Raw genomic sequence first — 114199 nt, 5'->3', positions numbered from 1 at the left:
CTGCTAGCCTTGATGGACGTCGTGTGACCATCGCCGACCGTTCCGGCCGGCTGATCAGCCCGACAGATTCTTTCCCATCCATCGGAAGGTAGAGCGTGTCCTCTTCCATCTCCGCGCCCGAGGGCATCATCAACCCGCCGATCGACGAGCTCCTCGAGGCCACCGACTCGAAGTACAGCCTCGTGATCTACGCGGCCAAGCGTGCCCGCCAGATCAACGCGTACTACTCGCAGCTCGGCGAGGGTCTCCTCGAGTACGTCGGTCCTCTCGTCGACACCCACGTCCACGAGAAGCCGCTCTCGATCGCCCTCCGCGAGATCAACGCGGGGCTCCTGACGTCCGAGGCCGTCGAAGGCCCGGCGCAGTAAGTAAGATTTACAGCTCGACGCTGACTTATCCACAGGCCCGGCAGGCCGACTGCCGGGCCTGTGGTGTGTCATGGAGTCGTACGGTGTGCCGGTCGCCGAGGTCCGGGGAGAGACGGGGAGAGACGTGGACAAGCCGAAGGTCGTTCTGGGGGTCAGCGGGGGCATCGCCGCGTACAAGGCCTGTGAGCTGTTGCGGCGGCTGACGGAGTCGGGCCACGACGTGCGCGTGGTGCCCACCGCCTCCGCGCTGCACTTCGTCGGCGCCGCCACCTGGTCCGCGCTCTCCGGAAACCCCGTCTCCACCGAGGTGTGGGACGACGTGCACGAGGTCCCGCACGTCCGCATCGGGCAGCACGCAGACCTGGTCGTCGTCGCCCCCGCCACCGCCGACATGCTCGCCAAGGCGGCCCACGGCCTCGCCGACGACCTCCTCACCAACACGCTCCTCACCGCCCGCTGCCCGGTGGTCTTCGCGCCCGCCATGCACACGGAGATGTGGGAGCACCCGGCCACCCAGGAGAACGTGGCGACGCTGCGCCGCCGCGGCGCCCTCGTCATCGAGCCGGCCGTGGGCCGTCTCACCGGCGTCGACACCGGCAAGGGCCGGCTGCCCGACCCGGGCGAGATCTTCGAGGTCTGCCGCCGTGTGCTGGCCCGGGGCGTCGCCGAGCCCGACCTCAAGGGCCGGCATGTCGTGGTCAGCGCCGGCGGCACCCGCGAGCCCCTGGACCCCGTCCGCTTCCTCGGCAACCGCTCCTCCGGCAAGCAGGGCTACGCCCTCGCCCGCACCGCCGCGGCCCGCGGCGCCCGTGTCACGCTGATCGCGGCCAACAGCGCCCTGCCGGCCCCGGCGGGTGTCGACGTCGTCCCGGTCGGCACCGCCGTGGAGTTGCGCGAGGCGGTGCTGCGCGCCGCCCCGGAGGCCGACGCCGTGGTGATGGCGGCCGCGGTGGCGGACTTCCGTCCGGCGGCGTACGCGGCAGGGAAGATCAAGAAGAAGGACGGCCAGGAGCCGGAGCCGATCATCCTGGTGCGGAATCCGGACATCCTCGCGGAGATCTCGGGGGACCGGGCCCGCGCCGGACAGGTGATCGTCGGCTTCGCCGCGGAGACGGACGACGTCCTCGCCAACGGCCGCGCCAAGCTCAAGCGCAAGGGCTGCGACCTGCTGGTCGTGAACGAGGTGGGGGAGCGCAAGACCTTCGGTTCCGAGGAGAACGAGGCCGTTGTGCTCGGCGCCGACGGCAGCGAGACCGCCGTGGCGCACGGCCCCAAGGAGGCTCTGGCCGAAACGGTGTGGGACCTGGTGGCCGAGCGCCTGCGCTGAGGTCCGATCCCCGTCCACCCGCTCGAAAACGGGTGGACCGGGGCGTGGCGCCTCTGGCCAACGTCGCTCGCCATTGGGCAGAATGCCCGTGCCGCAGGTCACAGCACTCCCGAGTGGCGAGACAGGGGGACCGTGGCCGAAGCGTGACCCGTAAACTGTTCCACGGACGGCGCAGGGTGCAGCCCCCGCCGTCCGCCAATGATCAGCCAGCAGCCGCTGCAACCTCAGGGAGCGTTGTGTCCCGTCGCCTTTTCACCTCGGAGTCCGTGACCGAGGGTCACCCCGACAAGATCGCTGACCAGATCAGCGACACCATTCTCGACGCCCTCCTGCGCGAGGACCCGTCCTCCCGGGTCGCCGTCGAGACCCTGATCACGACCGGCCTGGTGCACGTGGCCGGCGAGGTCACGACCAAGACGTACGCGGACATCGCGACGCTGGTCCGCAACAAGATCCTCGAAATCGGCTACGACTCCTCCAAGAAGGGCTTCGACGGCGCGTCCTGCGGCGTGTCGGTGTCCATCGGCGCACAGTCCCCCGACATCGCCCAGGGTGTGGACACGGCGTACGAGTCCCGCGTCGAGGGCGACGAGGACGAGCTCGACAAGCAGGGCGCCGGCGACCAGGGCCTGATGTTCGGCTACGCGACGGACGAGACGCCCACGCTGATGCCGCTGCCGATCTTCCTGGCCCACCGCCTGTCGAAGCGCCTGTCCGACGTGCGCAAGAACGGCACCATCCCCTACCTGCGCCCGGACGGCAAGACGCAGGTCACCATCGAGTACGACGGTGACAAGGCGGTCCGTCTGGACACCGTCGTCGTCTCCTCGCAGCACGCCTCCGACATCGACCTGGACTCGCTGCTGGCTCCGGACATCAAGGAGTTCGTCGTCGAGCCGGAGCTGAAGGCGCTGCTGGACGAGGGCATCAAGCTCGACACGGAGAACTACCGACTCCTGGTCAACCCCACCGGCCGCTTCGAAATCGGCGGCCCGATGGGTGACGCGGGCCTGACCGGCCGCAAGATCATCATCGACACCTACGGCGGCATGGCCCGTCACGGCGGTGGCGCGTTCTCCGGCAAGGACCCGTCCAAGGTCGACCGCTCCGCCGCGTACGCGATGCGCTGGGTCGCGAAGAACGTGGTCGCCGCGGGGCTTGCCACCCGGTGTGAGGTCCAGGTCGCGTACGCGATCGGCAAGGCCGAGCCGGTGGGTCTGTTCGTCGAGACCTTCGGCACCGCCAAGATCGACACGGAGAAGATCGAGAAGGCGATCGACGAGGTGTTCGACCTCCGCCCGGCCGCCATCATCCGCGACCTCGACCTGCTCCGCCCGATCTACTCCCAGACCGCGGCGTACGGCCACTTCGGCCGCGAGCTCGCCGACTTCACGTGGGAGCGGACGGACCGCGTGGACGCGCTGCGCAAGGCCGCGGGGCTGTAGGTCCCGTCCCTCAGTGCATCACGTGAGGCCCGGCACCCTTCGGGGGGCCGGGCCTCCGGCGTCCTCCGGGCCTCTTCGGGGGCCGCTCCCGCCTCGCGTCGGCCGCTCCCGCCTGGCGCGGCCCCGTCCCCTGCCCTGCGGGCCTTCAAAACGGCTCGCGGACGGCGGCGGGCGCTCTCTACGGTGGAGAGTGCCGGGGCGCCCGGTGCGGAGGTGACGGATACTTCTGGGCTCGACGCAGCCCCCGCGGGTTCGAATCCCGCCGTCGTCCGGGCGGCGCCCGGTGGCGTGGCCGAGTGGTCCAAGGCGAGTGCGCGCCGTCACCGCGAGGGAACTCGGGCGCCTCCGCTTGTCAGTGGCGTTTGGTAAGAATGCAACCGTGAGCAGCGAGAACGAACAGGCGGACGGCGGAGCCGAGGGTGCGCCGCCCGAGCAGCTCGCGCTCATCCGGGACAGTGTGCGCAAGGCGAAGACGCCCCGGGCCAAGCCGCGGACCTGGCGGGGCGCCGCGCTCGCCAAGGAGCTGCCCGTCGCGCGCGTCCTCGTCGACAAGGGCGTGCTCCATCTCGACCGGTACTTCGACTACGCCGTGCCCGAGGAGCTGGACGCGGACGCCCAGCCGGGCGTGCGGGTGCGGGTCCGGTTCGGGGCCGGGCGGCACCGCGTGCGCGAAGGGCGGCGCGAGGGCGGCGGACTGATCGACGGGTTCCTCGTCGAGCGGCTGGCCGAATCCGACTACTCCGGGCCGCTGGCCGCCCTCGCCCAGGTCGTGTCGCCCGAGCGGGTGCTGAGCGAGGAGCTGCTGGGACTGGCCCGGGCGGTCGCCGACCGGTACGCGGGCAGCCTCGCCGACGTCCTGCAACTGGCCGTCCCGCCGCGCAACGCCCGAGCCGAGCAGCGGCCCTCACCCGACCCGCTGCCACCGCCCCCGGCGCCCGAGGCGGGATGCTGGCAGCGGTACGAGCGGGGGGCGGCCTTCCTGGAGTCCCTGGCGTCCGGCGGAGCGCCCCGGGCCGTGTGGAACGCGCTGCCCGGGCCGCAGTGGAGCGAGGAGCTGGCCCGGGCCGTCGCCGCGACGCTGGCCTCCGGGCGAGGGGCGCTCGCCGTCCTTCCCGACGGCCGGGCGGTCGCCCGGCTCGACGCCGCCCTGACCTCCCTGCTGGGGACGGGGCGGCACGCGGTGCTCACCGCCGACGCCGGCCCCGAGAAGCGCTACGCGCAGTGGCTCGCGGTGCGGCGCGGATCCGTACGGGCCGTGATCGGGACCCGGGCCGCCATGTTCGCGCCCGTCCAGGACCTCGGCCTGGTCGCCCTCTGGGACGACGGCGACGACAGCCACAGCGAGCAGCACGCCCCGCAGCCCCACGCCCGCGAGGTGCTCCTGCTGCGGGCCGCCCAGGACAAGTGCGGCTTTCTGCTGGGGAGCTGGGGCTGCACGGTGGAGGCCGCCCAGCTCGTCGAGAGCGGCTGGGCGCGGCCGCTCGTCGCCGGACGGGACCAGGTGCGGGGTGCCGCACCGCTCGTCCGGACCGTCGGGGACCAGGATCTCGCCCGGGACGAGGCCGCCCGGGCCGCCCGGCTGCCGACCCTCGCCTGGCAGGCCGTCAGGGACGGCCTGCGGCACGGCCCGGTGCTGGTGCAGGTTCCCCGCAGGGGCTACGTCCCGCGGATGGCGTGCGCCCAGTGCCGGGCGCCCGCGCGCTGCCGGCACTGCTCCGGGCCGCTGGAGGCGCCGGACGGCGGCGCCCTGAACTGCGGGTGGTGCGGCCGTGAGGAGAGCGGCTGGCACTGCCCGGACTGTGGTTCCTTCCGCCTGCGCGCCTCGGTCGTCGGGGCCCGGCGGACCGCCGAGGAACTGGGTCGGGCCTTCCCCGCCGTACCGGTACGCACCTCGGGGCGGGAACACGTGCTCGACACCGTGCCGGGGGCGCCCGCGCTGGTCGTGAGCACGCCGGGGGCCGAGCCCGTCGCCGAGGGCGGGTACGCGGCGGCGCTGCTGCTCGACGGGTGGGCCATGCTCGGGCGGCCCGATCTGCGGGCCGGGGAGGACGCGTTGCGGCGGTGGATCGCGGCCGCGTCCCTCGTCCGGCCGCAGTCGGCCGGGGGCACGGTCGTGGTCGTGGCCGAGCCGACGCTGCGGCCCGTGCAGGCGCTCGTCCGCTGGGACCCCGTGGGGCACGCGGTGCGGGAACTCGCCGAGCGGGCCGAGCTCGGGTTTCCGCCGGTGTCACGGATGGCGTCCGTGTCGGGCCCGCCGGATGCGGTGGCCGAATTCCTCCGCGCGGCCGAACTGCCGTCCGAGGCCGAGGTGCTGGGGCCGGTGCCGTTGCCCGTCCCCACGCCCGGGCGACCTCGCCGGGCGGGGGCGCCGCCGCCCGGGGAGCAGTGGGAGCGGGCGCTGCTGCGGGTGCCGCCGGGCAGGGGCGCCGCGCTGGCCGCCGCACTCAAAGCCGCACAGGCCGCGCGGATGGCTCGGGGAAGCGGCAGTGGGACGGGAACCGGCGCCGGGGTCTGGGTGCGGATCGATCCGGCCGACATCGGGTGAGCGTCGCCTCGGACCGTCATGAGGAGATCGCCGCGGACGACGGAGTGCTCGGCGCCGCTGACGCCGGGTCAGGCGCCGAGGTGGCGGCGGGAGTCGTCCCGCGGGTTCGGGCCGGATACGCGGCCGCCCTCCCGGACACGGTCCGAGAGGGCAGGGCGGAGGGTGCGTGCGTCAGCCGTTGCGCGGGCCCGGGAAAGCCGTCGGCCTGACCTCGTCGCGGAGAGCGGGGCTGCCGGCCGTGGGCTGCGTGGGCATGGAACGGGCCGCGGGGACCGTCGGAACCGGGGGCAGGCCGGTCGTCACACTGACCGAGCGGCCGCCCGTCGGCTCCGGCGTGCGCTCGGGCTCGGGCGCCGCCGACTGGGCCGTGGCGCGGCGGGCACCGTAACGGCGGTGGACCGCCTGCTTGGTGACTCCGAGCGCGGAGCCCACCGCGTCCCACGAGAAGCCGAGTGAGCGGTCGAAGTCCACGGCCGCCGTGACCAGGGTCTCGACACTGTCCCGCAGTTCCTGGGCGAGACGTACCGTCGGGGCGGGAGCGCGTCCGTAGACGACGAAGCCCGTGGAAGGGCCGGAGCGGCGCGGGCGGTAGACGTTGCCCAACTGGGCGGTCAGGGTGCGCAGTGCGTCCACCTGCCGGCGGACCCGCTCGATGTCCCGCACCAGCAAGTGCAGGCTGGCCCGAGCCTGGGCGTCGTGGGTTGCGTGGTCGGCCATGAACAAGCCTCTCGAACCGGCGTTGAAAGGAATGGGCCGCGATCGCGGCCCGGTGTGGTCAACTCTGTCTTGACCAACGCGGATTCGCTCCGCGGGTCACGGGGTGGGGGCGTGGGGGCATATGCGTGCGCCCGTTTGCGCGGGGTGCGCGCCTCGGTCTTCGGCCTTGGGCGCTTGTCTCCCGCCCGCGCACCGCCCGTAGCGGTCGATCAAGAGGCCGAGCCCTCCCGTGGGGGCTGAGCGCCGTCGGCGGCTTTCCGTCCCGGGCTCATAGACTTGGGCGCTGCCCGTCCGATTCCCGCCCCGAGAGGCCCCCACCACCCCATGAAGCTCGTCTTCGCCGGTACACCCGAGGTCGCCGTTCCCGCTCTGGACGCTCTGCTCGCCTCCGGGCGGCACGAGGTGGCCGCCGTCGTCACGCGGCCGGACGCGCCGGCCGGGCGGGGACGCAGGCTCGTCGCGTCGCCCGTCGCCGAGCGGGCGGAGGAGGCCGGGATCGAGGTGCTGAAGCCCGCGAAGCCGAAGGACCCCGAGTTCCTGGAGCGGCTGCGGGAGATCGGGCCGGACTGCTGCCCCGTGGTCGCCTACGGGGCGCTGCTGCCCCGGGTGGCCCTCGACATCCCCACGCACGGCTGGGTCAATCTGCACTTCTCCCTGCTGCCGGCCTGGCGCGGCGCCGCGCCCGTGCAGCACGCCATCATGGCCGGCGACGAGATCACCGGGGCGTCGACCTTCCTGATCGAGGAGGGGCTCGACTCCGGTCCGGTGTACGGGACGGTGACGGAGGAGATCCGGGCCACCGACACCAGCGGGGATCTGCTGACGCGGCTCGCCTTCGCCGGTGCCGGGCTGCTCGCGGCGACCATGGACGGCATCGAGGACGGCACGCTGAAGGCCGTACCGCAGCCGGCCGACGGGATCAGCCTCGCTCCGAAGGTCAATGTCGAGGACGCGCACCTGGACTGGACCGCGCCCGCGCTGCGGATCGACCGGATGGTGCGGGGCTGCACCCCGGCCCCCGGCGCCTGGACCACCTTCCGCGGTGAGCGGCTCAAGCTCATCCAGGTCACCCCCGTCCCCGACCGGACGGACCTCGCCCCGGGGCAGATCGCCGCCGGGAAGAACAACGTGTACGCGGGCACCGGCTCGTACGGCGTCGAGCTGCTGTGGGTGCAGGCCCAGGGCAAGAAGCCGATGCGGGCGGCGGACTGGGCGCGCGGGGTGCGGATCGGCGAGGGCGAGCAGCTCGGGGGATGAGCCGGGGAGGGGCCCCGACGCGGCCCGGCACCCGGTTGCCGACTCCTGACCGCACCCGGCGGCGTAGGCTGGACGGCGCACTTCTTCTCACCCCCGGAGCACCTTTTTCGTGAGCGAACAGCCCCGTCGAGCCCGCACGTCAGGCAAGCCCTACCGTCGGCCCAAGAAGGACCCCGTCCGCATCCTCGCCTTCGAGGCGCTGAGGGCCGTGGACGAGCGGGACGCCTACGCCAACCTCGTACTGCCCCCGCTGCTGCGCAAGGCGCGGGAGAACGACGACTTCGATGCCCGGGACGCCGCGCTCGCCACCGAGCTGGTGTACGGCACACTGCGTCGGCAGGGGACGTACGACGCGGTCCTGGCGTCCTGCGTGGACCGGCCGCTCGGGGAGGTCGACCCGCCGGTGCTGGATGTGCTGAGCCTCGGCGCGCACCAGCTGCTCGGCACCCGCATCCCGACGCACGCGGCCGTGTCCGCCACCGTCGAGCTCGCGCGGGTCGTGCTCGGCGACGGGCGGGCCAAGTTCGTCAACGCCGTGCTGCGCAAGGTCGCGCAGGACGATCTGGACGGCTGGCTGGAGCGGGTCGCGCCTCCCTACGACGATGATCCCGAGGCCCATCTCGCCGTCGTCCACTCCCATCCGCGATGGGTCGTGTCCGCGCTGTGGGACTCCCTCGGCGGTGGGCGCGACGGCGTGGAGGAGCTGCTGCGCGCCGACAACGACCGGCCCGAGGTCACGCTCGTGGCGCGGCCGGGGCGGTCCACCGCCAACGAACTCCTCGACGAGGACGCCGCCGTGCCGGGCCGCTGGTCGCCCTATGCCGTGCGGCTGACCGAAGGCGGGGAACCGGGCGCCATCGCGGCCGTGCGGGACGGGCGCGCGGGTGTGCAGGACGAGGGCAGCCAGCTCGTCGCCATCGCCCTCGCGGGCGCGCCCCTGGACGGGCCCGACCGGCGCTGGCTGGACGGATGCGCGGGGCCCGGCGGCAAAGCAGCGCTGCTCGGTGCGCTGGCCGCCGAGCGGGGCGCCCTGCTCGTCGCCTCCGAGAAGCAGACCCATCGCGCCGGCCTCGTCGCCAAGGCGCTGGACGGCAACCCCGGGCCGTATCAGGTGATCGCCGCCGACGGGACGCGACCGGCGTGGCGGCCCGGCAGCTTCGACCGGGTGCTGGTCGACGTGCCGTGCACGGGCCTCGGCGCACTGCGCCGCCGCCCCGAGGCACGCTGGCGGCGCCGCCCCGAGGACCTGGAGGGCTTCGCGCCGCTGCAGCGGGGGCTGCTGCGCACCGCACTGGAGTCGGTGCGGGTCGGCGGTGTCGTGGGCTACGCGACCTGCTCACCGCACCTCGCCGAGACCCGGGCCGTCGTCGCCGACGTGCTCAAGCAGCACCCGGACACCGACCTCGTCGACGCCCGGCCGCTGCTGCCCGGCGTACCGGACCTGGGGGAGGGACCCGACGTGCAGCTGTGGCCGCATCTGCACGGGACCGACGCGATGTATCTGGCGCTCATTCGCCGGACCGGCTGACCCCCGCTGCCACGGCCGCCCGGTCCGCTGTGCCGCCGTCGTGGCGCGCCAGCCGGTGCGGCCACCACACCTTCGGCCCGACGTCCAGGAACAGCGAGGTCACCAGGACCGAGCGGACGATGAAGGTGTCGATGAGGACGCCGAGGGCGACCGTGAACCCGATCTCGGCGAAGGCGACCATCGGGAGGGTGCCGAGGGCGGCGAAGGTACCGGCCAGGACCAGCCCGGCGGAGGTGATGACCGCGCCGGTGGCGGCGAGGCCCGTGACCACGCCGGGTCTGGTGCCCTGGCGGGCCGCCTCCTCGCGGATGCGCGTGGTCAGGAAAATGTTGTAGTCGATGCCCAGGGCGACCAGGAACACGAAGACGAACAGCGGGAAGTCGGTCGCCTCGCCCGCGTAGTCGAAGATGTAGCGGAACGCGAGCGCGCTGATGCCGAGTGCGGCCGTGAACGACAGGATCACCGTGCCGATCAGCAGCAGCGGGGCGATCAGGGCCCGAAGCAGGACACAGAGGATCAGCAGGACGACCACCAGCACCAACGGGATGATCAGCACGTTGTCGTGCGTGGTCGCCTTGTCCATGTCGAGCAGGGCCGCCGTACCGCCGCCCACCTTGGCGTCGGCGTCCGGCACCGCGTGCACGGCGTCCCGCACCCGCTCCACCGTCTGCTTGGCGGCCTCGCTGTCCGCCGGGGCGGTCATGGTGGCCTCGAAGAGGACCCTGCCCTCGAAGGCCGGTTTCGTGCCGGGCGGCAGACCGAGGGACTGGGGGACCACGCCCTCGGTCCCGGCGACGGCGCGGCCCACCTGCACGGCCTGCGCCTGGTTGCTGACGACGACCAGCGGATCACCGCTGCCCGCCGGGAAGTAGCGCGCGGACACCTCCTGGCCGGTGATCGAGTCCGGCTTCCCGGTGAAGGCGTCCGCGTTGCCGATGCCCTCCGCGCGCAACTGGATCAGGCCCAGGGAGCAGACCGCCAGGGCGAGCGCCGTGACGGCCCAGGTCATGCGCGGGCGGCGGGCGATACGGCGGCCCGTGCGCGCCCAGATACCGCGCTCGGTCGGTTCGGGGGAGCCCAGGTGCGGGATCACCGGCCAGAAGATCCACCGGCCGAAGATCACCAGCAGCGCCGGGAACAGGCTCATCATCGCGAGCAGCGCGACGGCGACACCGATCGCGGCGACCGGGCCCAGGCCGCTGGTCGAGTTCATCTCGGCGGTCAGCAGCACCAGCATGCTCAGGACGACCGTCGCGCCCGAGGCGAGCACGGCCGGGCCGGCGCGGTGCAGGGCCAGGGCCATCGCCTCGTGCCGGTCCTCGTGCCGGCGCAGTTCCTCCCGGTAGCGGGCCACCAGCAGCAGGGCGTAGTCCGTCCCCGCCCCGAAGACCAGCACCGTGAGGATGCCGGCGCTCTGGCCGTTGACCGTCAGGCCGGCGTGCTCGGCCAGCAGGTAGATCAGCGCCTGGGAGGTGAACAGCGCGCAGACCACCGCGATCAGGGGGACCAGCAGCAAGGTCAGACTGCGGTAGGTGATGAGCAGCATGACGATGACGACGGTCATCGCCGCGAACAGCAGCGTCGAGTCGATGCCCTCGAAGGCTTCCGCGAAGTCCGCCGAGGTGCCGCCCGGGCCGGTGATGTGCACGCTCAGCCCGTCGCCCGTCCCCAGGTCGTCCCGGATGGACTCCACGGCGGGCGAGATCCGCTCCCAGCCCTCCTCGTCCATCATGATCGGCACGAAGACCTGCGCCGCCCGCGGATCGGTCTGCCGGTCGAACACCGGCCCCCGTGTCTGCTCACCGATGATGCCGTGGTCACGCAGCTGCTTGAGCTGCGCGACGTCTTCTGCGATCTCCGCACGGTCCTGCGCCGTCAGGCCGCTCTCCCGCGCGTAGATCACCACCGCCGGGATCTGCTCCGGCCGGAAGTCCTCGGAGAGCTGCAGCACCTGCGTGGACTCCGCGGACCCCGGCAGCCAGGACGCGGCGTCGTTGTCCTGAGCGTCGGTGAGCTTCATGGCGAACGGCGCGGCGATGAACAGCACGACCACCCAGAAGACCAGCACGAGCCACTTGGCCCGCCGCCCGCAGACCAGATGCGCGACGCCCTGCTTCATGGCGACCCCCTCAGCGAAGACGCCCCATGAGGGGCGCGGGGAACGGCGCGACAAGCCCCATGAGCCGCGCACTCGACAGACCACCGGGGTCCGATGCTCACAACCCCCACGGGGCATGGCAGTCTTAGGACATGGCCGCGCAGATCAACCCGAGCATCCTGTCCGCAGACTTCGCCCGCCTCGCGGACGAGGCGAAGGCCGTGGAAGGAGCCGACTGGCTCCACGTCGACGTCATGGACAACCATTTCGTCCCGAACCTCACGCTCGGCGTGCCGGTCGTAGAGTCGCTGGCGCGTGCGACGGACACCCCGCTGGACTGCCACCTGATGATCGAGGCCCCCGATCGCTGGGCGCCCCAGTACGTGGAGGCGGGGGCCGGTTCCGTCACCTTCCACGTCGAGGCCGCCGCGGCTCCGGTCCGGCTCGCGCGGGAGATCCGTGCCAAGGGCGCCCGCGCCTCCATGGCGCTGAAGCCCGCGACCCCCATCGAGCCGTACGAGGACCTGCTCCCCGAGCTCGACATGCTGCTGATCATGACGGTCGAACCGGGCTTCGGGGGACAGGCCTTCCTCGACATCATGCTTCCGAAGATTCGCCGCACCCGCGAGTTGATCAGCAAGCACGGACTGGAGCTCTGGCTCCAGGTCGACGGCGGAGTTTCCGCTTCCACCATCGAGCGCTGCGCCGACGCCGGCGCCGACGTCTTCGTGGCCGGATCGGCGGTCTACGGGGCAAACGACCCGGCAGAAGCGGTACGTGCACTACGCACCCAGGCCGAGGCGGCGACCGCGAAGGCCACCTGGGCCTGCAACCACTGAGCCACAGCAAAGTGAACGGCTCTCATCAGGGCTGATCAACCGCGCCACATCTGCAAGGATGAACGGCGAATCCAGAGTGTGAACAGCAGTGAGGAGAACGCCGTGTCGGGTATGTCGGCGGGCCGGTCAGCCATGCGGATGGGACCCGCTGAGCTGGTGCAGGCGGCGGCCATGGCCCGCCGCTTCTACCTCGAGGGCAAGTCCAAGATCCAGATCGCGGAGGAGTTCGGCGTCAGCCGCTTCAAGGTGGCCCGGGTCCTGGAGACCGCCCTCGAACGGGATCTCGTACGGATCGAGATCCGTGTGCCGGCCGAGCTGGACGCCGAGCGCTCGGACGCGCTCCGCGCCCGCTACGGCCTCAGGCACGCCGTCGTGGTCGAGTCCCCGGCCGAGGCCGAGGAGTCGCCCGACCCCGAGAACCTGGGAGAAGTGGCCGCCGACCTGCTCGGCGAACTGGTCGACGAGGGGGATGTGCTGGGCCTGGCCTGGGGCCGCTCCACCATCCACATGGCGGCGGCGCTCGACCGGCTGCCGCCCTGCACGGTGGTGCAGCTAACCGGTGTCTACGACGCCGGGACCGCCGAGCGCGGCTCGGTGGAGGCCGTACGCCGCGCCGCCCAGGTGTCCGGCGGGGACGCCCACCCCATCTACGCCCCGATGCTGCTGCCCGACGCGGCCACGGCCACGGCCCTGCGCAACCAGACGGGAATCGCCCGGGCCTTCGAGCACTTCGACAAGGTCACCGTCGCCTGTGTCTCCATCGGCTCCTGGGAGCCGGGCATCTCCACGGTGCACGACATGCTCAGCGACGAGGAGCGCGCGCACTACGCCTCCCTCGGTGTCGCCGCCGAGATGTCCGCGCACCTCTTCGACGCCGAGGGCCGCCGGGTCGGCCGCGACCTGGGCGAGCGGTGCATCACCGTGAAGGCCGACCAGCTCCGACGGATCCCCGAGGTCGTCGCGATCGCGGGCGGGCAGCGCAAGGGGCCCGCGATCGACGCGGTGCTGCGGTCCGGGCTCGTCACCAGCCTGGTCACGGACACCTCGGCCGCCGACTATCTCATGACGGCCGGACCGGCGCCGAAGTCCGCGCTCAACCGGTCCGACCCGGACGGGGTCTGACGGATGGCCGGCCACGAGCACGACGTGCACGACCCGGCGGGCCGGATCGTGCTCGTCCTGGACCTGGACGGGGTCACGGACAAGGCGGGCCTCATGGACCGCTGCGCCCGTGACCTGGCCCTGCCCGACTGGTTCGGCCGCAACTGGGACGCCCTCGCCGACTGCCTCTCCGACCCCGCCCTCTATCCCGAGGGGGCGGGGGAGCGGGGGCTCCTCGTCGTCGTGCGGGGCTGGCGGACGTACGCCGAGAAGCGGCCCGAGGAGTGGCAGGTCGCCGAGGAGATCTTCGCCGAGGCGACGGACCGGGGCCCGGGGCTGTTCGTGACCCTCGGCCTTGGAGAATCCTCCGAGAGGCCCCCTGACCAGCCTGGATGATCCGCTGGGGGTTGTTCGCGCGGGTGGCATGGGAGAATGAAGTACGTGCTCTTTCCCCCTGGCCGGCCGGTCCGGGGGTCACCTCTGATCGACTGGGATGTGCAGCACGTGCGTTTCCTCAATGACATCCAGCCCGGGTACGACCTGACGTACGACGACGTCTTCATGGTGCCGAGCCGCTCCGCGGTGGGCTCGCGGCAGGCCGTCGACCTCAGCTCCCCGGACGGCACGGGCACCACCATCCCGCTCGTCGTCGCCAACATGACCGCCATCGCCGGCCGCCGCATGGCCGAGACCGTGGCCCGCCGCGGCGGCCTGGTGGTGATACCCCAGGACATCCCGAACGACGTGGTCACCGACGTCGTCTCCTGGGTGAAGAGCCGGCACCTGGTGCTGGACACCCCGATCATCCTGTCCCCGCACCAGACGGTCGCCGACGCGCTGGCCCTGCTGCCCAAGCGGGCACACAACGCCGGTGTGGTCGTCGACGGCGACCACAAGCCGATCGGCGTGGTCACCGACGCCGACCTGTCCGGCGTGGACCGCTTCACCCAGCTCGCCGAGGTCATGTCCAGGGACCTGCTGCTCATCGACGCGGACATGGACCCGGGCGAGGCGTTCGACACCCTCGACCACGCCAACCGCCGCTACGCCCCCGCGGTGAACGAGGACGGCACGCTCGCCGGCATCCTGACCCGCAAGGGCGCCCTGCGCGCCACGCTCTACACGCCGGCCACCGACGCTCGGGGGCGGCTGCGCATCGCCGCCGCCGTCGGCATCAACGGCGACGTCGCGGGCAAGGCCCAGCAGCTGCTGGACGCCGGGGTCGACGCACTCGTCATCGACACCGCGCACGGACACCAGGAGTCGATGATCAGCGCCCTGAAGCTGGTGCGCGACCTCGACCCGCAGGTGCCGATCGTCGCGGGCAACGTGGTCGCCGCCGCAGGTGTGCGCGACCTGATCGAGGCCGGCGCGGACATCGTCAAGGTCGGTGTCGGCCCCGGCGCCATGTGCACCACGCGCATGATGACCGGCGTCGGCAGGCCGCAGTTCTCCGCCGTCCTGGAGTGCGCCGCCGAGGCGAAGAAGTACGGCAAGCACGTGTGGGCCGACGGCGGTGTCCGCCACCCCCGTGACGTGGCCATGGCCCTCGCGGCCGGCGCGTCCAACGTGATGGTCGGCTCCTGGTTCGCCGGCACCTACGAGTCCCCGGGCGACCTGCAGCACGACGCCCAGGGCCGCGCCTACAAGGAGTCCTTCGGCATGGCCTCCGCCCGGGCCGTGCGCAACCGCACCTCGGAGGAGTCGGCGTACGACCGGGCCCGCAAGGCGCTGTTCGAGGAGGGCATCTCCACCTCCCGGATGTTCCTCGACCCGGCCCGCCCGGGCGTCGAGGACCTGATCGACTCGATCATCGCAGGCGTCCGCTCCTCCTGCACCTACGCCGGTGCCGGCTCCCTGGAGGAGTTCGCCGAGAAGGCCATCGTCGGCATCCAGAGCGCCGCCGGCTACGCGGAGGGCAAGCCCCTGCACGCCAGCTGGAGCTGACGGCCCCAGCGTCCCGCAATGGCCCCCGTTGACCCGCCCCGCGGGAAAAGCGGGGGCCGTTTCGCGTACGCGAGCCCTACCGTCGGCGCATGGAGATCGCCGAGTGCAGGACCGATGACATCGAGGCACTGGAGCGCCACATGCCGTCGCACAGCGCCGACGGCGGTCATGCCGCCCGCTTCGCACGGCAGCGGGCGGGGGAGAGCACCTATCTGATCCCGTGGCGGGAGGGCAGCCCGGTGGGCCACGCGGAGATCCGCTGGACCGGCTGCGAGGCGCCGGAGGTGCAAGCCGCTCATCCCGGTGCCCGGAGATCAACGGCCTGCTCGTCTGGCCCGCGCCGCTCCGCTCCCAGGGCGTCGGCACCGCGCTGGTGCACACCGCCGAGCGGCTGGCGCGAGAACGAGGCATCGGCGTGCTGGGCCTCGGTGTCGGGGACGACAACCCCCGCGCGGCCGCGCTCTACGCCAGGCTCGGCTGTCTGCCCACCGTGGCGTACGTCGACCGTTGGGTCCACCTGACCGCCGACGGCGTTCGACAGGAGCGGGCCGATCCCTGTGTGTTCCTCGTGAAAGCCCTCTGACGGCCCCGGATGCAACACTCGACAGCCGTCCCGCAACGAACACCCGCACATCCCCGGGTAACGCAATGATCTTGCATGTGTGCGCAAGGTTGCTGCATTTCACCAGCAACGCCGATGCTCGTAGGCTGTCGCCTCGTACGTGGCGTGGCGGGGACTCCGCTCGGTGGGTCCCTGCTCAAGGGTGCCCGCGGTCCCCGCTGCCCTGACCGGTAGCGATAAGGAGCCAGCGCGTGCTCGACCAAGGCGCACCCCCGCAGAACCCAGGCCCCACGGCGGCCTCCGCACCCCCTGGCGTCGGCGCGCGCCTCATGCGCCGCAAGCCGGTGGAACGCCTGGTCGCCGAGGGTGGCCAGGGTGAGGGTGGGTCACTGCGCCGCACCCTCGGGCTGTGGCAGCTGACCATGATCAGCATCGGTGCCACGCTCGGCACCGGCATCTTCGTCGTCCTCGGCGAGGCCGTCCCCAAGGCGGGCCCGGCCGTCACCCTCTCCTTCGTGATCGCCGGTCTCACCGCCCTGTTCTCGGCCCTGTCCTACGCCGAGCTGGCCGGCACCATCCCGGTCTCCGGCTCCTCGTACTCGTATGCGTACGCAACGATGGGCGAGCTGATCGCCTGGATATGCGGCTGGTGCCTGGTCCTGGAGTACGGCGTGTCGGTGGCCGCCGTCGCCGTCGGCTGGGGCGAGTACCTCAACGAACTGCTCGACGGCACCATCGGCGTCACCATCCCGGCCGCCCTCTCCGCCCCGCCCGGCGACGGCGGCGTGTTCAACCTGCCGGCCCTGATCGTCGTGCTGCTCGCGATGGCGTTCCTGCTGGGCGGCGCCCGCGAGTCCGCCCGCGCCAACACCGTCATGGTCGTCGTGAAGATCGCCGCACTGGTGATGTTCTGCGCCATCGGAGTCCAGGGCTTCCGCTCCGGCAACTACGAGAACTTCATGCCGCTCGGCATGGCGGGCGTCAGCGCCGCCGGTGCCACGCTGTTCTTCTCCTACATCGGCTTCGACGCCGCCTCCACCGCCGGCGAGGAGGCCAAGAACGCCCAGCGTGACCTGCCCCGCGCGATCATGCTGTCCCTGGTCATCGTCACCGCGCTGTACGTCCTCGTCGCGGCCGTCGCGGTCGGCGCCAAGCCCTGGAAGAACTTCACCGACTCCGAGGCCGCCCTCGCCCAGATCATGCGCGAAGTCACCGGGCAGACCTTCTGGGGCACCCTGCTGGCGTTCTGCGCCGTCATCGCCATCGCGAGCGTGGTGCTGACCGTGCTGTACGGCCAGACCCGCATCCTGTTCGCCATGTCCCGCGACGGACTCGTGCCCAAGGTGTTCGCCAAGGTCCACCCGAAGACCGGTGCCCCCCGCGCCAACACCCTGATCGTGTCGCTGTTCTGCGGTGTCCTGGCCGCCGCGATCCCGCTCGGGCAGCTCGCCGACGCCACCAGCATCGGCACCCTGTTCGCCTTCGCCCTCGTCAACGTCGCCGTCGTCGTGCTGCGCCGGACCAAGCCGGACCTGCCGCGCACCTTCCGGGTGCCGCTCTCCCCGGTCCTGCCGGCGCTGGGCTTCGCCTTCTGCATCTGGATGATGGGCAGCCTGTCGACCGTGACCTGGGTGGTCTTCGGTGTCTGGATGGCCGCCGGGCTCGTGTTCTACTTCCTGTACGGCTACCGCCGATCCCGACTCGCGCCATCCGAAAAGTGAACGACCCACTGTGCTGAACGATCTCGACGAACGCATCGTGCACGCCCTCGCCGAGGACGCCCGCCGCTCCTACGCCGACATCGGCTCACTGGTCGGCCTGTCCGCGCCCGCCGTGAAACGGCGCGTGGACCGGCTGCGGGCCACCGGAGCCATCACCGGCTTCACCGTACGCGTGGACCCGGGCGCCCTCGGCTGGGAGACCGAGGGGTTCGTCGAGATCTACTGCCGCGGGAACACCTCCCCGGAGACCATCCAGCGGGGCCTGGAGCGCTACCAGGAGGTCGTGGCCGCGTCCACCGTCACGGGGGACGCGGACGCGATCGCCCAGGTCTTCGCCTCCGACATGCGGCACTTCGAACGGGTCCTGGAACGGATCGCCGGCGAGCCGTTCGTCGAGCGGACCAAGTCCGTGCTCGTGCTCTCGCCGCTGCTGCGGCGCTTCTCGTCGGGTTCGCCCACGTAATTACGTGGCCCGGTGCAGGCGACACCTCTAGCCTGGGTGTCATGACCTGGCGACATTGATCCACCAGCCGTGCCTCCCGAGGACCGCCTCGGACGCCGTACCTCCGGCGTCCGATCCGTCCTTCCGGGAAGGCCTCATGACACTCTCACCCGCGCGTGTGCCGGCCACCGGCGTCCGCCGTCTGACGCGCACGCTGTACGGCTACGCGTTCCTCGACGACTTCGTCCTGCTCTACCCGGTGTACGCGCTGCTCTTCGCCGACACCGGCATGTCGCTCTGGCAGATCTCCTCCCTGTTCGCCCTGTGGTCGGTCACCGGTGTGGTGCTCGAAGTGCCCTCCGGAGCATGGGCCGACGCCATGTCGCGTCGCAGGCTGCTGTGGATCGGCCCGCTGCTCACCGCCGCCGGCTTCGCGCTGTGGGTGACCCTCCCGTCGTACGGGGCCTTCGCGGTCGGCTTCGTCCTGTGGGGCGCGGGCGGGGCGCTCGGCTCCGGCGCTCTGGAGGCCCTGGTCTACGACGAGCTGGACCGGCTCGACGCCGCCGACCGGTACGCGCGGGTCATGGGCCGGGCCCGGGCCGCGCGGCTGGTGGGCACCGTTGCCTCGACCGGCCTCGCGGGACCCGTTCTCGCCCTGGGCGGCTACCCGGCCGTCGGTGCCCTGAGTGTCCTGGCCTGTGTGCTGGCCGCCGTTGCCGCGACCCGGTTCCCGGAGCACCGGGTGCGGCCGGAGAGCGCTGACGCCGGCTGGGCGACGACCGTGCGGGCGGGGTTCGCCGAGGTCCGCGGGGAGCGTGCGGTACGCGGCGCCGTGCTGCTGATCCCGGCCGTGGCCGCCGTGTGGGGCGCACTTGACGAGTACACCCCCCTGCTGATCCGGGAGATCGGCTTCCACGAGGCGACGGTGCCCTACCTGGTCATGCTGGTCTGGGCGGGTGTCACGGCCGGCAGCCTCCTGGCCGGGCCGGCCGAACGCCTCGGCACGAGGGGGCTCGCCGTGCTGCTGGCGGGTGCCGCTGCCGCCCTCGCGGTCGGAGCCCTGGCCCGCTCACTGACCGGAGTCGTCCTCCTCGGCCTGGCCTTCGCCGGGTTCCAGCTGGCCGAGGGACTCGCCGACGTCCGGCTCCAGCACCGCATCGACGACTCCCGCCGGGCCACGCTCACCTCTGTCGCGAGCCTGGGCACCGAGCTGGCCACGGTCGCCACGTTCGGCGTGTACGCGCTGCTCGGCACGGACCTGGCGCACGGCACCGTTTTCGCGGTACTGGCGATCCCCTACCTGGTGACGGCCCTGGCGCTGGCTAGAGCTCGGGCTGCCACGGCACGACCGTGAAGTCACCCGTCCCCTTCATGACCTTCTCGAAGGGGGCGGAACTCACGCACTTGGGCGGCTCGTTGCCCTCGCCGGGGCGACCGGTCGAGGCCCAGCTGTAGCCCAGCCGGTCGTGGCGGCCGAGGTCGTGGACGGTGACGCCGACCCGCTTGCCCTCGGCGCCCGGGAGGTCGGACTCGGTGACGACGCCGGAGACGACGGCCACCTTGCCGCCGGTCAGCAGGCAGTCGACCTTCACCTCGGCCCGGGCGCCGTCGCCGTTCAGGTAGTGGCTGAACTCGAAGGTGCCGGTCGCCTTCATCGGGTCGGCCTTGTCCTTCGCGGCGAGATGCGCGTCGAACGAGAACGTGATGTCGTCCCCGGCCGAGCGGTACAGCTTGGCGGTGCCGGTGAGGGCTGCGGCCTCCCGCTGGTGAGGCGCGTCCGACGCGGCCGGTGTGAGGGCCGCGGCCTCCGGCTGCCTGGGTGTGTCCGACGCGGTCGGTGTGAGGGCCGCGGCCTCCGGCTGCCTTGTGTCCGACGCGGTCGCGGCCGAGGCCACCCCGGCCGTGAGGAGCAGCGCGGAGCCGAGCACGACGATCTTCGTACGGCGCTTCATTGCGTTCCTTTCCGCAGGTCGAGTGGACAGCCCTTACTCTCCCGGCCCGGCGGGGGCAGGACATCGCGCTCGGGGCGGGACCCCGCCTCCGCCGTACGGCGGGGGAGACCGCGTGCAGCTGCGCTCCGAGGAGGAGCGCGGGTCCGACCCGGGGCGCGCAACGAATCGCCGCCGGGCCCTCGACCCACGCAACGAACGGTTCACCGGCGCGCAACGGCTCCTGCTTGTCCGCGCTGGTCAGCCGCCCGTACCGTCTACATGGCCCCCAAAGGTCCCCCAACCACCCTTCCGTCCGGTGAGGATCACGCATGCGCACCGCCCTGCTCCAGAGCTCCGGCCGCCCCGGCTCCACCGTCGAGAACCTCAAGGTCCTCGACGAGGCCGCGGGCCGGGCCGCCGCCGCGGGTGCCGGGCTGCTGGTCACGTCCGAGCTGTTCCTGACGGGGTACGCGATCGGCGACGAGATCGGCCGGCTCGCCGAGTCCGCCGACGGCGACTGTGCCGACGCCGTCGCCGAGATCGCGACGCGCCACGGCCTGGCGATCGCCTACGGCTACCCCGAGCGGGACGGCGAGGCCGTGTTCAACTCCGTCCAGCTGATCTCCGCCGACGGCACCCGACTCGCCAACCACCGCAAGACGCACCTCTTCGGCTGCTTCGAGCGCGACCACTTCACGCCCGGGGACCTGCCGGTCGTCCAGGCCGAGATCGACGGCCTCCGGGTGGGTCTCATGATCTGCTACGACGTGGAGTTCCCGGAGAACGTCCGCGCCCACGCCCTGGCGGGCACCGACCTGCTCGTCGTCCCCACCGCGCAGATGCACCCGTTCCAGTTCGTCGCCGAGTCGGTGATCCCGGTCCGGGCCTTCGAGAACCAGATGTACGTCGCGTACGTCAACCGGGTCGGTCCGGAAGGGGAGTTCGAGTTCGTGGGGCTGTCCACGCTCGCCGGGCCCGACGGGGTCGCCCGGACCCGGGCCGGACGCGGAGAGGAACTCGTGCTCGCCGACGTCGACCCGGCCTTCCTCGCCGCGTCGCGCGAGAACAACCCGTATCTGCGGGACCGGCGGCCCGGCCTGTACGGCTCGCTCGTCTGAGAACCCCCTGAACACCCTTCGTATCTGTGCAAGGAGTCCGTACCCCATGACGTCCACCGTGCCCAACGCCGTCGAGCACGCTGACGCGCAGCAGCCGCCGATCACCATGTTCGGCCCGGACTTCCCGTACGCGTACGACGACTTCCTCGCCCACCCGGCGGGTCTCGGCCAGATACCCGCGACCGAGCACGGCACGGAGGTCGCGGTCATCGGCGGCGGCCTGTCCGGCATCGTCGCCGCGTACGAGCTGATGAAGATGGGCCTCAAGCCGGTCGTGTACGAGGCCGACCAGATCGGCGGCCGGCTGCGCACGGTGGGCTTCGACGGGTGCGACGAATCCCTCACCGCCGAGATGGGCGCGATGCGCTTCCCGCCCTCCTCCACGGCCCTGCAGCACTACATCGACCTGGTCGGCCTGGAGACGCGGCCGTTCCCCAACCCGCTGTCGGAGGCGACCCCTTCGACCGTCGTCGACCTCAAGGGCGAGTCGCACTACGCCGAGACGATCGGCGACCTGCCCCAGGTCTACCGGGACGTCGCCGAGGCGTGGAACCGCTGCCTGGAGGAGGGCGCCGACTTCTCCGACATGAACCGCGCCCTGCGCGAGCGGGACGTGCCGCGCATCCGCGAGATCTGGTCCAAGCTCGTCGAGAAGCTCGACAACCAGACCTTCTACGGTTTCCTCTGCGACTCCGAGGCGTTCAAGTCCTTCCGGCACCGCGAGATCTTCGGCCAGGTCGGCTTCGGCACGGGCGGCTGGGACACCGACTTCCCGAACTCCATCCTGGAGATCCTGCGGGTCGTCTACACCGAGGCCGACGACCACCACCGCGGCATCGTCGGCGGTTCCCAGCAGCTGCCGCTGCGCCTGTGGGAGCGCGAGCCGCAGAAGATCGTCCACTGGGCCCAGGGGACCTCGCTCGCGACCCTGCACGCGGGCGGCGAGCCCCGCCCGGCCGTGACCCGGCTGCACCGTACCGCCGGCAACCGCATCACCGTGACCGACGCGCACGGCGACATCCGAACCTTCCAGGCGGCGATCTTCACCGCCCAGTCCTGGATGCTGCTGTCGAAGATCGCCTGCGACGACTCGCTCTTCCCGATCGACCACTGGACGGCGATCGAGCGCACCCACTACATGGAGAGCTCCAAGCTCTTCGTGCCGGTGGACCGGCCGTTCTGGCTGGACAAGGACGAGGAGACCGGCCGGGACGTCATGTCGATGACGCTCACCGACCGTATGACGCGCGGCACTTACCTGCTCGACGACGGCCCGGACAAGCCCGCCGTCATCTGCCTGTCCTACACCTGGTGCGACGACAGCCTGAAGTGGCTGCCGCTGTCCGCGAACGAGCGGATGGAGGTCATGCTGAAGTCGCTCGGTGAGATCTATCCCAAGGTCGACATCCGGGGGCACATCATCGGCAACCCGGTGACGGTCTCCTGGGAGAACGAGCCCTACTTCATGGGTGCGTTCAAGGCCAACCTGCCCGGCCACTACCGCTACCAGCGGCGCCTGTTCACGCACTTCATGCAGGACCGGCTGCCCGAGGACAAGCGCGGCATCTTCCTCGCCGGCGACGACATCTCCTGGACGGCCGGCTGGGCCGAGGGCGCGATCCAGACCGCCCTCAACGCGGTCTGGGGCGTCATGCACCACCTGGGCGGCACGACCGACCCGACCAACCCGGGCCCCGGCGACGTCTACGACGAGATCGCGCCCGTCGAGCTGCCGGAGGACTGAGCTGCCAAAAGTCTGAGCTGCCGGAGGACTGAGCTGCCAAAGGTCTGAGCTGCCGGAGGTCTGAGCTGCCGCAGGACTAGCGCGGCAGCGGCGGCTCGGTCAGGGGTGTGAGCAGCATGCGCCCCGCGAAGCCCACCGCCGTGTCCAGCCGTTCCGTGAACTCATCGGCGACATCGGGGAGTTCACGCAGGACCCACAGGGCCCGGGCCGCCGTCCACGCGGCGTCCCGGGCGCGGTCCAGGCTCCAGGAGCCGAGCAGGTGGGTCAGCGGGTCGGCGATCCGGAGAAGGTCGGGCCCCGGCATCAGATCGTCGCGGATGCGCTCCTCCAACGAGACGAGGAGATCGCCCACCATGTCGAACTCGTCCTCCAGATCGACGGGTGCGCAGCCGAGCGTACGGCAGGTGTCCACGACGGCCAGCGCGAGATCGTGCCCGATGTGCGCGTTGATGCCCGCCAGCGCGAACTGCAACGGCCGTACCCCGGGATGGCGGCGGAACTGGAACAGCGGCCGCCAGCAGGCGGGCGGACGCTCCTCGTCCGCCGCCGCCTCGACGGCCGCGAGGTACCGCTGCGCGAACCGTACGTCCAGCGTGATCGCGGCGTGGGCGTCCGCGAACCGGCCGGCGTCGACGTACCGGTCCACCGCCTCCGTCACCGCGAGGTAGACACGGTTGAAGACCGCCACCCCGTCCCGCGGGTGCAGGGCCGCGTCGAGGGCGCGCATACGGGAGATGACGGTGTCCACCGGAGTGTCCACGGCTGGGGGGAGTTGTTCGCATCGCGGCATGCGGGCAGAGTCGCAGCTCTAGGCTGGCGGGAGTACCGGCGGGCCCGGCGCTTCCCCGAAACGGGGGAACACCGCCAGCCGCAGGGGGAGGGGGAGCAGCACCGTGGCAGGCTCGCGTGCCCACCGCATGGCCGCCCGCAGGGCCGGGCGCAGACCCGCCGCCCGGCGCGGCGTGATGGTCGTGGCGGCCTCCATGGTGGTCGCGGCCGGCGCCGTCGCGGGCGTTCTCTCCCCGTTCGACGACAGACGGGCCACGGACGAGGCCGCGCCCGCCGAGGTGTCGGCCTCGCCCCGCCTCGCGCCCCTGCCGGCCGTGCCGTCGCCGTCCGCGCCGGCCACCGCCGAGTCCTCCTCCGCACCGTCGCCGTCCGCGCGCCCAACGCGGAGCCCGTCGCCGCCGAGGACCCGGACGAAGCGGGAGCGCGCCGCCACCGTGCCCGGACGGCTCTACCGCCACCCCGACTCCCAGGTGCTGGAGTGGGTCCGCTCCCACTCCGGCGATCCGCGGCACGCGGTCATCGCGTCCCGTATCGCCCGGCAGCCGGCGGCCGTCTGGTTCGCCGACCACTCCCCGCAGACCGTCACCGCCCGGGTCGCCGCGGTGACGTCGGGCGGTGACGCGCTGGGCCGGGTTCCCGTCGTCGTGCCGTACGCGATCCCCGGCCGGGACTGCGGGGGCCACTCCCAGGGCGGTGCGCCCGATCTGAACGCCTACGACGCCTGGATCGACCGGTTCGCGGCGGGGCTGGGCTCCGGCGAGGTCATCGTCGTCCTGGAGCCCGACTCCGTCGCCCAGGCCGAGTGCCTCTCCGCCGGTGAACGCGCGGACCGCTTCACCTCGCTGGCCCGGGCCGGCCGCGTGCTGAAGGCCGCCAACCCCCGGGCCCGGGTGTACTTCGACGCGGGGCACTCGGGCTGGAACGCGCCCGGCAAGCAGGCGGCCTGGCTCAGGCAGGCCGGTGCCGCCTCGCCCGAGTCGTCCGACGGCATCTTCAGCAACGTCTCCAATTTCCACACCACCGCCGACGAGGTCGCCTACGACCGGCGGGTCCTCGACGCGCTCGGCGGCCCGGCGAGCCTCGGCGCGGTCATCGACACCAGCCGCAACGGCAACGGCGCCCCGGCCGACGGCGAGTGGTGCGACCCGGCGGGCCGGGGGCTCGGCCGGGCCCCGACCCTGAGCACCGGCGAATCCCGGATCGACGCCTACCGGTGGGTGAAGCTGCCGGGGGAGTCGGACGGCTGCAAGGGCAGGCCGGGGACGTTCACGGCCTCCTACGCCTACGACCTGGCGTCGTCCGATGCGGCGTCGTCGTAGGAGGAGGTGCCCTCGTCCAGCAGCGGCCGCTGCGTCTTCAGATGGGCCGGGGCGAAGGCCCGCAGGGCGTGGTAGCCGGTGATGACGACCACCGTGCCGAGCGCGATGCCGCTCAGCGAGAACGTGTCGGAGAACTTCAGGGAGACGTTGCCCACGCCGATGATGATGCCCGCCGCGGCCGGGACCAGGTTCAGCGGATTGCGCAGATCCACCTTGGCGTTGATCCAGATCTGCGCGCCCAGCAGGCCGATCATGCCGTACAGGATGACGGTGATGCCGCCGAGCACCCCGCCCGGGATCGCCGCCACGACCGCGCCGAACTTCGGGCAGATGCCGAACATCAGGGCGAAGCCGGCGGCGGCCCAGTACGCGGCCGTCGAGTAGACGCGGGTCGCGGCCATCACACCGATGTTCTCGGAGTACGTGGTGTTGGGCGGGCCGCCGACCGCGGTGGACAGCATCGAGCCGACGCCGTCGGCCGCGATGGCCGTCCCGAGCTTGTCGTCCAGCGAGTCGCCGGTCATCTCGCCGACCGCCTTCACGTGGCCGGCGTTCTCCGCGACCAGCGCGATGACGACCGGCAGGGCGACCAGGATCGCCGACCACTCGAACGAGGGGGCGTGCAGGGTGGGCAGCCCGATCCAGTCGGCCTGGCCCACGCCGGAGAGGTCCAGCCGCCAGTGGTCGGTGACCTTGCCGCTCGCGTCCACCGAGTGGATCTTGCCGAAGACCAGGTCGAACACCCAGGAGATGCCGTACCCGAAGACCAGCCCCAGGAAGATCGCGATCCGGGACCAGAAGCCCCGCAGGCAGACCACCGCCAGACCGGTGAACAGCATCACCAGCAGGGCCGTCCACTGGTCCTGCGGCCAGTACGTCGAGGCCGTCACCGGCGCCAGGTTGAAGCCGATCAGCATCACCACCGCGCCGGTCACGATCGGCGGCATCGCGGCGTGGATGATCCGCGCCCCGAACCGCCGCACGGCGAGCCCCACCAGGAACAGCGCGCCGCCGACTACGAACACCGCTCCCGTGACGGTCGCGCTGCTGCCTCCTTGCGCCCGGATGACCGCCGCCACGCCGACGAAGGAGAGCGAGCAGCCCAGGTAGCTGGGCACGCTGCCGCGGGTGGCCAGCAGGAACACCACGGTCGCGACGCCCGACATCATGATCGCCAGGTTCGGGTCCAGGCCCATCAGGACCGGTGCGACGAAGGACGCACCGAACATCGCCACGACGTGCTGGGCGCCGAGTCCGGCCGTGCGCGGCCAGGAGAGCCGCTCGTCGGGGCGGACCACGGCGCCGGGCGCCGGGATCTTTCCGTCGCCGTGCAGTTTCCAGCGGACGCCGAGATCCATGGTGCGGTTTCGCTTTCGTCGTGCGTGCGAGTGTCCGGACCATTGTCGGGGTGCGCCGGGGGCCGATCCTGACCGGGGCTGACCTGGACGGTCGAGTGTCCCCTCAGGGCCGTGGTTCGGGAACCGCCGCGTCCGTCCGGCCGATCTTCGTCCGCTCGCCGGGCCGCAGCACACCCGCGAACGCCACCAGGCCGCACGACAGCGCCGTCACCAGGCAGAACGACACCATCAGGCTCGTCGCCTGCGCCAGCATCCCGATCGCGCTCGGCGCGATCAGCCCCGAGGTGTACGTGATGGTCGCGACGCCCGCGATGGCCAGGCTCGGGTTGGATCCGCTGCGGCCGGCGGCGGCGAAGCACAACGGCACGACGACGGCGATGCCCAGTCCCATCAGCGCGAATCCGCTCATCGCCACGGCAGGATGGTCGGAGACCACGATCAGCAGCCCACCCAGGACGGCGAACACCCCGCTCGCCCGCACCGTCCGCACGGCACCGAAGCGGTCCACGACCTTGTCACCGGCGAGCCGGGCGACGGCCATGGTGAGCGTGAAGCCCGTGGTGCACGCCGCCGCGAGACCGGCCGAGGTCTCCAGCTGCTCGCGCAGGTAGACGGCCGACCAGTCCAGGCTCGCTCCCTCGGCGAACACCGCGCAGAACCCGATCGCGCCGATGAGCAGCGCCGACCGGGGCGGCAGCGCGAACCGCGGCGGTGGGTCGTCGTCCTCGGCGGGCTGCAGGTCGAGCACCCACTGGCAGGACAGCACCCCCATGACGGTGAGCACGGCGGCGGCGAGGGCGTGGTGCAACCGGGCGTCCGAGCCGAGGTGCGCGGCGAGCGTGCCGGCCGCCGAGCCGACCAGGGCACCCACGCTCCACATTCCGTGCAGTCCGGACATGATCGACCGCCCGAGGCGGTTCTCGACCTCGACGCCCAGCGCGTTCATCGCCACGTCGGTCATGCCGGCCGTCGCGCCGTACGTGAACAGGGCCAGACAGAGCGTCACCAGGTTCGGCGAGAGGGACGGCAGGACCAGCGACAGCGTCCACAGGGCGATCAGTCCGCGCAGCGCGTTCCGGGAGCCGAAGCGGTGGATGATGCCGCCGGCGAGCGGCATCGCCACGGACGCGCCGAACGCGGGGAAGGCGAGCGCGATTCCCAGCTGGCCGGCGCTCACGCCCGCGTGGTCCTGGATCCACGGCACGCGGGTCGCGAACGAACCGGTCACGGCGCCGTGCACGGCGAAGACGGCGGCCACGGCGTACCGGGACCGCTTCACCTCGCGCTGTTCGTCGACCATGCTGCCCATTCTGCGGTCCCCCTCCGGGTCTCTGCCGTGTTCCGTGACCGGTGCGGGCGTAAACTATCAGGAAGCCTGCCTGATAATAAGAGGGTTTCCCGCTGGCCACGGTCGACGGCCTCTTCGATCTGGGAGGATCCGCCCATGCCCGCATCCCCGAGCACCGCCCGGGCCATCAACGACCGGCTCGCCCTGCGCCTGCTCCAGCAGGAAGGCCCGTTGACGGCAGGGCAGTTGAAGCAGCTGACCGGTCTGTCCCGGCCGACCGTCGCCGACCTCGTCGAACGCCTCACCGCCGCCGGACTGGTCGCGGTGGTCGGCGAGGCGGGGGAGCGGCGACGCGGCCCCAACGCGAAGGTCTACGGCATCGTCGCCGACCGGGCGCACCTGGCCGCCCTCGACGTCCGTACCGAGAGCGTCGCCGTGGCCGTCGCGGACCTGGTGGGGCGGGTGCTGGCCGAGGCATCGGTGCCCATCGGGGACGACACCGGCACGGGTTCCGCCGTGGAGCAGGCGGTCACGCTGGTCGAGCACGTGGCGAAGGCGGCCGGTGCCGATCGCTTGCACACCGTGGGGATCGGTGCGCCCGGCCTGATCGACCCGTCCAGTGGCGAACTCCGTGACTCCACCGGACTGCCGGAGTGGCACCGCCGGCTCGTCGCCACCCTGCAGGAGCGCCTGCCCGAGGCCCGCTTCAGCGTCGAGAACGAGACGAACCTCGCGGCGCTGGCCGAGCAGCGCGACGGGGCGGCCCGGGACCGGGACACCTTCGTCCTGCTGTGGCTCGGCCATGCGCCGGGAGCGGCCGTGGTCCTCGACGGCGCCCTTCGCCGCGGCGCCTCCGGCGGCACCGGCGAGATCGGCTTCCTCCCGGTCCCGGGCACGGCCGCGCTGCCGTCGGCCACGGACTGTGAGGGCGGCTTCCACTCGCTGGCCTCCTCGTCGGCGGTCGCGGCCCTCGCGGCCGAGTGCGGCATTCCGGTGCCGCCGGGGGAGCAGACGTCCGCCGTGGGGGTGGTGCGGGCGGCGGTCGCCGTGGTGCGGGCGGCGGCGGACGGGGCCGAATCGCTCACCCCCGGAGCCGGCGCACCCTCACTGCCGACCCCTGCCCCCACCGCCCGCTTCCTGGACGCCCTCGCCGATCGTCTCGCCGTGGGGGTCGCCTCCGTCGTGGCGATTCTGGATCCCGGGTGCGTGGTGCTCGGCGGTGAGATCGGTCAGGCCGGTGGCGAGGAGCTCGCCTCACGGGTGCGGGACCGCATCGCCCGGATGACGCCACTGCCCACGGAGGTACGGGCGACGACCCTGGGCGGCGGCGCGGTCCTGCGCGGCGCACTGCTGACCGCTCGGAACCGCGCCCAGGAGGAACTGTTCACGCCCGGAGAACCCCCATCCCAGCTCTCCCCGGGCTGGTAGACCGGGCAGGACCGGAACCGGACCCCTCCATCCTCTCCCGCCGTCTGCTCCCTCAGACCCCGGACCGCCCGCTCCCCGCCTGGGCCCGGCCGCCCCCGAACCGCCTCTCCAGGTGCTCCTCGAACGACCCCTTCCCCACCGCCCGTCGCGGCGCCAGATGGCCCCCGTCGCGGAAGCCCCGGTACGCCGCTCCCCACAGCGGTACGTTCACCACCGCTCGCCGGCGGCCCGACGCCTTCAGGTACGCACGGGCCAGGGATTCCAGCGGCCGTACCTCCGGCCCGCCCATGTCCTCGACCCGTCCCGCCGGCGTGCCCGCCGCCAGTTCGACCAGCCGGTCCGCCACCTCGGCCACCTCCACCGGCTGGTCCCGCACTCCCGCCGGCAGGAACATCACCGGCAGTTTCGACAGCCCCTGGAACATCATGATCAGCAGATCGTGGAACTGCGTCGCCCGCAGCACGGTCCAGCCGAGCCCCGACTCCTCGACCAGCCTCTCCACCGCGAGCTTGCTCCGGTAGTACGGGAACGGCACCTCGTCGACACCCACGATCGACACGTAGACGAGATGACGCACGCCCGCACCGCGCGCCGCCCTGATCAGGTTCTCCGCCCCCCGCTCGTCCCCCTTCTGCGACGACGCGCAGTGCACGATCGTGTCCACACCGGCGACGGCCGCGTCCAGCCCGGCTCCGCCCGCCCGCAGATCCACCGCGTACGGCTCGCTGTGCCGGCTGAGCACCCGCACCTCGTGGCCGCCCGCGCGCAACCGCTCGGCGACGAGCCGCCCGAGCGTTCCGGTGCCACCGGTCACCAGGATCGTGGTCATGTTGTTCAGCCCCTTCGGACGCCGGGCGCTCCCGGGTGGGGCGCCCCTCGCTGACTGAGACCGAACAACCCCCGCCGAATGTGACAGGCGCGCCCCGCGGTCCTACGACCGGCTGAGCTGACGCCGTGCGAACGTCAGCTTCTCCGGGTTGACCACGGCTCGCACACCCGTGACCAGCCCGTCGCGCACCTCGACCACCGACAGTCCGACGAGCGTGTCGCCCGCCCAGCTCGCAAGCCCCGGCGCCCCGTTGACCTCGGTCGGCACGAACTCCAGGCCCTTCGCGAACTTCGGCCCGCCGCCCGCCAGGAAGCGGGCGATGTCGGGCCCGCCCTCGATGGGCCACCGCGCCGCGGTGACCTTGCCGCCACCGTCGCTCCACCAGGTCGCGTCGGCCGCGAGCAATTTCTCCAGCCCGGCCAGGTCCCCGTCACGGGCCGCCGTGATGAACGAGGTGACCAGCTCTTCCTGCCGCTCGGAGGCGGGCTCGAAGCGGGCCTGCGGTTCGCCCACCCGCCGCACGGCACGCCGGTACAGCTGACGGCAGTTGGCCTCGCTCAGGTCCAGCACCCCGGCGATCTCCCGGTGCCCGTAGCCGAACGCCTCGCGCAGCACGTACACCGCCCGCTCGGTCGGCGTCAGCCGCTCCAGCAGCACCAGCATCGCCATCGACACGGCGTCCCGCTGCTCCGCGGACTCCAGCGGGCCGAGCGTGCCGTCCGAGGTGACCACGGGCTCGGGCAGCCAGGTCCCGACGTACCGCTCGCGCCGGGCCCGCGCGGACGTGAGCCGGTTCAGGCAGAGGTTGGTGACGACCTTGGCCAGCCAGGCCGCCGGGTGCTCGATCCCCGCCCGGTCTGCGCCGCTGTAGCGCAGGTAGGCGTCCTGGACCGCGTCCTCCGCCTCCTCTGCGGAGCCCAGCAGCCGGTAGGCGAGCGAGAAGAGCCGGGGCCGGTGGACTTCGAACTCCTCGGCGGTGAGCGTGGTCATACGACTCACCCTGCCAGAGGGCAGCTCGCCCAGGGGCCCCGGCATACGGAGCCCGGGCACGGGACCCGGAAGTGTCAGAGGGCCCGACGGCGGGCAAGGGCCGTCGTCACCGCCGCCGGGCCGGTCAGTGGGGGTGAGCGAGCCCACCCTGACGATGACCCTAAAAAGGACTAGACCATTTCGTCAATAGGTGTGTACCAAGGCCGGGCTTCAAGGCGTCGTGTCGATGCGGAAGTTGGGGCACCGGTCGCGCTCGGGAAGGAGGGCGGCACAGTCTGTGAGGCAGCCCACACGCTTCGCCTCTTTGCATGTCGATCAGGCGTGGCACACTGGCCGTGTACCAGTAGCAGCGCACTCCGGGGTCGGTGAAAGTCCGAACCGGCGGTTACAGTCCGCGACCCGGTCGCCTCCAGCGGCCGGTTGACCAGGTGAAATTCCTGGACCGACGGTTAAAGTCCGGATGGGAGGCAGTGCGCGGCGAGCGGGCATTCGTGCGCGCCGCCGAGAAGTCCGTCCCTCGTGGCGGACTCCGTCCGGCGTCGTCCCCGGTGTTCCTGCTCGTATCTTCTGTCGTCATCGACAGCCCCGGAGTCCGTGCCCGAAGAGGCAGGAGGACCCGGGAAGTGTTCACCGGAATCGTCGAAGAGCTGGGCGAGGTCACCGCCGTCGAGACCCTCGACGACGCCTGTCGCTTCCGCCTGCGTGGACCGGTCGTCACCCAAGGCGCCAAGCACGGCGACTCGATCGCCGTGAACGGAGTGTGCCTCACGGTCGTCGACCACGAGGGCGACGAGTTCACGGCCGACGTCATGGCGGAGACCCTTAACCGCTCCAGCCTCGGTGCCCTGAAGGCCGGCTCCCGCGTCAACCTCGAACGCCCCATGGCCGTCGGCGAACGCCTCGGCGGGCACATCGTGCAGGGCCACGTGGACGGCACCGGCGAGATCCTGGAGCGCAAGCCCTCGGAGAACTGGGAGATCGTGAAGATCTCCCTGCCCGCCGACCTCACCCGCTACGTGGTCGAGAAGGGCTCCATCACCGTCGACGGCATCAGCCTCACGGTCGTCGACGCCGGCCCCGACCACTTCACCGTCAGCCTCATCCCCACCACCCTCGACCTGACCACGCTCGGCCACAAACAGCCCGGCGACCCGGTCAACCTCGAAGTGGACGTCATCGCCAAGTACGTCGAGCGGATGCTGGGCGACCGTGCGCAGGGGGCCGGCCGGTGAACACGCTGAACTCCGAGGCGTTCGTCGTCTTCGGCCAGCACATCCTCTGGTCCGACATGGTCGGCAACCTCTTCGGCCTGGCCGCCCTGGCCCTCGGCTGGCGGCGCTCCATCTGGACCTGGCCCGTACAGTTCCTGGCCGGCCTCATCCTCTTCGGAGCCTTCTACGGCCACCTCACCGGCAGCGCCGGCAAGCAGGCCGTCGTCATGATCGTCGCCCTGTACGGCTGGTGGCAGTGGCAGCGCGGCACGGGCCAGGGCGAAGACGGCCACATCGCCGTACGGTTCGCCACCTGGCGCGAGCGCGCCGCGATGGCCGCGGCGGCCGCCGTCGGCACGGTCGCGGTGGCGCTGCTGTTCACGGCGTACCCGAAGCTGTCCTGGGACCCCTGGCCCGACGCCTACATCTTCGTCGGCACCGTCGTCGCGATGTACGCACAGGCCCGCGGCATGGTCGAGTTCTGGTTCGCCTGGCTCCTCGTCGACGTCGTCGGCGTCCCCCTCAACTTCGCCAACGGCTACGCCTTCTCCGGCTTCGTCTACGTCATCTACGGCGCGCTCGTCCTGTGGGGCCTGCGCGACTGGTGGCTGCGCTCGCGGCAGGCCGCGCGGCCCACCCTGGAAGGAGCGCCGGCATGAGCGCCACAACCGCCCTGTACAGCACCGACGACGTCGAGACGTTCGCGCTCGACCCCGTCGAGCAGGCCATCGCCGACATCGCGGCCGGCCGCCCCGTCGTGGTCGTCGACGACGAGGACCGGGAGAACGAGGGCGACCTCGTCATCGCCGCCGAGAAGGCGACCCCCGAGATCGTCGCCTTCATGATGAGCGAGTGCCGCGGCCTGATCTGCGCCCCCATGGAGGGCGACGAACTGGACCGGCTGAACCTCCCGCAGATGGTCGAGGACAACACCGAGTCGATGAAGACCGCGTTCACGGTCTCCGTCGACGCCTCCGCCGCGCACGGCGTGAGCACCGGCATCTCCGCCTCCGACCGCGCCACCACCCTCCGGCTGCTCGCCGACGGAGTCTCCGAGCCCGACGACTTCGTCCGCCCCGGCCACATCTTCCCGCTGCGCGCCCGGCCCAGCGGCGTCCTCACCCGCAACGGCCACACCGAGGCCGCCGTCGACCTCGCCCGGCTCGCGGGCCTGCGCCCGGCCGGAGCGATCGTCGAGATCGCCGGCGAGGACGGCACCATGCTGCGCCTGCCCGAGCTGATCCCCTTCGCCCGCAAGCACGGCCTGACGATCATCTCCATCGAGGACCTGATCGCCTACCGCCGCAGCAGCGAACCCACCGTCCGCCGCGAGGCCAGGACCCAACTGCCCACCGTCCACGGCACCTTCACCGCCCACGGCTACCGCTCCACCGTCGACGGCGTCGAGCACGTCGCCCTGGTGCACGGCGAGATCGGCGACGGCCAGGACGTCCTCGTCCGCGTCCACTCCGAATGCCTCACCGGTGACGTCTTCGGCTCGGCCCGCTGCGACTGCGGCCCCCAGCTCGACGCCTCCCTCGCCCGCATCCAGGAGGAGGGCCGGGGCGTCGTGGTCTACCTGCGCGGACACGAGGGCCGCGGCATCGGCCTGATGTCCAAACTGCGCGCCTACGAACTCCAGGAGCGCGGCCGCGACACCCTCGACGCCAACCTCGAACTCGGCCTGCCCGCCGACGCCCGCGACTACGCCGCCGGCGCGCAGATCCTCGCCGACCTCGGCGTGCGCGGCGTCCGGCTGCTGACCAACAACCCCGACAAGACCGACGCGCTCGTCCGCCACGGCATCGTGGTCAAGGCCCGTGTGCCGATGCCCGTGAACGCAGGCGAGCACAACCTCCGCTACCTGCGCACCAAGCGGGACCGGATGGGCCACGACCTGCCCTGGCTGGACACGACCACCGTGCCGGCCTGCGGCAACCAGTAAGGCAGCACAGCAAGACGGCACAGCAAGACGGCCAGCAAGACAGCAAGACGGCACAGCGAGAAAGCTCTGAGGAGAGACGTGAGCGGCAAGGGTGCACCGGAACTGTCCGTACGCAATGTGGGTGACCTCCGGGTCGCCGTCATCGCGGCACAGTGGCACGAGAAGGTGATGAACGGCCTGGTCGACGGCGCCCTGCGCGCCCTGCACGACCTGGGCATCGACGAGCCGACCCTGCTCAGGGTCCCCGGCAGCTGGGAACTCCCGGTCGTCGCCAAGGTCCTCGCGGGCCGCGGCTACGACGCGATCGTCGCCCTCGGCGTCGTCATCCGCGGCGGAACCCCCCACTTCGAGTACGTGTGCCAGGGCGTGACCCAGGGCCTCACCCAGGTCTCCGTCGACACCGGCGTCCCCGTCGGCTTCGGCGTGCTGACCTGCGACACCGAGGAACAGGCCCTGGACCGCGCCGGGATCGAGGGCTCCAACGAGGACAAGGGGCACGAGGCGGTGACCGCTGCGGTGGCGACCGCGGCCACCCTCCGCTCAGTATCCGAACCCTGGCACTGACGAAAGGCACATGTGGCATAGGCTGAGCGTCACCATGTCCAAGAAGACGTTCGAGGAGCTCTTCACCGAGCTCCAGCACAAGGCCGCCCAGGGCGACCCCGCCACTTCCCGCACCGCAGAACTGGTCGGCAAGGGCGTCCACGCCATCGGCAAGAAGGTCGTCGAAGAGGCCGCCGAGGTGTGGATGGCCGCCGAGTACGAGGGCAAGGAAGCCGCCGCCGAGGAGATCTCGCAGCTGCTGTACCACGTCCAGGTGATGATGGTCGCCCGCGGCATCTCCCTCGACGACGTCTACGCCCACCTCTGAGCCGCACCCCCGTTCCCGTAAGACACCACGCAAAGGAAGCCGACCTCATGCTGCGCATCGCCGTCCCCAACAAGGGTTCCCTGTCCGGCCCTGCGGCGGAGATGCTGCATGAGGCCGGCTACCAGCAGCGCCGGGAGTCCAAGGAACTGCGGATCGTCGACCCGGTGAATGAGGTCGAGTTCTTCTACCTCCGCCCCCGCGACATCGCGATCTACGTCGCCTCCGGGCAGCTCGACATCGGCCTCACCGGCCGGGACCTGCTCATCGACTCCGGCGCCGAAGCCGAGGAGATCCTCGCCCTCGGCTTCGCCCGCTCCACCTTCCGCTACGCCACCAAGCCCGGCACGATCAGCGGCCTGGCGGACCTGACCGGCAAGACGATCGCCACCTCCTACGAGGGCATCGTCGCGGCACACCTCGCCGAGCACGGCATCGACGCCTCCGTCGTGCACCTCGACGGTGCCGTCGAGACCGCCATCCAGCTCGGCGTCGCCCAGGTCATCGCCGACGTCGTCGAGACCGGCACCTCACTGCGCAACGCGGGCCTGGAGGTCGCCGGCGAGCCGATCATGCAGTCCGAGGCCGTCGTGATCCGCCGCACCGGCGCGGACGCCGACGACCCCAAGGTGCAGCAGTTCCTGCGCCGCCTCCAGGGCGTCCTGGTCGCCCGGACGTACGTGATGATGGACTACGACTGCCGCGTGGAGCAGCTGGAGAAGGCCGTCGCCCTCACGCCCGGCCTGGAGTCCCCGACCGTCTCCCCGCTGCACAACGAGGGCTGGGTCGCCGTCCGCGCCATGGTCCCGGCCAAGGAAGCCCAGCGGATCATGGACGACCTGTACGACATCGGTGCCCGGGCCATCCTGACCACGGCCATCCACGCCTGCCGTCTCTGAGGGGCGTACGCGAGATGTCCGATCTGCCCACCCTGCCCGTCACATTCCGGCCGGGCAGCACCCGCGTGGTGCTGCTCACGGCGGCCGTCGCCATCTTCGTGGTGATCACGGCGGTCTCGATGCTGCTGAAGCAGCTCAGCCCCGGCGAGCGCGTGAGCTTCGTCTTCACGGCGCTCCTGCTGGACGCCGTGCTGCTCCTGCTGGCGCGACCCAAGGTCGTCGTGGACGAGGACGGCGTCACTGTCGTCAATCTCACGAACAAGCGCCGTCTGGAGTGGGCGGAGATCCTCCAGGTGACCCTCCGGCCCGGCGACCCCTGGGTGTTCCTCAACCTCAGCGACGGCACCAGCCTGCCTGCTCTGGGCATCCAGCCGGGCCTGGCCAAGCAGCGTGCGATCGCCGATGCCCGGGCCCTGCGGGCGCTCGTCGAGGCCCGTTCGGTGGCGGACCCCGAGCGGCGTCAGGACTGACCCGTTGAGATCCTCAGGGCGGTCACCCTGCCGCATCGGGCCATGTCTTGATTAATCTGTTTCCGGAGGCGCGAACGGATGCGCCTCCGCCCCTGCCGCCCCGCCCGGTGCGCCAGGGGCTCCTGCTAACCGAGGAGTGACCCTCTCCGGCGATGGACGGATCGTCCTGCAGTACCTGCGCCGCCCCCTGCCGACATAGCGCGTATCCCGTTCCCGGGGTACGTGACCGTGTGGAGGCGGCGGCATCATGACCACCCCCCTGCTGCTCCTGGCAGCCGCGTTCCTGCTGATTCTCGCCAACGGGTTCTTCGTGGCGGCCGAATTCGGACTCGTGACGGTCGAGCGGCCCGAGGCCGAGAAGGCCGCCGCCGAGGGCGACCGGCGCGCACACCGGGTCGTCGAATCGCTCAAGGAACTGTCGTTCCAGCTCTCCGGCACCCAGCTCGGCATCACCATCACCTCCCTCGTCGTCGGCATGCTCGCCGAACCGGCCCTCGCCGAGCTGCTGCATGGCCCGTTCACCTCGATCGGCATCCCCGAGGGAGCCGTCTCCGGTGTCACGGTCGTCGTCGGCATGCTGCTGGCCAGCGCCGTGCAGATGGTGATCGGCGAGCTCCTGCCCAAGAACTGGGCGGTGTCCCGGCCGCTGCAGGTCGCACGCTTCGTCGCGGGCCCGCAGCACGTCTTCGCCCGGCTGTTCCGCCCGGTCATCGCCGGCCTCAACGCCGTCGCGAACCGGCTCGTGCGCGCCCTGGGCATCGAACCCGCCGAGGAGCTGGCCTCCGCCCGCACCCCCGGCGAACTCGTCTCCCTGGCCCGCCACTCGGCCCTGGCCGGTGCCCTGGAGCAGGACACGGCCGACCTGTTCGTCCGGACCCTGTCGCTGGGCGAGCTGACCGCGCAGCACGTGATGACGCCCCGCGTGAAGGTCAGCGCCCTGCAGTCCTCGGCCACCGCCGAGGACGTCGTCAACCTGACCCGGGCCACGGGCCTGTCCCGCTTCCCGGTCTACCGGGAGAAGATCGACGAGGTCGTCGGCATGGCCCACCTCAAGGACGCCCTGGCCGTCCCCGTCCAGGACCGGCTGCGCACCCCCGTCGGACACATCGCCCGCCCGGCGCTGCTCGTCCCCGAGACGCTGCCCGTACGGCCGCTCCTCACCCGTCTGCGCAGCGAACAGCCCATCGCGGTCGTCGTCGACGAGTACGGCGGCACCGCCGGTGTCGTCACGCTGGAGGACATCGTCGAGGAGATCGTCGGCGAGGTCCGCGACGAGCACGACGGCCACGACCTGCCCGAGCTGGCCGCCGCGCCGCCCGAGGACGGCAGGCCCGCCTGGGACGTCGACGGCAGCTGCCGGGTCGACATCCTGCTGCGCATAGGCCTCGACGTGCCCGAGGGCCCCTACGAGACGGTCGCGGGCCTGATCGCCGACCTGCTGGGCCGTATCCCGGCCGTCGGCGACAAGGCGGAGCTGCCCGGCTGGCGCCTGTCGGTGCGCCAGGTCGGCCACTACCGCGCGGAACGGGTCCGGCTGGTGCGGACGGCCCCGGTGGTCTCCATGGCGGAGGCCGCCCGATGAGCGTGCTCCAGCTTCTCTTCGCCGCGCTGCTCGTGCTCGCCAACGGTTTCTTCGTCGGCGCCGAGTTCGCGCTCGTCTCGGTCCGCCGCAGCCAGATCGAACCGCTCGGCACGGCCCGCTCCCGGCAGGTCCTCTACGGGCTGGAGCGGCTGCCGCAGATGATGGCGGCGGCCCAGTTCGGCATCACGATCTGCTCGCTGACGCTGGGCGCGGTCGCCGAACCGACGGTCGCGCACCTGCTGGAGCCGGTCTTCGCTTGGATCCACCTGCCGCACGGCATGATCCATCCGCTGACCTACGTCATCGCCCTCGCCGCCGTGGTCTTCTTCCACCTCGTCATCGGCGAGATGGTCCCGAAGAACCTGGCGATGGCGGCCCCCGAGAAGGTCGCGCTGTGGCTCAGCCCCGGCCTGGTCTGGTTCGCACGTTTCTGCAAGCCCATCACCGCCGCCCTCGGCGCCGTCTCGCAGGGCATCCTGCGGCTCTTCCACGTCGAGCCCAGGGACGAGGTCGAGGCCGTCTTCACCAGCGAACAGCTCAACCGGCTGGTGGAGGACGCCGGCCAGGCGGGCCTGCTCGACCCCGAGGAGGCCGAGAGCCTGGAGGACGCCCTGGAGCTGGGCTCCCGCCCGGTGACGGACGTCCTGCTCAAGCGGGAGTCGCTGGTGACGGTCAGCCCGGCGGTCACCCCCGGGCGGATCGTCGAGCTCACGGCCCGCACGGGCTACTCCCGGTTCCCGGTCGCCGCGGACACCGGGGCCTTCATGGGATACCTGCACGTCAAGGACGTCCTCGACCTCGAGGACTCCGACCGGGCCGTGCCGCAGCACCTGTGGCGTCCCATGACGACCCTGCGGCCCGAGCTGCCCCTGGACGACGCGCTGACCGTGATGCGGCGCGCGGCGACGCACCTGGCCCAGGTGGCCGACGCGTCCGGGAAGGTGCTCGGACTGGTCGCCCTGGAGGATGTGCTGGAGCTGCTGGTGGGGGAGGTGCGGGATCCCGCGCATCGTCAGGTGCGCGAGGTGAAGCTGACCGAGCCGAGGTCCGGTGAAGAGGTGCTGGCGACCTAGCACCGTGGCTGCGGGCGCGTGGGGGCTGGTCGCGCGGTTCCCCGCGCCCCGGGTACGGCACCCACCCAGGGCGCGTGGGAACTGCGCGACCAGCCCCCCACCGGCCCGCGGCCGACGAACTCACATCGCCGACGGATCCTGCGGCCCCCGCCCCGACAAGACCTCCCCGTACGCCTGCATCAGATCCGGTAGCCGCAGCGTCGCCAGATCCTCCCGGCCCAGCACCCCGGGATACACCGACAGCCGCAGATCCCGGTACGCACAGCTCTTCTCGTACAGCGTCCGCAGGAACCGCCCGTTGCCCAGCTCGTCGATCCACCCCTGGTCCACCACGTGCCCGGCGATGGACCGCAGCTCGTCCAGGGCCTCCTCGTCCCACAGGTCGCCGTTCTCGGCCGCGAGCACCTTGCCGATCTCGGTGAGTTCGAGCGGCCGGTACGAGGGGAAGTCGACGCGGGTGGTGAAACGGGACGACAGCCCGGGGTTCGCGGCGAGCAGGCGGTCCATGCCCTCCGGGTAGCCGGCCAGGATCACCACCAGGTGGTCCCGGTTGTCCTCCGCGCGCTTCAGCAGCACCTGCAGAGCCTCGTCGCCGTACGCGTCCCCCTTGCCGTAGCCCGAGTTGGACAGCGCGTAAGCCTCGTCGACGAAGAGGACGCCCCCGAGGGCCGAGTCGATCAGGTCGTTGGCCTTCACGGCCGTCTGCCCGAGGTACTCGCCGACCAGGTCGGCCCGCTGGGCCTCCACGAGGTGGTCGCCGCCGAGCAGCCCGAGGGCGTAGAAGACGCGGCCGAGGATGCGGGCGACGGTGGTCTTGCCGGTGCCGGAGGGGCCGGAGAAGACGAAGTGGCGTTTCGGCGGCTGGACCGGGAGGCCCTGACCGGCTCGCAGCCGGGCCATGTTCAACTGCGCCGACAGCGCCTTGACCTGGCGCTTCACCGGCTCCAGGCCCACCATGCGTTCGAGCTCGGCGAGCGCCTCCTCCAGTAACGCCGGGTCGGTGGGCCCCGCGGGCAGGGACGGAGCGGGGCCCATCCGCTCGCGGACCGGCGGGCCGGTCACCGGAGGCAGAGGGGCGATCGGCGGCTCGGGGTCGGGCAGTCGCAGATCGCGCCCCTCGAGGCCGAAGGGCGGATCGAACCCGTCCGGACCGTCCACGGCGTCCTGGCCCGCCCCGGTGAGCGTGATCGCCGCCAGGTCCGTGACCTCGTCGTACCCGTCGCCCTCGGCGATGGCGGTGAGCCGGGCGGAGGTGTCCATGAAGGCCGGGTCGACGCGGTGCACGGCCCGGTACAGGGGGAGCGCCGCGGCACTGCGGCCGGTGCCCTCGTGCGCCCGGGCCAGCCAGTAGCGCAGCTCCTTGCGCTGGGGCTGCTCGCTGCGACAGCGCATCAGCGCGGCGGACAGCAGGGGTTCGGCCTGGCCGTACATCTCAAGGCGCACCCGGGCCATACCGCCGAACAGGCCCGCCTCGATGCCGAGCATCGCATCGTCGAGCAGCGGATCGGTGTGGCGGACCAGCTGCTCCCAGTCCTTGACCAGATAGGCGCGGCAGGAGTGCAGGAAGCGGACCTGGTGGTCGGTGTCCACGGGCGGCAGTCCGGCGAGGGCCCGGTCCAGCTCGGGGACGTGACGGCCGTCCAGCCAGTGGGAGGCGTGCGCGAGCAGCAGGTCGCGGGGGCTCTCCAGTACGGGCTGCACCCACCAGCCCAGCCAGTACCAGGAGTTGAGCGTGCGGTGGTAGCGGGAGCGCTGTTCGCCGAAACGGTCCCGATGCCGGAACATCCGCAGCAGCGCGGTCGTCGTCTCGACGCGCAGCGCGTGCAGCCCGAGCCAGGCGTCGGCCATCCCGGAGTCCATCCGCACGGCGGCCCGGAACTCCTCCTCCGCCTGCGGATACGCGCCCATGGTGTAGGCGTCCACGCCTCGCAGCCAGGCGAGGTCGGCCGGGGCCTGTGGGCCCTGCGTGCCGAAGTCCATCACGTCCCCCACGAACCGTGCCCCCGTCGGTATGCCAACGAGCCGTCCCCCAGCCGGCTGCCCTGCTCTCGAACCGCTGTGCCACGGACCGGAGTTGCACCGTGCGCGAAGCAACCGTCCGTAGGTCGCGACGAGGGCATCGTACCTTCGGGGGCGGCGCGCCCGTAGGGTGCCGCACGGGCCGTTCGGCGAGGTGGGAGCGGATGCGGCAGGCGCGTGCGCGGTGACCCAGGGTGAGCGCTCGGCGTCACGCGGCGGGCGGAAATCCGTAAGAGAACAGAACGAAGCCCCCGATCACGGGGGAACAACCGGGGGCTTCGCGTCTGTGGGCGGCTCCGATGCCGCACATTGAGAACGTAAGACCTGTACGGCCCAGCGGTCAAGCCGAGTTGGAGCACTCCGGCAAGTTGTCCCGCAAGGCCTTTCACAGGTTCAGCACACCGCGGGCGGTTCGTCACCGTGCGTGAGGGGCTGGTCCGGCCCAACGGCCCCCGCAGGTCCCGCGAGCACCTCATATCCCTTCTCCCGCTGCCGTACCAGAAGGTCGGCGAACGGCCGTGAAGGGTCGTCGGCGAAATGCCGGCGCTCGGCGGGGACCCATCCGTCCCAGAACTCCCGCTGCTCCTCCCCGTCCCGGGACCGGCCCCGCGCCCAGGCCTCCTCGCGCGGCAGCTCCATCCACAGCAGCAGGGCCAGGTGCGGGCGCAGCGCACGGCGCCCCGCGCCGACACCCTCGACGAGGATCACCGGCGCGGGCGCCAGCGAGCGCGGGGAGCCGAAGCGGCGGGCTCGCCAGTCGTAGGGGGCGTAGTGGGCGGTCCTGCCCTGGGCGAGCGGCTCGATCACCTGGTCCAGCAGGCGGCCGGTCCAGTCGAACAGCGCGTCGTGACTGGCGACGTCGTCGAGGCGCAGCACCGGCGCACCGTCCAGCGCCGCGGCCAGCTGCTCGGCGAACGTGCTCTTTCCGGACCCGGCGTGCCCGTCGACCCCCACGAGCCGGACCGGGCCGCAGGCGGGGGAGAGGCTGCGGATCCGGGCAGCCAGATCACGGACGGCGGGGCCGGGCGCGGGGCGGAAGGGCGGATTCATCTCGCTCAGCACTCTAACGACGGTGTCTGCCGAGGGCGCCACTGGTCGACGCCAATATTGGTGGGCGCGGCGCGCGTCGAAGTGCTGGCAGGACACGGCCGCCTGTGCTCATATGTGGCGCACGCACGGATGTGAACCGCCGTGCACGGACCTGCTCCGCACCTGCCCGACTCCGACATCCGGGGGCCCCGCCATGCGCAGAGCCGAACAGCCGTCCCGCCGAAACGTCCTGGCCGCCGCGGTCGCCGCCGCCGTCACCGCGAGCGCGGGCCCGGCGGCCGCCGACCCCGAGGCCCTCATGACGACCGACACCGCAGACCCAGCCCGGGCGGTCCCGGCCCATACCGTCGACAACAGGTTCTGGGTCTCGTACGGCGACTGGTCCGGCGGCACGGCCAAGGGCACCCGGGCCGTCGCGGGCACCCGCCCCGGCGTGGTCATCGCGAAGCCCGCCGGGACGGTCGACCACACGGACCCGCACACCGGCACCACCGCCGCCTGGGAGTACGCCACCTGGACGTCCCCCGTGCACCGGCTCGCCGTTCCCGCGACCGAGGCGATCGTCTCGTGGAACGCGCACACTCCGGCCGGCACCTGGATCCAGGCCGAGATCAAGGGCACCTACACCGACGGCTCCAGCACGCCCTGGTACGTCATGGGCCGCTGGGCCGCCGGCGACCGGGACATCCGCCGCACCTCGGTCGACGACCAGAAGGACACCAAGAGCACGGTCTGGACCGACACGCTGGCGATCGACGACCCGTCGACCGGCCTGCGTCTGGCCTCCTACCGGCTGCGCCTGACCCTCCACCGCAAGCCCGGCACCAAGGCCACCCCCACCGTATGGCGGCTCGGCGCCATGGGCTCCGACGTGCCCGACCGCTTCACCGTCCCGGCGTCCGCACCCGGACTCGCGAAGGAGCTGACCGTCCCGCGCTACTCGCAGGAGATCCACAAGGGCCGGTACCCCGAGTACGACAACGGCGGCGAGGCCTGGTGCAGCCCAACCTCGTCCCAGATGGTCATCGAGTACTGGGGCGGCCGGCTCACCGCCGCGCAACTGGCCTGGGTCGATCCCGCGTACGACGACCCCCAGGTGTGCCACGCGGCCCGCTTCACCTACGACCACCAGTACGCGGGCTGCGGCAACTGGCCCTTCAACGCCGCCTACGCGGCCACGTTCAAGGACCTCCAGGGCGTGGTCACCCGGCTCGGCTCGCTCACCGAACTGGAGACGCTGATCGCCGCGGGCATCCCGGCCATAACGTCCCAGTCGTTCCTGAAGGAGGAGCTGACCGGCGCCGGGTACGGCACCGCAGGGCACCTGATGACCGTCGTCGGCTTCACCGCCGACGGTGACGTGATCGCCAACGACCCCTTCTCGGCGACCAACGAGGCCGTGCGGCGCGTCTACCGGCGGCGCGAGTGGGAGAACATCTGGCTCCGGACCAAGCGGTACAACGCCTCCGGCAAGGTGGTCTCGGGCACCGGCGGGGTCTGCTACCTGTACTTCCCGGCCCGCCCGAACGCGGCCCAGCGCACGGCACTGGGGGCCGTGGGCGTGCGCGTGTGACCGAGCTTACGGCCGCAAAAGCCGTTTCGGGTGGCAAGGTGGACGGAACCGGCGGGGGATTCCGTCCGCACCACCGACCCAGCGAGAAGCCATGACCGCACAGTCAGCCACCGCCCACCGCGCCCGCACCGGCGGCCCCCGGGACGACGGCCCGAAGATCGTCGAGCACCTCATGGGCTGGGTCCTCGTCGTGGTCGTCGCGATGCTCGTGACCCGGCTCGGGCTGCTGTGACCTGACCCACGGCCCGGCGGTGAGGCCTGCCATACTGCGGAGGTCCCACCCCGCCCGTTGAGACCAGGGTCGAAATTGAATATCAGCCCCCAGCCTGCCGCGCGCCCCAGGGTCCGCGGCACCGAGCGCTCGATGGCGCGCCGTGCCGAACTCATCGCCATCGGGCGGAGGTTGTTCGCCGACACGTCGTACGACGCCCTGTCGATGGACGACATCGCCCGGCAGGCGCACGTCGCCAAGGGGCTGATCTACTACTACTTCCAGTCCAAACGCGGCTACTACCTGGCCATCGTCCAGGACTCCGTCACCGAACTGCTCACCCTCGCGGCGAGCGGTCCGGAACTGCCCCCCGTCGACCGGGTCCAGCGCACCATCGACAGCTATCTGCGCTACGCCGAGTACAACCAGGCCGCGTACCGCACGATCGTGAGCGGCGGCGTCGGCTTCGACACCGAGGTGCACGCCATTCGCGACGGCGTGCGCGAGGCCGTCGTGACCACCATCGCCGAGGGTGCGTACGGCCGCGTCGACATCACACCGCTGGCACGGATGGGTCTGCTGTCCTGGGTGTGCAGCGTCGAGGGCGCCACGCTCGAATGGATCGACCGTCCCGAACTGCCCCGCGGCACCATGTGCGAGCTGCTGGTGAAGACCCTCGGCGGCGCCCTGCGCGCGATCGAGGAACTCGACCCCGCCCACCCGGCCCCGCAGTCCGCGCGCCGGGGCCTGTGAACGAGGGGCGGAGGGGCCGTCCCGGCCCCTCCGCCCCTGTCCCTGCCCTACCTGATCGCCTTGCCGTCGGTCGCGAACCGGTGAGGTCTCGTCCGGTCAGACCTGACCGGACGAGACCTCACCCTCCGAGCAGCTCCCAGTGGATGTTCGCCGAAGCTACGGGAGATCGGTCATCGCGTCCCCGATGAGAGCCGTCGCGGATTCGGCCTCAGGCACGGGCGCGCAGGCGTCCTCCGGCTCCGCCGCCGAGGTGGCGACTCCCCGGTGCTGGAGCCGTGCCTGCACGTCCTTGCGGAACTGCACCATGGAGAAGTTCGGGTCGCCCTTGCGCTTCGTCCATTCGCTGTGGCCGATGACACTCTTCGCGGTCCACCCGTAGTGGCGGCAGATCGCGGCTGCCCACCGCACCGCGGCCTGGTACTGGGCGGGCGGGAATGCCTGCCCCTTGCCCGGGTTGGAGATCTCCAGGCCGTAGAAGTGGGTGTTGCCGTCGACGGTGTCCTTCACCGGGCGGGAGGGCCGGGCACCGTAGTTCTCGCGGACGACCTGGCGGTAGACCTCGGCGTCTCCGGCGCCGGCGTGGTTGGCGCGGCCGTTACCGATCATGGTGACGATGCCGTTCTTCGCGAGGTACGAGTGGCAGAGTGGGCCCGGGAGCCCGGCGCGTCCGGCCCAGACGACGTTGAGGTCGGAGGGCGGGTTGCCTCCTGTTTGGTGGATCAGGACCCCGTTCATGGGCCCCCAGGGACGGCCGGGGCGGTGGTGACTGCGCCAGCCGGGGTGCTCGGTGATGCGAAGCCCTTCGGCGCGCAACGCCGCCAACATCTGGTCGGCGTTCATGGGAGTGGTTCTGGACATGGGGTTCTCTCTTCCTGTTCTGGTCCCGTAGCGCGGCGGTGTCCGGGCACCAGGTGTCCGGGGCAGACCCGCTACGCGGCCGACCTGTCGTCGTCGCCGGGCCGGACGGGTCGGCGCGGTCGGCCGGTGCCCTGATGCTTCGGCAGCCGGGACCGGCTGCGGAACCGGTTGTCCGTTGCCCCATCCGGCTGAGCCGGACAACACCCGCCGACCTGGCGTTATCACTGAGTGCATTTGGATCGTCACAATGGGGCGCGCTAGGTTCTGGAGCTGTTCATTCGGAGCGCGGCTACGGCTCCGTAGCGCGCGAGCGGACGAGGGCGGCGGTGGGGATCAAGCACAGCGAGGGGGCAGCCGGTGCGGGGGAGCCCAGTGAAAAGACCTTCGGCACCGAACTGCGCCGGCGCCGGGGCCTGGCGGGACTGTCGCTCACTCGACTCGCGGCGTTGATCCACTACAGCCGGGGCCACATCAGCCGAGTGGAGAACGGGGAGAAGCGCCCCAGCGAAGAGTTCGCCCGCGTGTGCGATCAGGCGCTGCGCGCCGAGGGCGAGCTGCTGGCACTGGCAGCGGGGCCCGGGCCCGGGGAGTGCCCGTATCCGGGGCTGATGTCCTTCCGCGCGGAGGACGCGCGGTGGTTTTTCGGCCGTGACCGGCCCCTGTCCGAACTGCTGAACCTACTGGGGGACTCCGCGACCGCGGGCCACCCGCTGATGGTGGTCGGCGCGTCGGGGGCGGGGAAGTCCTCGCTGTTGCGGGCCGGCCTGGCACCCGCCGTGCCCCGTGGTGTCCTGCCTGCCCGTCGTCCCGGCACTCCGGCGGTGCTTTACCTCACGCCCACCTCTCACCCTGTGGCCGAGCTGCGCCGCCACGACGCCGCACGGCCGCTGGACAGCTACGCCCTGGTCATCGTCGACCAGTTCGAGGAGGTGTTCACGCTCTGCGCCGACGCAACCGAACGCAGCGCGTTCATCGACCAGGTGTGCCACCTGGCGGGCCGGGGTCTGCCGGTGGCCATCGGTATGCGGGCCGACTTCTACGGGCACGCCTTGGTTCACGCTCGCCTGCTCACCGCCCTTCGGGCCAGGTCCATGCCGCTGGGCCCGATGACGGCCGACGAGCTGCGTTCGGCGATCACCGAACCCGCCGCAGCGGCGGGACTGACTCTGGAGCCCGGCCTCGCCGAGATCCTGCTGCGCGACCTCGGCACCGGTACCGACACGGCCGGTGATGACCCCGGCTGCGGCGTGGGCGCATTGCCGCTGCTCGCCCATGCCCTGCGCGCGACCTGGCAGCAGCGCAGCGATGGTGTGCTCACCGTGGCCGGCTACGGGCGCACCGGCGGCATCCGTGGCGCTGTGGCCGCCACGGCCGAGAGGGTCTACGGGCAACGCACGGAAGACGAGGGTCTCGGCGCCTTCGCCCACGACGGGACGACCGTCCTCATCACCACCGCCGGCCGCCGGGTACAGCCCTGGCAGACCGACGTAACCGGCTTCGCAGATCAGATCTGCCACCTCGCGGGCACCCCCATGACCTCCCAGGAAACCGCCCTGTACCCGATGCACCCCTACCAACCGCCCTGCACCGGCACTCGATGAGCCCGCCAAGCGGCGCGAAGCCGAACGCGAGCGCATCCGGCCGGCCAGACCGGAGCGGATTGTCCAGCTCGGCATCGGCACCGGACGTGCCCGCCCCCCCGGGTCCACGCCGGCGACCGCTACGCCGCGGGCAACCCCCGCCGCGCCATCGACCGCGACGAAGCCCGCCGCCTCCTGGCCTCCGGACTCCCGCATGCCCCCACTGCCAGGCTGACATCGACCTTCGTATCTTCGACTGACCCATCCGCCGTGGTGGGGAGGACGACCTCACTTGTGAGCGGGAGGCGGCAAGCTTTGCCGGGTCGGCTCACGCCAGGGTGACGCGCATGCCGCCCTGGGCCAGGACGTCGAGGACCACGCCGAACAGGTCGTAGGGCCGGCCGTCCGGTGTCAGGGCCTGGGACAGGTGCTCGCGTGCTGTCGCGGCCTCGCGCCAGAGCAGGGTTGCGGGGGCGGTGTAGCCGAAGGTGCCGCGCAGGCAGTCGTCGAGGGCGGCCAGACAGCCGCCGAAGTAGCCGCCCGGACCGTTCACCGCCTCGCCGAGCGCCAGGTAGAGGCCCGGTTCGTCGGTGACGTGTCGGCCGTCGAGTGCGTAGGCGTGACCGGCCGGCCGGTCACGGTGGGTGCGCCGGCAGGCCCGCTCTCGGACGAGGTCGAGCCAGGCTCCGCGGCGCCGGGTGTCGAGGCAGGCCCAGGCACCCTGGGTGTCCGGCGGCCCGGCGAACCACCGCTCCCAGATGGCCCGGGCGTATTCGGGAACGGGCGTGAAGAGCTCTCCGTCGAGCTCCAGGTCGATCCGATCCGTCCCGTAGGAGGATGGGCGCCAGGCGCTGACTCTGGCCCAGAGCAGGCGTTCGGTGAGCGGCTCGCCCTGGTCGTCCTGTATCTCCAGGGCGGCCCGCTCCAGGTCCAGCGCCCGCCTGGTGCCCTTCATCAGTGCCGCCCGCAGCTGATCACCCTGCGCGAGCCCCCGCAGGACGAGCGGGGGCGCCGACTGTTCGGGCGGCAGGACGCGGGCGAATTCTCGGCAGGAGCCCAGCCAGCGGTGCCCGTCGTGCACGCGAACTCGACCCCTGTGTCCCTCGGGTGGGCCCTCGTAGTCGTCCAGGCCGGTGAGTACGAGACTGTCCGTCCCCAGGGGCTGGCCTATGCTCTCCGCGTCTTCCAGCAGCCAGGCATCGAGCGTTTCATCGTCCGGCACCAGCCACACTCGGTCGCCGGCCCAACCGCGCACTTCTGCCTGTGCAACCCAGCCGAACAGCTCGTAGGTCCCCCGCTGGGGCTCCCCGAACAGCCCTTCCACCTCGGCGCAGACGCCCCAGGCACGCCCGTGCTCCTCCTCAGTCAGCGTGTACCGCGCGCGCCCGCGACAGCCCTCGTCTTCATGCACGCTGGGAATCATGCCGGGACCAGGTTTCCACGGCGAAGGCTTTTCCCGCGTAGTCGGCGAGGATCTGTCGCAGGGCGTGAAGGAATCGCACCACTCCACCCCGGCCGTCGCCACCCTCGGCCTGCCCACCGGCACATCCCCGGGAGCGGCCTTCGAACGGGGCGGCCTCCTGAGCCGAGGTCGCCGCGGAGGCGGAGGTGCCCGCGCCGGCCAGGGAACGCGCCCCGATTGGCATGAACGCGGTGAATCGGTGGAGCGAAACAGTAGGAGGACTAGACCAGTTGGGTCAATGGTTCGGACCGGTTTCGCCGCTCGGGACATGCTCGGCCATTTCTTGAAGTAAGCGGTCGTTAACTGGTGACGGGATGCCTCCGATCGGGCATACTCACAGCGCACAGCCGCTGGTCAGCAGCTTCCGAGACCCGGGACTGCAAGCATCGGCAAGGCACCAGATCGACCCGGCGGCGCCGCCCCCACCCATGGGCCCGTCCGCCAGTGCCCGACAGGGAGGAGAGCGTCGCCATGCCCGACCGCGCCCCGCAGCCGGTGGACCGACAACTGCCCACGGAGGAGGCCCGGGACCTGATCTCGCTCGTGCGCGACATCGCGCAGCAGGAGATCACCCCGAAGGCGGCCGAGGAGGAGGACGCCGGCCGCTTCCCGCGTGAGCTGTTCACCCTGCTCTCCCGCTCCGGACTGCTCGGCCTGCCGTACGACTCCGAGTACGGCGGTGGCGATCAGCCCTACGAGGTGTACCTCCAGGTCCTGGAGGAGCTGGCCGCCGCCCGCCTCACCGTCGGTCTCGGCGTCAGCGTGCACTCCCTGGCCTCGTACGCGCTCGCCGCGTACGGCACCAAGGAGCAGCAGGTCGAGCACCTGCCGGCGATGCTCGGCGGCGGCCTGCTGGGTGCCTACTGCCTCTCCGAGCCGCACTCCGGATCGGACGCGGCCGCCCTGCGCACCAAGGCCGTGCGGGACGGTGACGACTGGGTGATCACCGGCACCAAGGCCTGGATCACCCACGGCGGGATCGCCGACTTCTACACGGTCATGGCCCGCACCGGCGAGGAGGGCCCGCGCGGGATCACGGCCTTCCTGGTGCAGGGCGACGCGAAGGGCCTGAGCGCCGCCCCGCCCGAGAAGAAGATGGGCATGAAGGGCTCGCCCACCGCGCAGGTTCACTTCGACGGCGTCCGGGTGTCCGACGACCGGCGCATCGGCGAGGAGGGGCAGGGCTTCGCGATCGCCCTGTCGTCGCTCGACTCGGGGCGGCTCGGCATCTCGGCGTGCGCGATCGGCGTGGCCCAGGCGGCGCTCGACGAGGCGGTGGCCTACGCGGCCGAGAGGCGCCAGTTCGGCAAGCCGATCGCCGACTTCCAGGGGCTGCGGTTCATGCTCGCCGACATGGCGACGCAGATCGAGGCGGGCCGTGCGCTCTACCTCGCGGCGGCTCGGCTGAAGGACGCCGGCCGGCCCTTCGCCAAGCAGGCCGCCATGGCCAAGCTGCACTGCACCGACACGGCGATGCGCGTCACCACCGACGCCGTGCAGATCCTCGGCGGCTACGGCTACACCGCCGACTTCCCGGCCGAGCGCTACATGCGCGAGGCCAAGGTGCTGCAGATCGTGGAGGGCACCAACCAGATCCAGCGGATGGTCATCGCCCGCCATCTCGTGGGTCCAGAGGGACGCTGAACTGGTCGAGGCCCCGCCACGGGGCCGCGAGCCGCATCCACTCCGGGTCGTGCCGACCCGGCAGGGTGCGGCCGCCCTCCGCCCAGGTCCGCATCAAGTCGCGGTAGATCGGCGGGTCCTGATAGCGGGGCGGAGCCGGCCGAACCGATTCTGCGGGCGGCGGGACGTACAGGAGGCGCTGACGCCCGGTCGCTGAGGAGATGGGGGTCATACCAGGGCAACGCGGCAAAGCCCGGACAGGTCACCGGTGTGTGGAATCGGGCGTGCGTTCAGAGGCGTCCGGATCCCCGTGCGCACCGGTCACCTCGTGCCGGCCGCGCGGCGCCCTCCTCGGTCGCCGCGCGTCGCGTGCCGGGACGCACCGGACCCACACCACGGCGGTCTGCCGGAGCCATGGTGCGGGGCGGTGGCGAAACGGAAGCGGCGGGAGGAACGGCCCGCGCTCAGGCCGCGCGACGCATGACCGGGACCCTGATCGGGCGCGAGCCCGGGCCGCCGACGTGCGAGAAGGGCTGGGTCCGCCAGTCGAGGCCCTGAGGGAGCGTCAACAGCAGGGCGGTGTCCTGCTCCTGGGGTTCCACGGACTCGTCCGCGGGACGGGCGTCCGTGGCGCTGCGGCCGGTTCCGGCGCAGACCGTCAGCCCGAAGGGGTTCCACGGCGAGGCGCACAGCGCGTGCTCCGGCAGAACCTCCTCGTCCGCCAGCAGGGCGATGGGCTGCGCGCAGTCCGGGCAGACGACCCGGAACATCTCGAATGTGTCGTAGTCGTCGAGTTCGTCGTCGTAGGCGTCGCGTTCGACGCCCTCCGGCTCGGGCTCGACGACGAGCTGCCGCTTGGGTGCGGTGCGACCAGGGCGCTTAAGACTCTGCATTGGGTTCTCCCCCTCGGGCTGGGCCGTATCAGGCACTGCGGCCTCGACCACAGCAAGCACTTCCCGTCCCCCCTGGGCGGTAATCACGAGAACATCACGGAGGCTGTTCGAGCCCTGTGGCGTTCGTCACATACTCCGCGCGGGTGTCCACTGCGGTGCGTTTGTCCCCCGGACGGCTGACCGTCGGCTTTCCGGCCACATCACGAACCGGGCATGACCTGGGGCGCTCAGGTATCGGAGGAGATCAACCGCCCTGTAGGTTCTTGCGTCATGGAGGAGCTGGACCGACAGATCGTGCAGCTGCTCGTCAAGGACGGGCGGATGAGCTACACCGACCTGGGCAAGGCCACGGGACTGTCCACGTCGGCCGTGCATCAGCGGGTGCGGCGGCTGGAGCAGCGGGGCGTCATCCGGGGCTATGCCGCGGTCGTCGACCCGGAGGCCGTCGGGCTGCCGATGACGGCGTTCATCTCGGTGAAACCGTTCGACCCCAGTGCGCCGGACGACATCGCGGACCGGCTGGCCGGCGTGCCCGAGATCGAGGCCTGCCACAGCGTCGCGGGCGACGAGAACTACATCCTGAAGGTGCGGGTGGCGACACCGCACGAGCTGGAGGAGCTGCTGGCCCGGTTGCGGTCCTTGGCCGGGGTGTCGACGCGGACGACGGTGGTGCTGTCCACGCCGTACGAGGCGCGACCGCCGCGGATCTGAACGGTGGTTCGGCGGCTGCGGGTCGTGCCGGGCTGATCGCGCAGTTCCCCGCGCCCCTGATTCAGGCGTCACCCCCACCCCTGTGAGACTGTGCTCCATGAGTGAGTCCACCGCCCCGCCCAAGACCGTTCTTCTCCGCCGTGGAGAGGTCCACAGCCCCGCCGACCCCTTCGCCACCGCGATGGTCGTGGAGCGGGGACAGATCGCCTGGGTGGGGTCCGAAGGAGCCGCCGACGCCTTCGCGGACGGGGCCGACGAGGTCGTCGATCTCGATGGGGCGCTGGTCACTCCGGCGTTCACGGACGCGCATGTGCACACCACCGCCACGGGGCTCGCCCTCACCGGGCTCGACCTGTCCGGCGCCCCCTCCCTCGAAGCCGCCCTGGCCCTCGTACGGGACTTCGCCGCCGCCCGCCCGGACGACCGGGTGCTGCTCGGGCACGGGTGGGACGCCGCCCGCTGGCCCGGAGGCCGGCCCCCGACGCGCGCCGAACTCGACGAGGCCACCGGGCACCGGCCCCTCTACCTCAGCCGGATCGACGTCCACTCGGCCGTCGTCACCACGGCCCTGCTCGACCTGGTCCCCGATGCCACCCGGGTGGACGGACCGCTCACCGCCGACGCCCATCACGCCGTACGCGCCGCCGCGTTCGCCGCCGTCACGCCGCAGCAGCGCGCCGACGCCCAGCGCGCCGCGCTCGCGCACGCCGTCTCGCTCGGGATCGGCACGCTCCACGAGTGCGCCGGACCGGAGATCTCCTCCGAGGACGACTTCACCGGCCTGCTGCGCCTCGCGGGCGAGGAGCCAGGGCCGCGGGTCGTCGGCTACTGGGCCGAGCAGGACGTCGCCAAGGCGCGGGAGCTGGGTGCGGCCGGCGCCGCGGGGGACCTCTTCGTCGACGGCGCCCTGGGCTCGCACACGGCCTGTCTGCACCAGCCGTACGCCGACGCCGCTCACACCGGCATCGCCTACCTGGACGCCGACGCGGTCGCGGCGCACGTCGTGGCCTGCACCGAGGCGGGCCTGCAGGCCGGTTTCCACGCCATCGGCGACGCGGCCGTGGACGCCGTGGTGGAAGGGGTGCGCGCCGCCGCCGAGAAGCTCGGGCTCGGCCGGGTCCGGGCCGCCCGGCACCGCGTCGAGCACGCCGAGATGCTCACCCCGGAGAGTGTCGCCGCCTTCGCCGAACTCGGCCTCACGGCATCCGTGCAGCCCGCGTTCGACGCCCTGTGGGGCGGCGAGGAGGGCATGTACGCGCAGCGGCTGGGCGCAGAGCGGGCCCGCGGCCTGAACCCCTTCGCGGCCCTGCTGCGCGCCGGTGTCCCGCTCGCCTTCGGCTCCGACAGCCCGGTGACCCCGCTCGACCCGTGGGGCACGGTCCGGGCCGCCGCCTTCCACCGCACGCCGGAGCACCGCGTCTCCGTGCGCGCCGCGTTCACGGCGCACACGCGCGGCGGCTGGCGGGCCGTGGGACGGGACGACGCGGGCGTTCTGGTCCCGGGCGCCCCCGCCGACTACGCCGTCTGGCGCACCGGCGAACTCGTCGTCCAGGCCCCGGACGACCGCGTCGCCCGCTGGTCGACGGACCCCCGCTCCGGCACCCCCGGTCTGCCCGACCTCACTCCGGGCCACGACCTGCCGGTCTGTCTGCGCACCGTGGTGGGCGGACGCACGGTCTTCGTACGGCCGGGCGAGTGATCTACGGGGGTGGCGCGCACGAAGTCGTGCGCCGAGCCCCCGTCGCACGACCTGCGTATCCTCGGCGCTGACCAGGGCTTTGCCGCGAGATGCGCAGGTCGAGCGGCTGTTGACATACGGCCGCAGGAGGCCGGTAGGTTCGGCCGAGTCCACCACCACCGGACGCCCGACCGGGGAACGTCCGAGCACTCGCCGCGGCGTCGCCGGGTCAGGGACGGTGTGCCGCACCGGGGCACCGTCACTGGGAGCCAGGCTCAGGCCGACACAGCGCCGAGGGAACGTTCCGGCCGGTCGGGGAGGTGCGACCCGGGTGGGGCCCGCGCGCTCAGTAGACAACGGCTTTCGGTCGATCCGCAGCCAGCGGATCCCAGGTCGGCCCGAAGGGCGCCGGGCCCCCATCCGCCGCACGCGCGCACCCGGAGACGCGCTCTTACCCCCGTCTTCCGGATTCGACACCACGATTCGAACGTCCTGTCACGTCATCGCAGGCCGGGCCCACTATGGTGGACCTCTGCGTATGAACATGAAGGGGCAGCAGTGAACGACGGCGACGGAACCCTCGCGGGAGAAGCCCAGGTGAGGAAGTTCGGCCCGCTCGGCACGGCCTTGGTGATCATCCCGACCTACAACGAGGCGGAGAACATCAAGAGCATCGTCGGCCGGGTACGCGAGGCCGTCCCCGAGGCGCACGTACTCGTGGCCGACGACAACAGCCCGGACGGCACGGGCAAGCTGGCCGACGAGCTGACCGTCGAGGACGACCACGTCCACGTGCTGCACCGCAAGGGCAAGGAGGGCCTGGGTGCCGCCTACCTCGCGGGCTTCCGCTGGGGCCTGGAGCGCGGCTACGGCGTGCTGATCGAGATGGACGCCGACGGCTCCCACCAGCCCGAGGAACTGCCCCGTCTGCTCACCGCCCTCAAGAGCGCCGACCTGGTGCTGGGCTCGCGCTGGGTGCCGGGCGGCCGGGTGGTGAACTGGCCGAAGTCCCGCGAGGTGATCTCCCGGGGCGGCAGCCTCTACTCCCGGCTGGCGCTCGATCTGCCGCTGCGCGACATCACCGGCGGCTACCGCGCCTTCCGCCGCGAGACCCTGGAGGGCCTCGGCCTCGACGAGGTCGCCAGCCAGGGGTACTGCTTCCAGGTCGACCTCGCCCGCCGCGCGGTCAAGGCCGGTTACCACGTGATCGAAGTGCCCATCACGTTCGTCGAGCGCGAACTCGGCGACTCCAAGATGAGCCGCGACATCCTCGTCGAGGCGCTGTGGCGTGTCACGGCGTGGGGCGTGGGGGAGCGGGTCGGCAAGGTCACGGGTCGCGGCGGCAAGCCCTCGAAGCCGTAGCGGCAGACCGCTTCAGGGGTGGCCGCTCACAGGTACAGCTGATGGCGGCCTTATCCCGCGCTGAGCCGGGGCCAGGCACACTGGAGGCATGACGACTGGCGCTCAGACCCCGCTGTCCCCTGCCCGGCCCAAGCGCTCCCGCCTGCGTACGTTCCTGCCGCTGGGCGTCGCCGCGTGGCTCGTGCTGGAGATCTGGCTGCTCACCCTGGTCGCGGGGGCGACCAGTGGGCTGGTGGTCTTCCTCGTTCTGCTGGCGGGTCTCATTCTCGGCGCGGTCGTCATCAAGCGGGCCGGAAGGCGGGCCTTCCGCAAGCTCTCCGAGACGCTGCAACAGCAGCAGAGCGGTGTGATGCCCGAAGCGGGCCGGTCCAACAGCGAAGGCAACGGCCTGATGATGCTGGGCGGCCTGCTCCTGATGATCCCCGGTCTGGTGTCGGACGCGGTGGGGCTGCTCCTGCTGCTGCCGCCGGTCCAGAAGATCGTGAGCCGCTCGGCGGAGCGCACCTTCGAGCGCAAGCTCCGGGAAGCCGGCGCGGGCAGCCTGGGCGGTGTCTACCAGCAGGCCCGCATGCACCGGCCCGACGACAAGGTGGTCCAGGGCGAGGTCATCAGGGACGAGCCGGGCGACGCCCCGCAGCCGCCGCGCCCGCCGCTGACGCACTGAGCCTCCCCGGGGGAACGCGTAGCCGAGCGGCCGCTCCTCGGCCCGCGCCCCGGGCAGCCGTCGCGGCGTGCGGGCCCGTGCAGCCGTTGCGGCCCGCGCACCCGGGCAGCGGACATGCACAAGACCGCGGGCGCCGTACGTGAAGTACGGCGCCCGCGGTCTTGTGATGCGCTGTTGTTCGGGCCAGGCCCTGGGGGACTATGCCGACTTGCGGCTGTCACGGGGATGAACAGCGATGTTCATCGCGCCGGAACGCAACACCGCCAGGCGCTCCTCGAGGACCTCTTCGAGCTCCTCACGGGTGCGCCGCTCCATCAGCATGTCCCAATGCGTACGCGCGGGCTTGCCCTTCTTCTCTTCAGGGACATCGCCGTCCACGAGGAGTGCCTGGGCCCCACAGACCTTGCACTCCCACTCCGGCGGGATCTCCGCCTCGACCGAGAAGGGCATCTCGAACCGGTGCCCCTTCTCGCATGCGTACTCCACGGCCTGGCGCGGGGCCAGGTCGATGCCGCGGTCCGTCTCGTAGCTGGTCACCACGAGGCGCGTGCCGCGAAGAGCTCGCTCACTCATGAATCGTGCCTCCCGGGCTTGTCGCCCACAGGACAGGTGTCGCTGTCGTCGTCATCCGGTCAACGTCCGGTCGGCGGTAAAGATTCCCGTTCCGGGTCCCGTTCCGGGTCATGCGTCGCCGTCGTAGCCGCCCTTGTTGTACCCACCAGCGCCCGGTTTGTCACATCTGATAACAGATATAACCCAGCGTTTCGGCATCTTTGACGCGCAGTAACGGTACGCCTGGCAGGCCAAACGCGTACACTACAGCCCTTTCGCTCCGAGTGCTAAATCCTGTCAGGAACCGGATTCCCCGCTTCGCCGATCGCACGCCGTACCGGGACCCGGTAGAGCAGGGCGAATCCGAGAACGAAGAAGGCCACCAGCGAGATGATCGCGTCCCGGTAGCTCCCCGTCAGCTGGTAGGTCAGGCCGAACAGCAGCGGCCCGAGCCAGCTCATGCCGCGGTCGCTCATCTCGTACGCCGAGAAGTATTCGGCCTCTTTGCCCGGCGGGATCAGATGGGAGAACAGGGATCTGGACAGCGCCTGGCTGCCGCCGAGGACCAGGCCGATCCCGGCGGCCAGGGCGAAGAACCACACCGGCGCCCCGGCCGGCAGGAAGTACCCCGCCCCCAGCGTCACCGTCCAGGCGACCAATGAGCCCAGGATCGTGCGCTTGGCCCCGTACACCCGGGCCAGCCGGCCCATGGCCAGCGCGCCCGCCACCGCCAGCACCTGCACCAGCAGGACGGCGCCGATGAGCGTGGACTGCCCGAGGCCCAGTTCCTTCGAGCCGTAGATCGAGGCCTGGGAGATCACCGTCTGGATGCCGTCGTTGTAGACGAGGTACGCGAGCAGGAAGGCCAGCGTCAGCGGATGGCGTCGCATGTCGCGAACGGTCGCCGCCAGCTGCCGGAAGCCCGGGAGGGCCGCCTCGCGGCCGGCGGTCCCGCGATCGCGCAGCCGCCGCAGCGGGACGAGGGCGAACGCGCCCCACCACAGGCCGGCCGATGCCAGGCAGATGCGGACCGCCGTGCTCTCGGAGAGGCCGAAGCCTTCGTGCCCGGTGTAGAGGACCAGGTTCGCGACGAGGACCAGTGAGCCCGCCGCGTAACCGAAGGCCCAGCCGCGGGAGGACACCGCGTCCCGCTGCTCGGGCGGGGCGATCTGCGGCAGATAGGAGTTGTAGAGCATCATCGCCACCGACTGCGCGGCGTTGGCGACGACCAGCAGGGCACCGCCCAGCAGATAGCGGTCGCCGTCCAGGAAGAACATGGCCGCCGTGGCCGTGGCGCCGGTGTAGGCGGCGGCCGCGAGGAGGGGTTTCTTGCGGCCGGTGCGGTCGGCTGCGGCGCCGACCAGGGGCATCACCAGGACGGCCACGATCACCGACAGGGACACCGAGTACGCGAAGAAGGAGCCGGCGCGCACCGGGATGCCCAGGGGGTGGACGTAACCCTCGGCGTCGGCCGCCGACTCGGCGACCGAGGTCAGGTAGGGGCCGAGGAACACGGTGAGCACGCTCGTCGAGTAGACGGAGCAGGCCCAGTCGTAGAAGTACCAGCCGCGCTGTTCGCGTCTCAGCTCCGCGGCCCCGTCGGCCGGTGGTGTCCGCACGGTGTCGTCGCTCACCCGTGCCCTCCCTTCCCCGTGAACGCGCGGAAGGGAGTGACCGGGGCCTCAGACCCAGACGCCGCGGTCCTCCATGACCTTGCGCAGTGTGTCGATGTGATCGGTCATGATGCCATCCACGCCCAGGTCGAGGAGCCGGTGCATCGTCTCGGCGTCGTTGACGGTCCACACGTGCACCTGGAGCCCGCGCGCGTGGGCGGTGTGCAGGAAGCGCCGGTCCACGACCTGGATGCCGGACTGGATCTCGGGAACCTGCGCGGCCACCGCCGAGCGGCGCACCGCCGCCGGCAGCCCCCAGGAGCGCAGCCGCAGGTTGAGCACGCCCCGGGTGCCGTACGACGTGGCCAGGCGCGGGCCGGCCAGCCGCTGGGCGCGCACCACCCGCGCATCGGAGAAGGAGCCGAGACACACCCGGTCCCAGGAGTTCGTCCGCCCGACCAGGTCGAGGAAGGGCAGCAGGGCGCCCTCCGCCTTGACGTCCACGTTCCAGCGCACGTCGGGGAAGGTCTCCAGGAGCTCTTCGAAGAGGGGGAGCGGCTCCTCGCCCGCCACACGGGCCTGCCGTACCTCGTGCCACGGCAGGTCGGCGATCCGGCCCCCGCCGTCCGTCACCCGGTCCAGCGTCGCGTCGTGGAAGGCGACGAGCTTGCCGTCCAGAGTGGTGTGGACATCGGTCTCGATGTACCGGTAACCCGCCTCGACGGCGCGCCGGAACTGCCGCACGGTGTTCTCCAGGCCGTCCGCGGCCCCGCCCCGGTGGGCGAAGGCGATCGGACCGGGATGGTCGAGGTAGGGATGGCGTATCCGCGGGGTCACGAACGCAGTATCGCTCCCCGGGGTTGACCGGTGGCAACGGCCGTGCTGCCGCCGGATGCCGGGGGGACGGCGAACACGCGCAGGAACATCTGGGCGAGCGGGCCGATCGCCAGGGCGTACAGGAGGGTGCCGACGCCGACGGTGCCGCCCAGGGCGAAGCCGGTCGCCACGACCGCGAGCTCCAAGCCCGTGCGGACGAGGCGGATCGAGACGCCCGTGAGCTGGTGCAGTCCGGTCATGAGGCCGTCGCGCGGTCCCGGTCCGAAGCGGGCCGCGATGTACAGGCCGGTCGCCGCGCCGTTCAGGACGATCCCCACCACCATCAGGGCGATTCGGGGCGCCGGCCCGTGCGCGTCGGGCGCCAGCGCCAGCGTCGCGTCCATCGCCATGCCGATGACCAGCACGTTGGAGACCGTGCCCAGGCCAGGCCGCTGCCGCAGCGGGATCCACGCGAGCAGCACCGCCGCGCCCACCAGGGTCAGCACGACACCGATCGACAGACCGGTCCGCTCGGCGAGACCCTGGTGCAGCACGTTCCACGGCTCCAGCCCGAGCCCCGAGCGGACGAGCAGCGCCGAACTCGCGCCGTACAGCGCGAGACCCGCGTAGAGCTGGACGAGCCGACGGGCGAGGCGCCCTTGCATGGCCATGATGTGCCCCCAGTGGTGGTGGTGGACTGCTGCATGACACCATGTGGCTTGGATGGAGAGGCCATCCATGGCCAATCCGGGGAAGGTGGACTGATTTCGATGGCGGAATGGACCTCGGCCGTGGGTGCGGCACAGCTCGCCCGGCTCCTCAGCTCCCAGCAGGACCGCCCGTTGGGCCCGGGCACGCGCCGGCCGCCGGCCTATCGCGCGCTCGCCGACGGCATCCGCCTGCTGGTGCTCGAGGGACGCGTCGCGGTGGCGGCCAGGCTGCCCGCCGAACGCGAACTCGCCCTCTCCCTGTCCGTCAGCCGCACGACGGTCGCCGCCGCGTACGAGGCGTTGCGCAGCGAGGGGTTCCTGGAGTCCCGGCGCGGTGCGGGGAGCTGGACCGCCGTCCCGGCCGGGAACCCGCTGCCCGCGCGCGGTCTCGAGCCCCTGCCGCCGGAGGCCCTGGGCTCCCTCATCGACCTCGGCTGCGCCGCACTCCCCGCTCCCGAACCCTGGCTCACGCGGGCCGTTCAGGGCGCCCTGGAGGAACTGCCGCCCTACGCGCACACGCACGGCGACTACCCCGCCGGACTGCCCGCGCTGCGGGCGATGATCGCCGAGCGCTACACCGCCCGCGGGATCCCGACCATGCCCGAGCAGATCATGGTGACGACCGGCGCGATGGGCGCGATCGACGCCATCTGCCATCTGTTCGCCGGGCGGGGCGAGCGCGTCGCCGTCGAGTCGCCCTCGTACGCCAACATCCTCCAGCTGATGCGGGAGGCCGGGGCACGGCTCGTGCCCGTCGCCATGGCCGAGGGCCTCACCGGGTGGGACATGGACCGCTGGCGGCAGGTCCTGCGGGACGCCGCCCCGCGCCTCGCCTACGTCGTCGCCGACTTCCACAACCCGACCGGCGCGCTCGCGGACGAGGACCAGCGCAGGCGGCTGGTGGACGCGGCGCGGTCCGCCGGAACGGTGCTGATCGCCGACGAGACGATGAGCGAGCTGTGGCTCGACCCGGAGGTGCGGATGCCGCGGCCGGTGTGCGCGTTCGACCCGGCCGGCTCCACCGTGATCACGGTGGGGTCGGCGAGCAAGGCCTTCTGGGCCGGGATGCGGATCGGATGGGTTCGGGCGGCCCCGGACGTGATCCGCAGTCTGGTCGCCGCTCGTGCGTACGCCGATCTCGGCACGCCGGTGCTGGAGCAGCTGGCGGTGAACTGGCTCTTCGGGACCCGGGGCTGGGAGCAGGCCGTGGAGGTGCGGCGGGAGCAGGCCCGGGCGAACCGGGACGAGCTGGTGGCAGCGGTGCGGCGGGAGCTGCCCGCGTGGGAGTTCGAAGTGCCTCGGGGCGGGCTGACGCTCTGGGTGCGGACCGGGGGCCTGTCCGGGTCGCGGCTGGCCGAGGCGGGGGAGCGCGTGGGAGTGCGGGTGCCGTCCGGGCCGCGGTTCGGGGTGGACGGGGCGTTCGAGGGGTATGTGCGGCTGCCGTTCACCGTGGGCGGCGCGGTGGCCGAGGAGGCGGCCGTGCGGCTGGCCGCGGCGGCGGGTCTGGTGGAGAGCGGTGCGGTGGGCAGCGCGGAGCCGCCCCGTACGTTCGTGGCGTAGGACGGGCCGGGCGGGCCGGGTGGATCGGGTGGATCGGCCTGGGCTGCTGGGGGCCGCGCACCCCAGCGGCACGCAGTCCGCGGCTACGTCTCCCTGGTCAGGACCGGTACCGGGGCCGGCAGGGGTTCCTTGGTCAGGACCGGTACCGGGGCCGGCAGGGGTTCCTTGGTCAGGACCGGTACCGGGTCCGGCAGGGGTTCCTTGGTGGGGACCGGTACCGGGTCCAGGGGCTCCTTCGCCGGGGCCTGCCCCGCCTCCTGCGACTGTGCTTCCGCCGGCGCCGGCTCCGGTTCTCCCTCCGTCGGCACCGGTTCCGGCGCTCCTTCCGACGGGTCCTGCTCCGGGATCGTCTCCCCGTCCGCCGGGGCCGTGCGCGGCGGCAGGAGGGCCAGGACCGCCTCGCAGAGGGCATCGGGCGTGGCGTCGTCGTAGGGGTTCGGCGTGGCCGGGACCTGGAGGCGGTGAACCGGGCCCGTGCCCAGGCGGGCGTATCCGCGGCCCGGCGGGAGCTCGTCGATCAACGTGGTGTGCGGGGGCGTGCCCAGGACCGACTCGAGCTGGTCCGCCGTGGCCGGACCCAGGACCACACGGGCGCGGGTGTGCCGGCGTACCGGATCGCTCAGGGCGTCCACGCAGTCCAGCTGGTCGGCCACGACCACCGTCACGTTCGCCGGGCGGCCGTGCCGGAGGGGGACCTGGAGGAGGGACTGCGGGTCCTTGCGGCCGTCGGCAGCGGCCAGGTGGGTGAAAGCCGTCGGCCGGTCCAGGAGGATCCACAGCGGGCGCTTGGTGTCGTCGGGCGGCGGATCGCCCGCCTGGTGGGCGCGGTTGGCGGCGATGAGGCGGCGCTCGGTCTCGGTCGCGGCCCACTCCAGACCGGCCGTGACCCCGGCGAGCCCCGCCTCGACGGCCAGGACGCCGTCCCGGCCGGTCAGGCAGGCGTACTCGCCGGTGCCGCCGCCGTCGACGATCACCACGTCGCCGTGGCGCAGGGCCTGCAGGGCGATGGACCGCAGCAGGGTGGAGGTGCCGCTGCCCGGCTGGCCGAGAGCGAGCAGGTGCGGCTCGGTGGAGCGCAGGCCCGTGCGCCAGACGACCGGCGGTACGTCCCGCTGTCGCTCCCCGTAGGTGACGGGGAGCGTGCGCTGGACCCGGGTGGGGTCGGTGAAACCCAGGACCGTCTCGCCCGGGGTGGTGACGAAACGCTGGGCGGCGATGTCGACGGGCAGCGGCAGGAGCACGCCGACCGTCAACTGGTTGCCCTCCTCGTCCCACGTGAAGTGGTATTCGCGGCCCCGGCCCGACTTGGCCGCGAGGAGGTGCTCGATCCGGGCGCGGGCCTCGGGCTCGCCGTCGGTGAAGTACGCCGGGTAGCGGACCACCAGCTGCGAGATCCGGCCGCCGCCGTCGAAGGCGTAGGTGGGGAAGGCCTTGTCCCACGCGCCGCCGTGGGAGTACAGCGGCTCGGGGTCCTCGGCGGCGGAGAAGTACGGCACGAGCGCCTCGTACAGCGCCCTCAGCCGCTGGGTCTGCGACTCGTCGGGCCCGTCCGACGCCGCCGTGGAGCGCTCCCTGCCCTGCCAGGCCGCCGCCGCCATCAGGGTGATGGCGGCGAGCAGCGGTCCGTACGGCACCAGCGCCACGACCAGGATGACGGAGGCCACCAGGAACAGCAGCGCCCCCCGTCGCTCCTTGGGGGTCTCGGCCCATCTGCGTCGCCCGGCCGCTGCCAGCCGGCGCAGACCCCGCGTGATCGTGATCAGCGGGTGGAGGACGTCGGTGGCACTGTCGGCGGCCGTCCGGGCCAGCTCCCGGCTACGGGCGAGCTGCGCGCTGCCGTTGCTCAGAATGCGGGGGAGGGGGCGCCGGGCCACTTCTGCCTCCAGAGAGTGCGTACGGGCGGGGTGCGCACGGGCGGGGTGCGTACGGGGGTGGGGGCGTCAGAACTTGATTCCGCCGAGGAGGCTCGCCAGGCTCTCGCCGCCTGCCTTGATGCTCGGGGCGATGGCGGTGCTCGCCAGGTAGAAGCCGAACAGCATGGCGACCACCGCATGCGACGCCTTCAGCCCGTCCTTGCGGAAGAAGATGAAGACGACGATGCCGAGCAGGACCACGCCTGAGATGGAGAGGATCATTTGAGATCTCCTGGTTCGCGGGGACAGTCACCATGAGTACTTCCAGGCTCACAGCTTGTATCCATACGATAAAAGGTGCAACTGGGTGAAATTCGTACGATTTCCCCTGCGCGGTGGAGTGGTCCCGGGTCCGGCGCGGCCGGATTGTTGCGCTTGTCCGGGTCTGTGCTGATCTTTACCTCGAGCACATCGGGTCATGTGCGGTGCCAGCCAGTACCCTGGCGATTCACTCGTACGGCTGCGCCCTCGCAGGCGTACGCACCGGAGGCGATGCGTGATGGAGAGGCGGTCCGCCCGATGACCGAAGTCCCCGACCCCGAGGTCGTGGAGCTGGCGACCAAGGTCTTCGATCTGGCCCGGCGGGGACAGACCGAGCCGCTCGTGGCCTATGTAGACGCGGGTGTTCCGGCCAACCTCACCAATGACCGCGGCGACTCGCTCGTGATGCTCGCCGCCTACCACGGCCACTCCGAGGCGGTGCGCGCCCTGCTCGACCGTGGCGCCGAGGTCGACCGCGTGAACGACCGAGGCCAGACCCCGCTCGCCGGTGCCGTCTTCAAGGGCGAAACGGACGTGATCAAGGCCCTCCTGGAGGGCGGAGCCGACCCGTCCGCCGGCACGCCCTCGGCGGTCGACACCGCCCGGATGTTCGGCCGGACGGAATTGCTCGAACTGTTCGGCGAGCACTGAGCCGACCGTTCTGACCTGGAACGACAACGAAAACGGGGGAGGCGGTAAAGGGCCGCCGAAATTTCGGTCGCGGCAGACGGAAGTGCCGAGTCATCATGACGACGTGGTTCACGGACGTGATGGTTGGGCAGGTTTTGCCGCACCGCGCGGGCCGTGACGCGGTCCGCAAGGGCCACCGACGAGAGGCAGAGGCAGATGGTCTACAGCAAGCAGGAAACGGCGGGCGCTCCGACGTGTTGTCACGCGGCCAGGTAGTACACGTCCCCGGTTGCGTCGACGCTTGATGTGAGGCTGTTTCCCATGTTCGATCCGGTCATAGCGCCCAGCGGTACGCTGCTCGGCCTGCTCCAGCGGGGCCGCGGCGACGGCACGCTGCACGCGCTCACCGCCCCGCGCCCCGAGGCGCTGGCGGCGTTGAACCACTGTGTGCTGCGCGATCCCCGCCACGACTGGCAGGTGGAGAACCGCTCCCTCTACTACGCCCGCCTCTACCTCGACCTGAACGGCGAGCTGGACGAGGTCGAGGCCCATCTCTTCGGCGCCGAGGACGTCCTCGACAGCGACGAGTCACGTACCGGGCTCGCCCTGGCCGTCCTCGGGCACCTCGCCTCCTACGGCAGGCGGGACGCGCTCGAACTGCTGCGCAGGTACGCCGCCCACGGCTCCAACTGGGCCTGGGCCCTCGACGAGCTGGCCCTCAGGGACGACGACGCGGGCCTGCGCGCCCTCGCCGCTCCCGTCCTCGCCCGGTTCCCGGCCGATGCGGAGGGCGATGCCGAGCTGGCCGCCACCGTGCGGGACGCCTTCGAACCCCGGCCCTGGCGGCTGTGGGCCGAGGATCCGCGCGAATCCGTCGCCACCCGTGTGCGTGCCGCTCACGAGACGGGCTGTTTCGACCGCTGGCAGCGGCAGATGCGCCCCTCCGGCCCCCGCCCGGGCTGGAGCGTGCAGGCCGTCTTCGAATGGGCCCAGCAGGGCATCGAGCGAGGAGCCGCCCTCCATGTGCCGGCCGCCCGCTGTCTCACCGCCGTGGCCGGGCCCGAGGACCGGGCCGAGATCGTTCAGGCGGCGAAGGACGGCACCGACGGAGCGCGGTGCACGGCTCTGCGGTACCTCGCCGACGGCAACGACCCCGAGGCCCTCGAGCTGATCGAGGGCGCCGTGGCCACCGGCTCGACGCTCGTCGTCGACGCGGCCGTGGACGCCTTCGAGCGGATGCGCTCGCTGGCCGCCGTGGACCGGGCGCGCGGCTGGGCCCGGCGCCCGGACGTGCTGGGCGCCGCCGCCGGGCGGATCCTCGCCTGCCGGGGCGGGGCCCAGGACCGCGATCTGGTCCTCGCGGCGCTACGCGAGGCCGTCCGGGGTGAAGGCCCCGACGCGCCGACCCTGTGGACCCTCGTGGACGGCACCGGACGGCTGGGCATCGCCTGCGCCGCACCCGTACTGCGTCATGTCTACCGCGAGACGGCCTCCTCCCATCTGCGTGGCCGGGCCGCCCGGGCCCTCGCCGCCACCGACCCCTCCTTCGCCACCGGCTTCGCCGTCGAGTGCCTGTGGGACTGCGAGGAGACCACCCGGGAGATCGCCGCCCGGCACGCCGAGACCGGAGACACCCGCGTCGTCGAGCGACTGCGCCGGCTCGCCTCCGACCCGGCCGAGGAGGCCGAGGTGCAGACGGCCGTACGCAGCAGGATCGGTCCCGAGGAGACCGCCGTGTGACCCTGGGGTGATCGCTGAGGCCCCCTCCCCGACGGGATGCCAGGGCGGATTCGCGCCTCCCGGGTGAACAGGGGGTGTCCCGCGGATCAGGAGGGCATGGACGCCGCCTGACCTGCGCGGGTGCGCCTCAGAACGCTCATGGGACGTTCCTCGTCCGGAAAGATCCACGTTGACGCGCCCACGTCCGGTGCGGCGACAACACCGGTATGCGTGTCGTCATCGTGACCGAATCCTTTCCCCCCGATGTGAACGGCGTGGCCCACTGCGCGCTCCAGACCGCCCGGCACCTCGTCGATCGCGGTCACGCCCCCGTCGTCGTCGCCCCGGCCCCCGCACCGGGGAACAAGCCCGACGCCTCCGCGCCGTGCCCCGTCGTCCACGTCCCCTCCCTCCCGCTCCCCGGCTACCCCCAGGTCCGCGTCGCCCTCCCCAGCCGCCGCCTGGCCGCCACCCTCGTCGAGCACCGTGCCGATGTGGTCCACCTCGCCAGCCCCTTCGTCCTCGGCGTGCGTGGCATGGCCGCCGCCGCGCGCCTCGGCATCCCCGCCGTCGCCGTCTACCAGACCGACCTGGCCGGTTACGCCCGTACGTACATGGGCGCCGGGGAAGCCGCCGCCTGGCGGCGCATCCGCGCCGTGCACGGCGCCGCCGACCTCACCCTCGCGCCGTCCAGCGCGGCCCTGCGTGACCTGGAGACCCACGGGGTGCCCCGGGTCCGGTTGTGGCCGCGCGGTGTGGACACCGAGCGGTTCCGGCCCGGCCGGCGCGACGCTGCCCTGCGCCGCGCACTCGCCCCGAACGGTGAGCTGATCGTCGGCTATGTCGGCAGACTCGCCCCCGAGAAGCAGGTCGAACTCCTCGCCGGTGCCTGCGGCCTGGAGGGCGTCCGGGTCGTGATCGTCGGCGACGGCCCCAGCCGGCCCGGCCTGGAGCAGGCGCTGCCCGGCGCCGTCTTCCTCGGCCGGCGCACCGGTGACGACCTCGCCCGGGTCTTCGCCTCGTTCGACGTCTTCGCGCACACGGGCCCCTTCGAGACCTTCTGCCAGACGGTCCAGGAGGCCATGGCCAGCGGCCTGCCCGTGGTGGCGCCCGCGGCGGGCGGTCCGCTCGACCTCGTCGCGCACGGGCGCACCGGGCTGCTCGTGCCGCCCCACGACGCTGCCGCCGTACGCGACGCGGTGCGGTCCCTGGCCGCCGACGCCGGGCTGCGGGCCGGCTACGGCGCCGCCGGGCGCGCCACCGTCGAGGGCCGCACCTGGGCGGCCGTGGGCGACCGGCTGATCGGGCACTACACGCAGGTCCTCGCCGGACGCCGGACGGCGGTGGCGGCATGAGCGACTTCCGTCCCGGCAGCGGCCGCCAGGCGCTGCGGATCGTCCGGCTCGCCAACTTCGTCGCCCCCTCGTCCGGCGGGCTGCGCACCGCGCTGCGCGAACTCGGCAAGGGCTTCAAGGCGGCGGGGCACGAACCCGTCCTCGTGATCCCCGGCGAGCGGATGAGCGACCGCGAGACCGAGCAGGGCAGGGTGATCACCCTGCCCGGGCCGCTCCTGCCCGGCACCGGCGGCTACCGCGTCCTCGCCGACAAGCGCCGGGTGGCCCGGCTCCTGGAGGAGCTCGCACCGGACCGGCTGGAGGTGTCCGACCGCACGACCCTGAGGTGGACCGGCAGGTGGGCGCGGCGCGCCAGGGTCCCTGCCGTGATGGTCTCCCACGAGACGGCCGACGGGGTACTGCGCACCTGGGGCCTGCCCGAGGGAGCCGCCCGGCGCGCCGCCGACGCTCTCAACGTCCGCACGGCCCACACCTACGCGCGCGTGGTGTGCACCACCGAGTTCGCCGAGCGGGAGTTCGTGCGGATCGGGGCCCGCAACGTCGTCCGGGCACCGCTCGGCGTCGACCTGGTGCAGCGGCACCCGGCGCTGCGTGATCCGGAGACACGGGCCCGGCACGCGAGCGAGGACGAGACGCTGCTCGTGATGTGTTCGCGGCTGTCCGTGGAGAAGCGGCCCGGCACGGCGCTGGACGCCCTGCGGGCGCTGCGGCGGCGCGGGCGCCGGGCCGTGCTGGTGGTGGCCGGGGACGGCCCGCTGCGCACGCGGCTCGAACAGCGGGCGCGCGAGAGCGGCCTGCCGGTCGCCTTCCTCGGGCACGTCTCCGACCGCCGGCTGCTCGGCGCGCTCCAGGCGTCCGCCGACGTGGCGCTGGCACCGGGGCCCGCCGAGACCTTCGGGCTCGCCGCCCTGGAGGCCATGGCCTGCGGTACGCCCGTGGTGGCGAGTGCCTCGTCCGCCCTGTCGGAGGTGATCGGTTCCGCCGGTGCCGTCGCGGCGGACCACGGGGAGGCCTTCGCGGACGCCGTGGACCTGCTGCTGGAACGCCTGGAGGCGGACCGCCGCGAGGCGGCACGCGCGCGTGCGGAGTGCTTCGGGTGGGACGCGGCGGTCGACGCGTTTCTCGCCGCGCACGACGCGGCCGTCCCGGTGCGTCCCACCCGGCCGTTCGCGCCCCGGGGCGTGGCATGAGACCCCCGCGGCCCGGGGGCCCCCGGAAGTTCGTGGCCCTCGGCGACTCGCTCACCGAGGGCGTGGGGGATCCCGTCGGTGACGGGGAGTGGCGTGGCTGGGCCGCGCTGCTCGCGGACGGGCTCGCCGGGGAGCGGGCCGGGTTCATCAACCTCGCGGTGAGCGGGTCACAGACGCGGGACGTCCTGGAGCGGCAGTTGCCGGCCGCGCTGGAGCTGCGGCCCGACCTGGTGTCCGTCGTCGTCGGCGTCAACGACACCCTGCGCTGCACCTTCGACATCGGGGCCGTGGCCGCGCGGCTCGACCGGGTGTACGCGGCCTGCCGCGAGCAGGGCGCGGTCCTGCTCACCGCCTGCCTGCCCGACCCGGGCACCATGCTGGGCCTGCCCTCGGCTCTCGCCCACCCGCTGGCCCGGCGGCAACGGGCCGTGAACACGGTGGTGCACGCCCTGTCCCAGCGGTACGAGGCGCTGCACCTGCACGCGTGCGAAGGCGACTGGGTCACCGACCGTGCCCTGTGGAGCGCGGACCGGCTGCACCCCGGTGAACGCGGGCACCGGCAACTCGCCCTGCGCTTCCACACGCTGCTCGCCGAGCACGGCCTCGCGACGGGGCCCGCGCCCTCGGCCGAGCCCGAGTTCCCCCATCCGACCAGGTCGGCGAGCCTGTGGTGGCTGGCCACGGCCGGCACCGGCTGGGTGGCCCGCCGGTGCACCGACCTGCTGCCCCAGCTGCTGACCCTGGCCGCCGACGAACTCCGGCACCGGGCCCGGGGCACGAGCGCCCGGCTCGACCTGAGGGCCTCGGCCGCGGTGTCCGCCGCACTCGCGGGCCTGTCGGCGGCCCCGGCCGGTCGGCCGTGACGGTCCGGGCGGTTCAGCGGCGGCGTAGGGCCACTCCAGCGTGACCGGTCCGGGTGGTTCAGCGGCGCGTAGGGCCACTTCAGCTGTGCCGGGTCCGGGCGGTTCAGCGGCGGCGTACGGCGACGAAGCGGACCGGCGTGCCGGGAACCGCCTGGGCGGCGGCCGGGAGGTCAGCCGTGCGGACCACGGCGATCACCGGGTAGCCCCCGGTGGTCGGATGGTCGGCCAGGAACACCACCGGTCTGCCGTCCGGCGGGACCTGCACGGCGCCCAGCACCATCCCCTCGCTGGGCAGCTCGCCCGGCCGGGCCCGCTCCAGGGCGGGTCCCTCCGTGCGCAGCCCGATGCGGTTGCTCGCGGAGGACACCCTGAAGGCGCTGGAGACGAAGGCACGGACGGCCTGCGGCGTGAACCAGCCGTCGCGCGGGCCGAGCGTCACCCGCAGCACCAGCTCGGCCGGGGGCGCCGGCTGCGGGACGACGTCCACGCGCGCGTGAACGCCCCCCGGCCGGCCCAGGGGCAGCACCGTCCCGTCCGCGAGCGGGGGCGGGCCGAGCCCCGACAGCAGGTCCGTCGACCGGCTGCCGAGCACCGGCTCGACCGGGATGCCCCCGGAGACCCCAACGTAGGCGCGAAGGCCCGACACGGCGGGGCCGACGTCCAGCAGCGCCCCGGCGGGCACGCGCACCGGCGCGCCCCAGGCGACGGGCCGTCCGTCCACCGTGACCCGGCAGGGCGCGCCCGTGACCGCCACGGTGACGGGCGAACGGGGGCGTACGGCACAGCCGTCGAGGGTCGTCTCCAGCACGGCCGTCTCCGGCGCATTGCCGACGAGCCGGTTGGCCAGGTCGGCCGCCGGCCGGTCCAGCGCCCCGGAGCGGGGGACGCCGAGATGGGCGTGCCCGGGGCGGCCCCCGTCCTGCACGGTGGTGAGGGCCCCGGCCCGGACGACGGCGAGTGCGCGGTCCGTCATGACCCCGCCTCGGGGACGAACCGCACGCGCGTGCCCGGCGACAGCAGCGCGGCCGGCACGCGCGCGTGGTCCCACAGCACGGCGTCCGTGGTGCCGATGAGCTGCCAGCCGCCCGGCGACGAGCGCGGGTACACGCCCGTGTACGGGCCCGCCAGGGCGACCGACCCGGCCGGGACGGCCGTGCGCGGAGTGGCCCGGCGCGGGACGTCGTAGCGCGGTGGCAGCCCGGTGAGGTAGCCGAAGCCGGGTGCGAAGCCGCAGAAGGCGACCCGGAACTCGGTGGCCGCGTGGATACGGGCCACCTCCGGCACCGCGACGCCCCAGTGCGCGGCGACGTCGGCCAGGTCCGGGCCGTCGTAACGCACCGGGATCTCGACGGCCGCGTGGCCCCGCGGGGGAGCGGGCGGCAGCTCGGCGGCCGTAAGTTCGGCGGCCAGCCGTGCGGGGGCGTCGAGACCGTCCAGCAGGACCGTACGGGCCGCGGGCACGATCTCGCGGGCCGAGAGCGAGCCCTCCGCGCGTCGTCGCAGCAACTCGGCGTGCAGCGCCTCGGCCTCCTCGCCCGAGGACACCTCGACGAGCAGGGCGTCGTCGCCGACCGGCAGGACTTTCATGCGAAGGCCTCCACCCGGACGCCCGAGGCCTCCAGCCGTTCCCGCACCCGGCGCGCCAGCTCCACCGCGCCCGGGGTGTCGCCGTGCAGGCACAGGGACCGCGCGCTCACCTCGACGCGCCTGCCCGCGCGGGAGACGACCCCGCCGGAGAGGGCCAGGCCCAGTGAGCGTTCCACCACGGCGTCCGGCTCGGTGATCACGGCGCCTTCCAGGGTCCGCGGCACCAGGGTGCCCTCGTCGGTGTACGCCCGGTCCGCGAACGCCTCGGTGACGACCGGCAGCCCGGACTTCCCGGCCAGCTCCAGCAGGCGTGAGCCGGGCAGTCCGAGGACGGGCAGGGCGGCGTCCGCGAGGAGGACGCCGTCGATGACCGCGGCGGCCTGTTCCTCGTCGCGCACCACCCGGTTGTACAGCGCGCCGTGCGGTTTGACGTAGGAGACGCGGGAACCGGCCGCCCGGGCGAAGACCTCCAGGGCGCCGATCTGGTAGGCGACCTCGGCCGCCAGTTCGGCGGGCGGCACGTCCATCGCGCGCCGCCCGAATCCGGCCAGGTCCCGGTAGGACACCTGGGCGCCGATCCGCACCCCGCGCTCGGCCGCCAGCTCGCACACCCGGCGCATGGTGACGGCGTCCCCGGCGTGGAAGCCGCAGGCCACGTTGGCGCTGGTGACGACGGACAGCAGCCGCTCGTCGTCGGTGAGCCGCCAGCGGCCGAAGCCCTCACCGAGGTCGGCGTTCAGGTCGATGCAGGCCATGAATCCAGTGTCTCCTGTCAGGCCACGCGGTACTGCTCGTCGCGGGCGTCGGTGAGGAACATCTGCCCCGGGGCGTGTGTGAGGGCGAACGGCGGCCGCGAAGCCGTCATGGCCGCCTGCGGGGTCACCCCGCAGGCCCAGAAGACCGGGATGTCGTCCGGCTCGGCGTCCACCGGGTCCCCGAAGTCGGGGCGGCCCAGGTCGGCGATGCCGAGCCCGGAGGGATCGCCGCAGTGCACGGGGCTGCCGTGCACCGCCGGCATGAGACTGCTCTCCCGGATCGCCGCCGCCAGCTGCCGGGGCGGCACCGGCCGCATCGACACCACCAGCGGCCCGTGCAGCCGCCCCGCCGGACGGCACCGCCGGCTCGTCACGTACATCGGGACGTTGCGGCCCTGCTCGACGTGGCGGATCGGCACGCCGGCCTCTCCCAGCGCCCACTCGAAGGTGAAGCTGCACCCGATGAGGAACGACACGAGGTCGTCACGCCAGTACGCGCGCACGTCCGTCGGTTCGTCCACCAGCTCGCCGTCCCGCCACACCCGGTAGCGCGGCAGGTCGGTGCGCAGGTCCGCGCCATCGGCCAGCACGGTCGTCCAGGAGCCGGCGTCCGTGACGTCGAGAACCGGGCAGGGCTTGGGGTTGCGCTGGCAGAACAGCAGCATGTCGTAGGCCCAGTCGGCGGGCACCGAGATCAGGTTGACCTGGGTGTGGCCTGCCGCGACCCCCGCCGTGGGGCCCGTGAGGCCCTCCCGGAAGCGGGCCCGGGCCGCTGCGGGACTCCACGCGCGCGCGTGCTCGTCCACGAGGAGCAGGGGCCGGTCCTCGGTGCTCGTGCTGTTCATGCGAGCTCCTTCCCGCGCGTCTCGGGCAGCCCGAGCAGCGCCAGCGCCGCGATGCCGTAGCCGATCGCGCCGAAGACCAGCGCGCCGCCGACGCCCCAGCTGTCGGCCAGGAACCCGACCGTCGTCGGGAACACGGCACCCACCGCGCGGCCGGTGTTGTACGTGAAGCCCTGCCCCGTCCCGCGCACCGCCGTCGGGTACAGCTCGCTCAGATAGGAGCCGAAGCCGCTGAAGATCGCCGACATGCAGAACCCGAGCGGGAAACCGAGCACCAGGAGCAGGGTGTTGGCGCCGCTCGGGATGTTCGCGTACGCCAGGATGCAGAGCGCCGAGAGCAGGGCGAAGAGCCAGATGTTGCGCCGCCGGCCCAGCTTGTCGGTGAGGTAGCCGCCGGTCAGATAGCCGATGAAGGCGCCCGAGATGAGGAACGTCAGATAGCCGCCGGTGCCGACGACCGACAGGTCGCGCTCGGACTTCAGATACGTCGGCACCCAGGTGGCCAGCGTGTAGTAGCCGCCCTGGACACCGGTCGACAGCAGTCCGGCGAAGATCGTGACCCGCAGCAGGCCGGGCTTGAAGATGGCAGTGAACGATCCCTTCTCCGCGCTCTGTTCACGCGCCGCGGCCGCCTCGGGGGCGTCGTGCACACTGCGCCGCAGCCAGATGACGAGCAGCGCGGGCAGCGCCCCGGTCCAGAACATGATGCGCCAGGCGAGGTCGTCGCCGGCCAGCGAGAAGATGACGGTGTAGGCGATCACGGCCATGCCCCAGCCCACCGCCCAGGAGCTCTGGATCGCGCCGAGCGTCCGGCCCCGGTGCTTGGCGCTCGCGTACTCGGCGACCAGGATCGCGCCGACCGCCCACTCGCCGCCGAATCCGAGGCCCTGGAGCGCGCGGAAGACCAGCAGCGTCTCGTAGTTGGGCGCGAAGCCGCAGGCGACGGTGAACACCGCGTAGGTGATCACCGTGACCATCAGCGCCTTCACCCGGCCGACGCGGTCCGCGAGCACGCCCGCGAGGGCGCCGCCGACCGCGGAGACCACCAGGGTGACCGTGGTGAAGAGACCGGTCTGGCCGCTGTTCAGGCCGAAGTAGGCGGACAGCGCGACCATGCTGAGCGGCAGCGTGAAGTAGTCGTACGAGTCCAGCGCATAGCCGCCGAAGGCACCGGCGAACGCCCGGCGGCCCCGCGGGCCCAGGGCGCGCAGCCAGCCGAACGCCGCGTCGTCCGAGGTGCGTTCGGTCGTCGCGGGGCTTGTGTCGTCGGTCAGGGCCTGCGGTGGAGGGGTCGAGCTCATGGGCACCTCGCAGAGGGAGGACGGAGGGTGCTTCGGGGTGAGCCGTGCCGTACGGAGGCGATCGGCGCCGCGATGAGGGAAGCGACGCTGTGCGTAGCACCGTAGAGGATTGTTCAACGATCCCTCAATACCCATGTTGGTTCTTCTTGGGATCTGCGATTGAATTCCGGCATGGCAGAGCAGCTGAAGGACCTCGCCGACGACCGGGCCCTCCTGGGGCGCACCAGCACCGCGGAACGGGTCTCGGACATCCTCAGGAGCCGGATCGCCGAGGGGTACTTCCCGCCCGGCACCCGCCTGTCGGAGGACAGCATCGGCGGCGCGCTCGGCGTCTCCCGCAACACCCTGCGCGAGGCGTTCCGGCTGCTCACGCACGAGCGCCTGCTCGTCCACGAGCTGAACCGGGGGGTCTTCGTCCGGGTCCTGACCGTCGAGGACGTCGAGGACATCTACCGCACCCGGAGGCTCGTCGAGTGCGCCGTCGTCCGTGGCCTCGGCGAGCCGCCCTACGGCCTGGACGGGCTCGCCGGGGCGGTCGCGGAGGGACGGGCGGCGGCCCGGGAAGGTGACTGGAAGGCAGTGGGTACGGCCAACATCCACTTCCACCGGGAACTGGTCGCCCTCGCCGCGAGCGAGCGCACCGCCGAGCTGATGCGGAGCGTCTTCGCCGAACTGCGGCTGGCCTTCCACGTGGTGGACGAGCCGCAGCGGTTGCACGAGCCTTACATCGCACGAAATGTCGCTATTCTCGAGGCTCTTCAGGGCGGGGACCGCGAGAAGGCCGAGACTCTGCTCGCGGGATACCTGGACGACTCGCTGGAGCGCGTGGTCGAGGTGTACCGGCGGCGGGTCGGGGAGGACGGCTGAGGGCCGCCCGCGGCTGCCCGGCCCGGAGGGCGTACCGCGTCGTTTGGGTGGTTGTCAGACCCAGGACCTAGTCTGTGCACCGTGACTTCGCCTGCATCGACGGACAGCGTTCCGCCCCAGCTCAGCGCGGGGCCGCGCCCCGCCCCGGGGCCGGCCGCCGACGAGGGCCTGGCGCGGCGCCTGCGCGCGCTCGCCTGCACCGCGCCGCTGCACGACCTGGACGCGCGCAAGGCCAACCTGGCCGGCGAGTACTCGGTGTACGGCATGGCGGAGGTCGCCCTCGCGGCCATCGACCTGGTCACCCTGAACATGGACTTCGACACGGGCGCGGACCACGACCAGATCGTCGCCCGCCTCATCCCGCGCATCGCCGCCCAGGCCGCACAGCGCCCCGCCGCCGAGCACGAGCGGGTGGCCCGCTGGGTCCTGGAGAACCTGATCAACGTCGGCAGCGTCGACCGTGGATTCCGGGCCGTGTACGGCACGTTCGGTGCGGACGGCACCTATGTGCGCCGCGACTACGACTTCAAGCTGATCGAGGAGGTCCCCGGCCCCGGCGGCACGGTCTACCTCCGCACGACGGACGAGGCGGTCAACGTCCTGGTCGGCGCCCTCGACACGGACGTCACCAGCGCGCAGATCGCCGCCGAGGTCAAGCTGGAGATCCTGATCAGCCGCGGCCGGCTCGCCGACGCCCAGCTCGCCGCCGAACAGGCCCGCTACCGGACCGTGCAGTACTCCGAGACCCTGCGCCGCGCCCTCGACGCGACCCGGCGCAACGTGCGCGCGGTGGACTGGCTCTCCGCGGTGCCCGACATGATCGCCGAGGCCCTGGAGCACGTCGCCGACCGCTACCGCCACGAGAACGCGATCCTCACCAACATCCGCAAGGCCCGTGACGAGTCCGAGGACCCCGAGCACAAGCGCCGCACCGCCGAGCTCGTCGACATCGTCAAGGACTGCATCCGCCGCCACACACAGCTCCAGTCCCGGCTGCTGGAGGCCGGACCGCTGTTCCGTGCCGAACAGGACCGGCAGGCCTTCGCCACACCCCTGACGACGTCGGGCATCGACCTCTACGGGCATCTCGTCTCGCCCGTGCTGCCGCTGCCGCTGGAGCAGGCCGTCCGCGTCACCGACGCCTTCTTCGGCCGCGGTACCGGGCTGCGCACGCCCGTGTCCGTCCGGGTCGGGGACCTGGTCGACATACTGCTGACGCCGCCGGTGGAGCGCGAGCACCTGGGTGCGGAGATGCCCGAGCCGGACCTGATCGCCACGCCGGACGACAGCCGGTTCAGCGAGGAACAGCTGGCGGCGGCGCAGGAGCTGCTCGACCTGCCCGCGGACGCGCCGCGCCGGTTGTCGGGGCTGCTCGCCGAGGCCCGGCGGCAGGATCCCGAGCTGCCCTACCTGGTGGCCCTGCTGGCGGTGCACGCCGCCAGCCCGCCGGTCGGCACGGCCTATCGCCAGGGCGAGCAGAAGCTGCTGTTCGCCGTGGACGACGGAACCGAGCTCGACGACCCGGAGTTCGGGGGGGCGGACCTGATCGTCGGCACCGCGCTGCTGGACGCGGCGGGGATGGCGGCGGACCGGACGGAGGCCGCGTGACGCTTCCCCCGGTGGCCGGCCGCGGCGCCGTCGTGGCCGGTCGCGCAGTTCCCCGCGCCCCCGAGGGCGTGGCCCGCACTCTCGTCTACAAGGTCAAGGAGTTCACGTCGTGAGCGAGCACGTCGAGTGGGGCGACGCGGAGAGCCCGGCCCCGGCGGCCACCGCCGCCGTCACTCCCGCCGACGCCGCCGACGCGGCTCGGCTCGTGTCGTTCGGCCTTCAGCCCAAGCTGCAGCCCGCCCGCGACCAGGAGTACGCGGATCTGCTGCGGCGCTACCGCGAGGACCCGCCCTTCGCGCGCCTCGCGGACGCCGTGGCGACCGGGCTCGGGCTGATCGTGCTGGAGGTCTCCCCGCGCGCGGGCATGGCCGTGACCGCCGCCGAGGACTCGGTGTTCGCCGTCCGCATGGGCGACTACGCGCGTCGTACGTCCGCCGACGGCGGCGACCGGTTCCTGCACGGGCTCGCCCATCTCGCCGTCGCCGCGATGGCGTTCCCGCGCCCCGAAGACCTCGCCGACGACGGCTACATCGGCCGGATCACGGTCAACGGCGTCGACGCCTTCGTCCGCCAGGCCTGCCGCCGGCTGGAGGAGCGCGCCGAGCAGCAGGGCGAGAACACCGACCCGGCGACCGACGCGCCCGGCCTGGAGGCCGCCTGGCGCATCTGGGTACGGCGCAGTGCGACCGGCGCCACCAAGGACGCCCGCCGCCTGGCCGGTTCGACCACCGGCATCGTCGCCAAGGCCGCCGCGTTCCTCACCGAATCCGGCTTCCTGCAGCGCACCGGCGACGACCACGGCGGCACGTACCGCACGACCGCGCGCTACCAGCTCCAGGTCCGCGACATGGCCGGCAGCGCCGCCATGGCCGAGCTGCTGGACCTGGGCGTCGTCCCGGTCACCGACGGCACGCCGACACTGCTGCCCGCCGAGGAGAGCGACGACCTGGAGCTGGTCGCCGACGCCGGGCTGCCGTTCCACTCCTCCTGAACTCCCCATCTCACGAAGACTTACGAGAGTCCGCCATGTACGAGCTGTCCCGGGTCCGCCTCTACTCGATCGGGCCCGCCGGTGCGCGCTACGCCGACACCGTGCTTGACCTGCGCGGTGTGGGCGAGATCGTGCCCGACCCCGCGCCCGCCCAGGCGGAGTTCTTCGAGGAGGAGCCGGTCGGCCCGCCGCGCCGGCCCGCGCCCGCGGGCGTGCTCTTCCTGGAGAACGGCGGCGGCAAGTCGGTGCTGCTCAAGCTGATCTTCTCCGTGATGCTGCCGGGCCACCGCAACACCCTCGGCGGCGCCAGCTCCGGCGTGCTGCGCAAGTTCCTGCTCGCCGACGACTGCGGGCACGTCGCACTGGAGTGGCAGCACGTGCTGACCGGCGAGTGCGTCGTCGTCGGCAAGGTCAGCGAGTGGCGCGGGCGCCAGGTCTCCAACGACCCGCGGAAGTTCGCCGAGGCCTGGTACTCCTTCCGGCCCGGCCCGGGACTGAGCCTGGACAACCTCCCCGTGGCGGAGGCCACCGCCGTACGGGCCCACGCCGAGGGCCAGTCCGGTGCGCGCGGGCGGCGCCGCACCATGAAGGGTTTCCGTGACGCCCTCACGGAGGCGGGCAAGAACTACCCGCACCTGGAGGTGCACTGGGAGGAGACCCACGACCGCTGGATCGAGCACCTCGGCGACCTCGGCCTCGACCCCGAACTCTTCCGCTACCAGCGCGAGATGAACGCCGACGAAGGTGAGGCGGCCGGTCTCTTCGCCGTCAAGAAGGACGCCGACTTCACCGACCTGCTGCTGCGCGCCGTCACCGACACCCGCGACACCGACGGGCTCGCCGACCTGGTCAGCGGCTTCGGCAACAAGCTGGGCCGGCGCGCCGAGCTGATGGCCGAACGCGACTTCACCGCCGGGTCCGTCGACCTCCTCGGACGGATTGTCGAGGCCGCCGAGGCCCGCTCACGCGCGCGTGACATCCACGCCGCGGCCGAGCGCCGGACCCGGACCCTGGCCCGCAGGCTGTCCGCGCGCGGTGTGCGGGAGCGGGCCCGCGCCGCCGACCTGGCCCAGCGGGTCACCGCCGCCGCCTACGCCGTCACCCACGCCGAGGCTGCCCGCGAGCGCAGCGCGCTGATCTCCGCCGAACTCGCCTACCGGCACGCCTCCCTGGCGCTCGCCGGGGCCGAGAAGTCCGCCGCCGCGCAGAAGCGCGAGCTCGCCGACGCCCGCACCCTGTACTCGGCGTGGCAGGCCGCCGAGGCCGTACTGCGTCACCGCGCCGCCTCCGACCGCGTCACCCGCGTGTCCGCCGCGATCCAGGAGGCCGAGCGGGACGCCGCGCCTGCGCTGGCCGCCCGCTCCAAGGCCGCCGTCGACCTCGTACGGGCCCTGCACGCCGCCGCGGAGAAGGCGGAAAGCCACGCCAACGAGGAGGAGGAGCGCTCCGCCGCCCTCCAGGAGGTCAGCGACGCGGCTTACCGGGACTCCACCGCCGCCGCCACCCAGGCACAGCGCGCCCGCAGCGAGATCGGGCACCTCAAGCAGCGCCTCGCCGAGGTCGAGCAGGAGACCGCCGAGGCGGTGCGGGCCGGCTGGCTCGACGACTCCGCGCCCGACGCCGACCCGGCCCGCGCGGCCCTGGCCGCCAGCGACGCCGAGAAGACCGCCGTCGCGGCCTGGGACGCGGCCCGTGAGGCGTCCCGCCGGGCCACGGAGCAGGCGCGCGAAGCCGCTGCCACCGAAAGCCGCGCGGAACTCACCGCGGCCCGCGCCGCCGACGCCGCGACGGCGGCGGAGCGGTCGTACGAGGCCGAGCGCCGCACCGCCGAGGCGCTGGCGGGGGAGGAGCGGCTGGCGGAACTGCTCAGCCTCACCCCGCAGACCCGGCCGGGCATCCCGCAGCCCCGGCACGGCACGGACGGCGAGCGGGCCGCGCAGCCGGCCGCCGGCGAGCAGGGGCTCACCCCCGAAGAACTCGACCGCTTCGCCGACGACCTGCGCGACCTGCTCGACAACGCCGTCTCCTCCGCCGAGCGGCAGCTGTTCGAACTGCGTACGGCCGCCGCCGACGACTCCCGGATCCTCGGCGCGCTCGGCGACGGCGGGCTGCTGCCACCCGGCCCTGACGTGCTCGCCACGGTCGAGTTCCTCGGCGAGCACGGCATTCCCGCGCTGCCCGGCTGGCGCTATCTCGCCCAGGCCGTCGACCCGGCCGACCACGCCCGCGTGCTGGCCGCCCGGCCCGAACTCGTCGACGGTGTGATCATCACCGACCCGGACTCCCACGCCCGCGCCCGGGAAGCCCTGGGCGACGCGGCACTGCTGCCCCGCTCCGCCGTGGCGGTCGGCACCGCCGCCGCCCTCCTCGCCCCGACCCCGGCCCCCGACACCGACAGCGGCGACGTGTTCCTCGTGCCGCCGAACCCGGCCATGCACGACGAGCACGCCGCCGACGAGGAGCGGCAGGCGCTGCGCGCCCGGGCCACCGAGCGGGACGAGGAGATCCGCACGCTCGCCGCCCGGCTCGGCAAGGACCGCGAACTGGCCGCCCGGCTCGCCTCCTGGCGCACCGGCTGCCCCGCCGGCCGGCTGACCGAACTGGCCCGGGCCGCCCACGACACCCACGCGTTCGCCGAGGAGTCGGAGGCCGAGCTGGCCGAGGCCCGGACCCTGCGGGCCGAGGCCGACGAGGTCGCCACCGAGGCCGCGCGCGTCCGCGACGAGCGGCAGGAGGCCGCGCAGAAGGCCCGCCGCTCCGCCGACGCCCTCGCCGGGCTCGCCTTCCGGCTGCGCGAGCGGGCCGGCTGGCAGGTCAAACTGCGCGAACTGGCCGACGAGGCCGCCGAGTCCGAGGCGAGCGCCCAGGCCTGCCTGGAGCGGGCCCGGGCCGCCGACGAGGACCGCCGTGCCGCCCAGCGCGCCGCCGACGACACCCGCCGCACCGCCCGCGCGCTGCGCGCCGAGCGCTCCGAGATCGCCGGCGCCCCCGACGACGTCCCGGAGGACGAGGACCAGACCCCCAAGGCCTCCTTGCCCGCCCTGCGCGAGGCCTACCGGGCCGCCTCCCAGCTGTACGAGAAGGTCGGCGTCGGCGCCGACCTGCGCGCCGAGCAGGCCCGTGCCGAGAGCGACGAGAGCGCGGCCCGCGCGGAACTGGACCGGCTGAGCAACAAGGTCCGTACGCGTGCGGAGCAGCTCCTCGAATCACCCGACGGCTCCGACGGCCCCAGCCGCCAGGCCGCCTCCGCCCGCGCCGAGGAGCTGGTGCAGCTCCTGGAGACCCGGATGTCGACCGCGAGCGAGCAGCTCGGACGGCTGCGCGGCGAGGCCGAACGTCTCGCCCCCGCCGACGACGGCGAGACGCACACGGACCTCCCCGAGGACCTCCGGCCGCGCGACACCGAACACGCGCAGACCCTGCTGCGCACCGCCACGGCGGAACTCGCCTCCCACACCGAGTCGCTGGACCAGGCCCGCGAGGCGCACGCCGAGCTCCTCGACGCCCACCGCGCCGCCGAGGACGCGGCGAGCGGCTTCGACGAGATCGCCGCCATGCTCCGCGACCTGCTGCGCGAGCACGCCACGGACGAGGAGCACGAAGAGCCCGAGCCCTACGCCGGCAGCCCGGAGGAGGCCCGGCAGGCGGCAGCCGAGGCCCGGCGCTCCCTGCGCGGCTGCGCCGCCGACCTGTCCGCCGCCGAGGCTGCCGTCCGCGAGGCGAGCGACATCCTCGTCCGGCACGCCAACTCCACGCGCTACGAGCAGGTCCGCACCCCCGCCCGCCAGCAGATCCGCGAACTGCCCGCCTCCGCGCTGCCCGAGCACGCCCAGAAGTGGGCGGACGCCTTCGCGCCCCGCCTGCGCGTCCTGACCGACGAACTGGAGCAGCTGGAGCGCAACCGCGACTCGATCGTGGACCGCCTGCGCGGCCTGGTCGAGTCGGCCCTGGCCACCCTGCGCTCCGCCCAGCGGCTCTCCCGGCTGCCGGAGGGCCTGGGCGAGTGGTCGGGACAGGAGTTCCTCCGCATCCGCTTCGAGGAACCCGACCAGGCCACCCTCACCGAGCGGCTCGGCGAGGTCATCGACGAGGCGACCCGTGCCGCCGTCAAGAAGAACTCCGACCTGCGCCGGGACGGAATGTCCCTGCTGCTGCGGGGCGTCGCCGCCGCTCTCCAGCCCAAGGGCGTAGCCGTCGAGATCCTCAAGCCGGACGCCGTGCTGCGCGCCGAGCGCGTCCCCGTCGGGCAGATGGGCGACGTCTTCTCCGGCGGGCAGCTCCTCACCGCCGCCATCGCCCTCTACTGCACGATGGCCGCGCTGCGCTCGAACGACCGGGGCCGCGACAAGCACCGGCACGCCGGCACGCTCTTCCTGGACAACCCCATCGGCCGCGCCAACGCCACGTACCTGCTGGAACTCCAGCGGGCGGTGTCGGACGCCCTGGGCGTGCAGCTCCTGTACACCACAGGCCTGTTCGACACCACCGCGCTGGCCGAGTTCCCCCTGGTCATCCGGATGCGCAACGACGCCGACCTCAGGGCCGGCCTCAAGTACATCAGCGTCGAGGAACACCTCCGCCCGGGTCTGCCGCAGCAGCCCCAGGCGGGGGAAGCGGTCCACAGCGAGATCACGGCGACCAGGATGTACAAGCGCCCGGCGTCGACGACGCCCTAGGGTCGCGGGGAACTGCGCGACCGGACACCACGGCCGCGCAGTCGCCCACGGTCAGGCAGCTCCCCGCAACAGATCCGCGCACTTCTCGCCGATCATCATGGTCGTGATGCACGGGTTGACGGTGACGAGATCCGGCATCACCGACCCGTCTGCCACCCGCAGCCCTTCGACCCCCTTGACCCGCAACCGCGCGTCCAGGGGTGCCGAAGGGTCACCGTCCGCGCCCATCTTCACGGTGCAGGACGGGTGGTAGACGGTGTTGTGCGTCTTGTGGATGTAGTCGAGCAGCTCGCCGTCCGTCCGCACGTCCGGCCCGGGCGCCAGCTCGGCCCCCGCCCACCCGCTCAGCGCCGGCTGCTCGGCGATCCGCCGGGCCAGCCTCAGCCCGTACGTCATCACGCGCACGTCGTGCTCGTGTGTGAAGTACCGCGGGTCGACCTTCGGCTTGTCCCGGTAGTCCCGGGTCCGCAGCCGCACCGTCCCGCGTGACCTCGCCCGCGTCACATTGGGCGTGAGGCAGAACGCGTTCTCGGAGGTGGGGTAGCCGTGCCGGGCCGTGTTCATGTCGAACGGCACCGAGCCGTAGTGGAACATCAGGTCCGGCCGGTCGAGCCCCGGCTCGGTGTCGTAGAAGACGCCCGCTTCCCACCACTGGCTGGACGTGGAGGGCATGGGCTGCCGGGCCTCCCACATGATCACGCCCTCGGGGTGGTCCTGGAGGTTCTCCCCGACGCCCGGCGCGTCCACGACCACGTCGACGCCGACCTCGCGCAGCCGCCCGGCCGGGCCGATGCCCGACAGCATCAGCAGCTTCGGCGAGTCGATCGCCCCGCAGGACACGATCACCTCACGCCGGGCCCGTACCGTCCGGGTGTGGACGAGATCCGGGTCGAGGTACTCGGCGCCCACGCAGCGCCGTCCGTCGAGCACCAGCCTCTTGGCCCGTACGCCCGTCCGTACCTCCAGGTTGGGCCGCTTGCCGAGGATCGGGTGAAGATAGGCGACCGAGGACGACTGGCGGATGTTGTTCTCGTCGGAGTTGATCTGGAACCAGTTGGCGCCCCGGAGCACCGTGCGGCCGGTGTTGAACGGGACGGTGGGGATGCCCGCCTGTGCGCACGCCTCCAGCAGGGCCTTGCCGCACGGGTCGTCGCTCTTCAGCGTGCGCAGCTTCACCGGGCCGGTGCGGCCGTGGTGGTCGCCGGGGGCGTCGTTGTTCTCCAGCCGCCGGTACAGCGGAAACAGGTCGGCCGCGCTCCAGCCCGTGCAGCCCGCGGCCGCCCAGTCGTCGAGATCCTCGGCCGGCGCCCAGAAGGCGATGCAGGAGTTGTGCGAGGAGCAGCCGCCGAGCACCTTGGCCCGCGCGTGCCGCATGAAACCGTTGCCGCTGGCCTGCGGCTCGACCGGGTAGTCCCAGTCGTAGCCGGACTCCAGCAGTCCCATCCAGCGTTCCAGCCGCAGGACGTCGTCGTCGCCGACGTCGCTCGGGCCGGCCTCCAGCACGCACACCGTGACGGAGGAATCCTCGGAGAGCCGGGCCGCCACCACGTTGCCCGCGGTGCCGCCGCCGACGACGACGTAGTCGAACTCATGCGTGGTCATGGGTTCTCCTTCGGTCTTCAGTCGGCCGCCGGGGTGGCGACGGGAGCGGTGGCCGAGACCTCGGAACGGTGCTCGGCGAGCACCCCGGTCCGGTGCCGCTGGACGAACCAGTAGTAGGCGAAACCGCCGCCCGCGATGACGGCGACGAACAGCACCGCGCCCCAGCGCAGGTACCAGTGGTAGGGAGCCGAGGCGTTGTAGACCGCGGCCCGCGGCCAGATCAGGTTGAGGGTCATGGCCGCGCCCCACAGGACCGCCAGGATGTTGACCGGCAGGCCCCAGCGGCCCAGGGAGAATCGGCCCTCGCCCGCGGGCTGCCACTTCCCGCGCAGCCGCGCGACCAGCAGCGGCACCGTGACCCCCAGGTAGGCGAGGTAGATCATGATGATGCCGATGCTGGTGACGACGGTGAAGATCTGCGGCTGGCGGATGTTGACCACCAGGATCGCCAGCGCCAGGATCCCGATGATCACGGTCGGCAGGACCGGCGTCTGGAACCGCGGGTGGCACCGGGCCAGCTTCGAGGACGCCGGCAGGTTGTTGTCGCGGGCCATGGCGAACGCCAGCCGGACCGCCGCCGTGTGGACCGCCAGGGCGCACACGGTCACCGCGATCAGCACGCACCACAGCATCGCCTTGCCGGCCGTCGGGCCGAGCACGTCCAGCACGATGTACTGCAGGCCGTCCGTGGACAGCTTGTCGCCCTTCAGGCTCGACACGCTCATCAGCGCCAGGAGCAGGACCAGGCCGCCGAGGATGAAGGAGGCCACGATCGCCCGGATGATGGCGCGCGGAGCGTTGCGGGTCGGGTCCAGGGACTCCTCACCGAGCGAGGCGGCCGTGTCGAAGCCGTACATGACGTACGCCGAGGCCAGCGAGGCCACCAGGAAGGCGCCCAGGTAGCCGTTCCCGTAGCCCGCGCCGGTGCCGTGCGTCTCCATGACGACCTGCGGACCGCGCGTGATGTGGACCGCGAACAGGATGATCAGTACGACGGTGGCGATCAACTCGATGAACACGCCCGCCGTGTTGATCCGTGCCATCAACTTGACGCCGAAGGCGTTCACGAGGGTCGTGAACAGGATCAGCACCGCGGCCAGGATGACCGCGTTGGTCGCCACGTCGTACGTACCGGTGCCGTCCCCCACGAACTGGAAGAACGACGAGATCTGCGGCAGCGTCAGCTGGTAGGCCAGCGCGACGGCCGATATGGACACGATCGAGGCGATCAGCATCATCCAGCCGGCGAGCCAGCCCAGATGCGGATTGCCTATCTTCTTCGACCAGTTGTAGACCGAGCCCGCCACGGGATAGCGCGCGGCGAGCTCCGCGAAACACAGGGCCACCATGAACTGGCCGACGAAGACCATCGGCCACGACCACCAGTAGGCGGGGCCGCCGCTGCCGTAGCCGAAGTAGAACAGCTGGAAGGTGCCGGTCAGGATCGAGATGTAGCTGATCCCGGCGGCGAAGGTGTGGAAGTTGCCGAGGGTGCGCTTGAGCTCGGGTCTGTAGCCGAACTCGGTCAGTTCGGCGTCGTCCCGGCCGTGTGGGTCGGTCGACTCTGCGGTTGTTTTCATGGGCGGTTCCTCAATGGGTGTGCCTCAGGGCGGCGTGGGTCAGTCGAACCAACCCTGGGGGGTGGGACGGGTGTTGCGCCAGATGTGCTTCGTCTCGCGATATTCGGCCAACCCCGCCGGCCCGAGTTCGCGCCCGAAGCCTGACTGCTTGAAACCGCCCCACTCCGCCTGGGGGACGTAGGGGTGGTAGTCGTTGATCCAGACCGTGCCGAGCCGCAGCCGGGCCGCGACCCGGGCCGCGCGGGCCTCGTCGCTCGTCCATACCGCGCCGGCGAGGCCGTAGACGGTGTCGTTGGCGAGGCGTACCGCCTCCTCCTCGGTCGTGAAGCGTTCGACGGTGAGGACGGGTCCGAAGGACTCCTCCCGGACCACCGACATCCCCGAGGCGCACTCGTCCAGCACGGTGGGCAGGTAGTGGAAGCCGTCGGCGAGGTCCGGCCGGTCCGGGCGCGCGCCGCCGCAGCGCAGCACCGCGCCCTCCGCCACGCCCCGCGCCACATACGCCTCGACCTTGGCCCGGTGAGCCGCCGAGATCAGCGGCCCGGTCTGCGCCCGTTCGTCGAACGGCCCGCCCAGCCGGATGTCCTGTGCACGGCGTACGAGCTCGTCGACGAACCGGTCGTGCAGACAGTCCTCGACGAGCAGCCGTGCCCCGGCCGAGCAGACCTGCCCCGAGTGCAGGAACACGGCGGTCAGCGCCATGTCGACGGCCGCCTCGAAGTCGGCGTCGGCGAAGACGATGTTCGGGTTCTTGCCGCCGAGTTCCAGTGCCACTTTCTTCACCGTGCCGGCGGCCGCCGCCATCAGCAGGCGGCCGGTCTCCAGACCGCCGGTGAACGAGACCAGGTCCACGTCCGGATGGTCGGCGAGCGGAGCGCCCGCCTCCGGCCCCGCGCCCGGTACCAGGTTGCCGACGCCCGGCGGAAGGCCGGCCTCCGCCAGCAGCCGCAGGAGGTGGATGGCGGTGTGCGGGGTCAGTTCGCTCGGCTTGAGCACGAAGGTGTTGCCCGCCGCGAGCGCCGGGGCGACCTTCCACGCCGTCTGCAGGAGCGGGTAGTTCCACGGGGTGATCAGCCCGCACACGCCGACCGGCTCGTGCACCACCCTGCTGTCGATGTCCTCCCGGCCGGTGTCGACGACCCGGCCGTGCTCGCTCGCGATCAGCCGCCCGAAGTAGCGGAAGCAGCGCGCGATGTCGTCGATGTCGTACGCGCTCTCCACCAGCCGCTTGCCCGTGTCCAGGGACTCCGCGCGGGCGAGGACCTCCTTGTCCCGGTCCAGGAGCCCGGCGACACGCAGCAGCAGGTCGCCGCGCTCCTGCGCGGGGGTCCGCGGCCAGGGCCCCGCGTCGAAGGCGCGGCGCGCGGCGGCGATCGCCTCCACCGTGTCCTTGCCGCCCGCCTCGTCCACGACCCCGACCAGGGAGCCGTCGGCCGGACAGCGGATCTCCCGGGTGCGTCCGTCGAGTGCGCCCCGCCACTCACCGTCGATGAACAGGTCCGGCATGTGCGCCTCCCAGCCGCTCGACGAGCCATTCGTGGAAGATCTGGATGTGGTGTTCGTTGGGGACCAGCACACCGCCCTTGCGGTACGCCCGGGAGGCCATCGCCGGCTGCGTCCGTTCACAGGCTGCGAAATCCTGGACATTCACCCGGTGGAAGAGCTCCACGGACTTCGACACGTCCGCCCCGGACTCCACCACCTCCGGCGCGTACAGCCAGTCGCACTCGACGACCGTGCGGTCCTCTGCGAGCGGGAACATGCGGTGCAGGATGACGTGGTCCGGGACCAGATTGACGAAGACGGTCGGCTTGACCGTGATGGCGTAGTAGCGGCGGTCCTGGTCGGCGCTCACCTCCGGCAGCGTGCCGAAGCCCTCGCTGCCGTCGACCGTGAAGCCCTTGACCTCGTCGCCGAACTCCGCGCCGTGGCCCACGTAGTACTGGGCGGCGTAGCCGTCGGCGAACTCCGGGAGCACCTCGGTCAGTTCGGGGTGGATCGTCGCGCAGTGGTAGCACTCCATGAAGTTCTCGACGATCAGTTTCCAGTTCGCCTTCACGTCATAGGTGATGCGTTTGCCGAGCGCGAGGTTCTCCGTGCCGTAATGATCGATCGCGGCGACGTCGCCGAGCCGCTCGACGGCCGCGTGCAGGACCGTCTCCTCGAAGGAGGGCGGCTCGTCGGCCAGGCACACCCAGACGTAGCCGAGCCACTCGCGCAGGGCCACCTGGATCAACCCGTACGCGACGCGGTCCACGTCCGGCATCTTGATCAAGTTGGGCGCGGCGATCAACTTCCCGTCGAGGTCGTACGTCCAGGCGTGGTACGGGCACTGGAGCGTGCGGCGGATCTCACCCGACTCCTCCGTGCACAGACGCGCCCCGCGGTGCCGGCAGACGTTCAGGAAGGCGCGAAGGTCGCCCTTGCGGGTACGGGTGATGATGACGTTCTCGCGCCCGACCTGGACGGTGCGGAAGGCGCCCGGGCGGTCGAGGTCGGCGCTGCGGACGGCGCAGAACCACATCGACTCGAAGACGCGTTCCTGCTCCTGCCGGAAGACGTCCGGGTCGGTGTAGTAGTGCCCGGGGAGGGTGGCGATCAGGCTCGGGGGGATCGGGGTGGTCGTCACGTGCGTGCTCCTCAGAGAGGCCAAGACGGGCCCTAGCGGCGGATGCGCGTCATCTTCGGGTCGAACAGCGGCTCGTCGGCGACGGTGGCCGGGACCTTCTCGCCGACGTACTCGATGTGCACGCCCGTGCCCGCGGGAAGACCGGCGGGGAGCCAGGCGTACGCCACGCAGCGGCCGAGCGTGTAGCCGTACGACGCGCTGGTGACATAGCCGGCCGGGAGGCCGTCGACGTAGACGGGCTCCTTGCCGAGGACCACGGCGGCGGGGTCGTCGAGGAGCAGCGGAGTGAGGCGCCGGGTGGCCTCGCTCTTCCGGGTGAGCGCGGCCTTGCCGACGAAGTCGTCCCTGTCCATGCGGACCGCGAAGCCGACACCGGCCTCGAACGGGTCGTGCTCGTCGGTCATGTCGACGCCCCAGGCGCGGTAGCCCTTCTCCAGGCGCAGGGAGTTGAACGCCGAGCGGCCCGCCGCGATCACGCCGAGCTCCCGGCCGGCCTCCCACAGCGTGTCCCAGAGCCGCAGCCCCAGGTCGGCGGTGGTGTACAGCTCCCAGCCCAGCTCGCCGACGTAACTCAGCCGCATGGCCGTCACCGGGACGTGCCCGATGTACGTCTCCTTGGCCCGGAAGTAGCCGAAGGCCTCGTGGGAGAAGTCGTCGGGGGTGAGCGGCTGGACGAGGTCGCGGGCGAGCGGGCCCCAGACGCCGACACAGCAGGTGCCGGAGGTGATGTCCCGGATGTGGACGTCGGCGGGCGCGTGCCGCAGCAGCCGGTCCAGGTCGGCGGGGGAGTTGGCGCCGACCTGGAAACGGTCGGGCGCGAGACGGGCCACGGTGAGGTCGGAGCGGATGCCGCCCGACTCGTCGAGGAGCAGGGTGTAAGTGACCGCGCCGGGCTTCTTGCGGAGGTTGTTGCTGGTCATACGGTCGAGGAAGTCCAGTGCTCCGGGACCGGTGACGTCGAGGCGGCGCAGGGGCGTCATGTCGTAGAGGGCGACGCCCTCGCGGGTCGCCTTCGCCTCGGCCGCCGCGATGGGCGACCAGTGGCGGGCCGACCAGGCGTCCCGCTCGGGGAGGGGCCCGAGGCGGTCGACGAGCGGGGCGTTCGCCTCGTACCAGTGCGGGCGCTCCCAGCCTCCGCCCTCCAGGAAGTACGCGCCGAGCTGCTGCTGGCGGGCGTGGAAGGGGCTGACGCGCAGCGGCCGTGGCCGCTCCATCGGCTGGAGCGGGTGGATGACGTCGTACACCTCGACGAACTGCTGCGCACCGCGTTCGAGGACGTACGACGGTGAGCGCTGCGCCTCCTCGAACCGCGTGAGGTCGCACTCGTGCAGGTCGATCGACGGCCGCCCGTCCACCATCCACTCGGCGACCGCCCTGGCGACACCGGCGGAGTGCGTGACCCAGACGGCCTCGGCGAGCCAGAAGCCGCGCAGGCGCCGGGATTCGCCGAGGACCGGCATGCCGTCCGGGGTGAAGGAGAAGACGCCGTTGAAGCCGGCCTCGATCTCGGTGTCGCGCAGGGCGGGCATGAGGTGCCGGCAGTCGGCCCAGCTGGGGGCCCAATCCTCCTCCGTGAAGGGGTACGAGGACGGCATGTCCATGTTCCGAGCCCGGGCCTCGTCGTACGGCAGGACGGCGAACGGGTCGACGGGCAGGGGACGATGGGCGTAGGAGCCGATGCCGATGCGGTCGGTGTGCTCGCGGAAGTACAGGTCGCGGTCCTGGAAGCGGAGGATCGGCTTCGAGGCTTCCGCGGTGGCGCCGCTCAGCTCGGGGAGCGGCCCGGTCCTGGCGTACTGGTGGGCGAGCGGCTGCAGAGGCACGTCGACTCCGGCCATGCGGCCGATGACCGGCCCCCAGAACCCCGCCGCGGAGACGACGTGATCGGCCGGGAAGGCGCCCCGGTCGGTGACGACGGCGGTGACCCGGCCGTCCGTCTGCTCGATGCCCGTGACCGTGTGCCGTTCCAGGAAACGGGCGCCCCGCGCGGTGGCCCGGGTCATCTGGGCGCGGCAGGCGAGCAGCGCCCGGGCGAGGCCGTCGTCCGGGGTGTGGAAGCCACCGAGGACCACCGACTCGTCGACCAGCGGCCACAGTTCCTTGCAACGGGCGGCGCTGACGATCTCGCCGCGCACGCCCCAGGAGGCGGCGTAACCGGCCCTGCGGTGCAGCTCCGCGAGGCGTTCGGGGGTGGTGGCCAGCTCCAGGCCGCCGACTTGGTGGAAGCAGGAGACGCCGTCGACGTCGAGCGAGCCGAACTTCTCGACGGTGTACCGGGCGAGGGCGGTGAGGGTCTTCGACGGGTTGGTCTGGAAGACGAGGCCGGGCGCGTGCGAGGTGGAGCCGCCGGGGGCGGGCAGGGGCCCCTGTTCGAGGACGGTGACGTCGGTCCAGCCGCGGGCGGTCAGTTCGTCGGCGAGGGAGCAGCCGACGATTCCGGCACCGATGACGACCACGCGGGGGTTTTCGGGTGTGCTGGACATGCCCCTCCTTGCCGGGACGGTTGGACGCGTTGGGGGAGTGGGGCGCTGGGGCTGCGGAGGTACGGGGGCGGTCCGAGGGGTGCTCGGGATGAAGGCTCAGGGCGCCGGGCGTGTGCTCAGAGCACGACCACCGAGCGCAGCACCTCACCCCGGTGCATCTTCGCGAACGCCGCCTCCACCTGGTCCAGGGCGATGGTCTCGCTGACGAACGCGTTCAGGTCCAGCAACCCGTACAGGTACTGGTCGATGAGGAACGGGAAGTCCCTGCTCGGCAGAGAGTCGCCGTACCAGGACGACTTGATCGCGCCACCCCGCGAGAACACGTCGATCAGCGGCAGTTCGATTGTCGTCTCGGGGGACGGCACGCCGACCTGGACCAGCAGACCGGCGTGGTCGCGCATGTAGAAGGCCTGCCGGAAGGTCTCGGGGCGGCCCACCGCGTCGATCGCGATGTCGACGCCGAAACCGCCCGTGAGCTCCCGCACCGCCTCGACGGGGTCCGTGCCCCGCGAGTTGACGGTGTGCGTGGCACCGAACTTCTCCGCCAGGTCGAGCTTGCTGTCGTCGATGTCCACGGCGATGACCTTCATGGCGCCGTTGAGGCAGGCGCCCGCGATCGCCGCGTTGCCCACCCCGCCACAGCCGATCACGGCGACCGAGTCACCCCGGCCGACGTTGCCGGTGTTGACCGCCGCGCCGTACCCGGCCATCACGCCGCAGCCGATGAGCCCGGCCGCCTCCGGGCGTGCCGCCGGGTCGACCTTCACCGCCTGGCCCGCCGCGACCAGCGTCTTCTCGGCGAACGCGCCGATACCGAGCGCGTTGGAGAGCGGCGTGCCGTCCGGAAGGGTCATGGGCTGGGCCGCGTTGCGGGAGTCGAAGCAGTACCAGGGACGGCCGCGGCGACAGGAGCGGCAACCGCCGCAGGGTGCGCGCCAGGCCAGCACCACGTAATCACCGGGCCCGAGGTCGGTGACCCCCTCGCCGACCGCCTCGATCGTGCCCGCCGCCTCATGGCCCAGCAGGAACGGGAAGTCGTCGTTGATCGCGCCCTCGCGGTAGTGCAGATCCGTGTGGCAGACCCCGCACGCCTGCACGGTGACGAGCACCTCCCCGGGCCCTGGATCGGGAACCATGATCGTCCGCACCTCGACGGGTGCGCCCTTCTCGACAGCGACTACGGCACGGACCTCGTGGGGCACGACAGGCTCCTCTGTTGCGCAGTGCACGATGGGTTGCGCGATGGGGAACATAGTGGGAACGCCATCGAGGAGCCGTCAAGAGGTACGGCCCATGGTTCGGGTCAACCCATGGACAAGCGGACGGGCCGGGTGAAATCCGCCGGACACACAACAGCGCGGGACCAGGGATTTCACCTGTTCCCGCGCTGTGTCCCGGCGCTGCCGGCGACCGGCCGTGGCTACGTCAGAAGCCGTATCCCATACGGCGGGACAGCTCGACCGCGGCCGCCTCCGTGCGCTTGGCCACCTCGGGCAGCCGCTCCTCGGTCAGCCGGTACACCGGCCCCGAGACGCTGAGCGACGCGATGACCTTGCCGTCGTGCGCCCGCACCGGAGACGCCGCTGCCGCCAGCCCGATCTCCAGTTCCTCCCTCGTGATCGCGTACCCCTGCTGCACCACCGTGTCCAACTCGCCGCGCAGCATGGACGCGACGGTGGCGGTGCGCTCCGTGAAGCGGTGCAGCGGGCGCGCCAGCAGGCCCTCGCGCAGGGTCGGGGGCAGATGGGCGAGCAGCACCTTTCCGCTGGCCGTGGCATGCAGCGGGGTGCGTCGGCCGAGCCAGTTCTGCGCGGTGACGGACGCGGTGCCGCGGGCCTGCATGATGTTGACCGCCGCGTCGTCGTCCAGCACCGCGATGTTGACCGTCTCGCCGAGCTCGTCGGCGAGTTCCCGGCACACCGGAACGCCCTCCTGGGACACATCCAGCCGCACTGCCGCCGCCCCCGCGAGGCGCAGTACGCCGGCGCCCAGGTAGTACTTGCCGCGGTCCTTCGCCTGGGCCACCAGGCCGCGGTTCTCCAGAACGCCGAGCAGCCGGAACGCCGTGGACTTGTGCACGTCCAGCTCGTCGGCGATCTCGGTCACCCCCGCCTCGCCGTGCCGGGCGAGGATCTCCAGCACACTGACGGCGCGGTCCACGGACTGGACGGCACTGGCCGCGCCTCTGCCGCTCTGCTTGGCTCCGCTTTCGGTGCGGTTCTCCTCCTGGCCGGACTGCTTCTGCGTGCGGGTCATGGCTGAACTCTCACCACCTGTCGGCCCGGTTCGGGCCGCATCTGCGGGAACCCCTTGACGCGACGGTCGTCTCGCCCGGATTCTGTTGCGTATAGCGCTTACTCATGCGCGATGTGAAACATCATGTTACCGAAGCGTCCGGACCCCGGTAGGGGACGAGCCCCGGCAGGGGGACCCGACCTCACGGTGGGGCCGGATGACGTGCACCAACCACCTTCCCGTGCCCGGGCCCGCCCGGCCCCGGCACTCAGGAACTGCCTACAGTCTGGCCGAACTGGTCCGGACCATGCGTCCCGGACCGAGAGGGGGGCCCATGATTCCCGTCTGCCGCCTCGAAGACCTCCCCAAGGGTGAGTCCTTCCGCGTCGAGACGACCCCGCCCGTCGCCGTGTTCCACACCGACGACGGCGATCTCTACGCCATCGACGACACCTGCACCCACCAGGACGCCTCCCTCTCCGAGGGCTGGCTGGAGGGCTGCCTCGTCGAATGCCCGCTGCACGCGGCCTCGTTCGACCTGCGCACCGGCGCCCCGACCTGCCTCCCCGCCCGCCGCCCCGTCCGCACCCACCGCGTCACCGTGGACGACGGTGTCATCCACCTGCACCTCGCGGCGGAGGAAGGGACGGCGGCGTGAACACGCAGTGCACGGGCGCCCCCGGCACTCGTACCAGGAGGGGTGGCCGTGGCGGCGATGCCGACGCCGCGAGGAGGCGCCCCGCATGCGAACCGTGACCGTCGTCGGCGCCTCGCTCTCCGGTCTCTACGCCGCCCGGGAGCTGCGCGCCCAGGGCTACGACGGGCGTCTCGTGATCGTCGGCGACGAACCTCACGACCCCTACGACCGGCCACCTCTCTCCAAGGACTTCCTCACCGGCCGGGCCGACGAGACCCACCTCGCGCTCACCGACGCCGAGGAGAGCGCGGAACTCGGCGCCGAGTGGATCCTCGGCGTCCGCGCCCGGGCCCTGGACGCCCGAGGCCGGACCGTGCTGCTGGACGACGGCCGCACCGTCTCCACCGACGGCCTCGTCATCGCCACCGGCGCCTCGGCACGCCGCCTGCCCGGCGACAGCCTTGCCGGAGTGCACACGCTGCGCACCCTCGACGACGCCCGGGCCCTGCGCGAGGAACTCACCCGGGGCCCGCGCCGGGTCGTCGTCATCGGCGGCGGCTTCATCGGCGCCGAGACCGCGTCGTCGTGCTCCTCCCTGGGTCACTCCGTCACCGTCGTGGAGGCCGCGCCGCTCCCGCTCGTGCCCCAACTCGGCGCCGAGATGGCCGCCGTGTGCGCCGCGTTGCACCGCCGCGCCGGCGTGGAGCTCGTGACCGGAACCGGCGTGGCCGGACTGCGAGGCACCGCCGAAGTCACCGGAGTGAACCTCACCGACGGCCGCAGTCTCCCCGCGGACGTCGTGATCGTCGGCATCGGAGCCGTCCCCAACACCGCCTGGCTCGTCGGCTCACCTCTGACCCTGAGGGACGGTGTCCTGTGCGACGACGGCTGCGTGACGGCCCTGCCGCAGGTCGTCGCCGTCGGAGACGTGGCCGGCGTCGGCGGCCACCGCGCCGAGCACTGGACGTCCGCCACCCAGCAGCCGAGAGTCGCCGTGACCAACCTGCTCGCGGGACGTACCGCCGAGACCGTCGTCGCGGTGCCCTACTTCTGGTCCGACCAGTACGGCGCCCGCATCCAGTTCGCCGGTCGGCGCCGGGACGGCGACACCGTCCGCATCACCGAGGGCGAACTCTCCGACGGCGCACCGGCCGAGGGCGGGTTCCTGGCCCGGTACGAGCGGGACGGCCGCACGACGGCCGTCCTCGGCGTGGACCGGCCACGTCCTTTCATGCGGGCGCGCCGTGAACTCGCGCGGGACGCGGGGGAGGGGCAGAGGCAGTCGCTCCTACGGTGAGAAGGCGCGGGCCCGGATCCGGGCCCGTCGGCCGGTCCCGGCCCCGGTCGCCTCGCCCCGGCACCTGCCGCCCTGTCTCACGAGTGGGACAACTGCCCGGCGCCACCCCGCCGGCGTATCCGCTCCTGCGCCCGCTCGGCGGTACGCTCCTGCCGCCGGGTCCGCCGCCGCTCGCGCCGCAGGGCCCGCGCCGTGCTGCTCGGCACGGACACCACCCCGTTGCGCTGGTTCCAGACCTGGCGGGTCACCCACACGTCGAGCGCTCCCCAGGTGGCCGCGATCGTGCTGACCACACTGCTGATCACCATGGGGAAGGCCAGCCAGGACCCGGCCATCGTGCACAGGAACGCCACCATGGCCTGGATGAGGGTCACGGCTATGAGGAGGACCGCTCGCACGGCCGCCGTCCGCACCGGATCCGGCAACCGACGCCGCCGTGCGGGCTCCTCGACCCACAGGGGCCGGTAGTGCTGCCGCTCCCGAGCGCCGCGACCCGCCTCGCGAGCCGGAACCCCCGTTTCGCGCCCCGAGGGCTCCCCCACGCCCTCGGATCTGTCGCGATCGATTGCATCGGCACTCTGATGCCTTGTCAGCTGCGCCCCGTAAGCCCTGGACGCACCGCGCCGTTCCGCCGTGCCCGTCACCGTGTCACTCCCCACCGCCAGCAGACCGCTCGCTCGCATCCGAAGACCCGTGCTCCCCAGTGGCTGCCCGGCTTGCGCTGTTTTACGCCGCCCAGATGCGGGACGCGGCTCCTGTGGCCGATTCCGCCCCCGTTTCCCATGGAGAAGGACGAACGGCCGCTCACGAAGATTCCCGGAAACCGAAAAGTTTCAGCCAACCGCCCACGAGTCGCTGGGGGGTTGATCCGTGCCGCCACCACCGGTTTCGGGGAGACAACTCCCGCAATGACCGGACAACTCGCCACGCCTCGTGGCTGGCGCGGAAGTTCAGGTTCCGGACCGGCCTTCGAGTTCCCTGTGGGTCGGTAGTAGGCTCGCGCCGTTTGTTGACGCACATGTGTACCCCCGGTAGCCGGGGGCCCGAGCTGGGGGAGGCCATGCGCTTTCGCGGGAAGTCCATCCGCCGGAAGATCGTGGCGCTGCTTCTCGTGCCGCTGGTGTCCCTGACCGCGATCTGGACCTTCGCCACCGTGCTCACGGGACGTGAGGCGAGCGACCTGTTCAATGTGTCGTCCGTGGTGGAGAAGATCGGCTATCCCATCGAGGACACCGTCCGGGTCCTCCAGGAAGAACGCCGCCAGACCCTCGTCTACCTCGCCGACCCCCGCGCGTCCGACGGCCTCGCCGCGCTCCGGCGCAGCCGCTCGGCCACCGACAAGGCCGTCAGCGGCATCCGCGAGAACGCCCGGAACCCCGATGTGCGTGACGCGATGGGCGCGGACACCGACGAGCGGCTGACCGCCGTCCTGGACGGCTTCGACGGCATCGAGTCGCTGCGCCGCAGCGTCGAGGACGGCACCGTCAACCGCACCCAGGCCCTCGACCTGTACAACCGGCTCGTCGACCCCTGTTACGTCCTCCTCGCCAACCTGCACGTGGTCGACAACATCGAACTGGACAAGCAGTACCGCGCGCTGGTCAATCTCGCCCGCGCCCGCGAACTGCTCTCCCGCGAGGACGCCCTCCTCGGCTCCGCCCTGATCGTCGGCAGGATCTCCCACTCCGAAGAGCGGGACATCTCCGACCTCGTGGCCCAGCGCACCCTGATGTACGACGTCAACCTGCCGCTGCTGCCCGTGGCGGAGCGTGACCGCTACCAGAGCTTCTGGAAGAACGCCTCCTCCGCCCCCTTGCGTGTGGCCGAGGAAGCCGCCGTCTCCTCCGGGGCCGGAACCCCCCGCGGCGTCTCCGCGAAGAGCTGGGACAGCGCCGCCGGCAACGTGCTCGACGAGCTCGGCACCCTCAACGACCAGGCCAACGACCGCTATCAGGACCGCGTCCACCCCGTGGCCGTCGGCGTCATCGCCAAGGCCGTCATCGCCGGTGCCCTCGGCCTGATCGCGCTCCTGCTCTCCCTCTTCCTGTCCGTACGCGTCGGCCGCACCCTCATCCGCGATCTGCGGCAGCTGCGCCTGGAGGCCCACGAGGCGTCCGGAGTGCGCCTGCCCAGCGTCATGCGCCGCCTCTCCGCGGGCGAGCAGGTCGACGTCGAGACCGAGGTCCCGCGCCTCGAATACGACAAGAACGAGATGGGAGAGGTCGGCCAGGCCCTCAACACCCTGCAGCGCGCGGCCGTCGAAGCCGCCGTCAAGCAGGCCGAGTTGCGCGCCGGCGTCTCCGAGGTCTTCGTCAACCTCGCGCGCCGCAGCCAGGTCCTCCTCCACAAGCAGCTCACCCTCCTCGACGCCATGGAGCGCCGGACCGAGGACACCGAGGAACTCGCCGACCTGTTCCGCCTCGACCACCTCACCACCCGCATGCGCCGGCACGCCGAGGGCCTCGTGATCCTCTCCGGCGCCGCGCCCTCGCGTCAGTGGCGCAAGCCCGTACAGCTCATGGACGTCGTACGCGCCGCCGTCGCCGAGGTCGAGGACTACGAGCGCATCGAGGTCCGCCGCCTTCCCCGGAACGCCATCACCGGCCCGGCCGTCGCCGACCTCACGCATCTCGTGGCCGAACTCCTGGAGAACGCCACGGTCTTCTCGCCGCCGCACACCGCCGTCCAGGTCCTGGGCGAGCGTGTCGCGAACGGCTTCACCCTGGAGATCCACGACCGTGGCCTCGGCATGGCAGCGGAGGCGCTCCTGGACGCCAACCTCCGGCTCGCCGAGACGCCGGAGTTCGAGCTCTCCGACACCGACCGGCTCGGCCTGTTCGTGGTCAGCCGACTCGCCCAGCGCCAGAACGTCAGGGTCTCGCTGCAACCCTCCCCGTACGGCGGCACGACCGCCGTGGTCTTCATCCCCGACACGCTGCTCACCGACGACGTCCCGGACACCAACGGGCTCGGGTTCCGTCTCGACCGCCCCCAGCTGGCCCCGGACAACGAGCCGCAGGACAACCGCCGCGCCGCCCTGTCCCACGCGCCCGCGCAGCGCCCCGGCCTGCCCGCCGCCCTGCTGGACGGCCCGGTCGAGCTGGAGGCCCCCGTCGGCCTGGACGCCATCGGAGACTTCCCGGGCGCCATCGAGGACGAGGACAGCGAGCACGGTGGTCTGTTCCGCCCCCGCCACTCCCTCACCCGCGACCCGGACGAGAACGCGGGCCGCCGCACCGATCCGCGTCGGCAGCCCGACACCCGCAACACGGGGGGCCGGACCGACAGCGACGACGAGCTGAGCGCCCCGGCCGCGTTGCCCCGCCGCCACACCCCCAAGCTGGTCAGCTCGCACGGTCGCCCGGTGACCGAGCAGCGCCCCCGGCGGGGCAGGACGGACGAGGAGACGGCCCCCGCCACCGGCCGAACGGATGCGAGCACCACCTCGGCGCTCCCGTCACGCGACAGGGGCGAGGAGTCCGCGCCCGGGCGGGGCACCGGCCGGCCGGGACCCGAACCCGCGCTCCCGCTTCCGGCCCGGCGCCGCACCGAGAGCCCCTCGACCGGCAGCCGTCGTGACGACGCCCGGCCGGACGCACCGCCGCCGCTGCCTGCCCGACGTCGCGGGACGGATGCGGGCCGCCGCGGCATCGGGGCGATCGGCCGCACCGAGGACCACACGGAGCCCCCGGCCGCACCCGGTGGCGCCGCGGGCGACCGGTCGGAGCCGTCCGCTCTCCCCAGGCGCACCCGCCGCGCGGAGATCGCATCGAGCGGCCCGGAACGATCGGACCAACGCTCCGGCTCCACGCCGGCCGCCACCGGCGGCGCCGTGGGCCACGCGACGGGCTCGGGCACGGCGCCCCGGGGAACCGGCTCCGCACCACAGTCCGGTTCCGGCACCGCCCCGCTCCCCCGCCGCGTCCGGCAGGCCAACCTGGCCCCGCAGCTGAAGCGGAGCTCGCAGCCGCGTGGCGAGGACAGGGCCGAGCCCGTCGAACGCGACGCGGAGGAAGTACGCAGCCGCATGGCATCGCTCCAGCGTGGCTGGCAGCGCGGCCGTGAGGAGAACGCCGCGGGCGATGCAGCCCACAGCGGCGCAGCACCACAAGGAACGACAGAGGGGGACGGTCGATGACCGCACCGAAGGCGACCGGCCACACCGCGACCGACAAGGGCCAGCTGAACTGGCTCCTCGATGATCTGGTGGACCGTGTCGCGAGCATCCGCAAGGCCCTCGTGCTCTCCGGCGACGGTTTGCCGACGGGCTTGTCCAAGGACCTGACCAGGGAGGACAGCGAACACCTCGCTGCCGTCGCCTCCGGGTTCCACAGTCTCGCCAAGGGCGTGGGACGCCACTTCGAGGCCGGCAACGTCCGCCAGACGGTCGTCGAGCTCGACGATGCCTTCCTGTTCGTGACGGCCGCCGGCGACGGCAGCTGCCTGGCCGTCCTCTCGGACGCCGACTCGGACGTGGGCCAGGTCGCCTACGAGATGACGCTCCTCGTGAAGCGGGTGGGCGTGCATCTGGCGTCCGCACCGCGCACCGATCTGCCCGCAGGCGGGTAGTGGGATGGCATGAGCGCTGACGGTCAGGGAAGAAGCCACTGGTTCGACGACGAAGCCGGACCGGTCGTCCGCCCGTACGCCATGACCCGCGGCCGCACCAGCAGTCAGGGCCAGCACCGGCTGGACCTGATCGCGGTCGTGGTCGCGGAGCCACAGGCGGACGATCCGGAAGCCGACCACATGCTCTCCCCGGAGCATGTGGACATCGTCGAACTGTGCCGCGACATCCCGCAGTCGGTCGCCGAACTCGCAGCGGAACTCGACCTGCCGATCGGAGTGGTACGGGTCCTCGTCGGAGATCTCGTGGACGCGGAATTCGTCCATGTGAACCGGCCCGTGCCCCCTGCCGAGCTGCCGGACGAGAGTATTCTGCGCGACGTGATCAACGGCCTCCGGGCGCTGTGAGCAGCGCGGAAGCGGGGTACTGACGTGACTGGCCGGCAGGTGTGGGTGGACAGCGGCGGCACCTTCACCGACGTCGTCGCCCGGCGCCCGGACGGCCGGCTGCTCACGCACAAGCTGCTCTCGGACGACCCCGCCCGCTACGCCGACGCCGCAGTCGAGGGGGTCCACACCCTCCTGCTCATCACCCGCGGCATCCGCGACGCCCTGCGCATCGCCTATCGGAACCGCCCGCACATCGTCGCCCGCCGCATCGACCTGCCGGAACCGCTGTACCAGCGGGCCGTCGAGGTGGTCTTCACGCACAGCCACCTCCACCCGGCGCACGAACACAGCGTCGGGGAGCCGGCCGCCCGCACCGGCTCTCCGCAGCACGGCAGCGACTCCGCGAACCTCGTCAGCGGCGACGTACTCGTCATCGAAACCCCAGGCGGCGGAGGCTACGGCCCGCCGTCGCCCGACCCCCATCAAGCAGGAGAAGAGATCGATGATCTTCGGGCGTTCTGAGCGTGGCAAGCCTCCGGTCGAGCCCGTCACGCTCAAGATCCTCGTGGCCGGCGGCTTCGGCGTGGGCAAGACCACGCTCGTCGGCGCGGTCAGTGAGATCAGGCCGCTGCGCACCGAGGAGCTGCTCACCGAGGCCGGGCGCCCGGTCGACGACACCAGCGGCGTGGAAGGCAAGCACACGACGACCGTGGCCATGGACTTCGGCCGCATCACCCTCCGCGAAGACCTCGTGCTGTATCTCTTCGGTACGCCCGGCCAGGAGCGGTTCTGGTTCATGTGGGACGAACTCTCCGAGGGCGCGCTCGGTGCCGTCGTGCTCGCCGACACCCGCCGCCTGGAGGACTGTTTCGCCGCCGTCGACTACTTCGAACGGCGCTCGATCCCCTTCCTCGTCGGCGTCAACTGCTTCGAAGGCGCTCCCCGTTACCCCATCGAGGACGTCCGCCAAGCCCTCGACCTCGACGAGGACGTGCCGCTCCTGATGTGCGACGCCCGCGACCGCGAGTCGGTCAAGGACGCACTCATCGGCGTCGTCGAGCACGCCATGGCGTATGCGGCCGACCGCCGCGAGGCCGTCACCGGCTGACGCCGCCCGCGCCGTGGACGCGGCCCGTACCCCCGCCGACCGGGGTACGGGCCGCAGCCGTGGGCGACGCTCCACGCGCGCGTGCTCAGCTGTCGCCGTCCTCCTCCCAGCCGAAGCTCTTCTCCACGGCCTTGCGCCAGTTGTGGTACTCGCGGTCCCTTACCGACGCCTCCATGTTCGGCGTCCACTCGACGTCTTTCTGCCAGTGCGCCTTGAGCTCGTCCAGGTCGTTCCACACCCCGGTGGCCAGACCGGCCGCGTACGCGGCGCCCAGACAGGTCGTCTCGGAGACCTTGGGCCGCACCACCGGAACGTCGAGCACGTCCGACTGGTGCTGCATGAGCAGGTTGTTCTTCGTCATGCCGCCGTCGACCTTCAGGGTGGTGATGTGCACCCCGGAGTCCTGGTACATGGCGTCCACGACCTCACGGGTCTGCCAGCTCGTCGCCTCCAGCACCGCGCGCGCGAGGTGCGCCTTCGTGACGTACCGGGTGAGGCCGGTGACCACGCCACGCGCGTCGGAGCGCCAGTACGGGGCGAACAGGCCCGAGAACGCCGGGACGATGTAAGCGCCGCCGTTGTCCTCGACGCTCGCCGCGAGGGGCTCGATCTCGTCGGCCGTCCGGATGATGCCGAGCTGGTCCCGGAACCACTGGACCAGCGCGCCCGTGATGGCGATCGCGCCCTCCAGGCAGTAGACCGGCGCCTCGGTGCCGATCTTGTACCCCATGGTCGTCAGCAGTCCGCTCTTCGACGACACCGGACGGTCGCCCGTGTTGAGCAGCAGGAAGCTTCCCGTGCCGTACGTGTTCTTGGCCGTGCCCACGTCATAGCAGGCCTGCCCGAAGACGGCCGCCTGCTGGTCGCCCAGCGCGGACGCCACGGGTACGCCGGCGAGCTGGCCGACGGCGGTGCCGTACACCTCGGAGGAGGAGCGGATCTCGGGCAGCATGGCCTCGGGGATGTTCATCGCCGAGAGGATCGAGGGGTCCCACTGGAGGGTCTCCAGATTCATCAGCATGGTGCGTCCGGCGTTGGTCACGTCGGTGACGTGCTGCCCGCCGTCCGTGCCGCCGGTCAGGTTCCAGATCAGCCAGGAGTCCATGGTGCCGAAGGCGATCTCCCCGCGTTCGGCACGCGCCCGCAGGTCGGGCACGTTGTCGAGCAGCCAGGCCGCCTTGGGTCCGGAGAAGTAGGTCGCCAGCGGCAGACCCGTCTGCTCGCGGAAACGGTCCTGCCCGTCCGAGCCGCCCAGCTGGTTGCAGAGCGCGGCCGTACGCGTGTCCTGCCACACGATGGCGTTGTGCACCGGCTTGCCGGTCGCCCGGTCCCACAGGAGGGTCGTCTCGCGCTGGTTGGTGATCCCCATCGCGCTCAGCTGGTCGGCTCTCAGACCGGCCTTGGCGATCGCCCCTGCCACCACCGCCTGCACCTTGGACCAGATCTCGGTGGCGTCGTGCTCCACCCAGCCGGGTTTCGGGAAGATCTGGCGGTGCTCGCGCTGGTCCACGGCGACGATCGCGCCGTCCTGGTCGAAGACGATGCAGCGGCTCGACGTGGTGCCCTGGTCGATGGCTGCGACGTACTTCGCGGAGTTGTCCGTCATGGCTACCCCTTCGGCTGTTTCAGAAGGCTGCGTTGTAGATGACGCCACCCAGCAGGCCGCCGATCAGTGGTCCGACGACGGGGATCCACGCGTAGCCCCAGTCGGACGTGCCCTTGTTCGGGATCGGCAGGATGGAGTGGATGATGCGCGGGCCGAGGTCACGCGCCGGGTTGATCGCGTAGCCGGTGGGGCCACCCAGGGACAGGCCGATGCCGACGACCAGGAAGGAGACCAGAAGGATCGCGATGCCGGACCCGTAGATGCCCTCCCCGCCCTCGATCAGACCGATGCCGATGCCCTCGACGTGCCTGTTGCTGCCCACCAGGGCGAGGAGGGGCAGCACCAGTGCGATGGTGGCCAGGATCTCGGTGATCAAGTTGGCGACCGGGTTACGGATCTCGGGGATCGTGGAGAAGATGCCCAGCGTCGGAACCGGCTCGTCGGCCGTGCCCTCCGTGGTGCCCGTCTTCCGCACATTGGCCTGGAACTGGGCGAGGTACACGAGGTAGGCGAGGACGGCACCGATCATGGCGCCCGTGATCTGTCCCAGCAGATAGACCCACACCTTGTCCCACACACCGGTGTCGACGGCGAGGCCGAAGGTGACGGCCGGGTTGAGATGCCCTCCCGAGAGGGGAGCGGCGGTGTACGCGCCGGCCAGCACTCCGAATCCCCAGCCGAACGCGATCACGATCCACCCGGCGGCCCGGGCTTTCGAGAATCTGAGGGTGACGGCGGCACACACGCCGGCACCGAAGAGGATCAGAATCGCCGTGCCGATCATCTCGCCGACGAAAATGTCTCCGTTAGTCATGGCTGCTCCTCAGCTTTGGACCGGGACGATCCGCCCCGGTCCTCACCTGCAGGGTGCGTTTCCCGTGGCTACTTCAGCCGAAGGCAGGGAGACATCCGCGCCCCGCCCGGCATCCGTGACGAGCGTGCCGTCGCAGCCGAATCGCCCGAGTCGCCCTGGGAGGGGAACGGGCCTTCGCGCAGGCGCACCAAGCGCCGCAGTGCCGGAATACGCCGACTATGTACGACGATGTCGACTGACACCGGAAGTGTTCACCGGCACCCAAGGGGCGTCAAGGTTGCCGACCGCAACGGTTGACGGCCGTCGGACGGTCACCGGGCTCGCGCCGGGCCGACGGGCCGGTTGCTCGGTCCGGCGGCGCCCGGTCGGGTCGTTGTTCAGATCTGGTCCGGACCCGCGCGGGCCTGATGCGCCGCGCGAGGCTTGGCTGATGGTGTCCGGCCTGCGCTGGACCCCGCCGGGGGGCAAAAGCCCAGCCGCACCTGACTCCTCGCTTGCTAGTGTCCAGGATTCACCTGACCTGGCGGTTTCTCAACCGCAGGAGATCCGCGGAGCCATGGCCGCCGCGGACGCGCCCTGACGCCCGGTGTCCCGCGCCGCCTCGACCAGGTCGGGTCCTGCCGCCGCTCACCCCTCTCCCAGGCGCTTCAGAGACCCTGCCCGACCCTCCCGATCGCCGCCCCGCAGACCTCCGCCTCTGCCGCGGCCACAGTCGGCGGCACCGGCGTCCGCGGCGAACCCCGGCGGGTCTCATGGCCCGGCAGCCCACCTGGTCGGCACCCGACTCGCCCCGTGCGGCGCCTCAGCCGCCCTCTTCAAGGGCGCCAGGCAGGTCGTGTCCTCCAGGTGGGCCAGGCTGCCCGGCGTGCACAGCGGTCTCGGCGAGCGCTCGCACGAGGTCCGCGAGCCGCACGACCCCCACGCACCGGCCGTATTCGTCCACCACGGCCACGTCGTCCGAGGTGCGGTCCCGGCGGCCGACCGCCACCACCTCCAGCACCTCCCAGGCCGTCGCGTCGACGCCCACCGTCCGCGGCGGGTCACCGAGCTTGGCGGCGGGCCGGTCGGCGTACAGGGCGTGCCCGTAGCGCCCCGACATCGACAGCAAGAAGCGGGAGCGGTGCACCGACCGGACCGGCACGCCGGCGGTGTCCACGAGCAGGACCCCGGACACATCCGGCAACTCGGTCAGCAGGGCTCGCACCTGCCCTGCGGACGCGGTTGCGGGAAGCAGGGCAGCGGGCAGGACGAATTCCCGCACCGACGGCCCGGGCCGTCGGTGCGGCACCTCGGCGGGGGAGCGGGGCGGGAGGTAGACGTCCGCGGCGGGCAGGCGAGCGGGCGGAGCGAACAGCTCGCCCTGTGCCAGCTGTGCCCCGGCCGCGAGCGCCGCCGCGCACTGCCCTTCGGTCTCCACGCCCTCCACGGCCAGGAGTGCCCCCAGCTCGTCGCACAGCGTCCGCATCGACCGCACCACCGCCGGTCGCGCCAGCAGCGACGCGTCCAGCTTCACCAGACCGGGCGAGAGGTCCGATAGCAGCCGCAGAGGCACGTCACCGTCCCCGACACCGTCCGCGCAGATCCGGAAACCCTGTCCCCGCAACGCGTTCACCGCGTCCAGCAGAGCCTGCTGGGGCACATGCGTGTACGGCGGGCAGACGTCGATCGTCACCTCCCAGGGGAGCCGCCCCGCCGCGCGCACGGCGTCGTGCAGCGAGGGCAGTCCGCCGAGATCGGCGAGGGTCCCCGCGAACACGTTGACGAACAGCGGAAGCAGGGTCTCCTTGCGCACCGCCGCACGGATCGCCGACACCGCCAGCCGGCAGTCGAGTTCGGGATCGCGGCGGGCCTCGGCGAGGATGCCGCCGGTCTCCGGGCGGGCGAGTATCTCCAGCCCCGCGACCGCGCCGGTCGTCAGATTGACCACTGGTTGGAAGGCGAAGCGGAGAGTATCCGTCCAGGAGGGCACGGGAGCATGATGGACGCCACCGGCGCACGCCAGAGCACGGTTCATGAGGCGTTCACGCAGGATTCCTGATCAGTCACACAGCGTAAAGCTCAGGGGCAATTCGCCCGTGCCGACGGTTGGTTGCCGTGTCGCACGCGGTCCCTTCCCCTGGCGTCCGCTCTCCTGATAGACGCAGGGTCATGACACGACTCACCACCGTCACACGTGCCCTGATCGCCGCACTCGCCACCCTGCTGGCATCAGCCGTCCTCACCCCGACCGCCCGGGCCGGCACCGATCCCGAGGCGCCGAAGGACTTCGTTGCGCTGCACAGCGTGGATCCGACGATCCTTCAGGAGATGCGTTACGTCACCCCGCACAACTTCGTGGGCGAGCCCATCGACGGTTACCGGCAGCCCCTCTGCATCCTCACCCGCCCCGCCGCCGAAGCCCTCCACAAGGCCCAACGCAGGCTTCTGCGCCAGGGATACACACTCAAGGTCTACGACTGCTACCGGCCCCAGCGCGCGGTGGACCACTTCGTCCGCTGGGCCGAGGACCTCCATGATCAGGCCATGAAGGGCGAGTTCTACCCGAACGTCGACAAGACGCGACTGTTCGCCGACGGGTACATCGCGGCGAAATCCGGCCACAGCCGCGGTTCGACCCTCGACGTCACCCTCGTCAGGCTCCCGGCGAAGCCGACCCGGCCCTACCACCGAGGAGAGCCCCTGGTGCCGTGCTTCGCGCCCCGGGGCGCGCGGTTCCCGGACAACTCGATCGACATGGGGACCGGCTTCGACTGCTTCGACACCCTCTCGCACACCCTCGACCCGCGCATCCAGGGCCGACAGCGCGCCAACCGGCTCCTTCTCAGGACCACCCTGGAAAGCCTCGGCTTCGTGAACCTGCCGGAGGAGTGGTGGCACTACACCTTCAAGCCCGAGGCCCATCCGGACACGTACTTCGACTTCCCCGTGGCCAGGAAGTCGCTCACCAGCGCTCACTGAGCAGCCTGCTCATGGCGCACTCTCCGCGATCGGCTACAGTCCGCCGCGTGTCCGAAACTCAGCACTCCGCTTCCAACTCCGCGCCGAACTCCCACTGTTCGAGCTGCGGCGCGCCCTACGGAGAGGGCATCACCGGCTGGCCCCGCACCTGCCCGGTGTGCGGGGCCGTGGCCTACCGCAACCCGCTCCCGGTCGCGGTGGCCCTCCAGCCCGTCTACGACACCAAGGGCACCGCCCTGGTCGTCATCACCCGAACCATCGCACCCGCGCGCGGGGGCATCGCCCTGCCCGGCGGCTACATCGACGACCGCGAGGACTGGCGGCAGGCCGTCATACGCGAACTCCGGGAGGAAACCGGCATCGACGCGGCCGGCCGGGACGTACGGCTCGTCGACGCGATGAGCTCACCCGACGGGCACCTGCTGCTGTTCGGCCTCCTCCCGGAACGCCCGGCCGAGAGCCTTCCGTCCTCCGCCGCCACGGACGAGACGGAGGGCTGGCACCTCCTGCGCAGACCGGAGGAACTCGCCTTCCCCCTGCACACCCTGGCCGCCCGGGCCTGGTTCGAGGGCCGGTACATCTGACCTCACGAGCTCCCCGGCGCTGCGCAACTCGGTTCCCGGGCCTGGCGCTCGTGTGACTCCCGGGCCCGAGCAGCTCCTGGCTCCCGGGCCCGGCCCAGCTCACGACCCCCCGGTCCCGCGAACCCGCACCGGGTAGGGCGGCGCACTCTGGCCGTCCTCACCCTCCCGCTCGACGACCACCCGGGAGCCCCTCCACCGAGCGCTGTAGCGCTCGATCTCCGGCTCGTCCCACCCCTCGCCCCCGTCCGGTACGACCAGCCCGCCCCCGGCCCGCCCCCGGGCGGGGGCCCACACCTCCAACTCCAGGCCCCCGTCCTCCCCACGTACCGGAAGCACGGCACCCGCGCGCGCGAACACCGGGATGCGCGACAGCGGCGCGTCGACCAGCACCTGCCCCGGCCCCTCGTACGCCTGCCCCGTCGCGACGTCGTACCAGCGCCCCCGCGGCAACCGCACGGCACGCCGGCCCACGCCCGGGTCCAGCACCGGCGCCACGAGCAGGCTGTCACCCAGCAGGAAGGCGTCCTCGCAGTCGCGCAGCGCCCGCTCCTCCGGCGCCGCCCACCACAGAGGCCGCACATAGGGCGCTCCGGTGCGCCGTGCCAGATGCGCCAGCGTCAGGAAGTACGGCAGCAGCCGCCGGCGTTCGACGAGCGCCACGCGCGCGTGCTCCAGCACCTCGCCACCGAACTCCCACGGTTCCCTGCGCCCCGCCCGCAGACTCGCGTGCGTACGGAACAGCGGCAGATACGCGCCCAGCTGGAACCACCGCAGATACAGCTCGGGAGACGGATCCCCGTCGAACCCCCCGACGTCCGGCCCCGAGTACGGCACGCCACACAGCCCGAGCCCCATCACCAGGGCCAAGGACGCCCGCAGCCCCGGCCAGCCGGTGGCGACGTCCCCCGACCACGTCCCTCCGTAGCGCTGCATGCCGGCCCACCCGGAACGGGAGAACAGGAACGGCCGCTCCTCGGGCGCGAGCTTCCGCAACCCTTCGAAGCCCGCCCTGGCCATGCACAGCGCGTACACGTTGTGCGCCTCACGATGGTCACCGCCCCGCCCCTCCAGGGCGTGCCGTGCCGAGCGCGGCAGCGTCGACTCCCCGAAGGCGGTGAACGACGTCGGTTCGTCCATGTCGTGCCAGAAGCCCGAAAAGCCCTGGGCGAGCCGCTCCTCGTAGAGAGCGCCCCACCACGCACGTACGCGCGCGTCTGTGAAGTCGGGGAAAACCACTTCCCCGGGCCACAGGACACCCCCCACCACCTCCCCGGAGGCATCCCGCACGAACGCGTCCTCGGCCGCCCCGGAGTCGTACACCGCACGGCCCGGCAGGGCCTTCACGCCCGGCCCGACGGCCGACACCAGCCGGATGCCCTCCCGCCGGAGCTCCTCGGCCAGCACGGGCATCTTGGGGAAGCGGTCCTGGTCGACGGTGAACACCTGATGTGCGTCGTGGTGGTCGATGTCCAGGTGCACGGCATCCAGCGGCAGACCGCGCTCCAGGTAGCCCGCGACGATCCGCCGCACCTCCTGCTCGCCGCCGAACCCCCACCGTGCGTGATGGTGCCCAAGGGCCCACGCGGGCGGCAGCGCGGGCGCCCCGGTGAGCGACGCCCAGGCGAGCAGCACGCGCGCGGGGGTGCCCACCATCACCCAGCACCGCAGCGGACCGCCGTCCATCCGCAGCTCGCTCGTCCCGACACGGTCGTGCCCGGAACCCGCGCCCTCCTCGCCCTCGCGCAGCGTCACCGTGCCGTCCCACGAGCTGTCGTGGAACGCCAGGTGCGTACCGCCGTCGGACACCACCAGCTGCACCGGCATCGTGATGTACAGCGGGTCGTCCCCGGGCGCGAAGGGGCGGCCGGGATCGGAGTTCCACAGCCGGTACGTCCCGTCCGGCAGCCGAGGGCCCGAGGCACGCCCTCCAAGCCCGAAGAACCGCGCGTCGGCGCCCACCTCCGACCGCTGCACCCACCGCGCCGGGCCGCCGCCGACCGGCTCCCACCACCGCGGCGGCAGATCACGCCGCAGGGTGACGCCGCCCGGAGTGCGTACCTCCACCGCGCCGTGCCGCGAGACCACGACCGTCACCCGCTCGGCGACCACACGCCAGCCGCCGTCCTTGTCCGGCTCCAGTACCGCACGCGGATCCGGCTCCGGGCAGCGTCCGGCCAGCGCGTAGGACGGCGCGGGCCCCGCCCCGTCCCAGCCCCAGAACACGGCCCCGTTCACGGCGACCAGAATCCGCAGCTGCGACCGGCTGAACCGGACGACACCGCCCCCCGGCCCGGGCTCCACGTCCTCCACGGGTCCGGGCACCCGCGCCCGCTCCGCCCCGCGCGCCGGCAGCCCGGTGGCGTCGGCCCGACGCCTGCGCCACGCTGCTCGTACGGTACGCACACCCTGCGCCGCCCCCACCGAAGCCACCGCTTTCACCGAACGCACCAGGTCACGACCGTTCATGCTGCTCACCCTGCCACTGACGGCCCCGCGCGGGCGTGTCGTTCAACTGCCGTTCACCCGTGCCAGGACCACATCTTCACGACACGGACTATGTGCGGCGCACCCTGGTGCCGAAGTCGATCACATGGCATTGTCCGTGCCAGCCGCTCACGCGCACACCCCAGCCCGTGCGCGGAGGACGCACACGACGCGCACAGTCCGGGAGCCGACATGTCGACCGTTAGTCCCCAGCCGCTCTGGCAGCCCGACCCCGAGCGCATCGCCCGCGCACGGATCACCAGGTTCCAGGCCTGGGCGGCCGAGCACCACGGCGCCCCCGCCGAGGGCGGCTACGCGGCCCTGCAGCGCTGGTCGGTCGACGAGCTGGACACCTTCTGGCAGGCCGTCACGGAGTGGTTCGACGTCCGTTTCTCGCAGCCCTACGCGCGCGTGCTCGGCGACCGCTCGATGCCCGGCGCCGAGTGGTTCCCCGGGGCGACCCTGAACTACGCCGAACACGCCCTGCGCGCGTCCGCCACCCGCGCCGACGAACCGGCCCTCCTGCACGTCGACGAGACCCACGAACCACGCCCCGTCACCTGGGCCGAGCTGCGCCGCCAGGTCGGCTCCCTCGCCGCCGAACTGCGCGCCCTCGGCGTGCGCCCCGGCGACCGGGTCAGCGGCTACCTCCCGAACGTCCCACAGGCGGTGGTCGCCCTCCTCGCCACGGCCGCAGTCGGCGGCGTCTGGACCTCCTGCGCGCCCGACTTCGGCGCCCGCAGCGTCCTCGACCGCTTCCAGCAGGTCGAACCCGTCGTGCTCTTCACCGTCGACGGCTACCGCTACGGCGGCAAGGAGCACGACCGACGCGAGGTGGTCACCGAACTGCGCCGCGAACTGCCCACCCTGCGGGCCGTGATCCACATCCCGCTCCTCGGCACCGAGGCACCCGAGGGCGCCCTGGACTGGTCGGCCCTCACCTCCGCCGACACGGACCCGGTCTTCGAGCAGGTGCCCTTCGACCACCCCCTGTGGGTGCTCTACTCCTCCGGTACGACCGGACTGCCCAAGGCCATCGTCCAGTCCCAGGGCGGCATCCTCGTCGAGCACCTCAAGCAGCTCGGCCTGCACTGCGACCTCGGCCCCGAAGACCGCTTCTTCTGGTACACCTCGACCGGCTGGATGATGTGGAACTTCCTCGTCTCCGGCCTGCTCACCGGCACCACGATCGTCCTCTACGACGGCAGCCCCGGCTACCCCGACACCGGCGCCCAGTGGCGGATCGCCGAACGCACCAAGGCCACCCTCTACGGCACCTCCGCCGCCTACGTCATGGCCTGCCGCAAGGCCGACGTGCACCCGTCCCGCGACTTCGACCTCTCCTCCGTCCAGTGCGTCGCCACCACCGGCTCGCCCCTGCCCCCCGACGGATTCCGCTGGCTCCACGACGAGGTCCGCGACGACCTGTGGATCGCTTCAGTCAGCGGCGGCACCGACGTGTGCTCGTGCTTCGCCGGAGCCGTACCCACCCTCCCGGTCCACGTCGGCGAACTCCAGGCCCCCTGCCTCGGCACCGACCTGCAGTCCTGGGACCCCAGCGGCAGCCCCCTCATCGACGAGGTCGGCGAACTCGTCGTCACCAACCCCATGCCGTCGATGCCCATCCACTTCTGGAACGACCCCGACGGCAGCCGCTACCACGACAGCTACTTCGACACCTACCCCGGCGTGTGGCGGCACGGCGACTGGATCACCCTCACCTCCCGCGGATCCGTCGTCATCCACGGCCGCTCCGACTCCACGCTCAACCGCCAGGGCGTCCGCATGGGTTCCGCCGACATCTACGAAGCCGTCGAAAGGCTCCCCGAGATCAAGGAATCCCTCGTCATCGGCATCGAGCAGCCCGACGGCGGCTACTGGATGCCCCTCTTCGTGCACCTGGCCCCCGGAGCCGTCCTCGACGAGGCCCTGCTGAACCGCATCAAGCAGACGATCCGCGAGCAGCTGTCGCCGCGTCACGTCCCCGACGAGATCATCGAAGTGCCCGGCGTCCCGCACACCCTCACCGGCAAGCGCATCGAGGTCCCCGTCAAACGCCTCCTCCAGGGCACCCCGCTGGAGAAGGCGGTCAACCCGGGCTCCATCGACAACCTCGGCCTGCTGAACTTCTACGAGGAGCTGGCCCGCAAACGCGCCTGACGCCTCACCACCCCCGCCCCGCGACTCCCCGTCACCGAAGCTCAGGGCGCAGGCTGCAGCGGAAGTCGCTGTGACCTGCGCCTTCCTTCATTCTTCGAGTGCACGATCATCGAATCGCCCCGCTGTCAGTGCCCCCGGTTACTGTGAGTGAGCATTGATCGACCGTGCACAGGGGGAACCATGACGCACACCGACAACCGGACCAAGCGCCGCGTCCTGCACCGCGAAATCGCCGGCACCATCGGCCTGCTCGCCGACGATCACGACTTCCGGGCCATGCGGCGCTACCGCAGCTTCACCTTCGACGACCACGCGACCTACCTGAAACACGTGGAGTCCCTCCTCAGGACCAGGGCCCTGCAGGGGAGCCACACCACGGTGGCCCTCTTCGACCCCGAGGAGTACGCCCATTTCTGCACACGGAAGGATTTGGACCCCGACAAACCGTCGAGCCGCTCACGCTTCACCGCACAGATCGCGGCGACAGGCCCGACCCTTCCCTACGACGGCCGACCGCTGGCCGACCTGCTCCCGGCCCTCGTCGACGAGGCCGTCCGACAGGCCACCTGGGAGTACGCGACCACCCTCCTCGCCCGACTGGGCGCCTGCGCCTCCTGCGGCGAGGACATCGGACGCGCCGCCTTCACCCGAGCCGCAGAGCTCCTCGTCCGCATCCTCGACACCGCGCCACCGGGCGACCGACACCTCGTCTGCAGTGTCACCGGACCGCCCGAAACCCTCGTCGCCGCCCTCCACATCACCGACGACGGGGCCGCCCTGGAACTGGACGAAAGCGAAGCCCTCGAGTTCACCACGGTCCTGGCCCTCGGCCTGGCCACCGAAAGCCCCGGAGGGCTCGTCATCCGCGCCACCACGCCGGGCACCCCCGACCGCGTATACGGCTGGCGCATGCGTTCCTACGGACTCGAACCCCTCACCGCGGGCGAGGTCTTCGACGCCTACTGCACCGACGTCGAATCCGGAGATCTGATCTCCCCGGAATCCAACGTCGACTACTGCGCGCCGCCCGACCTCGGAGAGGAGAAACCCGCTCGGGGGCACCAGCACTGAAACACGGGAGGGGCGCTCCACCTCCGTGGAGCGCCCCTCCCGGCAAACGCCGTCGACCCGGCCGGGCTCACTCGCCCGACAGCACCGCCTGCGCCGCACTGCGCGCGTCCTCGGCACTGTCCGTCGCGCGTGCCGCCGCAGCGGCCCGCTCGCACTGCGCCAGCGTGTACTTCGCCAGCGTCGCCCGGACGTAGGGAATCGATGCGGCACCCATCGAGAGAGAGGTGACACCCAGACCGGTCAGCACACACGCGAGCAGCGGATCGGACGCGGCCTCACCACAGACTCCACAGCTCTTGCCCTCGGCCTTGGCCGCCTCGGCGGACAGCTCCACCAGGTCGAGCAGGGCGGGCTGCCAGGGATCCTGCAGACGGGACACCGCACCCACCTGACGGTCGGCGGCGAAGGTGTACTGCGCGAGGTCGTTCGTCCCGAGCGACAGGAACTCGACCTCCTGGAGGATCGAGCGAGCCCGCAGCGCGGCCGACGGGATCTCCACCATCGCGCCGAACTTCGCCCGCAGCCCAGCCTCACGGCACGCGTCCGCGAAAGCCCGGGCGTCCGTACGGTCCGCCACCATCGGGGCCATGACCTCGAGGTAGACAGGCAGCCCCTCCGCGGCCTTGGCGAGCGCGGTCAGCTGGGTGCGCAGGACCTCCGGGTGGTCGAGCAGTGTCCGCAGACCCCGCACACCGAGCGCCGGGTTCGGCTCGTCGGCCGGCGTGAGGAAGTCGAGGGGCTTGTCCGCACCCGCGTCCAGCACCCGCACCACGACACGCCCCTCGGGGAACGCCTCGAGCACCTGCCGGTACGCGGCGATCTGCTTCTCTTCCGAGGGCGCCTGCTTGCTGTCGTCCAGGAAGAGGAACTCCGTACGGAACAGACCCACACCCTCGGCACCGGCCTCTACGGCGGCCGCCACATCGGCGGGGCCACCGATGTTCGCGAGCAACGGCACCTTGTGCCCGTCTGCCGTGGCACCCGGCCCGGTCGAGGCGGCCAACGCGGCCTTCCGCTCGGCAGCCGCAGCCTCCAGCTGTGCCTTCTTCTCGTCGCTCGGGTCCACGAAGATCTCTCCCGTGCTGCCGTCGACGGCGATCATCGTGCCCTCGGCGAGCTCACCGGCACCCGGCAGCGCCACCACGGCCGGCACCCCGAGCGCCCGGGCGAGAATCGCGCTGTGGCTGGTCGGCCCGCCCTCCTCGGTGACGAAGCCGAGCACCAGGGTCGGGTCGAGCAGCGCGGTGTCGGCCGGCGCGAGGTCGCGGGCGACCAGGACGTAGGGCTCGTCGCTGTCGGGAACGCCTGGCATCGGCACCCCCAGCAGCCGGGCGACGATACGGTTCCGCACGTCGTCGAGGTCGGCCACGCGACCGGCGAGGTACTCACCGGCTCCCGCCAGCAGCTCGCGGTAGGAGGCGAACGCGTCGTACACCCCGCGCTCCGCCGTGCTGCCGACAGCGATCCGCCGCTCCACATCGGCCATCAGCTCGGGGTCCTGGGCCATCATGGCCTGCGCCTCGAGCACCGCCTGGGCTTCACCGCCGGCCAGGTTGCCCCGCGCCATCAGGTCCGCCGCCACCGCCTCGACGGCCTTGCGGGCGCGCCCCTGCTCACGCTCCGCCTCCTCCGCCGGTATCTGCTTCGCGGGCGGCTCGAGCACCGCCGTTCCCATGTGCCTAACCTCGCCGATGGCCACACCGTGGCTCACGCCGACGCCTCGCAGCGTTGTCTCCATCTCACCCGTCTCCGATAGAGCGGCGGCCCCCGCCGCCGCGGTGGTTGTCGTACTCGCCGTCCCACAGGACGGCACAGGAGTCACTTCCAGAGGAAGAGACTGTCGCCGGCCTTCACATCGCCGTTGTCGCGAAGATCGGAGAGAGCTTCGGCCGTGGCTTCCAGCGCCACGACCGGGCAGACCGCGGACTTTCCGGCGGTCTCGACGGCCGCCGGGTTCCAGCGAACGACACCCTGACCGCGCCTGACGGTGTCGCCCTTGTTCACGAGCAGCTCGAAACCTTCGCCGTTGAGCTGCACGGTGTCGATACCGAGGTGGGTGAGCACGCCGTGTCCGTTCTCGTCGACGACGACGAACGCGTGCGGGTGCAGGGAGACGATGACGCCATCCACGGGCGAGACGGCCTCGGAAGGCTCGCGTACGGGATCGATCGCTGTGCCCGGGCCGACCATGGCCCCGGAGAAGACCGGATCCGGCACTGCCGCCAGTCCGATAACGCGTCCTGCGAGCGGGGACGTCACGGTGGTCATGGGAAGCCTCCCAGGGGTGGAGATCGATAGAGCCGTCCCTGTAGGTACCGGGCGGCACACTGTTCAGCAGCGTATGTCACCTGAAGTGCCGGTTCCGCGCGAGCACTCCGAAGTGGTCTAGACCATACCCCAAATCGATTTGCACCGGCTCCGCGGCCGCGTGTACAGTCGTACTCCTGCTTGGGGCTGAGCGGCGCAACCTCGCGTCCCGGCCGGGCAGCAATCAACTTGTCAGATCCTATCTCTGGGTCGCCTTCTGCATGCCTGCAGGACGGTGGTCAGAGGGCCGGAAAAACACTGATAGAGTTTGGAACACCGAAGGGAAGCGCCCGGAGGAAAGCCCGAGAGGGTGAGTACAAAGGAAGCGACCGTTCCTTGAGAACTCAACAGCGTGCCAAAAGTCAACGCCAGATATGTTGATACCCCGTCCATCGGACAACCGATGGTCGAGGTTCCTTTGAAATAACACAGCGAGGACGCTGTGAACGGTCGGGCTTATTCCGCCTGACTGTTCCGCTCTCGTGGTGTTCATCCCGATTACGGGAAAACATTCACGGAGAGTTTGATCCTGGCTCAGGACGAACGCTGGCGGCGTGCTTAACACATGCAAGTCGAACGATGAACCACTTCGGTGGGGATTAGTGGCGAACGGGTGAGTAACACGTGGGCAATCTGCCCTGCACTCTGGGACAAGCCCTGGAAACGGGGTCTAATACCGGATACTGACCACTGGGGGCATCCT

Annotated in this window: 96 protein-coding genes, 1 rRNA gene, 1 pseudogene and 1 riboswitch (1 of these 99 cut by a window edge); of the genes and pseudogenes, 59 read left to right on the top strand and 39 right to left on the bottom strand. The window is 72.0% G+C overall.

Going from position 1 to position 114199, the window contains the following annotated elements; translation table 11 throughout:
• The 5 genes from gmk to ACFY5B_RS13950 all read left to right on the top strand — a co-directional run.
• A protein-coding gene (gene gmk, locus ACFY5B_RS13970) for a guanylate kinase (RefSeq protein WP_031105569.1) crosses the window boundary here: on the top strand, positions 1-27 show its final stretch. 567 nt of this gene lie to the left of the window's left edge; the window shows 27 of its 594 coding nt (coding positions 568-594); its start codon lies off the left edge, out of view; the stop codon is at positions 25-27.
• Positions 28-95: 68 nt separating this feature from the next.
• Positions 96-368, top strand: coding sequence for a DNA-directed RNA polymerase subunit omega (rpoZ, locus tag ACFY5B_RS13965; protein ID WP_003988945.1), 273 nt, complete (start codon positions 96-98; stop codon positions 366-368).
• 124 nt (positions 369-492) lie between these two features.
• Positions 493-1695 (top strand): bifunctional phosphopantothenoylcysteine decarboxylase/phosphopantothenate--cysteine ligase CoaBC, encoded by a 1203-nt coding sequence (coaBC, locus tag ACFY5B_RS13960; RefSeq protein ID WP_389969190.1) that lies wholly within the window; start codon positions 493-495, stop codon positions 1693-1695.
• 236 nt (positions 1696-1931) lie between these two features.
• Entirely contained in the window at positions 1932-3140 is a 1209-nt protein-coding gene (gene metK, locus ACFY5B_RS13955) for a methionine adenosyltransferase (RefSeq protein ID WP_344454672.1), read from the top strand.
• Between the two features lie 379 nt (positions 3141-3519).
• The gene (locus ACFY5B_RS13950) at positions 3520-5685 is read left to right on the top strand and encodes a primosomal protein N' (RefSeq protein WP_389968665.1); all 2166 of its coding nucleotides are present in this window, start codon (positions 3520-3522) and stop codon (positions 5683-5685) included.
• Between the two features lie 171 nt (positions 5686-5856).
• Here ACFY5B_RS13950 and ACFY5B_RS13945 read toward each other — a convergent pair whose 3' ends face one another.
• The gene (locus ACFY5B_RS13945) at positions 5857-6402 is read right to left on the bottom strand and encodes a hypothetical protein (protein ID WP_344454677.1); all 546 of its coding nucleotides are present in this window, start codon (positions 6400-6402) and stop codon (positions 5857-5859) included.
• Between the two features lie 324 nt (positions 6403-6726).
• Here ACFY5B_RS13945 and fmt point away from each other — a divergent pair, with 324 nt between their 5' ends.
• Both fmt and ACFY5B_RS13935 read left to right on the top strand, forming a co-directional pair.
• Complete coding sequence (gene fmt, locus ACFY5B_RS13940; RefSeq protein WP_389968662.1) at positions 6727-7659, top strand: methionyl-tRNA formyltransferase; 933 nt, start codon at positions 6727-6729, stop codon at positions 7657-7659.
• A 109-nt stretch (positions 7660-7768) separates the two neighbouring features.
• Entirely contained in the window at positions 7769-9187 is a 1419-nt protein-coding gene (locus ACFY5B_RS13935) for an RsmB/NOP family class I SAM-dependent RNA methyltransferase (RefSeq protein WP_389968660.1), read from the top strand.
• Here the strand turns inward: ACFY5B_RS13935 and ACFY5B_RS13930 are convergent.
• A complete protein-coding gene (locus ACFY5B_RS13930) occupies positions 9168-11306 on the bottom strand; it encodes an MMPL family transporter (RefSeq protein ID WP_389968658.1) in 2139 nt (712 codons plus the stop codon). The two genes, ACFY5B_RS13935 and ACFY5B_RS13930, sit on opposite strands and share 20 nt — an antisense overlap.
• A gap of 131 nt (positions 11307-11437) precedes the next feature.
• Between ACFY5B_RS13930 and rpe the strand changes: the two genes are divergently transcribed.
• From rpe to ACFY5B_RS13890, 8 genes are all read left to right on the top strand, one after another.
• On the top strand, positions 11438-12124 hold the full coding sequence (gene rpe, locus ACFY5B_RS13925) for a ribulose-phosphate 3-epimerase (protein ID WP_389968656.1): 687 nt from the start codon (positions 11438-11440) through the stop codon (positions 12122-12124).
• Between the two features lie 78 nt (positions 12125-12202).
• Positions 12203-13246 (top strand): sugar-binding transcriptional regulator, encoded by a 1044-nt coding sequence (locus tag ACFY5B_RS13920; RefSeq protein ID WP_389968654.1) that lies wholly within the window; start codon positions 12203-12205, stop codon positions 13244-13246.
• Between the two features lie 3 nt (positions 13247-13249).
• Positions 13250-13621 carry a barstar family protein gene (locus tag ACFY5B_RS13915; protein ID WP_389968652.1) on the top strand — a complete coding sequence of 124 codons (372 nt, stop codon included), beginning with the start codon at positions 13250-13252 and terminating at the stop codon, positions 13619-13621.
• A 108-nt stretch (positions 13622-13729) separates the two neighbouring features.
• Positions 13730-15172, top strand: a complete 1443-nt coding sequence (locus ACFY5B_RS13910; protein ID WP_389968650.1) for a GuaB1 family IMP dehydrogenase-related protein — start codon at positions 13730-13732, stop codon at positions 15170-15172.
• Between the two features lie 220 nt (positions 15173-15392).
• Complete coding sequence (locus ACFY5B_RS13905) at positions 15393-15755, top strand: GNAT family N-acetyltransferase (protein WP_389968649.1); 363 nt, start codon at positions 15393-15395, stop codon at positions 15753-15755.
• Positions 15756-15985: 230 nt separating this feature from the next.
• Positions 15986-17455: an amino acid permease gene (locus ACFY5B_RS13900; protein WP_389968647.1), complete on the top strand. Its 1470-nt coding sequence runs from the start codon at positions 15986-15988 to the stop codon at positions 17453-17455.
• 10 nt (positions 17456-17465) lie between these two features.
• Positions 17466-17918, top strand: coding sequence for an Lrp/AsnC family transcriptional regulator (locus ACFY5B_RS13895; RefSeq protein ID WP_104778814.1), 453 nt, complete (start codon positions 17466-17468; stop codon positions 17916-17918).
• Positions 17919-18054: 136 nt separating this feature from the next.
• On the top strand, positions 18055-19251 hold the full coding sequence (locus ACFY5B_RS13890) for an MFS transporter (protein WP_389968645.1): 1197 nt from the start codon (positions 18055-18057) through the stop codon (positions 19249-19251).
• Here the strand turns inward: ACFY5B_RS13890 and ACFY5B_RS13885 are convergent.
• On the bottom strand, positions 19220-19849 hold the full coding sequence (locus ACFY5B_RS13885) for a Repetin (protein WP_389968643.1): 630 nt from the start codon (positions 19847-19849) through the stop codon (positions 19220-19222). The genes ACFY5B_RS13890 and ACFY5B_RS13885 overlap by 32 nt on opposite strands.
• A 308-nt stretch (positions 19850-20157) precedes the next feature.
• Between ACFY5B_RS13885 and ACFY5B_RS13880 the strand changes: the two genes are divergently transcribed.
• Both ACFY5B_RS13880 and ACFY5B_RS13875 read left to right on the top strand, forming a co-directional pair.
• The gene (locus ACFY5B_RS13880) at positions 20158-20946 is read left to right on the top strand and encodes a carbon-nitrogen hydrolase family protein (RefSeq protein ID WP_389968641.1); all 789 of its coding nucleotides are present in this window, start codon (positions 20158-20160) and stop codon (positions 20944-20946) included.
• 46 nt (positions 20947-20992) lie between these two features.
• Positions 20993-22690 (top strand): flavin monoamine oxidase family protein, encoded by a 1698-nt coding sequence (locus ACFY5B_RS13875; protein ID WP_389968639.1) that lies wholly within the window; start codon positions 20993-20995, stop codon positions 22688-22690.
• Positions 22691-22766: 76 nt separating this feature from the next.
• Here the strand turns inward: ACFY5B_RS13875 and ACFY5B_RS13870 are convergent, their stop codons facing one another.
• The gene (locus ACFY5B_RS13870) at positions 22767-23480 is read right to left on the bottom strand and encodes a DUF5995 family protein (RefSeq protein WP_389968637.1); all 714 of its coding nucleotides are present in this window, start codon (positions 23478-23480) and stop codon (positions 22767-22769) included.
• Between the two features lie 175 nt (positions 23481-23655).
• Here ACFY5B_RS13870 and ACFY5B_RS13865 point away from each other — a divergent pair, with 175 nt between their 5' ends.
• On the top strand, positions 23656-24798 hold the full coding sequence (locus tag ACFY5B_RS13865) for a glycoside hydrolase family 6 protein (RefSeq protein WP_389969188.1): 1143 nt from the start codon (positions 23656-23658) through the stop codon (positions 24796-24798).
• Here ACFY5B_RS13865 and ACFY5B_RS13860 read toward each other — a convergent pair.
• Both ACFY5B_RS13860 and ACFY5B_RS13855 read right to left on the bottom strand, forming a co-directional pair.
• Positions 24762-26156, bottom strand: coding sequence for a uracil-xanthine permease family protein (locus ACFY5B_RS13860; protein ID WP_389968635.1), 1395 nt, complete (start codon positions 26154-26156; stop codon positions 24762-24764). The two genes, ACFY5B_RS13865 and ACFY5B_RS13860, sit on opposite strands and share 37 nt — an antisense overlap.
• A gap of 103 nt (positions 26157-26259) precedes the next feature.
• Positions 26260-27465 (bottom strand): MFS transporter, encoded by a 1206-nt coding sequence (locus tag ACFY5B_RS13855; protein WP_389968633.1) that lies wholly within the window; start codon positions 27463-27465, stop codon positions 26260-26262.
• Between the two features lie 135 nt (positions 27466-27600).
• Here ACFY5B_RS13855 and ACFY5B_RS13850 point away from each other — a divergent pair, with 135 nt between their 5' ends.
• Positions 27601-28872 carry an ROK family transcriptional regulator gene (locus ACFY5B_RS13850; protein WP_389968631.1) on the top strand — a complete coding sequence of 424 codons (1272 nt, stop codon included), beginning with the start codon at positions 27601-27603 and terminating at the stop codon, positions 28870-28872.
• Positions 28873-28924: 52 nt separating this feature from the next.
• Here ACFY5B_RS13850 and ACFY5B_RS13845 read toward each other — a convergent pair whose 3' ends face one another.
• Together ACFY5B_RS13845 and ACFY5B_RS13840 are read right to left on the bottom strand one after the other, a co-directional pair.
• Entirely contained in the window at positions 28925-29701 is a 777-nt protein-coding gene (locus ACFY5B_RS13845) for an SDR family oxidoreductase (protein WP_389968629.1), read from the bottom strand.
• Between the two features lie 102 nt (positions 29702-29803).
• Positions 29804-30691, bottom strand: coding sequence for an RNA polymerase sigma-70 factor (locus tag ACFY5B_RS13840; protein ID WP_389968627.1), 888 nt, complete (start codon positions 30689-30691; stop codon positions 29804-29806).
• Between the two features lie 347 nt (positions 30692-31038).
• Positions 31039-31169: riboswitch (FMN riboswitch) on the top strand.
• Positions 31170-31314: 145 nt separating this feature from the next.
• On the opposite strand from ACFY5B_RS13840, the gene ACFY5B_RS13835 reads away from it, so the two are divergent.
• The 9 genes from ACFY5B_RS13835 (at position 31315) to ACFY5B_RS13795 (ending at position 38739) form a co-directional block, all read left to right on the top strand.
• The gene (locus ACFY5B_RS13835; protein ID WP_389968625.1) at positions 31315-31923 is read left to right on the top strand and encodes a riboflavin synthase; all 609 of its coding nucleotides are present in this window, start codon (positions 31315-31317) and stop codon (positions 31921-31923) included.
• Positions 31920-32561, top strand: a complete 642-nt coding sequence (locus tag ACFY5B_RS13830) for a nicotinamide riboside transporter PnuC (RefSeq protein ID WP_389968624.1) — start codon at positions 31920-31922, stop codon at positions 32559-32561. The genes ACFY5B_RS13835 and ACFY5B_RS13830 overlap by 4 nt, the downstream gene beginning before the upstream one ends.
• Positions 32558-33847, top strand: coding sequence for a bifunctional 3,4-dihydroxy-2-butanone-4-phosphate synthase/GTP cyclohydrolase II (locus ACFY5B_RS13825; protein ID WP_389968622.1), 1290 nt, complete (start codon positions 32558-32560; stop codon positions 33845-33847). Before ACFY5B_RS13830 ends, ACFY5B_RS13825 begins: the two co-directional genes overlap by 4 nt.
• A 78-nt stretch (positions 33848-33925) precedes the next feature.
• On the top strand, positions 33926-34411 hold the full coding sequence (gene ribH, locus ACFY5B_RS13820) for a 6,7-dimethyl-8-ribityllumazine synthase (RefSeq protein ID WP_030843258.1): 486 nt from the start codon (positions 33926-33928) through the stop codon (positions 34409-34411).
• A gap of 34 nt (positions 34412-34445) precedes the next feature.
• On the top strand, positions 34446-34718 hold the full coding sequence (locus tag ACFY5B_RS13815) for a phosphoribosyl-ATP diphosphatase (RefSeq protein WP_019983911.1): 273 nt from the start codon (positions 34446-34448) through the stop codon (positions 34716-34718).
• A gap of 47 nt (positions 34719-34765) precedes the next feature.
• Positions 34766-35614 (top strand): ATP phosphoribosyltransferase, encoded by an 849-nt coding sequence (hisG, locus tag ACFY5B_RS13810; RefSeq protein ID WP_031108172.1) that lies wholly within the window; start codon positions 34766-34768, stop codon positions 35612-35614.
• Between the two features lie 14 nt (positions 35615-35628).
• Entirely contained in the window at positions 35629-36084 is a 456-nt protein-coding gene (locus ACFY5B_RS13805; protein WP_389968619.1) for a PH domain-containing protein, read from the top strand.
• 247 nt (positions 36085-36331) lie between these two features.
• Complete coding sequence (locus ACFY5B_RS13800; protein WP_389968617.1) at positions 36332-37666, top strand: hemolysin family protein; 1335 nt, start codon at positions 36332-36334, stop codon at positions 37664-37666.
• The gene (locus tag ACFY5B_RS13795; RefSeq protein ID WP_389968615.1) at positions 37663-38739 is read left to right on the top strand and encodes a hemolysin family protein; all 1077 of its coding nucleotides are present in this window, start codon (positions 37663-37665) and stop codon (positions 38737-38739) included. Before ACFY5B_RS13800 ends, ACFY5B_RS13795 begins: the two co-directional genes overlap by 4 nt.
• Positions 38740-38859: 120 nt before the next feature.
• On the opposite strand, the gene ACFY5B_RS13790 is transcribed toward ACFY5B_RS13795, so the two are convergent.
• Both ACFY5B_RS13790 and ACFY5B_RS13785 read right to left on the bottom strand, forming a co-directional pair.
• Positions 38860-40719 (bottom strand): AAA family ATPase, encoded by a 1860-nt coding sequence (locus ACFY5B_RS13790; protein ID WP_389968613.1) that lies wholly within the window; start codon positions 40717-40719, stop codon positions 38860-38862.
• Between the two features lie 432 nt (positions 40720-41151).
• Positions 41152-41808, bottom strand: coding sequence for a uridine kinase (locus ACFY5B_RS13785; protein WP_389969186.1), 657 nt, complete (start codon positions 41806-41808; stop codon positions 41152-41154).
• A 193-nt stretch (positions 41809-42001) separates the two neighbouring features.
• On the opposite strand from ACFY5B_RS13785, the gene ACFY5B_RS13780 reads away from it, so the two are divergent.
• The 3 genes from ACFY5B_RS13780 (at position 42002) to ACFY5B_RS13770 (ending at position 44345) form a co-directional block, all read left to right on the top strand.
• Positions 42002-43381: a peptidase C39 family protein gene (locus ACFY5B_RS13780; RefSeq protein WP_389968611.1), complete on the top strand. Its 1380-nt coding sequence runs from the start codon at positions 42002-42004 to the stop codon at positions 43379-43381.
• A gap of 91 nt (positions 43382-43472) precedes the next feature.
• Positions 43473-43613 (top strand): SCO1431 family membrane protein, encoded by a 141-nt coding sequence (locus tag ACFY5B_RS13775; protein WP_351642595.1) that lies wholly within the window; start codon positions 43473-43475, stop codon positions 43611-43613.
• Positions 43614-43688: 75 nt separating this feature from the next.
• A complete protein-coding gene (locus ACFY5B_RS13770; protein ID WP_389968609.1) occupies positions 43689-44345 on the top strand; it encodes a TetR/AcrR family transcriptional regulator in 657 nt (218 codons plus the stop codon).
• Between the two features lie 156 nt (positions 44346-44501).
• On the opposite strand, the gene ACFY5B_RS13765 is transcribed toward ACFY5B_RS13770, so the two are convergent.
• Positions 44502-45203: an N-acetylmuramoyl-L-alanine amidase gene (locus ACFY5B_RS13765; RefSeq protein WP_389968607.1), complete on the bottom strand. Its 702-nt coding sequence runs from the start codon at positions 45201-45203 to the stop codon at positions 44502-44504.
• Between the two features lie 326 nt (positions 45204-45529).
• Here ACFY5B_RS13765 and ACFY5B_RS13760 point away from each other — a divergent pair, with 326 nt between their 5' ends.
• Positions 45530-46804 carry a helix-turn-helix domain-containing protein gene (locus ACFY5B_RS13760; RefSeq protein WP_389968605.1) on the top strand — a complete coding sequence of 425 codons (1275 nt, stop codon included), beginning with the start codon at positions 45530-45532 and terminating at the stop codon, positions 46802-46804.
• 307 nt (positions 46805-47111) lie between these two features.
• On the opposite strand, the gene ACFY5B_RS13755 is transcribed toward ACFY5B_RS13760, so the two are convergent.
• On the bottom strand, positions 47112-48206 hold the full coding sequence (locus ACFY5B_RS13755; RefSeq protein ID WP_389968603.1) for a barstar family protein: 1095 nt from the start codon (positions 48204-48206) through the stop codon (positions 47112-47114).
• A 510-nt stretch (positions 48207-48716) separates the two neighbouring features.
• On the opposite strand from ACFY5B_RS13755, the gene ACFY5B_RS13750 reads away from it, so the two are divergent.
• Positions 48717-49889, top strand: coding sequence for an acyl-CoA dehydrogenase family protein (locus ACFY5B_RS13750; protein ID WP_389968601.1), 1173 nt, complete (start codon positions 48717-48719; stop codon positions 49887-49889).
• On the opposite strand, the gene ACFY5B_RS13745 is transcribed toward ACFY5B_RS13750, so the two are convergent.
• Together ACFY5B_RS13745 and ACFY5B_RS13740 are read right to left on the bottom strand one after the other, a co-directional pair.
• Positions 49852-50100, bottom strand: coding sequence for a hypothetical protein (locus tag ACFY5B_RS13745; RefSeq protein WP_078615159.1), 249 nt, complete (start codon positions 50098-50100; stop codon positions 49852-49854). The two genes, ACFY5B_RS13750 and ACFY5B_RS13745, sit on opposite strands and share 38 nt — an antisense overlap.
• Before the next feature lie 232 nt (positions 50101-50332).
• Positions 50333-50761 carry a hypothetical protein gene (locus ACFY5B_RS13740; RefSeq protein WP_389968599.1) on the bottom strand — a complete coding sequence of 143 codons (429 nt, stop codon included), beginning with the start codon at positions 50759-50761 and terminating at the stop codon, positions 50333-50335.
• Positions 50762-51031: 270 nt separating this feature from the next.
• On the opposite strand from ACFY5B_RS13740, the gene ACFY5B_RS13735 reads away from it, so the two are divergent.
• The 4 genes from ACFY5B_RS13735 to fxsA all read left to right on the top strand — a co-directional run bounded on the left by ACFY5B_RS13735 (position 51032) and on the right by fxsA (position 55176).
• On the top strand, positions 51032-51472 hold the full coding sequence (locus tag ACFY5B_RS13735) for an Lrp/AsnC family transcriptional regulator (protein ID WP_004002750.1): 441 nt from the start codon (positions 51032-51034) through the stop codon (positions 51470-51472).
• Between the two features lie 97 nt (positions 51473-51569).
• A complete protein-coding gene (locus ACFY5B_RS13730) occupies positions 51570-53171 on the top strand; it encodes an amidohydrolase (protein ID WP_389968597.1) in 1602 nt (533 codons plus the stop codon).
• 537 nt (positions 53172-53708) lie between these two features.
• A complete protein-coding gene (locus ACFY5B_RS13725) occupies positions 53709-54512 on the top strand; it encodes a polyprenol monophosphomannose synthase (protein ID WP_389968595.1) in 804 nt (267 codons plus the stop codon).
• Between the two features lie 88 nt (positions 54513-54600).
• Entirely contained in the window at positions 54601-55176 is a 576-nt protein-coding gene (gene fxsA / locus ACFY5B_RS13720) for an FxsA family membrane protein (protein WP_389968593.1), read from the top strand.
• A gap of 198 nt (positions 55177-55374) precedes the next feature.
• On the opposite strand, the gene ACFY5B_RS13715 is transcribed toward fxsA, so the two are convergent.
• The 4 genes from ACFY5B_RS13715 to ACFY5B_RS13700 all read right to left on the bottom strand — a co-directional run bounded on the left by ACFY5B_RS13715 (position 55375) and on the right by ACFY5B_RS13700 (position 58828).
• A complete protein-coding gene (locus tag ACFY5B_RS13715; RefSeq protein WP_030247095.1) occupies positions 55375-55749 on the bottom strand; it encodes an RNA polymerase-binding protein RbpA in 375 nt (124 codons plus the stop codon).
• 266 nt (positions 55750-56015) lie between these two features.
• A complete protein-coding gene (locus tag ACFY5B_RS13710; protein WP_389968591.1) occupies positions 56016-57362 on the bottom strand; it encodes an MFS transporter in 1347 nt (448 codons plus the stop codon).
• A gap of 48 nt (positions 57363-57410) precedes the next feature.
• Complete coding sequence (locus ACFY5B_RS13705; protein ID WP_361876180.1) at positions 57411-58178, bottom strand: glycerophosphodiester phosphodiesterase; 768 nt, start codon at positions 58176-58178, stop codon at positions 57411-57413.
• Positions 58175-58828 (bottom strand): YitT family protein, encoded by a 654-nt coding sequence (locus ACFY5B_RS13700; protein WP_389968589.1) that lies wholly within the window; start codon positions 58826-58828, stop codon positions 58175-58177. Before ACFY5B_RS13700 ends, ACFY5B_RS13705 begins: the two co-directional genes overlap by 4 nt.
• Before the next feature lie 99 nt (positions 58829-58927).
• Between ACFY5B_RS13700 and ACFY5B_RS13695 the strand changes: the two genes are divergently transcribed.
• Complete coding sequence (locus ACFY5B_RS13695) at positions 58928-60427, top strand: PLP-dependent aminotransferase family protein (RefSeq protein ID WP_389968587.1); 1500 nt, start codon at positions 58928-58930, stop codon at positions 60425-60427.
• Between the two features lie 83 nt (positions 60428-60510).
• Here ACFY5B_RS13695 and ACFY5B_RS13690 read toward each other — a convergent pair whose 3' ends face one another.
• A complete protein-coding gene (locus ACFY5B_RS13690) occupies positions 60511-62301 on the bottom strand; it encodes a hypothetical protein (RefSeq protein ID WP_389968585.1) in 1791 nt (596 codons plus the stop codon).
• 66 nt (positions 62302-62367) lie between these two features.
• The gene (locus tag ACFY5B_RS13685; RefSeq protein ID WP_030843336.1) at positions 62368-62562 is read right to left on the bottom strand and encodes a hypothetical protein; all 195 of its coding nucleotides are present in this window, start codon (positions 62560-62562) and stop codon (positions 62368-62370) included.
• A gap of 297 nt (positions 62563-62859) precedes the next feature.
• On the opposite strand from ACFY5B_RS13685, the gene ACFY5B_RS13680 reads away from it, so the two are divergent.
• The 5 genes from ACFY5B_RS13680 (at position 62860) to ACFY5B_RS13660 (ending at position 68358) form a co-directional block, all read left to right on the top strand.
• Entirely contained in the window at positions 62860-63252 is a 393-nt protein-coding gene (locus ACFY5B_RS13680) for an ankyrin repeat domain-containing protein (RefSeq protein ID WP_389968583.1), read from the top strand.
• Between the two features lie 300 nt (positions 63253-63552).
• Complete coding sequence (locus ACFY5B_RS13675) at positions 63553-64971, top strand: HEAT repeat domain-containing protein (protein ID WP_389968581.1); 1419 nt, start codon at positions 63553-63555, stop codon at positions 64969-64971.
• A gap of 206 nt (positions 64972-65177) precedes the next feature.
• The gene (locus ACFY5B_RS13670; RefSeq protein WP_389968579.1) at positions 65178-66305 is read left to right on the top strand and encodes a glycosyltransferase family 4 protein; all 1128 of its coding nucleotides are present in this window, start codon (positions 65178-65180) and stop codon (positions 66303-66305) included.
• Positions 66302-67495 carry a glycosyltransferase gene (locus ACFY5B_RS13665; RefSeq protein ID WP_389968577.1) on the top strand — a complete coding sequence of 398 codons (1194 nt, stop codon included), beginning with the start codon at positions 66302-66304 and terminating at the stop codon, positions 67493-67495. The genes ACFY5B_RS13670 and ACFY5B_RS13665 overlap by 4 nt, the downstream gene beginning before the upstream one ends.
• Positions 67492-68358: an SGNH/GDSL hydrolase family protein gene (locus ACFY5B_RS13660; protein WP_389968575.1), complete on the top strand. Its 867-nt coding sequence runs from the start codon at positions 67492-67494 to the stop codon at positions 68356-68358. Before ACFY5B_RS13665 ends, ACFY5B_RS13660 begins: the two co-directional genes overlap by 4 nt.
• 103 nt (positions 68359-68461) lie before the next feature.
• Here ACFY5B_RS13660 and ACFY5B_RS13655 read toward each other — a convergent pair whose 3' ends face one another.
• Genes ACFY5B_RS13655 through ACFY5B_RS13635 form a run of 5 tightly spaced genes read right to left on the bottom strand, consistent with a single transcriptional unit; the run spans position 68462 to position 72843 of the window.
• Positions 68462-69331 (bottom strand): biotin-dependent carboxyltransferase family protein, encoded by an 870-nt coding sequence (locus ACFY5B_RS13655; RefSeq protein WP_389968573.1) that lies wholly within the window; start codon positions 69329-69331, stop codon positions 68462-68464.
• Entirely contained in the window at positions 69328-69945 is a 618-nt protein-coding gene (locus ACFY5B_RS13650) for an allophanate hydrolase subunit 1 (RefSeq protein ID WP_389968571.1), read from the bottom strand. The genes ACFY5B_RS13655 and ACFY5B_RS13650 overlap by 4 nt, the downstream gene beginning before the upstream one ends.
• Positions 69942-70700 (bottom strand): LamB/YcsF family protein, encoded by a 759-nt coding sequence (locus ACFY5B_RS13645; protein WP_389968569.1) that lies wholly within the window; start codon positions 70698-70700, stop codon positions 69942-69944. The genes ACFY5B_RS13650 and ACFY5B_RS13645 overlap by 4 nt, the downstream gene beginning before the upstream one ends.
• Positions 70701-70717: 17 nt before the next feature.
• Positions 70718-71545: a putative hydro-lyase gene (locus tag ACFY5B_RS13640; protein WP_389968567.1), complete on the bottom strand. Its 828-nt coding sequence runs from the start codon at positions 71543-71545 to the stop codon at positions 70718-70720.
• Positions 71542-72843 (bottom strand): MFS transporter, encoded by a 1302-nt coding sequence (locus ACFY5B_RS13635; RefSeq protein WP_389968565.1) that lies wholly within the window; start codon positions 72841-72843, stop codon positions 71542-71544. The genes ACFY5B_RS13640 and ACFY5B_RS13635 overlap by 4 nt, the downstream gene beginning before the upstream one ends.
• Before the next feature lie 171 nt (positions 72844-73014).
• On the opposite strand from ACFY5B_RS13635, the gene ACFY5B_RS13630 reads away from it, so the two are divergent.
• From ACFY5B_RS13630 to ACFY5B_RS13615, 4 genes are all read left to right on the top strand, one after another.
• On the top strand, positions 73015-73710 hold the full coding sequence (locus tag ACFY5B_RS13630) for a GntR family transcriptional regulator (protein ID WP_389968563.1): 696 nt from the start codon (positions 73015-73017) through the stop codon (positions 73708-73710).
• A gap of 81 nt (positions 73711-73791) precedes the next feature.
• Positions 73792-75318 (top strand): hypothetical protein, encoded by a 1527-nt coding sequence (locus tag ACFY5B_RS13625; protein ID WP_104778857.1) that lies wholly within the window; start codon positions 73792-73794, stop codon positions 75316-75318.
• A 109-nt stretch (positions 75319-75427) separates the two neighbouring features.
• Positions 75428-76309 (top strand): hypothetical protein, encoded by an 882-nt coding sequence (locus tag ACFY5B_RS13620; RefSeq protein WP_389968561.1) that lies wholly within the window; start codon positions 75428-75430, stop codon positions 76307-76309.
• 35 nt (positions 76310-76344) lie between these two features.
• A complete protein-coding gene (locus ACFY5B_RS13615; RefSeq protein WP_389968559.1) occupies positions 76345-80985 on the top strand; it encodes a hypothetical protein in 4641 nt (1546 codons plus the stop codon).
• Between the two features lie 51 nt (positions 80986-81036).
• On the opposite strand, the gene ACFY5B_RS13610 is transcribed toward ACFY5B_RS13615, so the two are convergent.
• The 7 genes from ACFY5B_RS13610 to ACFY5B_RS13580 all read right to left on the bottom strand — a co-directional run bounded on the left by ACFY5B_RS13610 (position 81037) and on the right by ACFY5B_RS13580 (position 91535).
• On the bottom strand, positions 81037-82587 hold the full coding sequence (locus tag ACFY5B_RS13610; protein ID WP_389968557.1) for a GMC family oxidoreductase: 1551 nt from the start codon (positions 82585-82587) through the stop codon (positions 81037-81039).
• 17 nt (positions 82588-82604) lie between these two features.
• Entirely contained in the window at positions 82605-84167 is a 1563-nt protein-coding gene (locus tag ACFY5B_RS13605) for an APC family permease (protein WP_389968555.1), read from the bottom strand.
• A 39-nt stretch (positions 84168-84206) separates the two neighbouring features.
• Positions 84207-85673 carry an aldehyde dehydrogenase family protein gene (locus ACFY5B_RS13600; protein WP_389968553.1) on the bottom strand — a complete coding sequence of 489 codons (1467 nt, stop codon included), beginning with the start codon at positions 85671-85673 and terminating at the stop codon, positions 84207-84209.
• Entirely contained in the window at positions 85648-86796 is a 1149-nt protein-coding gene (locus ACFY5B_RS13595; protein ID WP_389968551.1) for an aromatic ring-hydroxylating dioxygenase subunit alpha, read from the bottom strand. The genes ACFY5B_RS13600 and ACFY5B_RS13595 overlap by 26 nt, the downstream gene beginning before the upstream one ends.
• A gap of 32 nt (positions 86797-86828) precedes the next feature.
• The gene (locus ACFY5B_RS13590; RefSeq protein WP_389968549.1) at positions 86829-89279 is read right to left on the bottom strand and encodes an FAD-dependent oxidoreductase; all 2451 of its coding nucleotides are present in this window, start codon (positions 89277-89279) and stop codon (positions 86829-86831) included.
• A gap of 116 nt (positions 89280-89395) precedes the next feature.
• On the bottom strand, positions 89396-90481 hold the full coding sequence (locus ACFY5B_RS13585) for an S-(hydroxymethyl)mycothiol dehydrogenase (RefSeq protein WP_389968547.1): 1086 nt from the start codon (positions 90479-90481) through the stop codon (positions 89396-89398).
• 223 nt (positions 90482-90704) lie between these two features.
• Positions 90705-91535 carry an IclR family transcriptional regulator gene (locus ACFY5B_RS13580; protein ID WP_389968545.1) on the bottom strand — a complete coding sequence of 277 codons (831 nt, stop codon included), beginning with the start codon at positions 91533-91535 and terminating at the stop codon, positions 90705-90707.
• A gap of 313 nt (positions 91536-91848) precedes the next feature.
• Here ACFY5B_RS13580 and ACFY5B_RS13575 point away from each other — a divergent pair, with 313 nt between their 5' ends.
• Together ACFY5B_RS13575 and ACFY5B_RS13570 are read left to right on the top strand one after the other, a co-directional pair.
• Positions 91849-92172, top strand: a complete 324-nt coding sequence (locus ACFY5B_RS13575) for a bifunctional 3-phenylpropionate/cinnamic acid dioxygenase ferredoxin subunit (protein WP_104778865.1) — start codon at positions 91849-91851, stop codon at positions 92170-92172.
• An 85-nt stretch (positions 92173-92257) separates the two neighbouring features.
• A complete protein-coding gene (locus ACFY5B_RS13570; RefSeq protein ID WP_389968543.1) occupies positions 92258-93448 on the top strand; it encodes an NAD(P)/FAD-dependent oxidoreductase in 1191 nt (396 codons plus the stop codon).
• A gap of 77 nt (positions 93449-93525) precedes the next feature.
• On the opposite strand, the gene ACFY5B_RS13565 is transcribed toward ACFY5B_RS13570, so the two are convergent.
• Complete coding sequence (locus ACFY5B_RS13565; RefSeq protein ID WP_389969184.1) at positions 93526-94107, bottom strand: hypothetical protein; 582 nt, start codon at positions 94105-94107, stop codon at positions 93526-93528.
• 401 nt (positions 94108-94508) lie between these two features.
• Between ACFY5B_RS13565 and ACFY5B_RS13560 the strand changes: the two genes are divergently transcribed.
• The 5 genes from ACFY5B_RS13560 to ACFY5B_RS13540 are packed head-to-tail and all read left to right on the top strand — an operon-like array spanning position 94509 to position 99512.
• Positions 94509-97586 carry a nitrate- and nitrite sensing domain-containing protein gene (locus tag ACFY5B_RS13560; RefSeq protein WP_389968541.1) on the top strand — a complete coding sequence of 1026 codons (3078 nt, stop codon included), beginning with the start codon at positions 94509-94511 and terminating at the stop codon, positions 97584-97586.
• Positions 97583-98017 carry a roadblock/LC7 domain-containing protein gene (locus tag ACFY5B_RS13555; RefSeq protein WP_389968539.1) on the top strand — a complete coding sequence of 145 codons (435 nt, stop codon included), beginning with the start codon at positions 97583-97585 and terminating at the stop codon, positions 98015-98017. Before ACFY5B_RS13560 ends, ACFY5B_RS13555 begins: the two co-directional genes overlap by 4 nt.
• Positions 98018-98026: 9 nt before the next feature.
• Complete coding sequence (locus ACFY5B_RS13550) at positions 98027-98422, top strand: DUF742 domain-containing protein (RefSeq protein ID WP_104778870.1); 396 nt, start codon at positions 98027-98029, stop codon at positions 98420-98422.
• A 24-nt stretch (positions 98423-98446) separates the two neighbouring features.
• Positions 98447-98926 (top strand): hydantoinase/oxoprolinase N-terminal domain-containing protein, encoded by a 480-nt coding sequence (locus ACFY5B_RS13545; RefSeq protein WP_389968537.1) that lies wholly within the window; start codon positions 98447-98449, stop codon positions 98924-98926.
• A complete protein-coding gene (locus tag ACFY5B_RS13540) occupies positions 98907-99512 on the top strand; it encodes an ATP/GTP-binding protein (RefSeq protein WP_389968535.1) in 606 nt (201 codons plus the stop codon). Before ACFY5B_RS13545 ends, ACFY5B_RS13540 begins: the two co-directional genes overlap by 20 nt.
• A gap of 85 nt (positions 99513-99597) precedes the next feature.
• On the opposite strand, the gene glpK is transcribed toward ACFY5B_RS13540, so the two are convergent.
• From glpK to ACFY5B_RS13525, 3 genes and pseudogenes are all read right to left on the bottom strand, one after another.
• Positions 99598-101118, bottom strand: a complete 1521-nt coding sequence (gene glpK / locus ACFY5B_RS13535) for a glycerol kinase GlpK (RefSeq protein ID WP_389968533.1) — start codon at positions 101116-101118, stop codon at positions 99598-99600.
• 19 nt (positions 101119-101137) lie between these two features.
• The gene (locus ACFY5B_RS13530; RefSeq protein WP_389968531.1) at positions 101138-101932 is read right to left on the bottom strand and encodes an MIP/aquaporin family protein; all 795 of its coding nucleotides are present in this window, start codon (positions 101930-101932) and stop codon (positions 101138-101140) included.
• Between the two features lie 868 nt (positions 101933-102800).
• Positions 102801-103901 (bottom strand): annotated as a pseudogene (locus tag ACFY5B_RS13525) (EAL domain-containing protein); the annotation flags it as partial.
• A 179-nt stretch (positions 103902-104080) separates the two neighbouring features.
• Here ACFY5B_RS13525 and ACFY5B_RS13520 point away from each other — a divergent pair.
• Positions 104081-104890 carry a M15 family metallopeptidase gene (locus tag ACFY5B_RS13520; RefSeq protein ID WP_389968529.1) on the top strand — a complete coding sequence of 270 codons (810 nt, stop codon included), beginning with the start codon at positions 104081-104083 and terminating at the stop codon, positions 104888-104890.
• Between the two features lie 47 nt (positions 104891-104937).
• Entirely contained in the window at positions 104938-105474 is a 537-nt protein-coding gene (locus tag ACFY5B_RS13515) for an NUDIX domain-containing protein (RefSeq protein WP_344454828.1), read from the top strand.
• Between the two features lie 99 nt (positions 105475-105573).
• On the opposite strand, the gene ACFY5B_RS13510 is transcribed toward ACFY5B_RS13515, so the two are convergent.
• Positions 105574-107940, bottom strand: coding sequence for a glycoside hydrolase family 31 protein (locus ACFY5B_RS13510; protein ID WP_389968527.1), 2367 nt, complete (start codon positions 107938-107940; stop codon positions 105574-105576).
• Between the two features lie 210 nt (positions 107941-108150).
• Between ACFY5B_RS13510 and ACFY5B_RS13505 the strand changes: the two genes are divergently transcribed.
• On the top strand, positions 108151-110118 hold the full coding sequence (locus ACFY5B_RS13505) for an acetoacetate--CoA ligase (protein ID WP_389968525.1): 1968 nt from the start codon (positions 108151-108153) through the stop codon (positions 110116-110118).
• Between the two features lie 180 nt (positions 110119-110298).
• A complete protein-coding gene (locus tag ACFY5B_RS13500) occupies positions 110299-111189 on the top strand; it encodes a hypothetical protein (protein ID WP_389968523.1) in 891 nt (296 codons plus the stop codon).
• Positions 111190-111256: 67 nt separating this feature from the next.
• Here the strand turns inward: ACFY5B_RS13500 and ptsP are convergent, their stop codons facing one another.
• Both ptsP and ACFY5B_RS13490 read right to left on the bottom strand, forming a co-directional pair.
• Positions 111257-112927 carry a phosphoenolpyruvate--protein phosphotransferase gene (gene ptsP, locus ACFY5B_RS13495; protein ID WP_389968521.1) on the bottom strand — a complete coding sequence of 557 codons (1671 nt, stop codon included), beginning with the start codon at positions 112925-112927 and terminating at the stop codon, positions 111257-111259.
• Between the two features lie 80 nt (positions 112928-113007).
• Complete coding sequence (locus tag ACFY5B_RS13490) at positions 113008-113457, bottom strand: PTS glucose transporter subunit IIA (protein WP_376647677.1); 450 nt, start codon at positions 113455-113457, stop codon at positions 113008-113010.
• 550 nt (positions 113458-114007) lie between these two features.
• On the opposite strand from ACFY5B_RS13490, the gene ACFY5B_RS13485 reads away from it, so the two are divergent.
• A 16S ribosomal RNA gene (locus ACFY5B_RS13485) occupies positions 114008-114199 on the top strand; the annotation flags it as partial.

The sequence above is a fragment of the Streptomyces sp. NPDC013187 genome, from assembly GCF_042899705.1.
GTDB lineage: Bacteria > Actinomycetota > Actinomycetes > Streptomycetales > Streptomycetaceae > Streptomyces > Streptomyces hawaiiensis_A.
This window is presented reverse-complemented; position numbering and strand designations above follow the sequence as displayed.

What these genes read in the sequence shown, in the direction of transcription:
- ACFY5B_RS13540 (WP_389968535.1), top strand. Translation starts at nt 98,907, where the DNA reads ATGATCTTCGGGCGTTCTGAGCGTGGCAAGCCTCCGGTCGAGCCCGTC.
- ACFY5B_RS13825 (WP_389968622.1), top strand. Translation starts at nt 32,558, where the DNA reads ATGAGCGCCACAACCGCCCTGTACAGCACCGACGACGTCGAGACGTTC.
- ACFY5B_RS13790 (WP_389968613.1), bottom strand. Translation starts at nt 40,719, where the DNA reads ATGGACTTCGGCACGCAGGGCCCACAGGCCCCGGCCGACCTCGCCTGG.
- ACFY5B_RS13520 (WP_389968529.1), top strand. Translation starts at nt 104,081, where the DNA reads ATGACACGACTCACCACCGTCACACGTGCCCTGATCGCCGCACTCGCC.
- ACFY5B_RS13750 (WP_389968601.1), top strand. Translation starts at nt 48,717, where the DNA reads ATGCCCGACCGCGCCCCGCAGCCGGTGGACCGACAACTGCCCACGGAG.
- ptsP (WP_389968521.1), bottom strand. Translation starts at nt 112,927, where the DNA reads ATGGAGACAACGCTGCGAGGCGTCGGCGTGAGCCACGGTGTGGCCATC.
- ACFY5B_RS13550 (WP_104778870.1), top strand. Translation starts at nt 98,027, where the DNA reads ATGAGCGCTGACGGTCAGGGAAGAAGCCACTGGTTCGACGACGAAGCC.
- ACFY5B_RS13500 (WP_389968523.1), top strand. Translation starts at nt 110,299, where the DNA reads ATGACGCACACCGACAACCGGACCAAGCGCCGCGTCCTGCACCGCGAA.
- ACFY5B_RS13945 (WP_344454677.1), bottom strand. Translation starts at nt 6,402, where the DNA reads ATGGCCGACCACGCAACCCACGACGCCCAGGCTCGGGCCAGCCTGCAC.
- ACFY5B_RS13560 (WP_389968541.1), top strand. Translation starts at nt 94,509, where the DNA reads ATGCGCTTTCGCGGGAAGTCCATCCGCCGGAAGATCGTGGCGCTGCTT.
- ACFY5B_RS13670 (WP_389968579.1), top strand. Translation starts at nt 65,178, where the DNA reads ATGCGTGTCGTCATCGTGACCGAATCCTTTCCCCCCGATGTGAACGGC.
- rpe (WP_389968656.1), top strand. Translation starts at nt 11,438, where the DNA reads ATGGCCGCGCAGATCAACCCGAGCATCCTGTCCGCAGACTTCGCCCGC.
- ACFY5B_RS13765 (WP_389968607.1), bottom strand. Translation starts at nt 45,203, where the DNA reads ATGTCCAGAACCACTCCCATGAACGCCGACCAGATGTTGGCGGCGTTG.
- ACFY5B_RS13675 (WP_389968581.1), top strand. Translation starts at nt 63,553, where the DNA reads ATGTTCGATCCGGTCATAGCGCCCAGCGGTACGCTGCTCGGCCTGCTC.
- ACFY5B_RS13805 (WP_389968619.1), top strand. Translation starts at nt 35,629, where the DNA reads ATGTCCGATCTGCCCACCCTGCCCGTCACATTCCGGCCGGGCAGCACC.
- ACFY5B_RS13915 (WP_389968652.1), top strand. Translation starts at nt 13,250, where the DNA reads ATGGCCGGCCACGAGCACGACGTGCACGACCCGGCGGGCCGGATCGTG.
- ACFY5B_RS13510 (WP_389968527.1), bottom strand. Translation starts at nt 107,940, where the DNA reads ATGAACGGTCGTGACCTGGTGCGTTCGGTGAAAGCGGTGGCTTCGGTG.
- ACFY5B_RS13815 (WP_019983911.1), top strand. Translation starts at nt 34,446, where the DNA reads ATGTCCAAGAAGACGTTCGAGGAGCTCTTCACCGAGCTCCAGCACAAG.
- ACFY5B_RS13870 (WP_389968637.1), bottom strand. Translation starts at nt 23,480, where the DNA reads ATGCCGCGATGCGAACAACTCCCCCCAGCCGTGGACACTCCGGTGGAC.
- ACFY5B_RS13855 (WP_389968633.1), bottom strand. Translation starts at nt 27,465, where the DNA reads ATGGGCAGCATGGTCGACGAACAGCGCGAGGTGAAGCGGTCCCGGTAC.
- ACFY5B_RS13845 (WP_389968629.1), bottom strand. Translation starts at nt 29,701, where the DNA reads ATGACCACGATCCTGGTGACCGGTGGCACCGGAACGCTCGGGCGGCTC.
- ACFY5B_RS13800 (WP_389968617.1), top strand. Translation starts at nt 36,332, where the DNA reads ATGACCACCCCCCTGCTGCTCCTGGCAGCCGCGTTCCTGCTGATTCTC.
- ACFY5B_RS13660 (WP_389968575.1), top strand. Translation starts at nt 67,492, where the DNA reads ATGAGACCCCCGCGGCCCGGGGGCCCCCGGAAGTTCGTGGCCCTCGGC.
- ACFY5B_RS13645 (WP_389968569.1), bottom strand. Translation starts at nt 70,700, where the DNA reads ATGGCCTGCATCGACCTGAACGCCGACCTCGGTGAGGGCTTCGGCCGC.
- ACFY5B_RS13580 (WP_389968545.1), bottom strand. Translation starts at nt 91,535, where the DNA reads ATGACCCGCACGCAGAAGCAGTCCGGCCAGGAGGAGAACCGCACCGAA.
- ACFY5B_RS13555 (WP_389968539.1), top strand. Translation starts at nt 97,583, where the DNA reads ATGACCGCACCGAAGGCGACCGGCCACACCGCGACCGACAAGGGCCAG.
- ACFY5B_RS13615 (WP_389968559.1), top strand. Translation starts at nt 76,345, where the DNA reads ATGTACGAGCTGTCCCGGGTCCGCCTCTACTCGATCGGGCCCGCCGGT.
- ACFY5B_RS13575 (WP_104778865.1), top strand. Translation starts at nt 91,849, where the DNA reads ATGATTCCCGTCTGCCGCCTCGAAGACCTCCCCAAGGGTGAGTCCTTC.
- ACFY5B_RS13570 (WP_389968543.1), top strand. Translation starts at nt 92,258, where the DNA reads ATGCGAACCGTGACCGTCGTCGGCGCCTCGCTCTCCGGTCTCTACGCC.
- ACFY5B_RS13865 (WP_389969188.1), top strand. Translation starts at nt 23,656, where the DNA reads ATGGTCGTGGCGGCCTCCATGGTGGTCGCGGCCGGCGCCGTCGCGGGC.
- ACFY5B_RS13590 (WP_389968549.1), bottom strand. Translation starts at nt 89,279, where the DNA reads ATGTCCAGCACACCCGAAAACCCCCGCGTGGTCGTCATCGGTGCCGGA.
- ACFY5B_RS13795 (WP_389968615.1), top strand. Translation starts at nt 37,663, where the DNA reads ATGAGCGTGCTCCAGCTTCTCTTCGCCGCGCTGCTCGTGCTCGCCAAC.
- ACFY5B_RS13640 (WP_389968567.1), bottom strand. Translation starts at nt 71,545, where the DNA reads ATGAACAGCACGAGCACCGAGGACCGGCCCCTGCTCCTCGTGGACGAG.
- fxsA (WP_389968593.1), top strand. Translation starts at nt 54,601, where the DNA reads ATGACGACTGGCGCTCAGACCCCGCTGTCCCCTGCCCGGCCCAAGCGC.
- ACFY5B_RS13655 (WP_389968573.1), bottom strand. Translation starts at nt 69,331, where the DNA reads ATGACGGACCGCGCACTCGCCGTCGTCCGGGCCGGGGCCCTCACCACC.
- ACFY5B_RS13930 (WP_389968658.1), bottom strand. Translation starts at nt 11,306, where the DNA reads ATGAAGCAGGGCGTCGCGCATCTGGTCTGCGGGCGGCGGGCCAAGTGG.
- ACFY5B_RS13600 (WP_389968553.1), bottom strand. Translation starts at nt 85,673, where the DNA reads ATGCCGGACCTGTTCATCGACGGTGAGTGGCGGGGCGCACTCGACGGA.
- ACFY5B_RS13735 (WP_004002750.1), top strand. Translation starts at nt 51,032, where the DNA reads ATGGAGGAGCTGGACCGACAGATCGTGCAGCTGCTCGTCAAGGACGGG.
- ACFY5B_RS13875 (WP_389968639.1), top strand. Translation starts at nt 20,993, where the DNA reads ATGACGTCCACCGTGCCCAACGCCGTCGAGCACGCTGACGCGCAGCAG.
- ACFY5B_RS13785 (WP_389969186.1), bottom strand. Translation starts at nt 41,808, where the DNA reads ATGAATCCGCCCTTCCGCCCCGCGCCCGGCCCCGCCGTCCGTGATCTG.
- glpK (WP_389968533.1), bottom strand. Translation starts at nt 101,118, where the DNA reads ATGACGGACAACTCCGCGAAGTACGTCGCAGCCATCGACCAGGGCACC.
- ACFY5B_RS13730 (WP_389968597.1), top strand. Translation starts at nt 51,570, where the DNA reads ATGAGTGAGTCCACCGCCCCGCCCAAGACCGTTCTTCTCCGCCGTGGA.
- ACFY5B_RS13685 (WP_030843336.1), bottom strand. Translation starts at nt 62,562, where the DNA reads ATGATCCTCTCCATCTCAGGCGTGGTCCTGCTCGGCATCGTCGTCTTC.
- ACFY5B_RS13605 (WP_389968555.1), bottom strand. Translation starts at nt 84,167, where the DNA reads ATGAAAACAACCGCAGAGTCGACCGACCCACACGGCCGGGACGACGCC.
- ACFY5B_RS13530 (WP_389968531.1), bottom strand. Translation starts at nt 101,932, where the DNA reads ATGACTAACGGAGACATTTTCGTCGGCGAGATGATCGGCACGGCGATT.
- ACFY5B_RS13775 (WP_351642595.1), top strand. Translation starts at nt 43,473, where the DNA reads ATGACCGCACAGTCAGCCACCGCCCACCGCGCCCGCACCGGCGGCCCC.
- ACFY5B_RS13850 (WP_389968631.1), top strand. Translation starts at nt 27,601, where the DNA reads ATGCCCGCATCCCCGAGCACCGCCCGGGCCATCAACGACCGGCTCGCC.
- ACFY5B_RS13700 (WP_389968589.1), bottom strand. Translation starts at nt 58,828, where the DNA reads ATGGCCATGCAAGGGCGCCTCGCCCGTCGGCTCGTCCAGCTCTACGCG.
- ACFY5B_RS13885 (WP_389968643.1), bottom strand. Translation starts at nt 19,849, where the DNA reads ATGAAGCGCCGTACGAAGATCGTCGTGCTCGGCTCCGCGCTGCTCCTC.
- ACFY5B_RS13610 (WP_389968557.1), bottom strand. Translation starts at nt 82,587, where the DNA reads ATGACCACGCATGAGTTCGACTACGTCGTCGTCGGCGGCGGCACCGCG.
- ACFY5B_RS13490 (WP_376647677.1), bottom strand. Translation starts at nt 113,457, where the DNA reads ATGACCACCGTGACGTCCCCGCTCGCAGGACGCGTTATCGGACTGGCG.
- ACFY5B_RS13665 (WP_389968577.1), top strand. Translation starts at nt 66,302, where the DNA reads ATGAGCGACTTCCGTCCCGGCAGCGGCCGCCAGGCGCTGCGGATCGTC.
- fmt (WP_389968662.1), top strand. Translation starts at nt 6,727, where the DNA reads ATGAAGCTCGTCTTCGCCGGTACACCCGAGGTCGCCGTTCCCGCTCTG.
- ACFY5B_RS13745 (WP_078615159.1), bottom strand. Translation starts at nt 50,100, where the DNA reads ATGACCCCCATCTCCTCAGCGACCGGGCGTCAGCGCCTCCTGTACGTC.
- ACFY5B_RS13840 (WP_389968627.1), bottom strand. Translation starts at nt 30,691, where the DNA reads ATGACCACGCTCACCGCCGAGGAGTTCGAAGTCCACCGGCCCCGGCTC.
- ACFY5B_RS13740 (WP_389968599.1), bottom strand. Translation starts at nt 50,761, where the DNA reads ATGCAGAGTCTTAAGCGCCCTGGTCGCACCGCACCCAAGCGGCAGCTC.
- ACFY5B_RS13695 (WP_389968587.1), top strand. Translation starts at nt 58,928, where the DNA reads ATGGCGGAATGGACCTCGGCCGTGGGTGCGGCACAGCTCGCCCGGCTC.
- ACFY5B_RS13860 (WP_389968635.1), bottom strand. Translation starts at nt 26,156, where the DNA reads ATGGATCTCGGCGTCCGCTGGAAACTGCACGGCGACGGAAAGATCCCG.
- ACFY5B_RS13635 (WP_389968565.1), bottom strand. Translation starts at nt 72,843, where the DNA reads ATGAGCTCGACCCCTCCACCGCAGGCCCTGACCGACGACACAAGCCCC.
- ACFY5B_RS13650 (WP_389968571.1), bottom strand. Translation starts at nt 69,945, where the DNA reads ATGAAAGTCCTGCCGGTCGGCGACGACGCCCTGCTCGTCGAGGTGTCC.
- ACFY5B_RS13880 (WP_389968641.1), top strand. Translation starts at nt 20,158, where the DNA reads ATGCGCACCGCCCTGCTCCAGAGCTCCGGCCGCCCCGGCTCCACCGTC.
- ACFY5B_RS13780 (WP_389968611.1), top strand. Translation starts at nt 42,002, where the DNA reads ATGCGCAGAGCCGAACAGCCGTCCCGCCGAAACGTCCTGGCCGCCGCG.
- ACFY5B_RS13715 (WP_030247095.1), bottom strand. Translation starts at nt 55,749, where the DNA reads ATGAGTGAGCGAGCTCTTCGCGGCACGCGCCTCGTGGTGACCAGCTAC.
- ACFY5B_RS13630 (WP_389968563.1), top strand. Translation starts at nt 73,015, where the DNA reads ATGGCAGAGCAGCTGAAGGACCTCGCCGACGACCGGGCCCTCCTGGGG.
- ACFY5B_RS13890 (WP_389968645.1), top strand. Translation starts at nt 18,055, where the DNA reads ATGACACTCTCACCCGCGCGTGTGCCGGCCACCGGCGTCCGCCGTCTG.
- ACFY5B_RS13755 (WP_389968603.1), bottom strand. Translation starts at nt 48,206, where the DNA reads ATGATTCCCAGCGTGCATGAAGACGAGGGCTGTCGCGGGCGCGCGCGG.
- hisG (WP_031108172.1), top strand. Translation starts at nt 34,766, where the DNA reads ATGCTGCGCATCGCCGTCCCCAACAAGGGTTCCCTGTCCGGCCCTGCG.
- ACFY5B_RS13505 (WP_389968525.1), top strand. Translation starts at nt 108,151, where the DNA reads ATGTCGACCGTTAGTCCCCAGCCGCTCTGGCAGCCCGACCCCGAGCGC.
- ACFY5B_RS13680 (WP_389968583.1), top strand. Translation starts at nt 62,860, where the DNA reads ATGACCGAAGTCCCCGACCCCGAGGTCGTGGAGCTGGCGACCAAGGTC.